The 115,343-nt window shown below is 71.6% G+C and carries 96 protein-coding genes and 1 tRNA gene (1 of these 97 running past the window's edge); 44 read left to right on the top strand and 53 right to left on the bottom strand.

The features are described from left to right. Positions 1-6: 6 nt before the first annotated feature. The 8 genes from Dsi01nite_RS11020 to Dsi01nite_RS11055 all read right to left on the bottom strand — a co-directional run bounded on the left by Dsi01nite_RS11020 (position 7) and on the right by Dsi01nite_RS11055 (position 10,633). Positions 7-1,116: a LacI family DNA-binding transcriptional regulator gene (locus Dsi01nite_RS11020; protein WP_203845994.1), complete on the bottom strand. Its 1,110-nt coding sequence runs from the start codon at positions 1,114-1,116 to the stop codon at positions 7-9. A gap of 92 nt (positions 1,117-1,208) precedes the next feature. Then, entirely contained in the window at positions 1,209-3,650 is a 2,442-nt protein-coding gene (locus Dsi01nite_RS11025) for a glycoside hydrolase family 94 protein (RefSeq protein WP_203845995.1), read from the bottom strand. Between the two features lie 50 nt (positions 3,651-3,700). Continuing rightward, positions 3,701-4,720: a LacI family DNA-binding transcriptional regulator gene (locus Dsi01nite_RS11030; RefSeq protein WP_203845996.1), complete on the bottom strand. Its 1,020-nt coding sequence runs from the start codon at positions 4,718-4,720 to the stop codon at positions 3,701-3,703. A 1-nt stretch (position 4,721) separates the two neighbouring features. Then, positions 4,722-6,125, bottom strand: coding sequence for a GH1 family beta-glucosidase (locus Dsi01nite_RS11035; protein WP_239135825.1), 1,404 nt, complete (start codon positions 6,123-6,125; stop codon positions 4,722-4,724). Beyond that, positions 6,122-7,021 (bottom strand): carbohydrate ABC transporter permease, encoded by a 900-nt coding sequence (locus Dsi01nite_RS11040; RefSeq protein ID WP_239135834.1) that lies wholly within the window; start codon positions 7,019-7,021, stop codon positions 6,122-6,124. Before Dsi01nite_RS11040 ends, Dsi01nite_RS11035 begins: the two co-directional genes overlap by 4 nt. An 8-nt stretch (positions 7,022-7,029) precedes the next feature. Then, positions 7,030-8,016 carry a carbohydrate ABC transporter permease gene (locus Dsi01nite_RS11045; protein WP_203845998.1) on the bottom strand — a complete coding sequence of 329 codons (987 nt, stop codon included), beginning with the start codon at positions 8,014-8,016 and terminating at the stop codon, positions 7,030-7,032. An 87-nt stretch (positions 8,017-8,103) separates the two neighbouring features. Further along, positions 8,104-9,417 (bottom strand): ABC transporter substrate-binding protein, encoded by a 1,314-nt coding sequence (locus tag Dsi01nite_RS11050; RefSeq protein WP_203845999.1) that lies wholly within the window; start codon positions 9,415-9,417, stop codon positions 8,104-8,106. Positions 9,418-10,087: 670 nt separating this feature from the next. Further along, positions 10,088-10,633 (bottom strand): plasmid pRiA4b ORF-3 family protein, encoded by a 546-nt coding sequence (locus Dsi01nite_RS11055; protein WP_203846000.1) that lies wholly within the window; start codon positions 10,631-10,633, stop codon positions 10,088-10,090. A 203-nt stretch (positions 10,634-10,836) separates the two neighbouring features. Between Dsi01nite_RS11055 and Dsi01nite_RS11060 the strand changes: the two genes are divergently transcribed. The 8 genes from Dsi01nite_RS11060 to Dsi01nite_RS11095 all read left to right on the top strand — a co-directional run bounded on the left by Dsi01nite_RS11060 (position 10,837) and on the right by Dsi01nite_RS11095 (position 22,240). Next, entirely contained in the window at positions 10,837-11,553 is a 717-nt protein-coding gene (locus Dsi01nite_RS11060; protein WP_203846001.1) for a pyrimidine reductase family protein, read from the top strand. Between the two features lie 198 nt (positions 11,554-11,751). Then, entirely contained in the window at positions 11,752-13,506 is a 1,755-nt protein-coding gene (locus Dsi01nite_RS11065) for an ATP-binding protein (RefSeq protein ID WP_203846002.1), read from the top strand. A 16-nt stretch (positions 13,507-13,522) separates the two neighbouring features. Continuing rightward, a complete protein-coding gene (locus Dsi01nite_RS11070) occupies positions 13,523-14,674 on the top strand; it encodes a metallophosphoesterase family protein (RefSeq protein ID WP_203846003.1) in 1,152 nt (383 codons plus the stop codon). Between the two features lies 1 nt (position 14,675). Beyond that, a complete protein-coding gene (locus Dsi01nite_RS11075; RefSeq protein WP_203846004.1) occupies positions 14,676-17,153 on the top strand; it encodes an AAA family ATPase in 2,478 nt (825 codons plus the stop codon). After that, positions 17,150-18,103, top strand: a complete 954-nt coding sequence (locus Dsi01nite_RS11080; RefSeq protein WP_203846005.1) for a hypothetical protein — start codon at positions 17,150-17,152, stop codon at positions 18,101-18,103. Before Dsi01nite_RS11075 ends, Dsi01nite_RS11080 begins: the two co-directional genes overlap by 4 nt. After that, positions 18,103-19,002: a DNA-3-methyladenine glycosylase family protein gene (locus tag Dsi01nite_RS11085; RefSeq protein ID WP_203846006.1), complete on the top strand. Its 900-nt coding sequence runs from the start codon at positions 18,103-18,105 to the stop codon at positions 19,000-19,002. The genes Dsi01nite_RS11080 and Dsi01nite_RS11085 overlap by 1 nt, the downstream gene beginning before the upstream one ends. Before the next feature lie 590 nt (positions 19,003-19,592). Beyond that, the gene (locus Dsi01nite_RS11090) at positions 19,593-20,711 is read left to right on the top strand and encodes an ATP-dependent DNA ligase (RefSeq protein ID WP_203846007.1); all 1,119 of its coding nucleotides are present in this window, start codon (positions 19,593-19,595) and stop codon (positions 20,709-20,711) included. Next, a complete protein-coding gene (locus Dsi01nite_RS11095) occupies positions 20,708-22,240 on the top strand; it encodes an alpha/beta hydrolase (RefSeq protein ID WP_203846008.1) in 1,533 nt (510 codons plus the stop codon). The genes Dsi01nite_RS11090 and Dsi01nite_RS11095 overlap by 4 nt, the downstream gene beginning before the upstream one ends. Positions 22,241-22,244: 4 nt before the next feature. Here Dsi01nite_RS11095 and ligD read toward each other — a convergent pair whose 3' ends face one another. After that, positions 22,245-23,255, bottom strand: a complete 1,011-nt coding sequence (ligD, locus tag Dsi01nite_RS11100; RefSeq protein ID WP_203846009.1) for a non-homologous end-joining DNA ligase — start codon at positions 23,253-23,255, stop codon at positions 22,245-22,247. Positions 23,256-23,326: 71 nt separating this feature from the next. After that, a complete protein-coding gene (locus tag Dsi01nite_RS11105) occupies positions 23,327-24,490 on the bottom strand; it encodes a hypothetical protein (protein ID WP_203846010.1) in 1,164 nt (387 codons plus the stop codon). 160 nt (positions 24,491-24,650) lie between these two features. On the opposite strand from Dsi01nite_RS11105, the gene msrB reads away from it, so the two are divergent. Together msrB and Dsi01nite_RS11115 are read left to right on the top strand one after the other, a co-directional pair. Beyond that, positions 24,651-25,061, top strand: coding sequence for a peptide-methionine (R)-S-oxide reductase MsrB (gene msrB, locus Dsi01nite_RS11110; RefSeq protein ID WP_203846011.1), 411 nt, complete (start codon positions 24,651-24,653; stop codon positions 25,059-25,061). 62 nt (positions 25,062-25,123) lie between these two features. Further along, positions 25,124-25,519, top strand: coding sequence for a hypothetical protein (locus tag Dsi01nite_RS11115; RefSeq protein WP_203846012.1), 396 nt, complete (start codon positions 25,124-25,126; stop codon positions 25,517-25,519). A 37-nt stretch (positions 25,520-25,556) separates the two neighbouring features. Here Dsi01nite_RS11115 and Dsi01nite_RS11120 read toward each other — a convergent pair whose 3' ends face one another. Both Dsi01nite_RS11120 and Dsi01nite_RS11125 read right to left on the bottom strand, forming a co-directional pair. Further along, entirely contained in the window at positions 25,557-26,321 is a 765-nt protein-coding gene (locus Dsi01nite_RS11120; RefSeq protein WP_203846013.1) for an ABC transporter permease, read from the bottom strand. Beyond that, complete coding sequence (locus tag Dsi01nite_RS11125; RefSeq protein WP_203846014.1) at positions 26,314-27,255, bottom strand: ATP-binding cassette domain-containing protein; 942 nt, start codon at positions 27,253-27,255, stop codon at positions 26,314-26,316. Before Dsi01nite_RS11125 ends, Dsi01nite_RS11120 begins: the two co-directional genes overlap by 8 nt. A gap of 79 nt (positions 27,256-27,334) precedes the next feature. Between Dsi01nite_RS11125 and Dsi01nite_RS11130 the strand changes: the two genes are divergently transcribed. From Dsi01nite_RS11130 to Dsi01nite_RS11165, 8 genes are read left to right on the top strand one after another with little or no spacing between them, the layout of a single operon-like run. Then, complete coding sequence (locus Dsi01nite_RS11130) at positions 27,335-28,090, top strand: TetR/AcrR family transcriptional regulator (protein WP_203846015.1); 756 nt, start codon at positions 27,335-27,337, stop codon at positions 28,088-28,090. 47 nt (positions 28,091-28,137) lie between these two features. Further along, the gene (locus Dsi01nite_RS11135) at positions 28,138-30,495 is read left to right on the top strand and encodes a hypothetical protein (protein WP_203846016.1); all 2,358 of its coding nucleotides are present in this window, start codon (positions 28,138-28,140) and stop codon (positions 30,493-30,495) included. A gap of 6 nt (positions 30,496-30,501) precedes the next feature. Further along, positions 30,502-31,413 carry a methyltransferase domain-containing protein gene (locus Dsi01nite_RS11140; RefSeq protein WP_203846017.1) on the top strand — a complete coding sequence of 304 codons (912 nt, stop codon included), beginning with the start codon at positions 30,502-30,504 and terminating at the stop codon, positions 31,411-31,413. After that, entirely contained in the window at positions 31,410-32,957 is a 1,548-nt protein-coding gene (locus tag Dsi01nite_RS11145) for a deoxyguanosinetriphosphate triphosphohydrolase family protein (protein WP_203846018.1), read from the top strand. The genes Dsi01nite_RS11140 and Dsi01nite_RS11145 overlap by 4 nt, the downstream gene beginning before the upstream one ends. A 5-nt stretch (positions 32,958-32,962) precedes the next feature. Then, positions 32,963-33,427 carry a GNAT family N-acetyltransferase gene (locus Dsi01nite_RS11150; RefSeq protein ID WP_203846019.1) on the top strand — a complete coding sequence of 155 codons (465 nt, stop codon included), beginning with the start codon at positions 32,963-32,965 and terminating at the stop codon, positions 33,425-33,427. 53 nt (positions 33,428-33,480) lie between these two features. Next, positions 33,481-34,551: a hypothetical protein gene (locus Dsi01nite_RS11155; protein WP_203846020.1), complete on the top strand. Its 1,071-nt coding sequence runs from the start codon at positions 33,481-33,483 to the stop codon at positions 34,549-34,551. Between the two features lie 8 nt (positions 34,552-34,559). Further along, complete coding sequence (locus tag Dsi01nite_RS11160) at positions 34,560-35,942, top strand: FAD-dependent oxidoreductase (protein ID WP_275423349.1); 1,383 nt, start codon at positions 34,560-34,562, stop codon at positions 35,940-35,942. Next, entirely contained in the window at positions 35,939-36,376 is a 438-nt protein-coding gene (locus Dsi01nite_RS11165; RefSeq protein ID WP_203846021.1) for a GNAT family N-acetyltransferase, read from the top strand. Before Dsi01nite_RS11160 ends, Dsi01nite_RS11165 begins: the two co-directional genes overlap by 4 nt. A 74-nt stretch (positions 36,377-36,450) precedes the next feature. Here Dsi01nite_RS11165 and hemQ read toward each other — a convergent pair whose 3' ends face one another. Together hemQ and hemG are read right to left on the bottom strand one after the other, a co-directional pair. Then, the gene (gene hemQ / locus Dsi01nite_RS11170) at positions 36,451-37,149 is read right to left on the bottom strand and encodes a hydrogen peroxide-dependent heme synthase (protein ID WP_203846022.1); all 699 of its coding nucleotides are present in this window, start codon (positions 37,147-37,149) and stop codon (positions 36,451-36,453) included. 4 nt (positions 37,150-37,153) lie between these two features. After that, positions 37,154-38,539: a protoporphyrinogen oxidase gene (gene hemG / locus Dsi01nite_RS11175; protein ID WP_203846023.1), complete on the bottom strand. Its 1,386-nt coding sequence runs from the start codon at positions 38,537-38,539 to the stop codon at positions 37,154-37,156. A 22-nt stretch (positions 38,540-38,561) separates the two neighbouring features. On the opposite strand from hemG, the gene Dsi01nite_RS11180 reads away from it, so the two are divergent. Both Dsi01nite_RS11180 and Dsi01nite_RS11185 read left to right on the top strand, forming a co-directional pair. Next, the gene (locus tag Dsi01nite_RS11180) at positions 38,562-39,317 is read left to right on the top strand and encodes an SDR family NAD(P)-dependent oxidoreductase (RefSeq protein WP_203846024.1); all 756 of its coding nucleotides are present in this window, start codon (positions 38,562-38,564) and stop codon (positions 39,315-39,317) included. A 126-nt stretch (positions 39,318-39,443) separates the two neighbouring features. Further along, positions 39,444-40,673, top strand: a complete 1,230-nt coding sequence (locus Dsi01nite_RS11185) for a HEAT repeat domain-containing protein (RefSeq protein WP_203846025.1) — start codon at positions 39,444-39,446, stop codon at positions 40,671-40,673. A gap of 19 nt (positions 40,674-40,692) precedes the next feature. On the opposite strand, the gene hemE is transcribed toward Dsi01nite_RS11185, so the two are convergent. After that, the gene (gene hemE / locus Dsi01nite_RS11190) at positions 40,693-41,700 is read right to left on the bottom strand and encodes a uroporphyrinogen decarboxylase (RefSeq protein ID WP_203846026.1); all 1,008 of its coding nucleotides are present in this window, start codon (positions 41,698-41,700) and stop codon (positions 40,693-40,695) included. 80 nt (positions 41,701-41,780) lie between these two features. Between hemE and Dsi01nite_RS11195 the strand changes: the two genes are divergently transcribed. Continuing rightward, positions 41,781-42,329 carry a DUF3000 domain-containing protein gene (locus Dsi01nite_RS11195; protein WP_203846027.1) on the top strand — a complete coding sequence of 183 codons (549 nt, stop codon included), beginning with the start codon at positions 41,781-41,783 and terminating at the stop codon, positions 42,327-42,329. Between the two features lie 44 nt (positions 42,330-42,373). On the opposite strand, the gene Dsi01nite_RS11200 is transcribed toward Dsi01nite_RS11195, so the two are convergent. After that, complete coding sequence (locus tag Dsi01nite_RS11200) at positions 42,374-43,192, bottom strand: hypothetical protein (protein ID WP_203846028.1); 819 nt, start codon at positions 43,190-43,192, stop codon at positions 42,374-42,376. A gap of 115 nt (positions 43,193-43,307) precedes the next feature. Next, the gene (locus Dsi01nite_RS11205) at positions 43,308-44,255 is read right to left on the bottom strand and encodes a S1C family serine protease (protein WP_239135826.1); all 948 of its coding nucleotides are present in this window, start codon (positions 44,253-44,255) and stop codon (positions 43,308-43,310) included. 449 nt (positions 44,256-44,704) lie between these two features. On the opposite strand from Dsi01nite_RS11205, the gene Dsi01nite_RS11210 reads away from it, so the two are divergent. The 4 genes from Dsi01nite_RS11210 to Dsi01nite_RS11225 all read left to right on the top strand — a co-directional run bounded on the left by Dsi01nite_RS11210 (position 44,705) and on the right by Dsi01nite_RS11225 (position 50,560). Continuing rightward, positions 44,705-45,979, top strand: coding sequence for an HRDC domain-containing protein (locus Dsi01nite_RS11210; RefSeq protein WP_239135827.1), 1,275 nt, complete (start codon positions 44,705-44,707; stop codon positions 45,977-45,979). Positions 45,980-46,070: 91 nt separating this feature from the next. Continuing rightward, positions 46,071-47,264, top strand: coding sequence for a thiolase family protein (locus Dsi01nite_RS11215; RefSeq protein WP_203846029.1), 1,194 nt, complete (start codon positions 46,071-46,073; stop codon positions 47,262-47,264). After that, positions 47,261-49,330: a 3-hydroxyacyl-CoA dehydrogenase NAD-binding domain-containing protein gene (locus tag Dsi01nite_RS11220; protein WP_203846030.1), complete on the top strand. Its 2,070-nt coding sequence runs from the start codon at positions 47,261-47,263 to the stop codon at positions 49,328-49,330. The genes Dsi01nite_RS11215 and Dsi01nite_RS11220 overlap by 4 nt, the downstream gene beginning before the upstream one ends. A gap of 135 nt (positions 49,331-49,465) precedes the next feature. Further along, positions 49,466-50,560, top strand: coding sequence for a peptidoglycan DD-metalloendopeptidase family protein (locus tag Dsi01nite_RS11225; protein WP_203846031.1), 1,095 nt, complete (start codon positions 49,466-49,468; stop codon positions 50,558-50,560). A gap of 316 nt (positions 50,561-50,876) precedes the next feature. Here Dsi01nite_RS11225 and Dsi01nite_RS11230 read toward each other — a convergent pair whose 3' ends face one another. Further along, positions 50,877-51,485, bottom strand: coding sequence for a DUF2867 domain-containing protein (locus Dsi01nite_RS11230; protein ID WP_203846032.1), 609 nt, complete (start codon positions 51,483-51,485; stop codon positions 50,877-50,879). Between the two features lie 75 nt (positions 51,486-51,560). Between Dsi01nite_RS11230 and Dsi01nite_RS11235 the strand changes: the two genes are divergently transcribed. Further along, positions 51,561-52,121, top strand: a complete 561-nt coding sequence (locus Dsi01nite_RS11235) for a TetR/AcrR family transcriptional regulator (protein ID WP_203846033.1) — start codon at positions 51,561-51,563, stop codon at positions 52,119-52,121. 62 nt (positions 52,122-52,183) lie between these two features. Here the strand turns inward: Dsi01nite_RS11235 and Dsi01nite_RS11240 are convergent, their stop codons facing one another. From Dsi01nite_RS11240 to Dsi01nite_RS11250, 3 genes are all read right to left on the bottom strand, one after another. Continuing rightward, a complete protein-coding gene (locus Dsi01nite_RS11240; RefSeq protein WP_203846034.1) occupies positions 52,184-53,941 on the bottom strand; it encodes a diguanylate cyclase domain-containing protein in 1,758 nt (585 codons plus the stop codon). 84 nt (positions 53,942-54,025) lie between these two features. Next, positions 54,026-55,231: a sensor histidine kinase gene (locus tag Dsi01nite_RS11245; RefSeq protein WP_203846035.1), complete on the bottom strand. Its 1,206-nt coding sequence runs from the start codon at positions 55,229-55,231 to the stop codon at positions 54,026-54,028. Continuing rightward, positions 55,228-55,893 (bottom strand): response regulator transcription factor, encoded by a 666-nt coding sequence (locus tag Dsi01nite_RS11250; protein ID WP_203846036.1) that lies wholly within the window; start codon positions 55,891-55,893, stop codon positions 55,228-55,230. The genes Dsi01nite_RS11245 and Dsi01nite_RS11250 overlap by 4 nt, the downstream gene beginning before the upstream one ends. A 161-nt stretch (positions 55,894-56,054) precedes the next feature. On the opposite strand from Dsi01nite_RS11250, the gene Dsi01nite_RS11255 reads away from it, so the two are divergent. Beyond that, positions 56,055-57,422, top strand: coding sequence for an outer membrane protein assembly factor BamB family protein (locus Dsi01nite_RS11255; protein WP_203846037.1), 1,368 nt, complete (start codon positions 56,055-56,057; stop codon positions 57,420-57,422). A 10-nt stretch (positions 57,423-57,432) separates the two neighbouring features. Here the strand turns inward: Dsi01nite_RS11255 and Dsi01nite_RS11260 are convergent, their stop codons facing one another. The 11 genes from Dsi01nite_RS11260 to Dsi01nite_RS11310 all read right to left on the bottom strand — a co-directional run bounded on the left by Dsi01nite_RS11260 (position 57,433) and on the right by Dsi01nite_RS11310 (position 70,733). Further along, positions 57,433-57,834 carry an SPFH domain-containing protein gene (locus tag Dsi01nite_RS11260; protein ID WP_203846038.1) on the bottom strand — a complete coding sequence of 134 codons (402 nt, stop codon included), beginning with the start codon at positions 57,832-57,834 and terminating at the stop codon, positions 57,433-57,435. 233 nt (positions 57,835-58,067) lie between these two features. Further along, positions 58,068-59,324 carry a PQQ-binding-like beta-propeller repeat protein gene (locus Dsi01nite_RS11265; RefSeq protein WP_203846039.1) on the bottom strand — a complete coding sequence of 419 codons (1,257 nt, stop codon included), beginning with the start codon at positions 59,322-59,324 and terminating at the stop codon, positions 58,068-58,070. A gap of 25 nt (positions 59,325-59,349) precedes the next feature. Further along, a complete protein-coding gene (locus Dsi01nite_RS11270; protein WP_203846040.1) occupies positions 59,350-60,735 on the bottom strand; it encodes an outer membrane protein assembly factor BamB family protein in 1,386 nt (461 codons plus the stop codon). Positions 60,736-60,788: 53 nt separating this feature from the next. Then, positions 60,789-62,204, bottom strand: a complete 1,416-nt coding sequence (locus Dsi01nite_RS11275) for an outer membrane protein assembly factor BamB family protein (RefSeq protein ID WP_203846041.1) — start codon at positions 62,202-62,204, stop codon at positions 60,789-60,791. A 52-nt stretch (positions 62,205-62,256) separates the two neighbouring features. After that, positions 62,257-63,669: an outer membrane protein assembly factor BamB family protein gene (locus Dsi01nite_RS11280; RefSeq protein WP_203846042.1), complete on the bottom strand. Its 1,413-nt coding sequence runs from the start codon at positions 63,667-63,669 to the stop codon at positions 62,257-62,259. Positions 63,670-63,778: 109 nt separating this feature from the next. Beyond that, positions 63,779-65,731: a 1-deoxy-D-xylulose-5-phosphate synthase gene (dxs, locus tag Dsi01nite_RS11285; RefSeq protein ID WP_203846043.1), complete on the bottom strand. Its 1,953-nt coding sequence runs from the start codon at positions 65,729-65,731 to the stop codon at positions 63,779-63,781. Between the two features lie 104 nt (positions 65,732-65,835). Continuing rightward, entirely contained in the window at positions 65,836-67,083 is a 1,248-nt protein-coding gene (locus tag Dsi01nite_RS11290) for an ABC transporter substrate-binding protein (RefSeq protein WP_203846044.1), read from the bottom strand. Positions 67,084-67,115: 32 nt separating this feature from the next. Beyond that, positions 67,116-68,483 (bottom strand): hypothetical protein, encoded by a 1,368-nt coding sequence (locus Dsi01nite_RS11295; RefSeq protein WP_203846045.1) that lies wholly within the window; start codon positions 68,481-68,483, stop codon positions 67,116-67,118. A gap of 100 nt (positions 68,484-68,583) precedes the next feature. Beyond that, positions 68,584-68,850 (bottom strand): hypothetical protein, encoded by a 267-nt coding sequence (locus Dsi01nite_RS11300; RefSeq protein WP_203846046.1) that lies wholly within the window; start codon positions 68,848-68,850, stop codon positions 68,584-68,586. A 313-nt stretch (positions 68,851-69,163) separates the two neighbouring features. After that, positions 69,164-69,892: a type I 3-dehydroquinate dehydratase gene (gene aroD / locus Dsi01nite_RS11305; protein WP_203846047.1), complete on the bottom strand. Its 729-nt coding sequence runs from the start codon at positions 69,890-69,892 to the stop codon at positions 69,164-69,166. Positions 69,893-69,968: 76 nt separating this feature from the next. Next, positions 69,969-70,733: an RNA ligase family protein gene (locus tag Dsi01nite_RS11310; RefSeq protein WP_239135828.1), complete on the bottom strand. Its 765-nt coding sequence runs from the start codon at positions 70,731-70,733 to the stop codon at positions 69,969-69,971. Positions 70,734-70,821: 88 nt separating this feature from the next. Here Dsi01nite_RS11310 and Dsi01nite_RS11315 point away from each other — a divergent pair. Both Dsi01nite_RS11315 and Dsi01nite_RS11320 read left to right on the top strand, forming a co-directional pair. Then, a tRNA-Ser gene (locus tag Dsi01nite_RS11315) sits at positions 70,822-70,889 on the top strand. Between the two features lie 103 nt (positions 70,890-70,992). Then, positions 70,993-72,549: a TROVE domain-containing protein gene (locus Dsi01nite_RS11320; RefSeq protein ID WP_203846048.1), complete on the top strand. Its 1,557-nt coding sequence runs from the start codon at positions 70,993-70,995 to the stop codon at positions 72,547-72,549. Positions 72,550-72,565: 16 nt separating this feature from the next. On the opposite strand, the gene Dsi01nite_RS11325 is transcribed toward Dsi01nite_RS11320, so the two are convergent. Together Dsi01nite_RS11325 and Dsi01nite_RS11330 are read right to left on the bottom strand one after the other, a co-directional pair. Next, entirely contained in the window at positions 72,566-73,729 is a 1,164-nt protein-coding gene (locus Dsi01nite_RS11325; RefSeq protein WP_203846049.1) for a class I SAM-dependent RNA methyltransferase, read from the bottom strand. Then, positions 73,726-75,735: an APC family permease gene (locus Dsi01nite_RS11330; RefSeq protein WP_203846050.1), complete on the bottom strand. Its 2,010-nt coding sequence runs from the start codon at positions 75,733-75,735 to the stop codon at positions 73,726-73,728. Before Dsi01nite_RS11330 ends, Dsi01nite_RS11325 begins: the two co-directional genes overlap by 4 nt. A 97-nt stretch (positions 75,736-75,832) precedes the next feature. Here Dsi01nite_RS11330 and Dsi01nite_RS11335 point away from each other — a divergent pair, with 97 nt between their 5' ends. Both Dsi01nite_RS11335 and Dsi01nite_RS11340 read left to right on the top strand, forming a co-directional pair. Then, positions 75,833-76,498, top strand: coding sequence for a potassium channel family protein (locus Dsi01nite_RS11335; RefSeq protein ID WP_203846051.1), 666 nt, complete (start codon positions 75,833-75,835; stop codon positions 76,496-76,498). Next, positions 76,495-77,205, top strand: coding sequence for a potassium channel family protein (locus Dsi01nite_RS11340; RefSeq protein WP_203846121.1), 711 nt, complete (start codon positions 76,495-76,497; stop codon positions 77,203-77,205). The genes Dsi01nite_RS11335 and Dsi01nite_RS11340 overlap by 4 nt, the downstream gene beginning before the upstream one ends. A gap of 274 nt (positions 77,206-77,479) precedes the next feature. On the opposite strand, the gene Dsi01nite_RS11345 is transcribed toward Dsi01nite_RS11340, so the two are convergent. The 4 genes from Dsi01nite_RS11345 to dut all read right to left on the bottom strand — a co-directional run bounded on the left by Dsi01nite_RS11345 (position 77,480) and on the right by dut (position 79,885). Next, the gene (locus tag Dsi01nite_RS11345; protein ID WP_203846052.1) at positions 77,480-78,181 is read right to left on the bottom strand and encodes a DUF3159 domain-containing protein; all 702 of its coding nucleotides are present in this window, start codon (positions 78,179-78,181) and stop codon (positions 77,480-77,482) included. Positions 78,182-78,187: 6 nt separating this feature from the next. After that, positions 78,188-78,595 (bottom strand): OB-fold nucleic acid binding domain-containing protein, encoded by a 408-nt coding sequence (locus Dsi01nite_RS11350; RefSeq protein ID WP_203846053.1) that lies wholly within the window; start codon positions 78,593-78,595, stop codon positions 78,188-78,190. Positions 78,596-78,659: 64 nt separating this feature from the next. Then, positions 78,660-79,427, bottom strand: coding sequence for a DUF3710 domain-containing protein (locus tag Dsi01nite_RS11355; protein WP_203846054.1), 768 nt, complete (start codon positions 79,425-79,427; stop codon positions 78,660-78,662). Further along, the gene (gene dut, locus Dsi01nite_RS11360) at positions 79,424-79,885 is read right to left on the bottom strand and encodes a dUTP diphosphatase (protein WP_203846055.1); all 462 of its coding nucleotides are present in this window, start codon (positions 79,883-79,885) and stop codon (positions 79,424-79,426) included. Before dut ends, Dsi01nite_RS11355 begins: the two co-directional genes overlap by 4 nt. A gap of 51 nt (positions 79,886-79,936) precedes the next feature. Here dut and Dsi01nite_RS11365 point away from each other — a divergent pair, with 51 nt between their 5' ends. Then, positions 79,937-80,386 (top strand): DUF3093 domain-containing protein, encoded by a 450-nt coding sequence (locus tag Dsi01nite_RS11365; protein ID WP_203846056.1) that lies wholly within the window; start codon positions 79,937-79,939, stop codon positions 80,384-80,386. On the opposite strand, the gene Dsi01nite_RS11370 is transcribed toward Dsi01nite_RS11365, so the two are convergent. Further along, on the bottom strand, positions 80,373-81,203 hold the full coding sequence (locus tag Dsi01nite_RS11370) for a hypothetical protein (RefSeq protein WP_239135829.1): 831 nt from the start codon (positions 81,201-81,203) through the stop codon (positions 80,373-80,375). The genes Dsi01nite_RS11365 and Dsi01nite_RS11370 overlap by 14 nt on opposite strands. Positions 81,204-81,276: 73 nt before the next feature. Then, positions 81,277-81,573, bottom strand: a complete 297-nt coding sequence (locus Dsi01nite_RS11375) for a DUF4193 domain-containing protein (RefSeq protein WP_203846057.1) — start codon at positions 81,571-81,573, stop codon at positions 81,277-81,279. 359 nt (positions 81,574-81,932) lie between these two features. Here Dsi01nite_RS11375 and Dsi01nite_RS11380 point away from each other — a divergent pair, with 359 nt between their 5' ends. Further along, positions 81,933-82,469, top strand: coding sequence for a LytR C-terminal domain-containing protein (locus Dsi01nite_RS11380; RefSeq protein ID WP_203846058.1), 537 nt, complete (start codon positions 81,933-81,935; stop codon positions 82,467-82,469). A 57-nt stretch (positions 82,470-82,526) separates the two neighbouring features. Here Dsi01nite_RS11380 and Dsi01nite_RS11385 read toward each other — a convergent pair whose 3' ends face one another. After that, entirely contained in the window at positions 82,527-83,327 is an 801-nt protein-coding gene (locus Dsi01nite_RS11385; RefSeq protein WP_203846059.1) for an inositol monophosphatase family protein, read from the bottom strand. A 262-nt stretch (positions 83,328-83,589) separates the two neighbouring features. On the opposite strand from Dsi01nite_RS11385, the gene Dsi01nite_RS11390 reads away from it, so the two are divergent. Together Dsi01nite_RS11390 and Dsi01nite_RS11395 are read left to right on the top strand one after the other, a co-directional pair. Then, positions 83,590-85,233: an RNA polymerase sigma factor gene (locus tag Dsi01nite_RS11390; RefSeq protein WP_203846060.1), complete on the top strand. Its 1,644-nt coding sequence runs from the start codon at positions 83,590-83,592 to the stop codon at positions 85,231-85,233. A 307-nt stretch (positions 85,234-85,540) separates the two neighbouring features. Then, complete coding sequence (locus Dsi01nite_RS11395) at positions 85,541-85,774, top strand: DUF7455 domain-containing protein (protein WP_203846061.1); 234 nt, start codon at positions 85,541-85,543, stop codon at positions 85,772-85,774. 408 nt (positions 85,775-86,182) lie between these two features. On the opposite strand, the gene Dsi01nite_RS11400 is transcribed toward Dsi01nite_RS11395, so the two are convergent. Further along, the gene (locus Dsi01nite_RS11400; RefSeq protein ID WP_203846062.1) at positions 86,183-87,895 is read right to left on the bottom strand and encodes a DEAD/DEAH box helicase; all 1,713 of its coding nucleotides are present in this window, start codon (positions 87,893-87,895) and stop codon (positions 86,183-86,185) included. 137 nt (positions 87,896-88,032) lie between these two features. Next, a complete protein-coding gene (locus Dsi01nite_RS11405; RefSeq protein ID WP_203846063.1) occupies positions 88,033-88,314 on the bottom strand; it encodes a DUF3039 domain-containing protein in 282 nt (93 codons plus the stop codon). A 62-nt stretch (positions 88,315-88,376) separates the two neighbouring features. On the opposite strand from Dsi01nite_RS11405, the gene Dsi01nite_RS11410 reads away from it, so the two are divergent. Together Dsi01nite_RS11410 and Dsi01nite_RS11415 are read left to right on the top strand one after the other, a co-directional pair. Then, on the top strand, positions 88,377-89,285 hold the full coding sequence (locus Dsi01nite_RS11410; protein ID WP_239135830.1) for a pseudouridine-5'-phosphate glycosidase: 909 nt from the start codon (positions 88,377-88,379) through the stop codon (positions 89,283-89,285). Between the two features lie 2 nt (positions 89,286-89,287). Then, positions 89,288-90,181 (top strand): carbohydrate kinase family protein, encoded by an 894-nt coding sequence (locus Dsi01nite_RS11415; RefSeq protein ID WP_203846065.1) that lies wholly within the window; start codon positions 89,288-89,290, stop codon positions 90,179-90,181. A 53-nt stretch (positions 90,182-90,234) separates the two neighbouring features. Here the strand turns inward: Dsi01nite_RS11415 and Dsi01nite_RS11420 are convergent, their stop codons facing one another. From Dsi01nite_RS11420 to Dsi01nite_RS11435, 4 genes are read right to left on the bottom strand one after another with little or no spacing between them, the layout of a single operon-like run. Next, positions 90,235-90,591: a DUF3099 domain-containing protein gene (locus tag Dsi01nite_RS11420; protein ID WP_203846066.1), complete on the bottom strand. Its 357-nt coding sequence runs from the start codon at positions 90,589-90,591 to the stop codon at positions 90,235-90,237. Positions 90,592-90,631: 40 nt separating this feature from the next. Continuing rightward, positions 90,632-91,081: a large conductance mechanosensitive channel protein MscL gene (gene mscL / locus Dsi01nite_RS11425; protein ID WP_203846067.1), complete on the bottom strand. Its 450-nt coding sequence runs from the start codon at positions 91,079-91,081 to the stop codon at positions 90,632-90,634. 10 nt (positions 91,082-91,091) lie between these two features. Then, on the bottom strand, positions 91,092-91,805 hold the full coding sequence (locus Dsi01nite_RS11430; protein WP_203846068.1) for a HEAT repeat domain-containing protein: 714 nt from the start codon (positions 91,803-91,805) through the stop codon (positions 91,092-91,094). Then, a complete protein-coding gene (locus Dsi01nite_RS11435; RefSeq protein WP_203846069.1) occupies positions 91,802-92,377 on the bottom strand; it encodes an HhH-GPD-type base excision DNA repair protein in 576 nt (191 codons plus the stop codon). The genes Dsi01nite_RS11430 and Dsi01nite_RS11435 overlap by 4 nt, the downstream gene beginning before the upstream one ends. Positions 92,378-92,467: 90 nt before the next feature. On the opposite strand from Dsi01nite_RS11435, the gene Dsi01nite_RS11440 reads away from it, so the two are divergent. Further along, positions 92,468-94,057 carry a DUF262 domain-containing protein gene (locus Dsi01nite_RS11440; protein ID WP_203846070.1) on the top strand — a complete coding sequence of 530 codons (1,590 nt, stop codon included), beginning with the start codon at positions 92,468-92,470 and terminating at the stop codon, positions 94,055-94,057. Next, positions 94,058-95,260, top strand: coding sequence for a type II toxin-antitoxin system HipA family toxin (locus tag Dsi01nite_RS11445; RefSeq protein ID WP_203846071.1), 1,203 nt, complete (start codon positions 94,058-94,060; stop codon positions 95,258-95,260). A gap of 37 nt (positions 95,261-95,297) precedes the next feature. On the opposite strand, the gene Dsi01nite_RS11450 is transcribed toward Dsi01nite_RS11445, so the two are convergent. Next, entirely contained in the window at positions 95,298-95,546 is a 249-nt protein-coding gene (locus tag Dsi01nite_RS11450) for a hypothetical protein (RefSeq protein WP_203846072.1), read from the bottom strand. A gap of 157 nt (positions 95,547-95,703) precedes the next feature. Between Dsi01nite_RS11450 and Dsi01nite_RS11455 the strand changes: the two genes are divergently transcribed. Continuing rightward, positions 95,704-96,399: a DUF998 domain-containing protein gene (locus tag Dsi01nite_RS11455; RefSeq protein ID WP_203846073.1), complete on the top strand. Its 696-nt coding sequence runs from the start codon at positions 95,704-95,706 to the stop codon at positions 96,397-96,399. A gap of 202 nt (positions 96,400-96,601) precedes the next feature. Here the strand turns inward: Dsi01nite_RS11455 and Dsi01nite_RS59270 are convergent, their stop codons facing one another. The 5 genes from Dsi01nite_RS59270 to Dsi01nite_RS11475 form a co-directional block, all read right to left on the bottom strand. Beyond that, positions 96,602-97,159, bottom strand: coding sequence for a DUF8467 domain-containing protein (locus Dsi01nite_RS59270; RefSeq protein ID WP_505661189.1), 558 nt, complete (start codon positions 97,157-97,159; stop codon positions 96,602-96,604). Between the two features lie 98 nt (positions 97,160-97,257). Next, positions 97,258-104,166, bottom strand: coding sequence for a polymorphic toxin-type HINT domain-containing protein (locus Dsi01nite_RS11460; protein WP_203846074.1), 6,909 nt, complete (start codon positions 104,164-104,166; stop codon positions 97,258-97,260). Between the two features lie 53 nt (positions 104,167-104,219). Continuing rightward, on the bottom strand, positions 104,220-107,678 hold the full coding sequence (locus tag Dsi01nite_RS11465) for a LamG-like jellyroll fold domain-containing protein (protein WP_203846075.1): 3,459 nt from the start codon (positions 107,676-107,678) through the stop codon (positions 104,220-104,222). Between the two features lie 453 nt (positions 107,679-108,131). After that, positions 108,132-108,578, bottom strand: coding sequence for a hypothetical protein (locus tag Dsi01nite_RS11470; RefSeq protein WP_203846076.1), 447 nt, complete (start codon positions 108,576-108,578; stop codon positions 108,132-108,134). A 128-nt stretch (positions 108,579-108,706) separates the two neighbouring features. Further along, on the bottom strand, positions 108,707-111,646 hold the full coding sequence (locus tag Dsi01nite_RS11475) for a glycoside hydrolase family 97 N-terminal domain-containing protein (RefSeq protein WP_203846077.1): 2,940 nt from the start codon (positions 111,644-111,646) through the stop codon (positions 108,707-108,709). A gap of 130 nt (positions 111,647-111,776) precedes the next feature. On the opposite strand from Dsi01nite_RS11475, the gene Dsi01nite_RS11480 reads away from it, so the two are divergent. The 4 genes from Dsi01nite_RS11480 to Dsi01nite_RS11495 all read left to right on the top strand — a co-directional run. Continuing rightward, positions 111,777-112,802: a LacI family DNA-binding transcriptional regulator gene (locus Dsi01nite_RS11480; RefSeq protein ID WP_203846078.1), complete on the top strand. Its 1,026-nt coding sequence runs from the start codon at positions 111,777-111,779 to the stop codon at positions 112,800-112,802. Between the two features lie 69 nt (positions 112,803-112,871). Then, positions 112,872-113,213: a YciI family protein gene (locus tag Dsi01nite_RS11485; RefSeq protein ID WP_203846079.1), complete on the top strand. Its 342-nt coding sequence runs from the start codon at positions 112,872-112,874 to the stop codon at positions 113,211-113,213. 14 nt (positions 113,214-113,227) lie between these two features. Next, positions 113,228-114,430: an RNA polymerase sigma factor gene (locus tag Dsi01nite_RS11490; RefSeq protein ID WP_203846080.1), complete on the top strand. Its 1,203-nt coding sequence runs from the start codon at positions 113,228-113,230 to the stop codon at positions 114,428-114,430. A 370-nt stretch (positions 114,431-114,800) separates the two neighbouring features. Next, positions 114,801-115,343, top strand: the 5' end (the start) of a protein-coding gene (locus tag Dsi01nite_RS11495; RefSeq protein ID WP_203846081.1) for a glycosyltransferase 87 family protein. Its footprint extends 1,068 nt past the window's final position; the window shows 543 of its 1,611 coding nt (coding positions 1-543); the start codon lies at positions 114,801-114,803; its stop codon lies off the right edge, out of view.

A 115,343-nucleotide genomic window follows, 5' to 3' on the forward strand; every position in this document is an offset into this window, starting at 1 on the left:
AGCTAGTTACAGCCGGGAAACAGTGCTGGCGCGTTCTACCAGGTGGGTTTCGACCATGACTGCGGTGGGGGCGGCGCCGGCGATTCTGGCCAGGAGGAGGCGGACCATTTCGCGGCCCATTGCCTCGACCGGCTGGTGGACGGTCGTCAGGGGTGGGTCGGTCTGGCGGGCGATGGCCACGTCGTCGAAGCCGACCAGGGAGACGTCGTCGGGGACGCGGCGGCCCAGCTCGCGCAGGGCCCGCAGGGCGCCGACGGCCATCAGGTCCGAGGCGGCGAAGACGGCGTCGACGTCAGGGGTGCGGGCCAGCAGCTCGTGGACGGCGCGTTCGCCGGAGGCCTCGCTGAAGTCGCCGTAGGCGATGAGGCGCTCGTCGACGGGCCTGCCGGCGCGTTCGATCGCCTCGCGGTAGCCGGTGAGGCGGGACACGCCGGCGGCCATGTCCTGCGGGCCGGCGATCGCGGCGATCCGGCGCCGGCCGCGGTCCAGGAGGTGGCCGACGGCGAGGCGGGCGCCGCCCTCGTTGTCCGCGTCGACGAAGGCGACGTCGGTGCCGGTGGCAGTGCCGGTGCCGGCGTCCGTGCCGGTGCTGGAGGTGGAGGTGGAGGTGGAGGTCAGCATCCGGGCCGGGCGGCCGCCGAGGACGACGGGCAGGCCGCGCTGCTCCAGCAGGCCGGGCAGCGGGTCGGCATCGTGCAGGGAGAGCAGCATGACGCCGTCGACGTGCTGGTTGGTGAGGTGGTGCTCGACGCGCTGGCGTTCGGCCGGGGACTGGGCCATGGCCAGCCACAGCTGGAGCTGGGTGTCGGCGAGGGCGGAGCTGACACCGCGGACGATGCCGGCGAAGAACGGCTCGCCGAAGACCCGTTCCTCCGACTCGGACACGACCAGCGCGACGGAGTCGGTGCGCTGGGTGACGAGGGCGCGGGCGGCGCGGTTGGGGACGTAGCCGAGCTCGTCGATCGCCTTCTGCACGGCCGCGCGCGCCTCCGGGCTCACCTGCGGTGAGCCGTTGACCACACGCGACACGGTGCCCCGCCCGACGCCGGCGCGCGAGGCGACCTCGTCGAGGGTGGGGCGGCCCGCTGAGCGGGGGCGGCTGTTCGTGGAAGGCACGCCCCATTGTGCGCACACGCCAGCGATCTTGCAGCCGCGGTGCCCTGAAAACGCGGCACCGCGGCAGCAATACGACCGCAACCCGGAACGATCTACGACAAAATCGCCTCCACCAGCACCTCGGCACCCACAGCGGCGACGGGGAGCACAGCGCCCTCCACCGGTACCCCATCCGCAATGAGACGGCAGGTCGAACCGGCGGTCCCGGGCTCCCTGCGCACCGTGAGCCGGTAGGTGGCACCGCGGAAGCGCCGCACCGCGGAGAACCCGGACCATTCGGCGGGGATCACCGGCGCGATCCGCAGGCCGGCCAGCTCCGGCCGGATGCCCAGGATCCACTGGGTGACGGCGGCGTAGTTCCAGGCCGCGGTCCCGGTCAGCCACGAGTTCTTCGCCTCGCCGTGCGTCGGCGCGTCCCGGCCGGCGATCATCTGGGCGTAGACGTACGGCTCGCAGCGGTGCAGGTCGCCGAGCTCCTCGCGGGCCGACGGGTTGATCCGCTTGTAGTAGTCGAAGGCGCCGTCGCCGTTGCCGACCATCGCCTCGGCGATCATGAGCCACGGGTTGGTGTGGCAGAAGATCCCGGCGTTCTCCTTGTACCCCGGCGGGTAGCTTGAGATCTCGCCGAGTTCGATGCGATACGACGAGAACGCCGGCTGCTGCAGCACGATCCCGTGCGGGGTGGCCAGCCGCTCCCGGACGCTGGCCAGGGCCCGGACCGCGGTCCCGTCCTCGAGGCCGACGCCGCCCATGATGCACATGCCCTGCGGTTCGATGAAGATCTGGCCCTCGTCGTTGGACGCGGAGCCGATGACGTTGCCGTGGAAGTCGTACGCGCGCCGGAACCAGGAGCCGTCCCAGCCGTGCTCGGCGATCGTGCCGGCCATCTTCTCCGCGGCGTTCTGATACCCCGTGGGGTCATCACCCCTCGACACGGCGAGCGCGGCCAGTTCCCGCGCGGCCAGGACGAACTGGCCGGCGATGAACACCGACTCCGCGACGCCGCCGGTGGCGTTCTCGGTGGTCTGGAACGGCTCGCCGGGCGTGTCGGAGAAGCAGTTCAGGTTGAGGCAGTCGTTCCAGTCGGCCCGGCCGATCAGCGGCAGGCCGTGCGGACCGAGGCGGTCCAGGGTGTACCGCAACGACAGGCGCAGGTGCTCGTACAGGGACTGTTCGCTGCCGGGCGCGTTGTCGAACGGCACCGGTTCGTCCAGGATGCTCCAGTCGCCGCTCTCCTTGATGTACGCGGAGACGCCGAGGATGAGCCACAGCGGGTCGTCGTTGAAGCCGGACCCGATGTCGTTGTTGCCGCGCTTCGTCAGCGGCTGGTACTGGTGGTAGGCCCCGCCGGTGGGCAGCTGGGTCGCGGCGATGTCGAGGATCCGCTCGCGGGCCCGCTCCGGGATCATGTGCACGAAGCCGAGCAGGTCCTGGTTGGAGTCGCGGAAGCCCATGCCGCGACCGATCCCGGACTCGTACAGCGACGTGGACCGGCTCATGTTGAACGTGACCATGTTCTGGTACGCGTTCCAGATGTTCACCATCCGGTCGGTGTCCGCGTCGGGCGTCCGCACCTGCAGCCCGCCGAGCAGCTCCTCCCAGCGCGCGGCGAGCGCGGCGAACCCGGCGTCGACCGTGTCCTGCCGCAACCAGTCAGCGATCTTGGGCAGCACAAGAGCCTTGTTCACGGTCTGCGAGCCGGGCGGGTCGAACTTCGCGTCGCGGGGGTTCTCGGCGTACCCGAGCACGAAGCCGATCTCCCGCGTCTCGCCGGGCTGGAGGGTGAGCCGCACGTGGTGCGACCCGTGCGGCTGCCAGCCGTTGGCGATCGAGTCGCCGGACTCGCCGCGTTCGACCGCCAGGGGCCGGTCCCAGGAGCGGTACGGGCCGAGGAACGCCTCACGGGAGGTGTCGAAGCCGGCCAGGGGCTCGCTGCAGGCGAAGTAGGCGAAGTGGTCGCGGCGTTCCCGGTATTCGGTCTTGTGGTAGATGACGCCGTCGACGACCTCGACCTGGCCGGTGTTGAAGTTGCGCTGGTAGTTGGTGGCGTCGTCCTGCGCGTCCCACAGGCAGAACTCGATCGAGGAGAACGCCGAGAGCTCCGCCGGTGTCTCACGGAGGTTGGTGACCTTCAGCCGCCACACCTCGAGGGTCTCCCCCAGCGGCACGAAGTAGAGCGTCTCGGCCTTGATCCCGTTGTACCGCGAGGCGATACGCGTGTAGGACAGGCCGTGCCGGCACTCGTAGTCGTCGAGCTCCGTCTGCGTCGGCTGCCAGGTGGGCGACCAGAACGAACCCGAGGCGGCGTCCCGCAGGTAGAGGTACCGCCCGCCGAGGTCCATGGGGGCGTTGTTGTAGCGGTACCGGGTGAGCCGGCGCAGCCGCGCGTCGCGGTAGAACGAGTAGCCGCCGGCGGTGTTGGAGATGATGCCGAAGTACGCCTCGGTGCCGAGGTAGTTGATCCAGGGCAGCGGGGTGTCGGGTCGGTCGATGACGTACTCGCGGCGTTCGTCGTCGAAGTGGCCGAAGCGCACGGGGTGCCTCCTGCAGGGGAATGAGGACTGTGCTGCACACGGAAGCCGCGTCAGGCCGACTCGCGGACCACGAGGTGCGTGTCGAGCACAGTCGAGTGGGCCGGCCCGCCGGCGATGCGGGCCAGCAGGAGCCTGGCCATCTCCCGCCCCATGCCCTCCACCGACTGGTGCACGGTGGTGAGCGGCGGCTGGGTCTGCCGGGCCACGGCGGAGTCCTCGAACCCGACCACCGCCACGTCGGCGGGCACCCGGCGGCCCAGCTCACGCAGGGCGCGGATGGCGCCGGCGGCCATCAGGTCGGAGGCGGCGAAGACGGCGTCGAGGCCCGGGTTGAGATGGATCAGGCGGTGCATCGCGTCGGCCCCGCTCGCCTCGCTGAAGTCGCCGTACGCGATGAGTCGCTGATCGTGCGGCAGGGACGCCAGGCGCAGCGCCTCCCGGTAGCCACGGAGGCGGGCGATGCCCACCGCCATGTCCTGCGGGCCGGCGATCACCGCGATGCAGCGGCGACCGAGGCCGATGAGATGTTCGACGGCGGTGCGGGCACCGCCCTCGTTGTCGTTGTCGACGAAGGCGACCTCGTTGTCACCCTCCACCTCGAGCATGTGCGCCGGCCGCCCGCCGAGCACGGTGGGCAGCCCCCGCTTGCCCAGCAGCGAGGGCAGCGGGTCGTCGTCGTGCAGGGAGAGCAGCAGCACCCCGTCGACGTGCTGGTCCGACAGGTGCCGCTCGACCATGAGCCGCTGCGACGGTGACTGTGCCATCGCCAGCCACAGCTGCAGGGACGTGTCGGCGAGGACGTTGCTGACTCCGCGGACGATGCCGGCGAAGAACGGCTCGCCGAAGACCCGCTCCTCCGACTCGGAAACCACCAGGGCGACGGAGTCGGTACGGCGGGTGACGAGCGCTCTGGCCGCCCGGTTGGGCACGTATCCGAGCTCCTCGACGGCGCGGGCGACGGCGGCCCGGGCCTCCGGGCTGACCTGCGGCGAGCCGTTGATCACCCGGGAGACCGTGCCGCGCCCGACGCCGGCGAGCGCGGCCACCTCGTCCAGGGTCGGGCGGCGCACGTTACTCGCCGAGGCCGTTGTGCTTGATGACCTCGCGGTACCGGTGGCCGCTGGCCTTGATCGTGCGCTCCTGCGTGTCGTAGTCGACCCGGATCATGCCGAACCGTTTAGTGTAACCCCAGGCCCACTCGAAGTTGTCCAGCAGCGACCAGGCGAAGTAGCCGTGCAGCGGTGCCCCGGCCGTGATCGCGTCGTGGCAGGCCCGGAAGTGCGCGTCGAAGTACGCCACGCGCTCGGCGTCCTCGACGCTGCCGTCCTCGCCGACGGTGTCGACGTACGCGGCGCCGTTCTCGGTGATGTACAGCGGGATCGCCGGGTAGTCGCGGGCGACGCGGGTCAGGGTCTCGGTGAGCCCCGGCGCGTCGACCTCCCAGCCCATGTCGGTGACCGGGACGCCGGGCCGCTTCAGGAACCGGACGGTCTCGCTGCCGGGCCACGACGTCGGCGCCCGCCAGTAGGGCTCGGCGGGGACGTCGGGGTCCTCGCCGGCGACCACGTGGCGGCTGTAGTAGTTGATGCCGAGCAGGTCCAGGGGCTGCGCGATCTGCTTGAGGTCGCCGTCGCGGACGAAGCCGAAGTCGCTGACCCCCTGCAGGTCGGCGACGACGTCCGCCGGATACGAGCCGAGCAGCACCGGGTCGAGGAAGATCCGGTTGGCGAGCCCGTCGATGCGGCGGGCCGCGTCGAGGTCCCCGGCCTTCGTCTCGTCGGCCGGGGAGATCGCGTACAGGTTGAGCGTGATGCCGAGCTGTGCCTCGGGATCCGCGGCCCGCATGGACTCGATCGCCTGGCCGTGGCCGAGCAGCAGGTGGTGCATCGCGGCCAGGGCGTCGGGTGCGTGCTGGCGGCCGGGCGCGTGGACGCCGGACGCGTAGCCGAGGAACGCCGAGCACCACGGCTCGTTGAACGTCGTCCAGTGCCGGACCCGGTCGCCGAGCGCGCCGTGCACGAGCATGGCGTAGTCGGCGAACCGGGCCGCGGTGTCGCGGGCGGGCCAGCCGCCCGCGTCCTCGAGCGCCTGGGGCAGGTCCCAGTGGTACAGCGTCACCCAGGGGGTGATGTCGTTCGCCAGCAGCTCGTCCACGAGCCGCCGGTAGAAGTCCAGGCCCTTGGCGTTGGCCGGCCCCGACCCGCCCGGCTGGACGCGGGGCCAAGCGACGGAGAACCGGTAGGCGTTGACGCCCAGGTCCTTCATCAGCCCCACGTCCTCGCGGTAGCGGTGATAGTGCTCGCAGGCCGCGTCGCCGGTGTCCCCGCCCAGGGTCTTGCCCGGGGTGTGGCTGAACGTGTCCCAGATCGAGGGGGTGCGGCCGTCCTCCTGGGCGGCTCCCTCGATCTGGTACGACGCGGTCGCCGCACCCCACACGAAACCGGGTGGGAACGTCAGCGGGTCGATGCTGGTCACGCCTTGACCGAACCTTCCATGATGCCGCCGATGATCTGACGGCCGAATGCGATGAACACGAGGAGCAGCGGCACGATCGCGAGCGCTGTCCCGGTAAAGACTTGCACGTAGTCGGTCTTGTAGTAACCGGTCGCGAGAATGTTCAGTGAAACTTGCACGGTCGGTGTGTCGCCGTTGAGCACGACGTACGGCCACAGGAAGTCGTTCCAGGTCTCCATGAACGTCAGCAGACCCAGGACCGCCGCCGCCGGACGCAACGCGGGCAGCACGACCGACCAGTAGGTCCGCCAGGTGGACGCGCCGTCGACCCGGGCGGCCTCGATGAGCTCGTCGCTGATCGCCGACTCCGCGTACTGCCGGATCATGAACACTCCGAAGCCCTTGACCAGGAACGGCACGATGACCGCCTGGAGGGTGTTCGTCCAGTCGAACTTCACCATCAGCAGGTACAGCGGGATGATGTTGACCTGGGTCGGGATCATCATCGTGAGGATGATGATCAGCAGCAGGGCGTTCTTGCCCCGGAACTTGAGCTTCGCGAACGCGAACCCGGCGAGGGTGGAGAAGAACACCACCGACAGGGTCACGCACGACGACACGACCGCCGAGTTGATCAGGCCGTAGACGAAGTTCGCGTCGGTGTTGGCCAGGACCCGCGAGGCGTTGTCGAAGAAGTTCGGGCCCGGGGTCAACGGCGGCGGGATGTCGGTGACGGCGCTGTTCTCCCGCGACGCCACGATGAACGACCACACGATCGGGAAGATCGACAGCACGATCGTGATGATCAACGCGAGGTACGTCAGCGGGCTGGCGTCCCACAGCGCGGCCGAGGCACTGCGGACCCGGCCCCTGTTCTTCTTCGGCGGCTCGACGGGCAGGTTCCGCGGCCGGGTCATGGTCGTACTCATGATGTCTGCCCCTTGACGGATCGGCGCACCAGGGCGAAGTTGATGAGCGCGAAGATCAGGATGATGATGAACAGCAGCCAGGAGATCGCGGCGCCGCGGCCCACGTTGTAGTTGTTCGTGAACGTGGTCTCGTAGATGTACATCGCGACGGTCTGGAACTCGTTGAGCGAGCCACCCTGGATGCGGCCGTAGTTGAACAGCAGCGGCTCGGTGAACAGCTGCATGCCGCCGATCGTCGAGATGATCACCGTGAAGAGGATCGTCGGCTGGATGAGCGGCACGGTGATCCGCCAGAAGCGGCGGGCCGCGGACGCGCCGTCCAGCGACGCCGACTCGTACAGCTCCTTCGGGATCGCCTGCATCGCCGCCAGGTAGATGAGGGCGTTGTAGCCGGTCCAGCGCCAGTCGACCATGAACGCGATCGCGGTCCACGACGACCAGCGGTGGTTGCGCCACTCGACCGGGTCCAGGTGGACGCTCTGCAGCAGCCAGTTCGCCAGGCCGTACCGGTCGGCGAAGATCAGACCGAACACGATGCCGACGGCGGCGACCGAGGTGATGTTGGGGATGAGCACGCCCATCCGGATCGCGGTGCGGGCCCGCATCTTCTTGTTCAGCCAGCTCGCGATGAGCAGCGCGAAGATCAGCTGCGGCACGGTCGCGACGAAGAACAGGCCGAACGTGTTGAAGATGACGATCCAGAAGTGCTCGTCCCAGAGGATCTTGCGGTAGTTCTCCAGGCCGACGAAGCCCGCGTCGCCGCCCGTCAGCGTGTTCTTGCGGGTCGACAGGATGGCGGTGTAGATCAGCGGGTACGCGCCGAACACCGCGAACAGCACGAAGAAGGGTGCGACGAACAGGTACGGCGACAGTCGCAGGTCGAGCCGCCCGACCCGCACGGAGCGCCGCGACGGCTGCTTCGACGGCCCGGCGGGTGCGCGCCCGTGGCGAGGCCCGGTGACCTCGCCGACGTTGGTTGCCATGGGGGGTGGATCCCTTCCGATCAACGGGCTATGTGGAGGACGGAGGCGGCGTCAGGTTCGACGCCGCCTCCGCCGTCAACGTTTGGATCAGCCTTCGGCGAGTGCCTTGCTGTCCTTGATGGCCTTGTCCCAGCCCGCCTGGGCGCTCAGCTTGCCCTGCTCGGCAGCCTGCATGGCCGGCTCGAACGCGTTCTCCCACAGGGCCTGGTGCTTCGGCCCGAGGTAGATCGGCTTGAGCTCCTTCGCGGCACCGGCGTAGATCTTGCCGACCGGCGCGTTGTTGAAGTACTCGTTCTTCGCGTCCGTGATCTTCGGGTCGTCCAGCGCGGCGATCGACGAGGGCAGCGGACCGGCCTCGGCGAACGCGTCCAGGCCACCCTGCTTGCCGGTGATGAACTTGATCAGCTCGAACGCGGCCTTCTTGTTCTTGCTCTGCTCCGGGATCGCGAGGTAGGAGCCGCCCCAGTTGCCACCCTTACCGGGGATGGTCGCGATGTCCCACTTGTTCTTGCCGGCGTCGCCGGCGCGCTCCTTGATGACACCCGTGTACCACGGCGGGCACGGCACGGTCGCGAACGCGGCGTTCTTGAACGCGGCGTCCCAGTCCGCCGACCAGCGGGCGAGCTTGGCGGTCAGGCCCTTGCCGGCCATGTCCAGGCCCAGGTCGTACGCCTTCTTGACGGCCGGGTTGGTGTCACCGATGTACTTGTCGCTCTTGTCGTAGAACCAGCTGTCGGCGTTCTGCATGATGTACGGCTGCATGACGCTGGTGGCCGAGTCGGTCCAGGCGGCGCCGGTGTTCTTCGACTTGAAGACCTCGCCCTGCTTGACGTACTCCTCCCAGGTCGGCCACAGCTTGCTGACCGCGTCGCGGTCAACGGGCAGGCCGGCCTTCTGGAAGAGGTCGGTGCGGTAGCACATCGCCAGGGGGCCGACGTCGGTGCCGAGGCCGACGAGCTTCTTGCCGTCCGCGGTGAAGGCGTTCTTCCACTTGAAGGACAGGTAGTCCTTCTCCACGGAGGACGCGCCCAGGTCGAGCAGGTTGGCGAAGCCCTTGTTGTCCTTCAGGTACTGCAGGAGCATGCCCTCTTCGAGCATGACCACGTCACTCGCGCCGCTGCCGGCGGAGATCCACTGGGCGAGCTTCGGCGCGAAGTCCTTGGTCTGGCCCTCGTTCTTGACGTCAACCTTGATGTTCGGGTTGGCGGCCTCGAAGTCCTTGACCGCCTGGTTGAAGCCGGGCGTGCCGAAGTAGGACAGCGAGATGGTGACCGGGCCGGTGCCGTTGGCGTTGGGCTCGGCGTCCTTCTTGGCGCTGCACGCAGTGGTCATACCGAGGGCAAGACCCACGGTGAGCGTGGCCGTGGCGATCGAACGCAGACGGCGTGAGGTGACGCTCATCCTGACCCCTCTCTCAGGTCGTGATGGGAGTTTGACGGGTGTGCTGGGTGGGGGTGTGACGCATCGACGGCGGACCCGGGTGTGAAGTCCGTCGTTCGGGTGTCGCAGGTATGGCGGGTGTCGCATTTGAATGGCTCCCATGGCCGCGGGGTGTGTCACCGGCCACAGCCACGGGAGCGCTCCCATGAGACTGGCGCCTCGTCCGCCAGGTGTCAATGGGGCAATGGGAGCGTTCCCATTTCGTTACCGCGAGATTTCATGCCGCCTTTTTGTCGGCCTTTACCGCGATATGCGCGCTTCCCGGTCGCCCATGCAGAGACCCAGCTCGATTTCCGCGAGGCATCGACCATCATCGACCGATGCAAGCGGGCGCCCTCGCGCTGCAACAGACCGGCGTCGATGGACAAACCGGACGCCAAGCGCCTGGGAGCGCCCCCGGCCCTCGCCGCCCAGCCCTTGGATCAAGCGACAGACACCGATCTCTTGGCCGCCGCCGCGACGCTTCGGTCCTGGTCGCTTTGCCCCGCTTTACCGCGACGGATTCCCAAGATCGATCACGGCGCCGACCAACCCCGGAACGGCACCGTCAAGCAACGGAAACTTTCACCCGGCACAACCCCCCGCAGTCGCCGGACCCCGCACAGTAACCACACCCGCCGTGGCCGAGGGCCTACGTCATGCGGCGCAGCAATGTCGTGGCTCTCGCCGGGTCGAAGGCACCCGGGTCGAAGGCGCGGCCCAGCCACTCGCCCATCGCCACATGGTCGGGGTGCGCGGGGTCGCCGACGGCGGCGACGAGGTCGCGGTAGCCGTCCGGGCCACCGACGTCGTCCGGTGGGCAGGCGCGTTCGCCGGCGGTGCACACGGGATAGGCGGTGTCCAGATCGGCGGGGAACTCGTCCTCGACGGTCAGGTCGTGCTCCCACCAGTCGCCGAAGTCATACGTGTACCGCAGCCGCCCGCCCTTGCTGGCGACCGCGTCCAGGCGCACGTCGAGCTCGTCGTGGACGTCGAGGAGGCCGTCGGGGTCGGGGACGCCGTACTGGACGCCCTCCACGTCGAACACGTGCAGGTGGCGGTCGCCCCAGCCCATCGCGAACTGCACGACGCGGTGGACCCGGTCGAGGGTGAACCCGCCCGGGATGAGGACCCGCCGCCAGACGGTGGGCTCGACGCCGTCGAGCGAGATGCGGAGTTGGATGATCGTGCGCGCCATGGTGCAGTCATTGTTGACCGAGCAGGTGCGACGGCGCACCCTGAAGTCGTGATCTGTCCTGCGTGTCGGGAGAAACGGCATGCCGACTGCCCGGGCGGCAACCGGTGCGACTGCCAGCACCGCGAGCCGGTGCCGACCCCGCCGGTGACGGGCCCACCCGGCGAGTAGGCCGGTCACCGGAGCGCGGCACGTAGGGTTGCCGGGTGCAGCAGCTGTACCCGGAGCCCGGACCAGTCGACCAGGCAGCGCTCATCGACCTGTACGCGCCGCCGCCCGAGCCGTCGATCAGGGTGAACTTCGTGGCGAGCCTCGACGGGGCGGGCACGCTCGGCGGGAAGTCCGCGGGGCTCTCGGGCCCGGAGGACAAGCGGGTCTTCGGGATCCTGCGGATGCGCTGCGACGCGCTGGTCGTCGGCGCCGGCACGGTCCGCGACGAGGGCTACCGGGCCCTGCGGCTGGACGCGGAGCGCAGGGCATGGCGGCTGGCGCACGGCCTGAGCGAGTTCCCGACCCTCGTGATCGTCTCGGGGCGTGGCGACCTGGACCCGGCGCAGCCCGCCCTCGCCGACGCCCCGGTCCGGCCGATCATCGTGACCACCCGGCACACCGCGGTGCGGGACCTCGAGGAAACGGCCGACGTCATCCGGGCGGGTGACGGGCACGTGGACCTGCGGGAGGCGGTCCGGCAGCTGCGGCAGCGCGGGTTCGCGCAGCTCCTCAGCGAGGGCGGCCCGATACTGTTCGGATCACTCACCGTGGCGGGGCTCGTCGACGAGCTGTGCCTCACGGTGTCGCCGTTGCTCGCCGGGCCCGGAGCGGGCAGGATCACGGCCGGACCGCACCTGCCGACACCCGAAGCGCTCACGCTGCGTCACGCCCTGCTGGCCGATGGTCAGCTGCTGCTGCGGTACGGGCGCTGAGGACAGCCGGCCGGAATCCACACCGTTGTCCACACCCCTGTGGACAAGTGTCCCCAACCTGTGGACAGCCGCCGCGTTTGTCCTGGTTTGCACGCGTGAACAGACGTGAACACGTCCACAGCGGGCGTGGTGACTTCGATCCACTGGCGGTCTTGGGGCACGATGCACAGGCGAACACATGTACTGGGGGTCGACCAGATGGACGCCAACAAGGACGGGCCGATCGTCGGCCGGGTGCTCGGCACCGCCGACGCCACCCCGCTGACGTTCTGGGTCGCCGTGAACGAGGACGCCTACCTCCAGCTCGACGACGTCGTCGTCACCGAGCGTGAGCTCCCCGGCCAGCCGTCGGTGCGGATCGCCGGCGTGGTCACCGCGGTCCGGGCCCGGCACGAGGGGGTCGTGTTCGACTCCGACGTGTTCCTGGTCGCCGACGGCACCCTGCCGGCCACGGTGCAGGAGGCCGCCGAGATCACCACGACCCGGGTCGACCCCGAGGTCTACGTGCCGCCGACGCCGGGCGCGGTCGTCCACCGGGCCCAGGGCGACGCCAGGGCCGGCGCGCTGTACTTCGACCGGATGGACCGCACGATCCCGATGGGGTTCGGGCGGGACGGCGCGGCGATGTTCCTCAACGCGGACTTCCTCGACGGCAGCCGCGGCGCGCACGTGTCCATCTCCGGCATCTCCGGGGTGGCGACGAAGACGAGCTTCGCGACGTTCCTGCTCTACTCGGTGTTCCGGTCCGGGGTCCTGGGCGGCGCCGGCGAGACCGCCAACACCCGCGCGCTGATCTTCAACGTCAAGGGCGAGGACCTGCTCTTCCTGGACTATCCGAACAGCCGCCTGGACGCCACGACGGAGGCGGCATACGCGCGGCTGGGCCTGGTCGCCGGGCCGTTCCCCGACGTGCGGGTCTACGCGCCGCCGCGGGCCGGGGACTCCTCCGGCACGCCCGATGTCAGCAGCCGGCTGACCGGCGTCGACAGCTTCTACTGGACGCTGCAGGAGTTCTGCGCCGACCGGCTGCTGCCATACGTGTTCGCCGACGCCGACGACGAGCGGCAGCAGTACACGATGGTGGTCCACTCGGTGACGGCGCACCTGGCGCGCATCGCCCAGCCGGCCGAGGGCGGCGTCGCCGTCGACGGCACCCGGCTCAACTCCTACGCGGACCTCGTCGACTACCTGGTCGAGCAGATCACCGACGACTCGACCCGGGGCCAGTGGGCCGGCAGCGCGGTCGGGCTCGGCACCGTCAACGCGTTCGCGCGCCGGCTGATCGGCAGCAAGAAGGACCTGTCCCGGCTGATCCGCGGCGACCTCGCCACCCGCCGCCCGCACGCGATCAACACGGCCGAGAGCGCCCAGGTGACGGTCGTCGACCTGCACAACCTGCCGGACCGGGCGCAGCGTTTCGTGGTCGGTGTGACGCTGCGCAGCGAGTTCGAGCGCAAGGAGAAGGCCGGCACCGCGAAACCGCTGCTGTTCGTGGTCCTCGACGAGCTCAACAAGTACGCGCCGCGCGAGGGCACCAGCCCGATCAAGGAGGTGCTGCTCGACATCGCCGAACGCGGACGGTCCCTGGGCGTCGTGCTGATCGGCGCGCAGCAGACCGCCAGCGAGGTCGAGCGGCGCATCGTGGCCAACTCCGCGATCCGGGTCGTCGGCCGGCTCGACCCGGCGGAGGCCTCCCGCCCCGAGTACGGGTTCCTGCCGCCCGCCCAGCGGCAGCGGGCGCTCCTCGCCAAGCCGGGCACGATGTTCGTGTCGCAGCCGGAGATCCCGGTGCCGCTGTGCATCGAGTTCCCGTTCCCGTCCTGGGCGACCCGGCCGGCCGAGGCGGGCCCGCCGCCCAGCTCGACGCTGCGCTCGATCGCGCAGGCCAACGACTCGTTCGCCGTCGTCGCGAGAGTGGGCGGCGGCATCGCGGACGACGAAATCCCGTTCTGAGAAAGGACAACCACCGGTGCGGATCCTGCACACCTCGGACTGGCACGTCGGCAAGGTCCTGAAAGGACAGTCGCGGGCCAACGACCACATCGCGGCCCTCAAGGCGCTCGTCGACGTGGCCGAGGCCGAGCAGCCCGACCTGGTGATCGTCGCCGGTGACCTGTACGACTCCGCCAGCCCGCCCGCCGACGCCACGAAGATCGTCACGCGGGGGCTGTCGGCGCTGCGCAAGACCGGCGCCGACGTGGTCGTCATCGGCGGCAACCACGACAACGGCCAGGCCCTCGACGCGCTGCGGCCGTGGGCGGACGCCGCCGGGATCACCATCCGCGGCGCCCTGACCAGGCCCGAGGAGCTGCTGCTGGAAGGGCGGACGAAGGACGGCGAGGAGTGGCGGCTGGCCGCGCTGCCGTTCGTGTCCCAGCGCTACGCGGTCCGGGCGGCGGAGATGTTCGACCTCAGCGCCGCGGAGAGCGCCCAGTCCTACGCGCACCACATCGGCGGGCTGCTGGCGACCCTGGCGCAGGGGTTCGGCCGGGACACCGTCAACCTGATCACCGGGCACCTGACGGTCATCGGCGCGACGATGGGCGGCGGCGAGCGCGAGGCGCACACCATCATGGGCTACGCGGTGCCGGCGTCGGTGTTCCCGTCCTCGGCGCACTACGTGGCGCTGGGACACCTGCACCGCGCGCAGGTCGTCAACGGGCCCTGCCCGATCCGGTACTGCGGCAGCCCCCTGCCGATCGACTTCGGCGAGGAGGAGAACTTCTCCGCCGTCGCGATCGTCGACGTCACCACGAGCACCGCCGCGCGGGTCCGCGAGGTGCCGCTGCCGGTCGCCACCCCCCTGCGGACCGTCCGGGGCACCCTCACCCAGCTGTCCACGTTGGACACCGGCGAGGCGTGGCTGCGGGTGTACGTGTCGGAGCAGCCGCGGGCGGGCCTGCGCGAGGAGGTCCAGGAGCTGCTGCCGAAGGCCCTGGAGGTGCGCATCGACCCGAAGCTGCTGCCCGACCCGAAGGCCGCCGAACGGGCCGCGGCCCGGGCCGGCCGGTCCGCGGGCGAGCTGTTCTCCGACTACCTCGGCCAGAAGGGCCACGCGGACGAGGCCACGGTCAAGCTGTTCCACCAGCTGCACGACGAAGTTCAGGAGGCGAGGAACTGACATGCGACCCATTCGTTTGGACATGGACGGGTTCACCGTGTTCCGGCAGCCGACCACTGTGGACTTCACCGACACGGACTTCTTCGCGCTGATCGGGCCGACCGGCTCCGGCAAGTCGACGATCCTCGACGCGATCACGTTCGCCCTCTACGGCACCGTCCCCCGCTGGGGTGACCGGCGGGCGATCGCCAACGCCCTCGCCCCGTCGGCGACCGAGGCCAGGGTCCGGTTCGTGTTCGAGTCGGCGGGCGTGCGCTACGTCCTGGCCCGGGTGGTCCGCCGGGACGGCAAGGGCGCGGTCACCACGAAACACGCCGGCCTGGAGGCGCTCCCCCACGGCTTCGACCTGGCCCGGTTCGACACCGGGATCAGCGCCGAGGACATGGGCACCGTGCTCGCCGGCACCCCCAACGAGGTGGACCTGGCGGTGCAGACCGTGATCGGGCTGCCCTACGAGCAGTTCACCAAGTGCGTGGTGCTGCCGCAGGGCGAGTTCGCGGCGTTCCTGCACGCGAAGCCGGCGGAGCGGCAGAAGATCCTCGTGAATCTGCTGGGGCTCGACGTGTACGGCCAGATCCGCGAACGCGCGAACACCCTCGGCGGCGCCGCGGACGCGAAGCTGAAGGTGCTCGGCGAGCAGCTCGCCGGGATGTCCGATGTGGACGACGCGGCCCTGGCCGCCGCGGCGGCGAAGGCGGCGGCGCTCAGGACGCTCACCGACGGCGTCGACCGGATCGGTCCCCAGCTGGACGACGCGGCGAAGCTCGCGGTCGCCGCCGCGGAGACCCTGACCGGCCTCGACACCGAGATCGACCGGCTGACCCGGCTGCGGGTCCCCGCGGACGCCGGCACCCTCGCGGCCGGTGCGGCCGCCGCCCGCAGCGCGGTCACCGCCGCCGTCGACGGGGCCCGGGCCGCCGAGGAACGCGAGGAGAAGCTGCGCGGCGAGCTGCAGGCGGCCGGCGACCAGACGGCGCTGCGGCGGCTGCTGGACGCGCACGGCGAGCGCGACCGGCTCGCCGCCGAGGCGGCAACCGTGCACGGGACCGTCGCCACGGCCGAGCGCGAGCACGCGAAGGCGACCGGGGCGCTGGGCGTTGCCCGTACCAAGGCGAAAGACGCGATGGAAGCCCTGGAGGCGGCACGGGAGGCCTACCAGACCGCGGTCGCCGTGGACCGGGCCACCGCATTGCGCCCGCACCTGCGGGTCGGCGACGACTGCCCGGTGTGCACCCAGACGGTCCAGGTGTTGCCGGAGACCCCGCACGAGCCGGCGGTCGCCGCGGCGAAGGCGGCCGGCGACGCGGCCCGCAAGCGCAGCGACGCCGCCGAACGGGTCGTCGCCGAGCAGGACAAGGTCGTGCGCGACCTCGACCGGGGCCTCGCCGCCGCGAAGGCGCACGCCGAGCAGGTCGACGCCCGGCTGTCCACACTGGACACCGCGCTGGACGGGGCGCCGGCACCCGAGGCGCTGCGCCGCGACCTCGACGCGATCGCGAAACTCCACAGTGGGCTGGAGCGGGCCGGGGCCGAGGTCCGCAAGGCCCGCGAGGCGCACCGCAAGGCCGCCGGCGCCGCCGACAAGGCCGAGGACCAGCTGCGGGCCGCCTGGAAGGCGTTCGACGCGGCCCGCGACGCACTCGCCGCGTTCGGGCCGCCGCCGGCCGACCGCGACGACCTCGCCGACGCCTGGGCCACGCTGACCGGCTGGGCCGGCACCGCCGCCGGTGAACGGCAGGCCCGGCGGCCGGCCGCGGTCGGGGCGGTCCAGGACGCCGAGGCGCGGGTCACCACCGTCCGCGACGACCTTCGCGCCCTGTTCGCCGGCGCCGGACTGCCCGCGCCCGGCACCGACCCGGCCCGCGAGGCCGCGGTCGCCCTCGAACGGGCCGAGGCCGCCCACCGGCGGATCGAGGAACGCCGCGCGGAGGCGGACCGGCTCCGCGGCCACCGCGACGAGGTCGCCAAGGAGGCGCAGGTCGCCAAGGCCCTCGCCCAGCACCTGCGGGCCGACCGGTTCGAGCGGTGGCTGCTCGCCGAGGCCCTCGACACGCTCGTCGACGGCGCGTCGAGCACCCTGCGGGAGCTGTCCGGCGGGCAGTACGACCTCGGCCACGACAAGGGCGAGTTCTACGTCGTGGACCACCACGACGCCGGGCTGCGCCGCGCGGTGCGGACCCTGTCCGGCGGCGAGACGTTCCAGGCGTCCCTCGCCCTCGCGCTCGCCCTGTCGGAGCAGCTCGCCGGGATGTCGACGTCGGCGGCGAGCCTCGAGTCGATCGTCCTCGACGAGGGCTTCGGCACCCTCGACCAGTCCACCCTGGACACCGTCGCGGCGACCCTGGAGGCCCTCGCCGCCCGCGGCGACCGGATGGTCGGCGTCGTCACGCACGTCGGCGCCCTCGCCGAACGGATCCCGGTCAGGTTCGAGGTCCGCCGGGACGCCCGGACCGCCCGCGTGGAACGGATCGGGCTGTGAAGTTCCACGTCGACGCCTGGGACCCCTCCTACGGGGTCGCGTTCGAGGCCGGCGGCTCGGACGGCCCCCAGGCGCAGAGCAGCGCCCAGATCCAGCCCGACGTCGAGCTGCCCGCCCCGGCGTGGCGGGCCGTCGACGCTCCCTTGGGTCTGCGCCCACCCGCCACGGTCCTCGTCGTCGACGGGGTCCAGCGCATCGACGCGCGCGTCTGGGCGACCGACGACGACGGCGTCACCCACCCCGGCGTCGCCGCGTCCTACGCCGCCGGGGTCGTGCGGTGCGACCTGGACCGGGGCGCCGCCGCCATCGCCACCACCCGCATCGAACGCGGCCTGTTCACCCCGTTCGAGCTCGCCCCGCCGCTGGTCGCCGGCGCGATCCGCTACCCGGCCCGGCGAATCGCCCGCGGCGAACCCAAGGACCTGGCGCTGGGCGTGCAGCGGCACATGCGGGCGCTCGAGGTCGGCGTGTCCAGCGAGGAACGCGACGACGGCGACCTGCTCATCGTCGACGGCCCGCTGCAGGAGCGCGCGCACCTGCCCCGGGCTCTCGGCTACATCAAGACCCACCGGGTCGAGTACCTGCCGCCGGAGCTGACGGCCGTCGTCACCCGGCTGCGCAGCGGGCAGCGCTCCCCCGTGTTCCTGCTCGGCACGTCATGGCACCGGTTCGCCTGGTACCTGCGGCTGCCCGGACCCGAGGGATCGCCGTGGGCGGGCATCGTGCGGGCCGAATGCTCCGCGGACCTGCTCCCCGCCGACGCGATCGCCCTCGCGCACCTGTCCGCCGTCACGCTGCCCCGGTTCGCGTCCAGCGCCTACAAGGACCCGCGGGCGCCGCAGAACCTCATCCCGATCGCCGGGCTGGAGCGTAAGCTGCGCGCCATGCTCGGCGACGCCCGCCTGCTGCACCGCGCCCTTGCCAGAACCGCGGCCAGGACCGTGGCGTGATGAGGACCTTCCCGACCCCGCCGCGGTTCGACCTGGCCGGCACCCTGCAGGGCCTGGCCCTGATCCACGGCGACCCGACGCTGTCGGTCGGGGCCCGGGAGGGGTGGTTCGCCACCCGTACCCCTTCCGGCGCGGGAACACTCCATCTGGCGTTGACGGGAGCTTCGCTGGTCGCGACCGCCTACGGGCCGGGCGCCGACTGGTTGCTGGACCGGGCCGACGCCGTCGCCGGCCTCCGCGACGACGTGACCGGCTTCGCCGAGCTCGCCCGGCAGCACCCGCTCGTCCACCGCCTCGCCCGCGAGCACTCCGGCCTGCGGATCGGCGCCACCGGCCGGGTCTTCCACCACCTGGTGCCGGCCGTCCTCGGGCAGAAGGTGACCGGCAAGGAGGCCCGCGACGGCTACGTGCGGCTGCTGCGGCACTTCAGCACCGACCCCGCCCCCGGCCCCAACCCACGGTTGAAGCTGCCCCCGGAGCCGGCCGCGATCGCCGCCGCGCCCTACTGGGTCTTCCACCCGTTCGGCATCGAACAGAAACGCGCCGACGCGCTGCGCCGGGTCGCCGCCGAGGCGTCCCGCCTGGAACGCTGCGCCACGGCCGCGGAGGCCACCGCCCGCCTGGTGAGCATCCGCGGCATCGGCCCGTGGACCGCGGCCGAGGTCACCCGCGCCGCCTACGGCGACGCCGACGCCGTCTCGGTCGGCGACTACCACATCAAGAACGTCGTCACGTACGCCCTGACCGGCGCCCCACGCGGCACCGACGAGCACATGCTGGAGCTGCTCGCCCCGTACGCCGGCCACCGCGGCCGCGTCTGCGGCCTCCTAGCCGCCGCCGGCATCACGGCCCCAAAGTTCGGCCCGAGAGTAGCTTTGCGGGCATTCGCCCGGTATTAGCTGTTTCTAGCTGCCCCACCGCTTCTGTTTCTAGCTGCCCCACCGCTGGCGCGGCGGGTCCCGCCGGGGGATTCTCACCCCGGACCCCCAATGCTCGCGTTGCTCGCACGACCTGCGCCCCGAGGGCGCGGTCGACTCGGACGCTCGCGCGTGGCAGTTGAAGGACCGGGGGTTCAGGTTTGGAGGCGCTCAAGGTCCTTCGTCTGGCTCGCCCGCCATGCGCGCGAGACGACGGAGGCGGGCCCGTCCGATGGACGCGGGCGCTGCCCCACTACCGGACTGTGGGAAGCGGCGACTCCCTGGCTGTCGCAACATCGCCGGGGGTGCCCACATTGGTGATCGACGGGGTTTTGTGGTGGACGGGCCCGCCCCGGTCGTCTCGCGCGCATGGCGGGCGAGGAGGACGACAGACCTTGACTGCCTGGGACCTGGACCCCCGGTCTTCAAATTGCCACGCGCATGCGTCCCAGTCGACCGCGCCCTCGGGGCGCAGGTCGTGCGAGCAACGCGAGCATTGGGGGTCCGGGGTGAGAATCCCCCACTGCTCTTCCGGCCGAAGGCCGCCGCGGAAGTAGCAGTACTGTGACAGGGTGGATCTGCCGGTGATGCCGCCTGTTGAGCCGATGCTGGCCAAGAGCATTCCCAACCTGCCCAGTGTGGAGGGGATGAGCTTTGAGCCCAAGTGGGACGGGTTCCGGTGCATTGTGTTCCGGGACGGGGACGAGGTTGAGCTCGCCAGTCGGGGCGGCAAGACGCTGACCCGGTACTTTCCCGAAGTGGTCGCGCAGGTGCTGGCGCAGTTGCCGGTGCGGTGTGTGGTCGACGGGGAGATCATCGTGATCCGGCGGGACTCGGGGCAGCCGAAGCTCGACTTCGAGCTGCTCGGGCAGCGGATCCACCCGGCCGCCTCCCGCGTCAACATGCTCGCCGAGGCGACCCCGGCCTCGTTCGTGGCGTTCGACCTCCTCGCCATCGGTGACGAGTCGCTGATCGAGGTGGGGTACGCCACGCGCCGGGCCAGGCTCGTCGACGCCCTGAAGGGCGTCAGTGCGCCGGTGCACGTGACACCGGTGACGACGGACATCGAGGTGGCCCGTGACTGGTTCGAGCGGTTCGAGGGCGCCGGGCTCGACGGGGTGATCGCGAAGCCCGCCGGCAGCGCCTACGAGCCCGGCAAGCGGACCATGTTCAAGATCAAGCATGCGCGGACCGCGGATGCCGTGGTGGCCGGGTTCCGGTGGCACAAGGACGGGCCGATCGTGGGGTCCTTGCTGCTCGGGCTGTATGACGAGGAGGGCCGGCTGCACCACGTCGGGGTGTCCGCGTCGTTCACCCGGGAGCGCCGGGCGGAGCTGGTCGAGGAGCTCGCGCCGTACCGGGAGGACATCGTCGACCACCCGTGGAACTGGGCGGGTCAGATCCCCGGTGCCGCGGCCGCGAGCCTCGACGCCGTGCCGGCCGGTGACGCCGCGACCCGGTTGCCGGGTGGGCTCAGCCGCTGGTCGGGCAAGAAGGACCTGTCGTTCGTGCCGCTGCGCCCCGAGCTCGTCGTCGAGGTCGGCTATGACGCGATGGAGGGCGACCGGTTCCGGCACACCGCTCAGTTCAAGCGCTGGCGGCCGGACCGGGAGCCGCACTCGTGCACGTATGACCAGCTCGACCGGCCGATCCGCTTCGACGTCGAGTCCGTGCTGGCGGGGCGGCCTTGAGACGACTCGTGCCCGGGTTGCTCGTCGCGGCGCTTCTCGCCGGCTGCAGCACCCCGGCCGCGCCCATCCAGGAGGGGCGCACGCTGAGCTCGCCGTCGGCGGAGCCCTCCACGTCGTCCGGTGTGCAGATCGAGCCGGCCGCGTGGAAAGCCTGCCCGGATGTGTACAAGGGGATCTTCTCCAGCCCGCCGCAGAACGTGAAGTACGACTGCGCGACGGTGAAGGTCCCGCAGGACTGGCAGAACCCGGACGGGTCCGGCACGTTCGACATCGCGCTGGTCCGCGGGCGGTCGACGACGCAGCGGGACCGGGTCGGGTCGCTGTTCATCAACCCGGGCGGGCCCGGCGCGTCCGGGTTCGAATACGGCGTCTACCGCTCCGTGTTGCTGCCGGCCGAGGTGGTGCGCCGCTTCGACGTGATCGGCTTCGACCCGCGCGGCGTCGGCCGGTCGTCGCCGGTGCGGTGCTTCTCCACCGCGGACCTCGACGCCAACTTCGGCATCGACCCGGACCCGCAGACCGACGCGGCGTTCGGCGAGTCCGTCGCGGTGACCAGGAGGCTCGCGCAGACCTGCGGCGACAAGTACGGCGACACCCTGCGCTACTTCTCCACCGAACAGACGGCCCGGGACATGGACGCCCTGCGGGCCGCGGTCGGTGAGAAGCAGCTGACGTACCTCGGGTACAGCTACGGCACGCTGCTCGGCGCCGTGTACGCCCAACTGTTCCCGAAGAACGTCCGCGCGCTCGTGCTCGACGGGGCGGTCGACCCGACGCTGTCGATGCAGGACTCGGCGGAGAAGCAGGCGGCCGGGTTCGAGCACGCGTTCGACAACCTCACCACCTGGTGCAAGGCCAACGCGACCTCCTGCCCGATCGGGCCCGACCCGCGGGCCGTGGTGATGAAGGCGATCGCCGACGCGCGGACCGCCCCGGTGCAGGGCAAGGGCCGCAAGGCCACGGCCGGCTGGGTGTTCACCGCGGTCGTGTCGTCGCTGTACAACGAGTCGAGCTGGCGGGTGCTGGCCCAGGCGATGCAGGACCTGCGGGGCGGCAACCCGGACAAGATGTTCGAGCTCGCGGACTCCTACGCCGAACGCGACCCGCAGGGCAAGTACACGAACATGTTCGACGCCAACGCGGCCGTCGGCTGCGCGGACAGCGACGACACCCCGACGGTGGAGCAGGCCAGGGCGCTGCAGCCGCAGTGGCGGTCGAAGTATCCGCTGTTCGGCGGCGCCCTCGCGCTGAACCTGGTCTGCGCGCAGTGGCCCGGCAAGCGCGACCCCTACCCGGCGGGCCCGGCGACCGGTTCGGCGCCGATCGTGGTCATCGGCACGCTCGGCGACCCGGCGACCCCGTACGAGCAGGCGCCGGCCCTGGCCAAGATGCTCGGCGTCGGCACGCTGATCACGTGGAAGGGCGAGGGCCACACGGCCTACCCGAAGACCGGCTGCGTGAACGACGCCGTGAACCGCTACCTGATCGACCTGCTGGTCCCGCCCGCGAACCTCACCTGCAACAAGTAGCGCCTCACTCGGGGGCACGGGCGCGGCTGGGCTGGACCCGCATCGGCTCGCCGGGCATCTTCGGGTACTCGGGCGGGTAGGGCATGTCGCCCTCACCGCGGAAAGCGTCCCGCTCCGCCCATTCCAGCAACGGCGTGATGTCGTGGGCGACGTCGTCGATGCCGGCGTGCGCGTCGCCGAGCTTCGCGATCCGCTCCGGCACGGTCCGCAGGTCGAAGTCGTCGGGTTCGACGTCGGGCAGCTCCTCCCAGCGCAGCGGCGTCGACGCCGTGGCCCGGGCGTTGGCCCGCAGCGAGTACGCGCACGCGATCGTGCGGTCCCGCGCCATCTGGTTGAAGTCGACGAAGACCCGCTCGCCGCGCTCCTCCTTCCACCACTTGGTGGTGACGAGGTCCGGCCGGCGGCGCTCCACCTCCCGCGCCAGGGCGATCACGGCCCGCCGCGCCTCGACGAACGTCCACTCCGGCTTGATCCGGATGTACACGTGCACGCCGCGCCCGCCGCTGGTCTTCGGCCAGCCCTTCCATCCCAGCTCGTCGAGGACGGCCTTGAGCTCGCCGGCGACGACGGCCGCGTCGGCGAAGTCCGTCCCCGGCTGCGGGTCCAGGTCGATCCGCAGCTCGTCGGGGTGGTCGACGTGCGCCTTGCGCACCGGCCACGGGTGGAACACGATCGTGCCCATCTGCGCCGCCCACGCCACGTGCGCGAGGTCAGCGGGGCACAGCTCGTCGGCCTTGCGCCCGCTGGGGAACGCGATCTGCGCCGTCTCCAGCCACGGCGGGACACCCTTGGTCGGCACCCGCTTCTGGAAGAACGTCTCCCCGCTCATCCCTTCCGGGAACCGCTGCAACGTCGTCGGCCGGTCGCCCAGCGCCCGCATGATGCCGTCGCCGACCGCGAGGTAGTACTCGAAGACGTCGCGCTTGGTGAAGCCACGCTCCGGAAACATCACCTTGTCGGGACTGGTCAACCGCACGGGACGCCCGGCAACCTCGATCTCCAGCGCACTGGCCATGCCAAGCACCCTACGCGCCGGACCCGCCCGCGGCGCCCCGTGACACCATCGAGCGGGCTTCCGGGACGAGATCAGGAGCGCCGCGCCGCCTGCGGGCTCGGCCTGCGCCGCGGCCTCGGCGCCACCGGCCCCTTGCCCGCGGGGGTCCGGCCCGAGGTCCGGCCCGGGGTCCCGCCGGGGGTCCCGCCGGGGGTCCCGCCGGGGGTCCTAGCGTCGGGGGTCTGCTCCTCGCCGCGGTCGCCGAGGCGGGTCAGGTACAGGATGCCGGCCCCGCCGATGATGAACGCGAACCCGATCGTCGTCATCATCGACGACGTGCCGGTCACGGGCAGCATGCCGGTGGCCGTCGCGGCGCCGGTCGCCGCGGAACCCGTGGGGACGCTCGAAACACCGGGACCGCCGCTGCCGGTGCCGGTCCCACCCGGCGTGGTGCCGCCGGGCGTGCCGTTGCCGGTGCCGCCGGGCGTGCCAGTGCCGCCACCGGGCGTGCCGTTCCCGGCCCCGCCACCGGGCGTGCCGGCGCCGTTGCCGTTGCCGCCCGGCGTGCCGTTGCCGGTCCCGCCACCGGGCGTGCCGTTGCCGGTCCCACCGCCGGGCGTCCCGTTGCCGTTGCCGTTGCCGCCCGGCGTGCCGTTTCCGGTGCCGCCGCCGGGCGTGTCGCTGCCATTGCCGCCCGGCGTCCCGTTGCCGTGACCGCCGTTGCCGTAGCCACCGTTACCCGTGCCGGGATGCAGCGGTCCCCCGGTGCCGACACCACCGCCACCACCGTTGCCGTGACCGCCGTGGCCGTGACCGCCGTGGCCGTGACCACCGTGGCCGTGACCACCGTTGCCGTAGCCACCGCTGGCTGTGCCCGGGTGCAGCGGTCCCCCGGTGCTGACACCACCGCCACCACCGTTGCTGTGCCCGCCGTGGCCGTGGCCGTGACCGCCGTAGCCGGGGGCGTCATCGGCGCCGGTGGCGTGGCCGGCGTACAGCGGGCCGCCCGTGCCGACGCCGGTCGGGGCGTCGTACTGCCAGCCATTGGTGTCGGTCGGGCCGTAGCCGGCGGGGGCCGTGCCAGGGTGGGACGTCTCGCCGGCGGCGCACAGCTCGAGGGTGCCGTTCCACGTCTGGCCGCAGCGGTCCACGCGCAGTTCCTGCGACGTGAGCGCGGCATGCGCCGCGGTGGCCAGTGGCGTGATGCCCGCGGCGCCTGCCGCTCCGACCGCAACCGCCTTGTAGAGCAGCCTCATCGTTGTCGTACCCCGTCCATTCGACCGGTGTGCCACATAAAGTCCGAATCGTGGCTTTCGTCGGTCCAACGAGGCTGCGGCGGAGACGTCGCGCGCATCGCGAAAATCGTGTTCGCGGGCCGTAATGGTCGCCCGGCGCGGCGCCGCCTACCGTTGAGGCATGACCGAGCCACTTGTCGACCTGCCCACCACCGATGCCGAGTGGCGCGTGCGGCTGTCCCCGGACGAGTTCCGGGTCCTGCGCCGCGCGGGCACCGAGGCGCCGTGGAGCGGGGAGTACGTCAGCACCAAGACCGCCGGCGTCTACAACTGCCGGGCGTGCGGCGCCCAGCTGTTCGAGAGCACCTCGAAGTTCGACTCGCACTGCGGCTGGCCGAGCTTCGACGACGCGATCCCCGGCACCGTGAAGGAGATCGAGGACCGCAGCATGGGCATGGCCCGCACCGAGATCCGCTGCGCCCGGTGCGACTCGCACCTGGGTCACGTGTTCCGGGGCGAGCGGATGACCGACAAGAACACCCGCCACTGCGTCAACAGCCTGTCGATCAAGCTGGATCCCGCTGCTGGCTAGGCATTCATGGATCTGCCATGATCACTTCCGTGCCTCGTCAATCGACCCGGACCCGAGTGGTCATGGCAGCCCTGTCCCTCCCGCTGCTGCTCGGCTGCGGCTGCTGTGACATCGACTGGCCGTTCAGCGGCTCGCCGGCGTTCACCGCCGACCAGGTCGTCGGCGTGTGGACCAGCGAGTGCGGCGGCAAGGTGAGCATCGCCGAGGGCGGGACGTTCCGCGCGGACGCCCTGGTCGTCCACGACGAGGACGCCGACGAGCGGCGCACCCCCGTGTCCGGCAGCGGCACCTGGACCCTCAAGCCGGCGGACAACAACCACAACCCATACGCCGAGCTGACCCTCGAGGGCCGCCGGGGCACCATCGAGCTGGACGCCTGGCCGGGCGACGAGTTCAAGGACCTGCGCATCGAGGTCGGCGGCCTCGACGAGCCCGTCCGCTGCCGCCTCACCCGCTGACGGCCCGCCCGGCGAGGGGCGGGCCGGGCACGCGGGGTCAACCGCGGGTCTTGGACCGGAACAGCAGGGCCGTCGCGACGATCGACACCGCCATGATCCCGAGGCACCACGCGGCCGCCTGCCAGGGCGCCGAGCCGACCGGCTGGTCGAGCAGCAGGCCGCGCAGGCTCTCCGTGATCGGCGTGATCGGCTGGTGCTCGGCGAAGCCGCGCAGCCAGGTGGGCATGGTGTCGACCGGGACGAAGGCGCTGCTGGCGTAGGGCAGGAACGTGATCCCGAACGTGTAGCCGCTCGCCGCCTCGGGCGAGGAGGCGAGCAGCCCGAGGGCCGCCGCCAGCCAGGACACCGCGGTGATGGTCAGGACCAGGATCCCCGCCACGCCGAGCCACTGCGCCACCGAGGCGTGCGGCCGGAACCCGATGGCGAACGCCACCCCGAAGACCAGGGCGCTGGAGAACACGTTGCGCGCGACGCTGGCGGCGACGTGGCCGGCGAGGATGGCCGGGCCGCCGACGTCGAGGGAGCGCAGCCGGTCGATGATGCCGCCGGTCATGTCGTTGGCCACGGAGCCCGCGGTCATGCCCGAGCCGAACGTCACGCACAGCAGCATGACGCCCGGCACGACGTAGGTGACGTAGGCGGTGCCGGTGTCGATGGCGCCGCCGAAGAGGTAGACGAAGACGACCATCAGCATCACGGGCAGGACCAGCGACATGATGATCGCCTCGACGTTGCGGCGGCCGAGGCGCAGCGACCGGCCGCCCATGGTCAGCCACTGCGTGGCAACGGTGGCGCTAGACATGTGCGGGCTCCTTGACAGTGGTGAGGGCGAGGAAGACGTCGTCGAGGGTGGCGCTGTGCAGTGAGAAGCGGCGCACGGCGGCGCGGCCGGGGTCGATCTCGTCGAGGACCGCGCGGACGTGGGCGGCACTGCCGTCGGTGGTGACGCCGAGCGTGAGCCGCTCCGGGTCGCGCTGCACGACCCGGCCGCCGAGGTGGGCGGCGACCGCCTCCCAGCCGGTCCGGTCGGCGAGCTCCAGGTCGAGGCGCTGGTCGCCGAAGCGGCGCTTGAGGTCGGTGGGGGTGCCCTCGGCGACGACCCGGCCGTGGTCGACGACGGCGATCCGGTCGGCGAGCTGGTCGGCCTCCTCCAGGTACTGCGTGGTGAGGAAGACGGTCCCGCCGGCGCTGACCAGCCCGGCGATCACCTGCCACATCGCCTGCCGGCTGGTGAGGTCCAGGCCGGTGGTCGGCTCGTCGAGGAAGATCACCGACGGGCTGCCGACGAGCCCGGCGGCGAGGTCGAGGCGGCGGCGCATGCCGCCGGAGTAGGTGCCGGCGCGCCGGTTGCCGGCCGCGGTGAGGTCGAAGCGTTCGAGGAGCTCCGCGGCCCGCCGGGTGGCGGCGGCGGAGCTGAGGCCGCTGAGCCGGCCCATCATCCGGAGGTTCTCCGCGCCGGTCTGCAGCTCGTCGACCGCCGCGTACTGCCCCGTGAGGCTGACCGCGCCGCGGACCTGCCGGCGCTGGCGGATCACGTCGTAGCCGGCCACGCGGGCCTGGCCGCCGTCGGGTCGCAGCAGCGTGGCCAGGATGCGCACCGCGGTCGTCTTCCCTGCCCCGTTGGGCCCGAGCAGGGAGAACACGCTGCCGGCGGGGACGGCGAGGTCGACGCCGGTGAGGACGTCGAGCTTGCCGTAGGACTTCGTGAGGCCGGTGGCCTCGACAGCCAGAGACATGTCAGCTCTCTCCCGTGATCTTCTGCGTATGACGTACGCTCTATTGCGTAAGTTATACGCAGACGTAGGATCTGAGTCAATGGACAACGAGCTGCCCGCCGTCCTCGCCGCCGCCTGGGGCCTGCGCGCCCGGCCCGGCAAGGGGCCGAAACCCGGGCTGACCCTGGATCGGATCGTCGCCGCGGGCGTGCACGTCGCCGGGACGGAGGGCCTCGGCGCGGTGTCGATGGGCCGCGTCGCGACCGAGCTGGGTGCCGCGACCATGTCGCTGTACCGCTACGTCGCGGCCAAGAACGAGCTGCTCGACCTGATGGTCGACGCCGCGATCGGCCCGCCGCCGGAGGCGCTACCGGGCGAGGACTGGCGCGCCGGGCTGCTGCGCTTCGGCCGCACGCTCCTGGCGATCCAGCGTCGGCACCCGTGGATCGTCCGGGTGCCGACCGCGTCGCCGCCGCTCACCCCGAACCAGGTCGGGTGGATGGACTACGGCCTCGCGGTGCTCGCCGGGACCTCGCTGGAGGAGCACGAGAAGCTCTCCACGATCATGACCATCAGCGGCATCGCCCGGAACTGGGCGCTGCTGACGGCGGACATCACCGCGGCCGCGCAGGCGTCCGGGACGACCGCCGACGAGGCGATGCTCAGCTACGGCCAGCTGCTCGGCAAGCTCGTCGACCCCCGGCGGTTCCCCGCGATCGGACGGCTGCTGGCAACGGGCATCCTCGACACACCGGATGAAACACCCGATACCGATTTTGAGTTCGGCCTGGCGCGGGTACTCGACGGCATCGCAACCTTGATCAGCCGGAGAGCCAGCGACTCGTGCGCCTCGTGACGCGTTGAGCAGGGTGCGACGACGCATCTCGAGAAACGGCGGATCCTGTGGCAGTCACCGTGGAACAGCCCGCGTCAGCAGCACCGACGCCGGCGACGGCCCGGCGAGGGCCGCCCGCTTGGACACCGCCGGCCGCGCTCGGCGTGCTGGTCGTCGCCGGCCTCGCCTTCTACGGCGTGCCGGTCCGGACCACCGCGATCTTCACGGGCTACCTCGCGCTGGGGATCGTCCTGCCGGGCATGCTGCTCTGGCGGGCGGTCCGCGGCCGGCCCGGCTGGCTCGTCGAGGACGCGGCCGCCGGTCTCGCGGTGGGGTACTCGTGCGAGGTCGTGGCGTACATCGGCGCGAGGGCGGCCGGCCTGCCGCTGCTGGTCGCCGCCTGGCCGATCGCCACCGTCGCCACCTTCCTGCTGGTGCCGGGGCTGCGGCGGCACTGGCGCCGCACCGACCGGGACGAGGAGAAGACCCCGTTCTGGTTCTCGGCGATCCTGTCGGGCTCCGCGCTGGTGCTCTTCCTCTGGAGCGCCGTGCGGTTCTTCCGCACGCACGACGTGTCCGGTCCCGCCATGCTGAGCCCCGACGCCGACTCCCCGTTCCATCTGGCGCTGCTGGGTGAGGCCAAGCACCACCTGCCGCTGGCCTCCCCGTGGCTGCCCGAGCAGCCGGTGCTCTACCACTGGTTCGTCTACGCCGAGATGGCCTCCACCTCGTGGATCACCGGGATCGAGCCGCAGGTGCTGCTGGTGCGCCTGTCGCCGCTGCCGATGGTCTTCGGGTTCCTGCTGCTCATGGCGGTGCTCGGCAAGCGGCTCACCGGCAGGTGGTGGGCCGGCGCCGCGGCCGCGGTCACCACCTACTTCGTGCTCACCCCGACGCCGTACCGGTGGCAGCTCAACGGGTGGTTCTCGGTCTTCGCCACCAACGCCTACGAGGACGGCTCGTCGCTGCGGGCCCAGATGTGGACGAGCCCGACGCAGACGTTCGGCGCGCTGCTGTTCGCGGCGCTGGCGCTGGCCCTGCTCGACGTCCTCACCGGGTCCAACCGCCGACCCTGGTTCCTGGTGGTGCTGCTGACCGCGGCCGTCGCCGGCGGCAAGGCGACGTTCCTGCCGATGCTGCTGGCCGGCCTGCTGCTGGTCGTCGCGGTGCGCCTGCTGGCCCGCGGGCGGGTCCGCCCGGCCGCCCCGATCGCGGCCGGGATCGCCTTCGCCGGCCTGCTCTTCGCCCAGTTCGTCCTGTTCGGCGGGGCGTCGCAGGGGCTCGCGGTCGACCCGCTGCACTTCGCACGGATCTCCGGCGCGCCCTACACGGCCGGGTTCGCGCTGCCCGGCAGCGGCTCGACGGGGCGGCTGGTCCTGGTCACGCTGATCACGTTCGCGTGCTGGGCCTGCATCTGGCCGGGCCTGCTCGGGCTGGCCCGCCTCGCCAGGCGCCGCCGGCCCGACCTGACGATCTCCGCGGACCCGGTCGTCCTGATGTTCGGCATCGGCCTGTCCGGCATCGGCGCGCTGATGGTCTTCGGACACGAGGGCGGCGCCGAGGGCTGGTTCATGGTGTCCGGGCGGCCCTACCTGTCGCTCGCGGCGGTGGCCGGCCTGGCCCTGATCACGCCCGCCGGCGTGCCGGACCGGCGGATGCTCGCGTGGGTGGGCGGCGCGATCCTCACCGGCGCCGCGATCCTGATCCTGGTCCGCGAGCTCGACCCGAACTGGGCACCGGTGCCGGCCAGGACGGGCGGGGTCGCGCAGACCGCGTTCCACCTGGTCTGGCCGTACCTGGCGGTGTTCGCGCTGCTCGGGGTCGCCGCGTGGTTCGTGCGCCGCTCGTCGTTCCCGGCCAAGGGCACCGCCTACGCGAGCCTGCTGGCCGGCATCTGCCTGGTCACCACCCTGCTGCACCTGGAACAGACGACCCGCGAGGCCCAGCACACCGGCTGGCGCGGCGTGCGGCAGTCCGCGCCGTTCATCCCCGACGGCACCCCGGAGGCGGGCCGGTGGCTGCGTGACCACTCCGACCCCGACGACCTGGTGGCCACGAACACGCACTGCCTTTCCACCCTCGGCGCCCCCGAGAGTGGGTGCGACAACCGGCACTTCGCGTTCTCCGCGTACTCCGAGCGCCGCTTCCTGATCGAGGGCTGGGGCTTCACCAACCGCACCCATCAGGTCGCCGCCGAGACCCACGTCAACGCCGTCTACGTGCCCTACTGGGACGGCCGGGTGCTCGCGGACAACGATGCCGCCTTCGCCGCACCGTCGGCGCAGACCATCGGGAGGCTGCGCGACCGGTACGGTGTTCGGTGGCTGTTCGTGGACGAGGCCCGCGACACCCCCGCACCGACACTGGGTGACTTCGCGCGGCTCAGACACCGTTCTGGACAGATCGCCGTCTACGAGATCCGCTGAGGGATGATGAACGACACTGCGGTTGACGCCCCCGCGATCGAGCCGGCGGCGGGACGCCAGGCCCGCCTGGCCGAGGTGCTGGCCTGCCCGGCGTGCCACACGCCGCTGCGGCTGGACGGCGGCGACACGATCGTCTGCGCGGCCTGCGGCCACCACGGCCGGCGGCGCGGGACGGGCGGGGCAAGCCAGCTGAAGTTCGGCGGGTTCGAGTCCGAGGAGCTCACCGCCGACGCGCTGAACCGCATCAAGGAGTTCGTCAAGAAACGGTTCAACACGGTGTACCCGACGGCGATCAAGGTCCTTTCGCCGGTGATGGACCGCAACCTGATCATGCCGTTCCTGCGCAGCTTCGACCTCGACCGGGACCTCGTCGCCGACTTCGGCTGCGGCACCCACCGCCGCGACCAGCGGGTCATCTGCCTGGACGGCGGCACGTATCCCAACGTCGACATCGTCACCGACCTGCGCACGGTGCCGCTCGCCGGGGGCAGCCTGGCCGGCGGGATCAGCATCGCGGTGCTGGAGCACGTGCCGGACCCGGCGGAGCACGTCGCGGAAATGCATCGACTGCTGCGCCCCGGTGGGCGGATGCTGGTGTTCGTGCCGTTCATGCAGCCGTTCCACGCCTCGCCGTATGACTTCCAGCGCTACACGGAGGTGGGGCTGCGCGAGCAGTTCCCGCAGTTCGAGGTGCTCAGCGTCAAGGTCGGCGCCGGACCCACCTCGGGCATGCTGTGGACGTTGCAGGAGTGGTTGGCGATGCTGCTGTCGTTCGGCAGCATGCGGCTGTACCGGGCGATCCTGCCGCTCACCTGGATCCTCTCCCCGCTGAAGCTGCTGGATCTGCTGCTGGTGCACCACCCGGCGGCGGCGGTGACCGCGAGCGGTTTCGTCATCGAAGTGCGCAAGCCGGCATGAGGTCGGACTCGACACCTTCGGCGACGGGCCCCAGAGACGCGCGCCTGTTCGGCGGGTCCGAGGGTGACCTGTCCGGCAACCCGTTCCGGGCCGACCGCGACCGGATCGTCGCGTCGCCGTTCTTCGCCCGCCTCGGCGGCGTCACCCAGGTGATCAGCCCGGGCGGGTCCGGGCTGCTGGTCCACAACCGGCTCACCCACAGCCTCAAGGTGGCCAGCGTCGCCCGCGGGATCGTGGAGCGCCTGTGCTCCCCCACCACCGGCTCGCAGTCGCTGCTGGACAAGCTCGGCGGCTGCGACGCCGACGTGGTGGAGGCGGCGGCGCTCGCGCACGACCTGGGCCACCCGCCGTTCGGGCACCTCGGCGAGCGGGTCCTGGACCGGCTCGCCCGGCAGCGGCTCGGCCTGCCCGACGGCTTCGAGGGCAACGCACAGTCGTACCGCATCGTGACGAGCACCGAGATCAGCGGCTCGACCGTCGGGCTGGACCTGACCGCCGCGGTCCGTGCGGCCATGGCGAAGTACCCGTGGACCCGGCGAACCTACCCTTCGCCGCACGTACACCTGATGCAGCCGACACCACGCGGTGCCGGGGTGGATCCGGAGGACCCCGCCGCCGGGTCCGTGAAGTTCGGCGCCTACGTGACGGAGCTGGCCGACCTGCGCCAGGCCCGGGTGCCGTTCGACGGGCTGCTCGCGCAGTGGCAGCAGACCGCCGAGGCGTCGGTGATGGACACCGCCGACGACATCGCCTACGCCATCCACGACCTCGAGGACTTCCACCGGGTCGGGGTCCTGCAGCAGGGCACCGTCGCGACCGAGCTGATGGCGTGGCAGCGCGACGCGACCGAGCTGCGCGGCCTGGACCTCGCCGCGCTGCGGCACACGACCCGCCGGCCGGGCCGGTCGGTGGAGCTGCTGCGCCGCGACATCTGCCGCAAGGACGGCTGGATCAGCGACGACGACGCGTTCTGGTCGGCCGTGGAGCACGTCCGGCACGAGCTGGTCGACGGGCTGCTCGCGGCGCCGTTCGACGGCTCGGTCGAGGCGGAGCAGAGCGTCGCGCGGTTCTCGGCGCGGTGGACCCGCCGGCTGATCGACGCGATCCACGTGCGGGCGGACCCGCCGATGCGCTCCGGGCACGTCGCGCTCGGCGTCGCGCAGTGGCACGAGGTGCAGGTGCTGAAGTTCGTGCACCACCGGTTCGTGCTCGAACGCCCCGACCTGGCGCTGCACCAGCGGGGCCAGGCGCGGCTGCTGGGGGCGCTGGTCGAGGCGCTGCACGCGTGGCTGGTCGACCCGGCCGAGGCGGTGCGGCTGCCGCGACGGCTGCACGACCTGGTCGAGATGGCCCACGCCGAGGTGCGGGACCTGACCGCCGCCGACTACGGCCTCGCCGACGGCGACTTCGACCCGACGGCGATGGCCCGCGGCCGGGCGATCGTCGACTTCGTGGCCGCGCTCACCGACGGGCAGGCGGTCGGCCTCCTCGACGCGCTGTCGGGGCGGTCCCGGCAGCTGTGGACGGACGCCTTCGTATTGTGAGCCCCATGCTCACGATTCGCCCGCTCACCCAGGCCGAGTACGACGTCCGCGTCCCCGCGCTCAAGGCCGAGTACGCAGCCGACGAGGTGCGCGCCGGCCGTGCCACCCTCGAGGACGCCACCGAACGGGTCGAGCGGCAGTTCGCGACGCTGCTGCCCGACGGGCTGGCCACCGAGGGGCAGCTGCTGTTCGCCGGCGTGGTCGACGGCGAGGTCGTCGGGTTCCTGTGGATCGGGCTGCCGATCGCCGACCGGCCGCAGGCGTGGATCTACGAGATCCAGGTCGACGAGGCGCACCGCCGCCGCGGCCACGGCCGGGCGCTGATGCTCGCCGCCGAGGACGAGCTGCGGGCCCGCGGCGTCGCCCGGCTCGGCCTGAACGTCTTCGGCCACAACCCGGGCGCCCGGCAGCTGTACGAATCGTTGGGGTTCGAGACGACTTCGCAGCAGATGTCGAAGGCGCTTGAATAACCGTCTGCATCAATAGGTTGCGGGCGTCACTCCTGTACCACTAGAAAGGGTCAGTGACCACCGAGAGTGATCTTCCGGCGACTGGGCGCCGCATTCACTGGGGGCCGATCGGCGTTGCTATCGCCGGCGTCGCCACGGTGGCATTGACCGCGGTGCTCGTGTACCCATTGACCCAGCCGGCCCGGCGGACGTCGGCGGACGGCCTGACCCCGGAGCAGCGCCGGTCGGCGGAGATGGCGGGGCTGCCCGGCGTCGCGTCGTCCACCGCGTCCCGCTCACCGTCACCATCTCCGTCTTCTGCTTCGCCGTCGACGTCGGCGCCGCCCCGGGCCGCGTCCCGCAGCGGCGGGAAGCCGGCGGCGGGCAACACCGGGGTGGTCGCCGGAACCAACCTGACGGTGCTCACCGGGGACCAGACGCTGGCCACGGACAACGCCGTGGTGGCCAACGCCGATATTCGCGGATACGTCCGGATAACCGGAAAAAATGTGACGATTCGCAACTCGATCGTGCGGGGCGGGGCGGCCCGCTGCTCGGCCGCGGTGATCCAGGTCGAGGGCAGCGCCGTCATCGAGGACGTCGAGATCGCGCCCGCCAGCCCCAACGCCTGCCTCGACGGCGTCTGGGCCACCGCGACCACCCTCACCCGGGTCAACATCCACGGCACCGTCGACGGCGTGAAGGCCGGCAACGACGTCGTCGTGCAGGACTCCTGGATCCACGACCTGACGTTCTACGGCAGCGGCGCCCCCGGCGGCGGCGCGACCGTCAACGACGCCGTCGACACCCGCGGCAAACGCCGGATCACTCTGCGGCACAACGTGCTGCACCCGGGCGCCGACGCCAACGCCGCCTACCAGGTGACCCAGGAGGGCGGCGCGAGCGGCGACATCCGGGTCGAGAACAACTGGCTCGACGGCGGCCACTGCGTGCTCAACTTCGCCCACCGCGGCGGTGGCCCCACCCCGCTGACCGGCATCGCCGTGGTGAACAACCGCTTCGGCCGCAACAGCATGTTCGCCTGCCCGATCCTCATCAGCACCGCCACCAACCTGACCGCCAATTCGGGAAACGTCTGGGACGACACCGGCGCCGCCATCCCGGCACCCGACAAACACGATTAAATGATCGGGTGAGTTCTACCTTCGCTGGTTCGGCTGAGCGCCTGGTGGTGATCGGCGGCGACGCCGCGGGGATGAGCGCCGCCTCGCAGGCCCGCCGCCGCCGCCCCGACGACCTGCGGATCGTGGCGTTCGAGAAGGGGCAGCACGTCTCGTATTCGGCGTGCGGCATCCCCTACCTCGTCGCCGGTGACGTCGGCACCTCCGACGACCTCGTCGCCCGCACCCCCGAGGCGTTCCGCAGGCTCGACATCGACGTGCGCCTCGGCAGCGAGGTCGTCGCGATCTCCCTCGACGAGCGCACCGTGACGGTCCGCGCCCCGGACCGCACCTATGACGAGCCGTTCGACCAGCTCGTGATCGCCACCGGTGGCGTGCCGGCCCGCCCCGACGTGCCCGGCGCCGACGCCGCCGGCATCCACGGCGTGCAGACCCTCGAGGACGGGATCCGAATCCTGTCGTTCCTGGAGCGCCACCACCCCCGCCGGGCCGTCGTCGTCGGCGCCGGCTACATCGGCCTGGAGATGGCCGAGGCGATGATCAGACGCGGCCTGGAGGTCGCCCTCATCGACGCCGCCGATCAGCCGATGCGCACCCTCGACCCGGACATGGCCTCGCTCGTCGCCGACGCGCTGCGGGGACTCGGCGTCGACCTGCGCCTGTCCTGCCCCCTGGAAGGCTTCGACGTCAGCGGTGGCCGGGTCACCGGGGTCCGCACCGCCGAGGGCACCCTGCCCGCGGACATCGTCATCCTCGGCCTCGGCACCCGCCCCAACAGCGCCCTCGCCGCCGACGCGGGGATCACCGTCGGCGCGACCGGCGGCATCACCGTCGACCGCCGCCTGCGGACCTCCGCCGACGGCGTCTGGGCCGCCGGCGACTGCGTCGAGGTCTTCCACCTGATCTCGCAGCGCCCCGCCGCCGTCGCCCTCGGCACCCACGCCAACAAGCAGGGCCGCGCCGCCGGCATCAACATCGGCGGCGGCTACGCCACCTTCCCGGGCGTCCTCGGCACCGCCGTCTCGAAGATCTGCGCGTACGAGGTCGCCCGCACCGGCCTGTCCACCACCGAGGCCGCCACCGCCGGCTTCGCCACCTTCGCCACGGTCACCGAGTCCACCACCCGCGCCGGCTACTACCCCGGCGCCGTCCCCATCACCACGAAGATCATCGCCGAGCGCACCACCGGCCGCCTGCTCGGCGCCCAGATCGTCGGCCAGGAAGGCGCGGCGAAACGCATCGACGCCCTCGCCGTCGCCCTCTGGCACGGCATGACCGTCGAAGAGATGACCGGCCTCGACCTCTCCTACGCTCCCCCGTTCGCCCCCGTCTGGGACCCGGTCCTCATCACCGCCCGCAAGGCCGCCGAGAAGCTGGCTACCCTCAAGCCGTGATCCTGCACAGCGCACCGTTCGCCGCCTTGGACGTCTTCACCCTGTACGCCCTGCTCCGCCTCCGCAACGACGTCTTCGTCGTCGAACAGGATTGCGTCTACCCCGACCTGGACGGCCGCGACACCGATCCGGACACCGTCCACGTCTGGCTCACCTCCCCGGCGGGCAACGTCACGGCGTATCTCCGCGTCCTGAGCGAACCGGACGGCACCGCCCGCATCGGCCGCGTCGTGACCGAGCCCGCACATCGCGGCCAGGGCCTGGCCGGCCGCCTGCTCGCCGAGGCCGTCTCGGTCGTCGGGCCGCGCGCGGCGGTGCTGGACGCGCAGACGACCGCGATCCGCGTCTACGAGCGGTTCGGGTTCACCGTGTCGGGGCCGGCGTTCCTCGACGACGGTATCGAGCATGTCCCGATGTGGCGGCCCGCCCCCTGAGGGCTTCTCATGATCCGGTCGACGTTGTTCACCCAGGGGTACACAAGTCGACCGGATCATGGAGCAACGACCCGCTACGGCAGGTTGGCGATCAGGTCCGCGATGTCCCGCCGCCGCCCGGTGTAGAACGGCACCTCCTCGCGAACATGCCGCCGAGCCGTCGACGCCCGCAGCTCCCGCATCAGGTCCACGATCCGGTGCAGCTCGTCCGCCTCGAAGGCCAGCATCCACTCGTAGTCGCCCAGGGCGAAGCTCGCCACCGTGTTGGCCCGGACGTCGGCATAGCCGCGGGCCATCTTGCCGTGCTCGGCGAGCATGGCGCGGCGCTCCTCGTCGGGCAGGAGATACCACTCGTAGGAGCGGACGAACGGGTAGACGCAGACCCAGGCACGGGCCTCCTCCTCGGCCAGGAACGCCGGGATGTGGCTCTTGTTGAACTCGGCGGGCCGGTGCAGCGCCAGCTGCGACCAGACGGGCTGGAGGTGGGCGCCGAGGGCGGTGCGGCGCAGCGCCGCATACGCCTCCTGGAGCGCCTCGGCGCTCGGTGCGTGCCACCAGATCAGGAGGTCGGCGTCGGCGCGGAGGCCGGCGACGTCATAGGTGCCGCGGACCACGACGTCCTTCGCGGCCAGGTCGGCGAGGAACGCGGTCGCCTCGGCGGCGGTCTCGTCGCGGGTCGCCGGGTCGAGGGGGGTCGACGCCTGGAACACCGACCACATCGTGTAGCGGATCGAGTCGTTCAGCTCGCGGATGCGCGCGGCGTTGCTGGTCATCTCGCTATCCTTCCAGGGCTTCGAGCAGCGTGTCGGCGGCGGTCCACCCCGATGTGACGCAGGCGGGGATCCCGACGCCGTCATAGGCGGCGCCGGCGACCGCGATGGCCGGGTGGGCGGTGAGAGCGGCGCGCAGCGCGGCGACGCGGTCGCGGTGGTGCGGCTCGTATTGCGGGAGGCCGCCGCCCCAGCGGAAGACGGCCGCGTCGACCGGGTCGGGCAGGCGGTCGACGCCGAGCAGGCGGGCCACCTCGTCGCGGACCACGTCGAGCAGGTCCGGGTCGGTGCGCTGCAACTGGTGCTCGTCGCCGGCGCGGCCGACGGAGGCGCGCACGAGGGTGAGCCCGGGACGGCGCAGGTGGGACCACTTCTGGTCGAAGAACGTGACCGCCTTGACCGCGAACCCCTCCGTCGCCGGGACCAGGAACCCCGACAGCTCGGGCAGCTTCGTGGCCGGCAGCGCGAGCGCGACGAGCGCGACGCTGGCATAGCCGAGGGGCACGCCGGCCACGCCATCCACTGTGGACAGCAGGCGGGCAGCGGGGGTGGCGGGCACGGCGAGGACCACGCCGTCGGCGTCCACTGTGGATGCGTCGCGGGTCGAGCCGACGGTGAGGCGCCAGCCGGTGCCGTGCCGGCGCAGCTCCCGCACGGGCAGGCCGAGCCGGACGTCGGGCAGGGACGCGGCGAGCGCGTCGACGAGCCGGCTCAGGCCGCCCTGGACGGTGCTGAACACGGGCGCGCCCGGCGTGCTGCGCCGTGCCGCGAGGGCCGACCGGACGGCGCCGGTCAGGGTGTCGGACCGCTCGGCCGCGTCGGCGAGCGCGGGCAACGCCATGCGCAGCGACAGCCGGTCGGCGCGGCCGGCATAGACGCCGCCGAGGAGCGGCTCCACGAACCGGTCGACGACGAGGTCGCCGCGCCGCGGCCGGACCAGCCCGCCGACGGTCACGTCCTCGCCGGGGCGCAGCAGCGGGCCGCTGCCGGGACGGTCAGCCGGGCGCTCGGCCGGGTCGGTGTCGACGGGGATGCCCATGAGGGTGCCGGGTGGCAGGTCGTGCAGGCCGCCGTCGACCGCGACCGCGGCCTTCGACGTGGTGGGGTGCACGATCGCGTCGCCGAGCCCGACCTGCTCGGCCAGGCGCACGGCGGCGCTCGGCCCGCCGGCCGGGTCGCCGGACAGGAACGACTCGGCGCCCCGCTCGACCGGGCCGCCGGCCAGCTCGACGGTGCGCAGCTTGCCGCCGGGCCGGTCGCCCTGGTCGAACAGCACCACGTCGAGGTGCGGGGCGCGCTCACGCAGGCGGTGCGCCGCGGCGAGACCGGCGATGCCACCGCCGATCACCACGACCCGTCGCCGCACGCCTCCAGCCAGACCCCGAGCAGCCATGCCCCGAGTCTATGGTCGGCATATGACAGAAACGCGAGTGGCCGTCGTCACCGGCGCGGCGCAGGGCATCGGCCGGAAGACCGCGGAGCTGCTGGTCGAGGAGGGGTACCGGCTGGCGGTCATCGACACGAAACCGGTCGACCTCGACGGGCTGATGTTCGTGGGTGACGTCTCCGACGAGACGTCGGTAGCGCGGTTCGTCGCCGAGGTCGAGGAGGTGTACGGCGGCTGCGACGTGCTCGTGAACAACGCCGGCATCGCCTCGATCGCGCCGGCCGAGGACACCGACGCGGCGCAGTGGCGGCGGGTCCTCGACGTGAACCTCACCGGGCCGTTCCTGCTGTCGCGGGCGTTCGGGCGGCGGATGCTGGTCCGCGGCACCGGCTCGATCGTCAACATCGCCTCGGTGGCCGGGTTGCTGGGGGTCGCGGACCGGGTGGCGTACAACGCGAGCAAGCACGGCCTGATCGGCATGACCCGCACCCTGGCCGTCGAGTGGGGCGGCCGCGGCGTGCGGGTCAACGCGGTCTGCCCCGGCTGGGTGAAGACCGAGATGGACGACGAGTCGCAGGCGTCCGGCGCGTACGCGGACACCGACATCACCGATCACGTGCCGATGGCGCGGTTCGCGCAGCCGGAGGACGTGGCCCGCGCGGTGGCGTTCCTCGCCGACCCGGACCGGTCGGGGTTCATCAACGGGGCATCGCTCTCCGTCGACGGCGGCTGGGCGGCCGATGGGTCGTGGCAGTCGCTGCGGCTGGACAGCCGCGGGCGCTGAGGCGGTGGTCGTACATCCGAAGTGCGTCGATATGTCGTCGGGTCGGGCGAATCTGACCAGGGGGATGTCCATCTGTGGGGCGAACCCCTCTGGAACATATCGCCGGAGACGAGCACACTCTCTCGGATGAGCGACCTTGCGTCCTCCCGACCGTCACCGGACGAGCCGAGCGACCGTGCGCTGGATCCCGGCACCGGCGGCGGTCACGCGCCGTGGACCGCCGAGTCACGCAGCGCTGACCCCCGCGGCGCGGAAGCCCGCAACACGGAGGCACGCAACACCGAGGCACGCAACACCGAGGCGTGGAGCGCCGAGCCGTGGACGACCGACCCGTGGCAGATCGGCACCGGCACCGCGCAGCCGGGTGCCGGTCAGGTCGGCGCCGGGCCGGACGGGGACGCCTACGCGACGGACCCGCTCGCCGACGTCATCGCGGACCTGGCCGACCTCGCCGACCCGGCGGCCGCCGCCGCGGCGGCCGAGGCGGCGGCCGCGGCCCGTGCGGCGCCGGTCGACGACGTCGAGCCGACCGCGAGGACGATCTCGGCGCTGCTCGCCGACGCGACGACGTCGCCCGCCGAGCTGGCCGACGCGGTCGCCTGGTGTTACGACGACGAGGCGCTGCCGCTGCTGCTGCCGCTGATCCACCACTTCGACGCGCGGGTCCGGCGGGCGGTCGCGCAGGCGCTGCCGAGCGTGCTGGGCGAGGCCGCACCCGACGACACGGTGCGGGCGCTGCTGGTCCTGAGCAACGACCCGGACGACGACGTGCGGGACTGGGCGTGTTTCGCGCTCGGCACCCAACTGTCCGAGGTGGACGCCCCGGTGCTGCGCGACGCGCTGGTCGTGCGGCTCGACGACGCGCACGACGACACCCGGTGCGAGGCGCTGCTCGGGCTGGCCCGGCGGCGCGACGAGCGGATCCTGCCGGTGCTGCAGGAGCGGCTGGCCCGCGACAACGTGTTCTCGCTGGAGATCGACGCGGCCGGCGCCCTCGGGCACCCGTCGCTGCACACCCTGGTGCGCGGGCACCTGTCGGGCTGGGACGACGACGTGGTCGCGCGGGTCTGCGCGGCGCTGCGGCTGACCGACCCGGACGGCGTGGGTGACGACCTGCTCGACGGGCTCGCCGAGTGGTTCACCGGTGGTGCCCCGCACGCCAGCGACGAGGACCGGTACTGGTGGTCGGTGACGCTGCAGCTGCTGGAGCACGCGGAGTACCGGGCGCCGGAGATCGCCGAGCAGGTGCACACCCGGCTGGCCGGCGAGGCCCGGGCCACGTCGCTCATGCTCGGCTCGCGACTGGCGCAGCTCGCCGGCGACCACGGCTGGTGGCGCTGGAGCCCGACCTACTGAGACGCCGCCACAAGCAACGTCACGACGAGTGGATGAGCGAGACGACCCGGGTCAGCACGTCGGGGTCGGTCTCCGGCATGACGCCGTGCCCGAGGTTGAAGATGTGCCCGGGCGCCTTGCGCCCCTCGGCGATCACCCGGCGCGTCTCCTGCTCGACGACCTCCCACGGCGCGAACAGCACGCACGGGTCGAGGTTGCCCTGCAGGACCTTGCCGGGCACGCGCCCCGCGGCCACGTCCAGCGGCGTGCGCCAGTCCACGCCGACCACGTCGGCACCGGCCTCGGACATGGCGGGCAGGAGCTCACCGGTGCCGACGCCGAAATGAATCCGGGGCAGACCCTGGATGCCCTCCAGGACGCGCCGCGAGTGCGGCAGGACGTATCGCCGGTAGTCGGCCTCGGACAGGGCGCCGGCCCACGAGTCGAACAGCTGCACCGCGTGGACACCGGCGTCGGCCTGGACGCGCAGGAACGTCAGGGTGATGTCGGCGAGGCGGGCGCACAGGGCGTGCCAGACGTCGGGTGCGCCGTACATGAGCGCCTTCGTCTTCACGTGGTGCCGTGACGGGCCGCCCTCGACGAGGTAGCTGGCGAGCGTGAACGGCGCGCCGGCGAAGCCGATGAGCGCCGTCGGCCCGAGCTCGGCGAGCAGGAGCCGGATCGCCTCGGCGACGAACCCGACGGCGTCGGGGTCCAGCGCGGGCAACGAGGACACGTCGGCCATGGTGGCGATCGGCGAGGCGACGACGGGGCCGGTGCCGGCGACGATGTCCAGGTCGACGCCGGCGGCCTGCAGCGGCACGACGATGTCGCTGAAGAGGATCGCCGCGTCGACGTGGTGGCGGCGGACCGGCTGGAGGGTGATCTCGCAGACCAGGTCGGGGCGGCGGCACGACTCCAGCATGCCGATGCCTTTGCGGAGCTCGCGATACTCGGGCAGCGAACGGCCGGCCTGGCGCATGAACCAGACGGGAGGGTGCGGCACCGCCTGACCGCGGGCGGCACGCAGAAGCAAATTGTCAGTCATAGCGAAGTCATCGTTTCACTGCGTGCGCGACGGCGGCGCGGCGGCACCCCCTGCGTGGGTTTGCGCCTTACTCTTCCGGTATGGCGCCATCGACCGCGACCCCCTCCACGTTCACCCGGGCGGTGGAGGAGCTGCGCGCGGTCACGGCGCGCCCCGAGATCGAGCTCGAGGAGATGCCGGCGCCGCAGCGGCTCGCGCCGTTCGCGCACGCGATGAGCGGCACGGTGCTGCGCGACGGCGACGAGGTCGCGACGGGACGGCTGATCCTGCTGCACGACCCGGCCGGGCATGAGGCGTGGGACGGCACGATGCGCCTGGTCACCTACGTGACGGCGGAGCTGGAGGCCGAGCTCGCCGCGGATCCGCTGCTCCCCGTGGTCGGCTGGAGCTGGCTGACCGACGCCCTCGAGGGGCACGGCGCGTCCTACACGGCGATCGGCGGGACGGTCACGCAGACCCTGTCGACGCGCTTCGGTGACCTGGCCGGCCCGCCGACGGCGGCGGACCTGGAGATCCGGGCGTCGTGGACGCCGACGGACGACGACCTGCAGGCCCACGTGCACGCCTGGTGCGCGCTGCTGGCCTCGACGGCGGGCCTGCCCCCGCCGGGCGTGACGGCGCTGCACTGACGCGAAAAGGGGCGGGCACCCGCCCGCCCCTTTCGACGAAGAACTCAAATTCCGAGCAGGACCTCAGCCTCGTCGCACGGCTTGTTCATCTCGTTGAGCTTGTTCTGCAGGGTGGTCTTGTCGCCCTTGCTGGACGCGTCGAGGGCCTCGAGCAGCAGCTTCAGGCAGGTGCCGATGACGTCGCGCTGGCGCTTCGCCTCGGTGCTGTCGGCGGTGACGCCCCGCAGCTCCTGCTGGGCCTTGGTGAGCTCGTCGGCCTTGGCCTTGAGGTCGGTCTTGGTCTTGTCGAGCTCGCCCTGGGTCGAGGTCAGGCTGTCCTGGCGCTGCGCCGCGAGCTTCTCCGACTTGTCGAGCTTGCCGCTCTTGTCGACGTACAGGCCGACGAACACGCCGGCGGCGATGATCGCGAGCGCGAGCAGGCTGGCGAGGATCGGCACCGCGATGCTCTTCTTCGGCGGCGGGCCGGGGGTCTGGTAGCCGGCCTGGGCGTATCCGGGCGGGGCGGAGACCGGGCCGTAGGCGACGGGCGGGCCGGACATCGGCGGCCCCGACATCGGCGGGTTCGCCATCATCGGCGAGGTCGGCGGCGCGGAGACCGACGGCTCCAGGTTGTAGGCGGCGGGCGCCTGCTCGCCGTACTGCGGCTGACCGTAGGCCGGCAGCTGCGCCGTGCCCTGGTCATACGGGTTGGGCTGCGGCTGGGCGTAGGTCTGGTCGTGCGCGGGCGTGGGCTGCTGCGGCACCGGGGCGCCGTACGGCGACTGCGGCGCGGGCGGCGTGGGGTAGGCCCCCTGCGGCGCGTTCGGGTCGGGGTAGGCGTAGCCCTCGTTCGGGTTGCCCTGGGGGTTATTGGGGTACGTCATCTCTTTCTTCCTCCTGGTGATCCCTCCGGGCAGCGCCCAGGGCGGGGGTCGAGCGGCCGCCGCGACCGGGACGCGTCGGCGTGGTGCACGTCAGTCCTGCGGACCGGTGCCGCGGTCAGCAGATCGTGATCGTTTCGCAGACCACCGAGATCGGGATGGCCAGTCCGATGCCTTCGGCCTCCCGTGCCTTGAGCGTCGCGACGCCGACCACCTCCTTCTTGGCGTTGAACACGGGCCCGCCGGAGTTACCGGGGTTGATCGCCGCGTCGAACTGCATCAGGTTCTCGCCGCTGAGCGTGCGGAACGCGCTGACGACGCCGGTGGTGACGGTGTCCTCGAGGCCGAGCGGGGCGCCGACGACGAGCACGGGCTCGCCGACCTTGGGCACCGCCGGCGCCGCGACGAGCCGCGCGAACTCCTCGTCGGTGTGCAGCACGGCCAGGTCCTTGTCGGGGTGCACCTCGATGATCTTCGCCGGGAAGCGCTGGCTGGTGCGCTCGAGGCTGACGTCCTTCTCGCCCTTCTCGTACGCGTCCTCCACCACGTGGTAGTTCGTGATGAGGTTCGTGCCGCCGCCCGAGGGCGCCTTGCCGAGCGCGAAGCCGGTGCCGGTCGCGTACTTGGTGGCGACCCGGAACACGCTCGGGCGCACGCTCTCGGCGACCGCGGCGGCGTCGAGGTTGCCGCCGGTCTTGGTCTCGAGCTTGTCGGTGCGGTCCTCGACGGCCTTGAGCCGGGACTCGTCGGTCTGCTTCGCGAGGGCGGCGGCCTTCTCGGCCTTGTCCAGGCGGGACTCGAGCCGGACGATGAACGCGGCCTGCACACCGACGACGATCAGCAGGACCAGCGCCAGGACCAGGGCGAGCACGCCGCTGCGGCCGCGAGGTGCGGCGGGATACCCCGGGTGCGGTGGCGCGCTGTGCGGCGGCGGACCGGCCGGCGCGGAGACCGGCCAGGCGCTCGTCGGCTGCGCGGGCAGCGAACCCGTGGCGGGGAACGAGCCGGTGGCCGGGGCCCCGGCCGGGGACACGCCGGCGGCCGGGAACGAACCGGTCTGCGTCATGCGTGGAGGAAGTGGACCGAGCCGCTCCGAGTCGTCGCCGGACCGGTCCGCGTGTCGCGGGCGATCGTACGAATCCGAGGTTCCGGAAGCCACCGGGTTGGAGGGGTCATACCCGGCCGTCATGCTTCTCGTTTCCTTCCTGTCACAATTCCACCCGTTTGTCCTGCGGCGCGGTCGATGTGCGGCATCGCAGTCGGCCTCACCCTAAACCGCCCGCACAAGCCCCGCGACCTCCGTGGCAACCAACGGACACAACCGGAAGTACCAGTTCGGCCCGCACGCGAGACCGTACCGGCACAGCCTCCAAATGTCCGTCCCGAATTCACGTGTCCCGGGCCACCCGAACCGCCATCCGGACACCCGCCGCGACACCGGCGCGATACCCCAGAAACCGACGCGCCGGACCCGGCTGCATCGGCGTGCCGGTGCCGCAACGTACCGTGGTCCGGGTGACCGACGAACCCCCCGCGCGGCGTCGGGACGAGGAGCCAGACAGTCCGGACAAACCGGACGACAAGACCGAGCCCGTCCTGCTGACCGCCCCCCGAGACGGGACGCCCGAGCCGATCACCGACCGGGCGGAGCTCGCGCGCGCCGTTGAGCGCTTCGCCCAGGGCAGCGGTCCGGTCGCCGTCGACGCCGAGCGCGCCTCCGGCTACCGGTACACGCATCGGGCCTATCTCGTGCAACTGCGCCGTGCCGGTGCCGGCACCGTCCTGATCGACCCCCTCCCCTTCGGACAGCTGCCAGAGCTCGACGAGGTGATTTCGCCCACAGAATGGATCCTGCACGCCGCCAGTCAGGATCTGCCGTGCCTCACGGAGCTGGGGCTGCGCCCGACGCGGCTCTTCGACACCGAGCTCGCGGCACGGCTGTGCGGCTTCGAACGGGTCGGCCTGGCCGCCCTGACGGAGTCACTGCTGGGCTACACCCTCGAGAAGCACCACTCGGCCGCGGACTGGTCGACGCGGCCGCTGCCGACCTCCTGGCTCACCTACGCGGCCCTCGACGTCGAGCTGCTGCTCCAGCTGCGCGACCGGCTCGTCGAGGAGCTGCACGAGCAGGACAAGACGGAATGGGCGGCACAGGAGTTCGCCGCGCTGGTCGCCTCCGCCGGTGACCCGCCACGCGTCCGCGCCGACCCCTGGCGCCGCACGTCCGGCATCCACCGGGTCCGGGGCGCCCGCGCCCTCGCCCGGGTCCGCGCGCTGTGGCACGCCCGGGACGAGATCGCCGCGCGCCGGGACGCGAGCCCCGGCCGGGTCCTCGCCGACGCCGCGATCATCGCCGCCGCCGAGGCCGACCCGAAGGACGAGCGGACCCTGCTCGCCCTCGCCGGGTTCGGTGGCAGGTCGGTGCGCCGGCTCGCGCCGACGTGGCTGACCGCGCTGTCGGACGCCAGGGCGCTGTCGGACAAGGAACTGCCGACCACCCCGCCGTCGGACGGGCCGCCCCCGCCGCACCGGTGGGCCGAGCGGGATCCCGTCGCGGCCGGGCGCCTGGCGCGCAGCCGGGAGCTGGTGACCGGCCTGGCCACCGCCAACCGGGTGCCGCCGGAGAACCTCATCACCCCGGATTCGGTGCGACGGCTCGCCTGGTCCCCGCCCGAGGAGCTCACCGAGGAAGCGGTGGGTGCGGTGCTGTCCGGCTACGGCGCACGCCCGTGGCAGGTCGCACTGGTGACCCCCGGGCTGACGGTGGCGCTGGAGGTGCCGGCGGAATAAAACGACGACGACGGGGTGTGGGCGGATCCACAGGCGCACGAGACCTACTGGCGAGTAACATTGCCGGTAATTCGTCGCTAGGAGGACACCCGTGCCCCGTCCCGTCCGCGACGTCGTCTTCGTCGACGGCGTGCGCACCCCGTTCGGCAAGGCCGGTGGGATGTATGCCAACACCCGCGCCGACGACCTCGTCATCCGCTGTATCCGCGAACTGCTGCGCCGCAACCCGCAGCTGCCGCCGGAGCGGGTCGACGAGGTCGCGATCGCGGCCACCACGCAGATCGGCGACCAGGGCCTGACCATCGGCCGCACCGCCGCCCTGCTGTCGGGTCTGCCCAAGACCGTCCCGGGCTACTCGATCGACCGGATGTGCGCCGGCGCCCTGACCGCGGTGACCAGCGTCGCCGGCGGGATCGCCTTCGGCGCCTACGACGTCGCGATCGCCGGCGGCGTCGAGCACATGGGCCGCCACCCGATGGGCGAGGGCGTCGACCCCAACCCGCGGATCCTGGCCGAGAAGCTGGTCGACCCGTCGGCGCTCGTCATGGGCTCCACCGCGGAGAACCTGCACGATCGGCTGCCCGCCATCACCAAGGAACGGGCCGACAAGTTCGGCTACGCGTCGCAGGTGAAGACCGCCGCCGCCTACCAGGCCGGCAAGCTGCAGCCCGACCTGGTCAGCGTCGCCACCCGCGACCCGGAGGCGGGCTGGGGCCTGGCCACGGTCGACGAGGCGCCGCGCGAGACCAGCCTGGAGAAGCTCGGCACCCTCAAGACCCCGTTCCGCCCGCACGGCAAGGTCACCGCCGGCAACGCCGCGGGCCTCAACGACGGCGCCACCGCGGCGATCCTGGCCGCCGAGGACGTCGCGCTGGAGCTGGGCCTGCCCATCGGCATGCGCCTGGTGTCCTACGGCTTCGTCGGGGTCGAGCCCGAGGTCATGGGCTACGGCCCGGTGCCGGCCACCGAGAAGGCGCTGCGCCAGGCCGGCCTGACCATCGCCGACATCGGCCTGTTCGAGCTCAACGAGGCGTTCGCCGTGCAGGTCCTCGCCTTCCTCGACCACTTCGGCATCGCCGACGACGACCCGCGGGTCAACCCGTGGGGCGGCGCGATCGCCGTCGGGCACCCCCTGGCGTCCTCCGGCGTGCGGCTGATGACGCAGCTGTCCCGGCAGTTCGCCGAGCACCCCGAGGTCCGCTACGGCCTCACCGCCATGTGCGTCGGCATCGGCATGGGCGCGTCCGTGATCTGGGAGAACCCGAACTGGAAGGGCGACAAGTGAGCGCGGCCATCAGCAACCCGAACGAGGTCGTGACCAGGGCGCTGCTGCGCTTCGTCACCCTGCCTTCGCGCGAGCGCGCCGCGCTCATCACGCTCGACAACGGCTTCGACCACACCAAGCCCAACTCGTTCGGCCCCGCCGGCCTGGCGAGCCTGGAGGCGGCGATCGACGAGGCCGTCGCGGCGGCGCCGAAGTTCATCGCGCTGACCGGCAAGCCGTACATCTTCTGCGTCGGCGCCGACATCACCGGCATGCCGCTGCTCACCGAGCGCGAGCAGGCCCTCGAACTGGGCCGCTACGGCCACCGGGTGTTCAAGAAATTCAAGGATTCCACGGTACCGACATTCGCGTTCATCAACGGTGCCGCGATGGGCGGCGGCCTCGAGGTGGCGCTGCACTGCCACTACCGGACCGTGTCCTCGGGCGCCGCGGCGCTCGCGCTGCCCGAGGTCGCCATCGGACTCGTGCCCGGCTGGGGCGGCACCCAGCTGCTGCCGAACCTCATCGGCATCGCCCCCGCCGCGCAGGTGATCCTGCAGAACCCGCTGACCCAGAAGACGCTCAAGCCGGCGCAGGCCCGCGAGCTCGGCATCGCCGACGAGATCTTCGAACCGGCTGACTACCTGGAGCGGTCCCTGGCGTGGGCCGAGGGCGTCGTGGACGGCACCGTCACCGTCATCCGCCCGGAGATCGACCGGGACATGTGGGACGGCGTGCTGTTCTTCGCCCGGCACCAGCTCGACGAGCGGCTGCACGGCGCGGTCAACTCGGCGAACAAAGCACTCGACCTGCTGGCCCTGGCGAAGTCCTCGACGTTCGAGAACGGCACCGCGGCCGAGGACGAGGCCCTCGCCGACCTCATCATGGGCGACCAGGCCCGGGCCAGCCTCTACGCGTTCGACCTGGTCCAGCGCCGGGCCAAGCGCCCGGCCGGCGCGCCCGACAAGGGGCTCGCCCGCGACGTCACCAAGGTCGGCATCGTCGGCGCCGGCCTCATGGCCTCCCAGCTGGCGCTGCTGTTCGTGCGCCGGCTCGAGGTCCCGGTCGTGCTCACCGACCTCGACCAGGCCCGCGTCGACAAGGGCGTCGGCTACGTCCACGCCGAGATCGACAAGCTGGTGTCGAAGAAGCGCCTCGACCCCGGCAAGGCGGCGAAGCTTCGCGGTTTGGTGAGCGGATCGGCCGACAAGGCCGCGTTCGCCGACGCCGACCTCGTCCTCGAGGCCGTGTTCGAGGACCTGGGCGTCAAGAAGCAGGTCTGGGCCGAGGTCGAGAAGATCGTCCGTGACGACTGCGTCCTGGCGACCAACACGTCGTCGCTGTCGGTCAGCGAGCAGGCGGCCGGGCTCGCCCACCCCGAGCGGGTCGTCGGGCTGCACTTCTTCAACCCGGTCGCGATGATGCCGCTGCTGGAGATCGTCCGCGCCGACCGCACCGACGACGCGACCCTCGCGACCGCGTTCGCCGTCGGCAAGGCGCTGAAGAAGTCCTCGGTGCTGGTGGCGGACCGGCCGGCGTTCGTGGTCAACCGGCTCCTGACCCGCTTCCTCGGCGTGGTCACCGCCGCCGTCGACAACGGCACCCCGATCGCCGTCGCCGACTCGGCCCTGGACACCCTCGGCCTGCCGATGCGGCCGATGGCGCTGCTCACCATGGTCGGCCCGGCGGTCGCGCACCACGTCGCGGAGACGCTGCACACCGCGTTCCCGGACCGGTTCGGCGTCTCGGCCAACCTCGGCCGGGTCGTCGAGGCCGGCAAGCGCGGCTTCACCGACGCCGAGGGCAGTCCCGACCCGGAGGTCCTCGCGCTGCTGCAGGTCGGCGACTCCCCGTCGACCGCCGACGAGCTGCGCGACGAGGCGACCGCCGCCCTGGCCCGCGAGATCCGGCTCATGCTGGACGAGGGCGTCGTCGCCGACGCGCGCGACATCGACCTGTGCATGATCCTCGGCGCGGGCTGGCCGATGCACCTCGGCGGCGTCACGCCGTACCTGGACCGCGAGGGCATCTCGGAGAAGGTGACCGGCGCACGGTTCCTCCCGCCGGGCGTGGCCAACGCGCCGTAGGTTCACCCGTTCGAGGGCACATTTCGTAAATATCGGTAGCGGACCCCGCCGGCGCCTAGCGTTGGCGGGGTTCGCTCGCAGTCCCCCCGGCTGCACGGCTCACTTCGTCCCCGGGGGTGCACCATGCGCAAAATCATGCTTGTCGCTGCGGTTTTTCTGGCCTCGTTCGCGCCGGCCGTCGACGCCCACGCCGCTCAGGCCGCCACGGTGGTCTCCCCCAAGCGCCCACTGAACGTCCGGGCCGGCAGCGCCGTGTGGACCGCCCAGGTGCGGACCCTGCCGCACGGCGCCGCGGTCTCCATCGACTGCCAGGTCAAGGGCCAGCTGATCAACCAGGGCTCGGTCCGCGTCACGGACCAGTGGGACCGGCTCACCGACGGCTCCTACGTCTCCGACGCGTGGATCCGCCGCCCCGCCGCCGCCATCCCCGCCTGCGGCCCGGCGGCCCCGGTCGCGCCGGCCGCCGTCGCCGCCGCGGCCGCGGTCACGACGACCACGGGCACCGTCGCCTCGGGCGGCACCCCGCTGAAGGCCCGCACCGCCCCCGTGCACACCGCACCACTCATCGCCGCCCTGCCCAACGGCACCCAGCTCACCCTGGTCTGCCAGCAGCGTGGTGAGAACATCGCCGGCTCCCAGCGCGTCACGCCGATGTGGGACCGCCTGCCGGAGGGCACGTACGTGTCCGACGCCTACGTGCGCCGCACCGCCACCCCACCGCCGTGCACCGCGGCGAACCAGCCGGTCGCCGCGGCCGCCGCGCCCTCCACCGGCGGCGACTGGACCAGCCCGCTGCCCGGCTTCCGGGCCCGCCCCGGCTTCCGCACCGCCAACAACCCCAACCACATCGGCGTCGACATCATGTCGTTCACCGGCACCCCGATCCACGCCGCCTCGGCCGGCACCGTCCTCGAGGTCGTCTGCAACATCGAGGCCGGCCACAGCTGCGACCAGGCCGGCAGCGCGTCGATCGGCGGCTGCGGCTGGTACGTGAAGCTGCAGCACGAGGGCGGCATCTCGACCCTGTACTGCCACATGGTCCGCAAGGCCCTCGTCCAGCCCGGCCAGAAGGTCAAGGCGGGGCAGGTCATCGGCTACGTCGGCAGCTCCGGCAACTCGTCCGCCCCGCACCTGCACTACGAGGTCCACATCAACGCCCCGCCGACCGGCCCGCAGAACGCCATCGACCCGCTGCCGTTCATGCGCACCCACGGCGCGGAGATCGGCTGATTCTTCCGCGGCGGCCTTCGGCCGGAAGAGCAGTGGGGGATTCTCACCCCACACCCCCAATGCTCGCGTTGCTCGCACGACCTGCGCCCCGAGGGCGCGGTCGACTCGGACGCGTGCGCGTGGCCTATGAAGACCGGGGGTCCAGGTTCGAGGCGCTCAAGGTCTGTCGTCCGGCTCGCCCGCCCTGCGCGCGAGACGACGGAGGCGGGTCCGACCACCGGACCGGGCGCTGCCCCCGCTTCCTGCGGATGGGCCTGCCCTGTTGACCTTGGAGACTTTGTCCTGCCTGGGCGAGACAAAGTCTCCAAGGTCAAACTTAGGCAGGGGTGGATTGCCAGCGGTGGGCGATGGATTTCAGCAGGGCCGGGTAGACGCCGAGGTAGCGGAACGGTTTGATGGCGGCCATGTAGGCGGTGCCGAACTTGCCGTTGGGCTTCACGAGGACGGTCATCTGGCCGTGGTGGCCGCCGGCACCGTCGGGGACCCAGCCGATGTGCATGACGGTGTGCACGGTCTTGTTGGCCATCTCGGCGGCCCACTCGTCGTGGGTCTGGAACACGAAGGTGAACGGGACGGCGCGCAGGTCGGGGCCGCGTGGGGCGTCGCGCAGGTCGGCCGGGAGCCGGTCGCGCAGTGAGCCCACCCGGGTGCCGAGGCCGGCGTCGGGCTTGTCCCAGCCGAACCAGGCGCCGAGCTTCCAGCGGGTCGCGAACAGTGCCCGCGGCAGCAGCCCGGGGACCGGTGTCGGGCCGGCTCTACCCGGGGCGGCAGCGTCGCCGCCGGGTGAGAGCTGGCGGATCAGGCGGGGCAGGTCGTCCGGGCCGCCCGGGGTCGGTAGCGCCCAGACGTCCTCGACCTGGAAGTCGGGGGCGATCTCGTGGATGCGCCAGGGGCGGGACGTGTGGGCCGTCTTGGGAAGTCGCATGAGCAGGATCCCCCATCTGTACGGTGCCGTATAGATCTAGACTATACGGCACCGTACACATGAAGGAGCGACAGGATGGCCGTGGCCCGGACCGCACGTGGCAGATGGGTCGAGGAGGGGCTGCGCGCGCTGGCCACCGGAGGGCCGGAGGCAGTGCGGGTCGAGGTGCTCGCCCAGGCGCTCGGCGTCAGCAAGGGCGGGTTCTACGGGTACTTCACCAACCGCGACGCGCTGCTCGACGAGGTGCTCGACCTGTGGGAGCGGGAGGTCACCGACACCGTGATCGAGCAGGTCGAAGACGGCGGCGGGGACGGCCGGGCCCGCCTGGAGCGATTGTTCGCGATCGTCGCCACGGCCGGCGGCGCGTCGGCCCGGGGCGTCGCGGCCGACCTCGCGATCCGCGACTGGGCCCGCCGCGACGAGGCGGTCGCCGCCCGCCTGCGGCGGGTCGACAACCGCCGGATGGCCTACCTGCGGTCGCTGTTCTCCCAGTTCTGCGAGGACCCCGACGACGTGGAGGTCCGCTGCATGCTCGCCTTCTCCCTGCGCGTCGGCGTCCACCTGATCGCCGCCGACCACAACGGTCGCAGCCGCGCCGAGATCATGGCCCTGACCAGACGGTGGCTGCTGCGGTAGCGGCCCTGTTGACCTTGGAGACTTTGACACGCCAGGACGTGTCAAAGTCTCCAAGGTCAAACTCAGCCGGCGCGGTGGCGGCCGGGGCGGTCGGGGCCGCGCTTGGCCGCGTACATGGCCTGGTCGGCGGTGCGCAGCACCTCGTCCGGGTCCTCGCCGGGATCGGCGAGGTGCAGGCCGACGCTCGCGCCGATGCGGACCTCGTGCCCGGCGACGTCGAACGGCGCCGCGATCGTCGCGCGCAGGCGGGTCGCCAGGGCGTCGACGTCCTCACCACCCACGACGCCGGGGAGCAGCAGGACGAACTCGTCGCCGCCGACCCGGGCGAGGACGTCGGTGGGGCGCAGGCAGGCCGACAGCCGGTCCCCGACCTGGCGCAGCAGCTCGTCGCCGGCCTCGTGGCCGAGCTCGTCGTTGACGGGCTTGAAGTCGTCCAGGTCGACGAAGAGCACGCCGACCGGCGTGTCCTGCAGCGACGCGGTCAGTCGTTCCTGCAGGCGACGGCGGTTGGGCAGGCCGGTGAGCGGGTCGTGGTGCGCGTCGTGGGCCAGCCGGTCCTGCATCTCGCGGCTGTCGGTGATGTCGCGGGCGTTGATGACGACGCCGTTGAGGGCGGCGTTGTGCAGCTGGTTGGAGGCGGTGAAGTCGAACCAGCGGTGCCTGCCGTCGGCCTGCAGGACGCGGACCTGCATGCGCTCCAGGCCGCCCTTCTCCGTCAGCAGCGCGGCGAACCGGTCCCGGACGTGCTGGCGGTCGTCCGGGTGCAGCAGGTCGAACACCGACGAGCCGACGGCGACGAAGCCGAGGATGCGTTTGCCGCTCGGGCTGGAGTACTCGACGCAGCCGTCGCCGTCCAGGACGGTGACCACGTCCGGGGCGTGCTCGACCAGCGCGGCGAAGCGTTCCTCGGCGCGGCGGCGCACCAGCTGCGAGCGGTACCCGAGGACGGCCAGCCCGACCACGCCGACGAGCAGCATGGTCAGCAGGGCCAGGTTGATGGTGAGGCTGCGGTTGCGGACCGGGCCGTCGAAGGTGGCGGTGGACTGGGTCCGCACGTACGCCCAGCCGCCCGGCAGCCCACCGTGCACGGCGGCGATCATGGAGCGGCCGTTGGCGCGGTACGTGACGAACACCGACTGGTCGGAGCCGATCTTCTTGATGATCTCGGAGTCGACGAGGGTGCCGAGCGCGGCCGGGTCGCTGGACGCGCCGACGGTGCCGCCGGCGTCGACGACGAGCGACAGGTGCGACGGGTCGCTGAGCTTCTCCAGGTACACCTGGAGCTGCCCCTTGCGGACCGGGATGAAGCCGTAGATCAGCGCGACCGGGTCACTGCCGACGACGATCGGCACGGCGACCGCCTGGACCAGGGTGTCCTTGACCGTCATCAGCGAGGAGAAGCCGGGCCTGCCCAGCGCCAGGCCGGAGATCAGTGGCTTCCAACCGATCGCCGCCCGGTCCGGGAACATGTTCGAGGGCTTGGTGGCGTTGATCGGGTTGCCGGTCAGGTCGGTGAGGACCACGCCGTACGTGAAGAACGTCGACTTGTTCGCGTATTCGAGGAGGGCGGCCCGGTCGCCGGCGTCGCCGGGGGTCAGCGACAGCGGCCGGCTGGTGACGAAGTCGTTGAGCTCCTTCGCCGACACGAGCAGCAGCTGCTCGACCAGGCCACCGTTGTTGGTGGCGAGGGCGAGGGTGTCGGCGCGGTGCACAGTCTCCGCGGCGCGTAGCGCGGAACGGTTGACCGAGATGCCGACCGCGCCGATGGCGAGCAACAGGGCGGCGCTGATGCTCACGACGAGCCAACTCCGCAGCCGCATCCGGTTTCCTCCGACTCGTCCTGTGGAGGTCTCATCGGCCGCGCCCGGGTCAGAACTGAGAAACTGTGCCCGCGATCACAACGATCACGTGGTGGGTTTCACCGGCGCGGTGCCGGTCAGCACCGGGGTGACCGCGGCGGCCGGGAGGCTGACGGTGACCTCGAGGCCGCCGCCGTCCAGGGCGACGGCGCTGGCCCCGCCACCGTGTGCCTCGCACACCGCCCGGACGATCGACAGGCCCAGCCCGGAGCCGCGGGCGCCGGTGCGTTCCCGCCCGCCCCGACGGAACGGCTCGAACAGGACCGGCACGTCGGCCGGGTCGACCTCGAAGCCGGTGTTGCCGACGACGAGCCAGGCGAGGGTCTCGTCGGTGCCGGTGCGCACCCAGATCCGCCCGCCGAGGTGGTTGTACCGCACGGCGTTCTCGACCAGGTTCCCGGCGAGCCGTTCGAGCAGGCCGGGGTCGCCGACGACCCGCGCGGGGGCGAGATCGGTCGTCACGTCCAGGGTGAGCCGCTTGATCTCCTTGCCCATCGCCGACATGGCGACGGTGACGCCGGTGGCGAGGTCGGTGGGGACCTTCCGGCCGAGTCTGCGGCCCGCCTGCGCCTCGGTGCGGGCGAGCAGCAGCAGCGACTCGACGAGGGCGTTGGCCCGCATGGAGGCGTCCCGCACGACGTTGGACATGCGGCGGAACTCCTCGACGTCGGCCTCGGGGTCGTCGAGGGTCACGTCGACCTCGGTCCGCATCACCGCGAGGGGCGTCCGCAGCTCGTGCGAGGCGTTGGCGACGAACCGTTTCTGGGTCTCGAACGCCTCACCGATCCGGTCGAGCATCGCGTCGAACGTCTTCGCCAGCTCCGACACCTCGTCGTCGGCGCCGTCGTAGTTGATCCGGGCGTCGAGGGTCTCCCCGGTGAGCCGCTGCGCGGTGGTGGTCACCTTCTGCAGGGGCCGCAGCGCCCGGCCGGCGACGACGTAGGCGCCGGCGACCCCGACCGCGCCGATGAGCAGCAGCGCGAGGCTGCCCCGGGTCACCAGCTCCCACTCGGCGGCCTCGGCGAGCTCGGTCTGCCACTGCCGGGCGTCGACCTCGGTGCCGTCCTGCAGCACGATCCGGGTGCCGGGCTGCAGCTCGTCGGCGGGCCGGATCGCGCTGTCGACGAGGATGTACGCGAGCACGACGAGCACGAGCCCCGCCCCGACCAGCAGGATCCCGTTGAGCAGGGTGAGCCGCAGCCGCAACGTCGGGCGGAAGAGGGCGGCGCGGCGGGCGTCATACACCGTCACTGTGGTGTCCGCGTCCGGTAGCCGGCGCCGACGACGGTCTCGATGAGCGCCGGGTCGCCGAGCTTCTTGCGCAGGGTCATCATCGTGACCCGCACGGTGGTGGTGAACGGGTCGGCGTTGGCGTCCCAGACCCGTTCGAGGAGCTCCTCGCTGGACACGACCGCGCCGCGGGCCTTCAGCAGCTCCTCCAGCAGGCCGAACTCCTTGCGGGTCAGGTCCAGCGGCTGCCCGCCGCGGGTCGCGACCCGTTTGGCCTGGTCGAGCACGAGGTCGCCGATGGTCAGCACGGGCGGCGCGGCCGGGGTGGCCCGGCGGCCCAGCGCCTGCACGCGGGCGACGAGCTCGTCGAAGGCGAACGGCTTCGGCAGGTAGTCGTCGGCGCCGATCTGCAGCCCCTCGACCCGGTCGGCGACGCTGCCGCTCGCGGTCAGCATCAGGACCCGGGTCAGCGCCCCGGACGCGACGAGGTCGGCGCAGATGTCGTCGCCGTGGACGCCGGGGAGGTCCCGGTCCAGCACGACCACGTCGTAACGGGTCACCATGGCCATCTCGTGGCCCTGGGTGCCGTCGTAGGAGACGTCGACCGCCATGCCCTGGCGGCGCAGGCCCCGCACGATCGCGTCGGCGAGGTTCTGCTCGTCCTCGACCACCAGCACGCGCACGCCACATCACCCCCACCCGGTCGGGCCAGTGTCAGGCACCGGCTGTGAAGTCCGCGTGAGCCGCCCAGCGGAGCGGCCCGGGCCGCCGCCGGAGGTGGCGGCCCGAGCCAACGTATACCGCACCGTTGGCGACCATGGTCCGCACCAGGCACCCTGATGATGTGGAAGAGCGGCTGATCGATCTCGGAGTGGTCACCGACAACGCCGACCAGATCGACATCGGGCCGCCACCCGTGTTTCCCGGCCGGCGGCAGTGGCCGTTCGTGATGATCCTCGCGCTGCTCGCGACGTTCACCGGCGGCTCGGGCGCCCGCACCTCCGTGGAGTCGCTCGGCGTCCTCGCGGAACACACCGTCGGGTTCGTCGCCGACCGCGGCGCGCTGTACGCGTTGCGGGAGGACCCCGCGGTCACCGCGTACGACTGGGGCACCGGCGAGCAGCGCTGGAGCCGCACGATCCCGCCGAACGCCGGCCAGGTCTACCTCGCCGCGGACCGCGCCTACATCCGGCACCGGCCGTGCACCGACGCCACCGGCTGGAGCCTGGAGCGCCTCGACCCGGCCGACGGCCACCAGCAGTGGATCGCCGCCGGGGCTCCGGTCGCGGTGCTGCGGATCGAGCAGCGACCCGGTCTGCTGCTGGTCGACGAGCGCGCCAGCACGTGCCCACCGGCGGTGCCGCTGCGCAACAGCCCGCAGACGCCGGTGCATCTCGCGGCGATCGACGCGGAGAGCGGCGTCGTGCGGTGGCAGTTCCAGATGCCGGTCGGCGGCCGGCTGGTCTCCCCCGACGTGCCCGGCAACGACTGGTTCGCCATCTGGTACCCGGACGGCCACACCGAGATCCGGGCCGCCGCGACCGGCGCGGTGATCAGCGCCGCGGAGGTGCCCGAGCTCGCCGACGGGCCGCCGCAGAGCGTCCGCATCGTCGGCGACCTGCTCGTGATCGTCTCGGTCCGCCTCGACGGCGCGTTGATCACCAGCTACGGGCACGCGCCCCTGGCGTACCGGTGGCAGAAGCTCTTCCAGTCCGCCGAGCCGGTGCCGATCGCCGAGATCGCCTACGGTCCCGTCGTCGTCGCGTGCGGGCCGATGGTGTGCGTGCCGAACTGGCGGGACATCGCCGTGCTCGACCCGCGCACCGGCGAGCAGCGCTGGCGTCGCACGATCCAGCTGGACGCGGTCGGCCCCGGCGTGCTCGTGGCCCGCGACCGCGAGGACTTCATGCGGATCCGGATCGTCGACTGGCAGACCGGCGTCGACCGCGCCGAGCTCGAAGGCTGGGGCCTGGTGCCGATGGCGACCGACGGCAATGACGACGCGGCCGGCACCGCCGCCGCGGCCGGCACCACCTATGCCCTGGTCCAGAAGCCCGACGGCGAAGGCTCCCGGATCGCCCGGGTCAACCTGCACACCGGCGAGGTCGAGGTCATCGGCCAGATCCACCCGATCCCGTCGCGGTGCGCGATGCGCGGGCACCGCCTGTCCTGCCTGGCCGGCGGCGACAGCGTCCACCTGTGGAAGCTGTAGCCGCCGGGCGTCAGTCGCCGTGCAGGACCAGGGTCGTGCCGGCCTGCTCCGCCGCCTGCAGGGCGCGCAGCCGCAGCAGCGACGGGTGGTCCTCCAGCAGCTTCGCCGTGTTCGCGAGGGAACGCAGCGCCGCGGCCTCGGCGCGGGCGCGTTCGAGGTCGGCCCGGCCGCGCTCCTTGGCCAGGGCGGTGTCGGCGTACGCGCGGCGCAGGTCGCCGGGCAGCATGACGTCCCGCACGGTCACCTCCAGCACGTCGACGCCGACCTCGGCGGCGGTCGGCGCGAGCGCGGCGGTCAGCCGGGCGGGCAGCTGCGGGCGGGCGGCGAGGAGCGACTCCAGGTCGGACTCGGCGACGGCGGCCCGCAGCTCGACCTGGGTGCGCAGGTACTCCATCACGGTGACCTTGGCCATGACCTGACTCCAGACAGGGGGTTGGTGCGCGACGACCGCGGGCGGGGGCCACGAAAGCCCGCAGGGCCCGCGGTCGCCGGGCCCGGTTTCCGGGTGGTGCTGGTGGAGTTGTCAGCCCCTTGGGTGGCAAACGCACGGCGCGGAACACCGACCGGCGATGCCGGGGCGCCGCAGTCGCCGTGCCTTCCGCAGGCGAGACTACGGCCCGCTCCGGGGCGCACGCAGCTCGATATTCACGGCAGCCGCAGCAGCACGACCTCGTCGGTCTCGGTGCCGCAGGCGACGAGGCCGGCCTCGATCTCGCAGCCGAGGATGCCGCCGGGCACGGACGCGGACGGCGTCGGTGCCGGCCCGCCGTCGGACCAGGCGAGCAGGGTCTCGTGGTCGGTCCGCAGGCCGAGCAGCGTCCGGGGTCCGTCGGCGGCGAGGAAGTGCCAGCCCGGCGGGACGGTGCGCCCGGTGTCCGCCGGCAGGATCAGCGCCCCGCCGGGCGCGACGGCAAGGGGGGTCCTCGGCACGATCCACAGCAGGGCGCCGCTGGCCGGGTCGACGGCGGCGGTGCGCTCGCCGCTGACGCACAGCGCCGCGTCGCACGGCAGGACCGTGATCGGCCCGTTCGGGCCGGTCGGCACCTGCGCCTTCCACAGTTGCACGAGCTCGCGGGTGTACGCGGTGAGCCAGGTGCTGCCGTTCGCCACGTCCCACCGGGCGACGAGCAGCAGGTCACCGACGGCGGCGACGACGTCGTCGGCCGGCCCGGCGATGCCGGCGACGGGGGCGGTGCGCGCGCCGGTGGTCAGGTCGACCGTGCTGAGCCCGCCGGCGCCGTCCAGCAATGCCGCCCAGGTGGCGCCGGTCGCGGCGGCGTCGACGGCGACGCGCGTGCCGGCCTCGACCGGGGTGTCCCAGCCGACGAGGCCGGCCGCGTCGACGAACTGCCAGCGCAGCACCCCGGTGGTCGGGGTGTTGTCGGCGAGGGCGCGGCAACCGTCGGACCAGAGGCTGCGCATGACGACGGTGCCGGTGCCGCCGGGCGGGGTGCGGACCGGCACACCGACCGCGCGCCACTGTTCCCGGCCGGTCGCCCTGGTCACCGCGACGGTGGTGCCGGTGACCCCGGAGCGGCACAGGTCCGGGGAGAGCACCGCCAGGTCGCCGCGGATCACGACGGAGGAGAAGGTGGCCAGGCCCTCGGGGGTGAACGTCCAGCGCGGCGAGCCGTCGGTGGCGTCGAACACCTCGACGGGGGTCGGCGTGCGGTCGCTCTCGAGGACGTACAGCGCACCGCCGGCGACGTGGAACTCGCCGTTGCGCAGCGGCTGGCGGGTCACCTCGTGCGGGCGGCCGGGTGGGGGCGCCGCGGACACCAGGCTGAGCAGCAACGCCAGGACCGCGGTGAGGCCCCATCCCCGGGGCAGGCCGACGAGGTCGTCGTCGACGTGGTCCCAGCCGTCGTCGATGACGCCCAGATCGATGGTGACCGTGCTCACCGGCACGGCTCCATTGTGCGCGGGTTCAGCGCCGGTTGGGCAGTCGCCACACGGACAGCTCACCGCCGACGAGGCAGGCCAGGAACCGGCCGTCGACGGAGCACGCGGGGTCGCCGAACCAGTTCCCGGCCGTGGCGAAGACGGCGACCGTGCCGGTGGCCGGGTCGAGCTCGCCGAGGATCGCGGTGCGCTCGTCCACCGGCCGCCACACCAGCGGCCGGCTGCCGCCGGTGCCCAGGACCCGCCAGTCCGCGAGTTTCCGGACGACGGTGCCGGTGCGGCTGTCGACGATCCCGGTCAGTGTCGGCTGGATCGCGTTCATCTGGGCGAAGGTCCCGACCAGGAGGCGTTCACCGGCGAAGCCGGCGACCATACCCGGCCCGTCGAGGTGCCAACGGGGTTTCCCGGTGGTGATGTCGACGGCGGTCAGGCCGGTGCCGTCGTTGGCGCAGAAGATCCGTTCCGTGCACCGGAACAGGCTGGTGCCGCCGCCGTCACCGGCCCAGCGGAACAGCTTGCCCCCCGTCGCCAGGTCGTACACGTCGGCGCCGCGTTCCCCGGCCGGGTAGACGACCAGCCGGTCGCGGACGCGTCCGGAGCCGTCCAGCCAGCCGGAGCCCAGCATCGCCGAGCGGCCCGACCAGTCCAGCTGACGGGTCTCGGTCACCGCGCCGGTCCGGGCGTCCCGCCGGGTCAGCTGCCCCGTCGGGCTCAGCTCGTCGAAGCTGACGAGCCGGGACTGGTACGGGCTGGCCCAGCCCAGGTCGACGTCGCGGCCCTCGGGGATGGTGACGTCCCAGACGACGGTGCCGGTCCGCGCCGCCAGCCCGAGGAACCGCCGCTCCGGCGTGGTGCGGGCGTAGTTGACACCCGGATCCTGATCGGGGAGGCCGGTGATGATGGTCGGCGTCGTGCTCCGCACCTCCTCGACGACCACGACCGCGGCGTTGGTGCCCTGGAACCCGATCCGCGGCCGGGACCACAGCTCCTTGCCGGTCGCCGCGTCGAGGACGACGAGGCCGTTGGAGACGCCGTCGCCCGTGCTGGACTCTGTCAGCAGGAGCACCACGTCGGGGCCGGCCACCGCCGTCTGCTGGAGGTCGGTGGAGTGTTCCCAGAGCAGCGCGCCGTCCGACGCCCGCCGCGCCTCGATCATCGGGCCGGGGGCGGTCGGCTGGTATCGGGCGATGATGAGCCGCCCGCCGGCCAGCTGCGCCTCCAGGACCTGGACCTGGACCGTGTACAGCCGGCCGCCGTCCGGGAGCGGCCCGCCGGCGACGAGCACCCCGAGGGTCACGGCCAGGACCGCGGCAGCGGCCACCCAGCGGGCCTGGAGCCGGCGCCGGGGTGCGGGCGGCTCCGGCGGCTCCCACGGGACGCTGAGGTCGAGTTCGATCACGGAGTCCGTCACGTGGATGAGACTGTCATGGATGGCCACCGGGTTGCCTGCCCCGACCGGCGAATTCATCGGCCCGGGTGCCGCGGCGGCAGGTGCCACACGGTCGCCTCGCCGACCATGACGCACGCGAGGATGTCGCCGCGGGTGCTGCACTCGGGCGGGCCGTACCAGTCGCCGGCCTTGCCGAACACGGCGATCCGCCCGGTCGCCGGGTCGAGCTCGCCGAGGATCGCGGTGCGTTCGTCGACGGCGCGCCACAGCAGGATCCGATCGGCCGGCGCCCGGTCGATCAGCCGCCAGCCGGTGAGCTCCACGGTGACGGCGCCGGTCCGGGCGTCGGCGATGCCCAGCCGGCCCGGCATCGAGTCGGGCTGCTCGTAGGTCCCCACGACGAGCCGGTCGCCCCTGGTGGCCATGACCTGCGTGTAGCCGTCGAGCCGCCACGCGGACCGGCCGGTGCTGCTGTCGTAGGCGGCGATGCCGTGCTCGGTCGTGGCGCAGAACAGGTCCTTGGCGCACTGGTAGAACCCGTCGTAGAGCGTGACGTCGGTGCGGAACAGCCGCCGCCCGCCGGGCAGGGCGAACACGAGCCCGCCGCGCTCCCCGTCCGGGTAGACCAGTGCCCGGGTCGTGGCCGCACCGGGGGCGACGAACCAGGCGTAGCCGGTGCTGAACATGGCGGGGGTGCCGGACCAGTCCAGCTGGTGCGTCGCGACCACCGCACCGGACCGGATGTCCCGGTGTGTCACCAGGCCGGTCGGGTCGAGCTGTTCGACGCCGGTCACGGAGCCGGCGGGGTACTGGGCGTCGCGGGTGAAGTCGAGCAGCGTGCCGGGCGGTGTGGTGAGCTCCCAGACCGGTTCCCCGGTGCGCTCGTCGAGCACGAGGACGTGCCGGGGTTGCGGGTCTCCGGCGTGGTTGATGGTCGGGTCGGGCAGTTCCCCGCCCTCGACGATCTCGATGATCTTCCCGGGATCGGGCATGTCCTCGACGACGAGCAGCCCGCCGGCGGTGCCGGTGAGCCCCGTCCGCGGCCGGGTCCACAGCTGCCGGCCAGTCGCCAGGTCGAGGCCGGTCAGGGTGCTGGTGTAGCCGCGGTCCGACTCGGAGTGCCGGATCATGATGAGCACGCGGTCGCCGGCCGTCAGGTACATCTGCTGCAGGTCGGCCGGGACGTTCCAGAGCACCTTGCCGTCCGACAGCCGCCGCCCCTCGATCCGCGTGCCGGAGAGCGCCTGCTGATATCGGCCGACGATCAGCATGTCGCCGGTGACCATGACCGTGCGCACCTGGTCGTCGATCTGATACAGCGGCCCGGTCCGCGGTTTCGCGCCGGCCGCGGTGAGCCCGGCGGCCACGACGGCGAGCACGGTGAGCGCCGCCAGCCAGCGCGTCCGGAGGCGGAACCGCAGCGGCGCCCGGGGAGGCTCGGGCGGCTCCCACGGGCTGCTGAGGTCGAGCTCGATCACGGTCTCTGCCACGTTAGCCAGAGTCCCATGTCCGTCCCCGGGTTGCGTGCGGCGAGCCGCCGGCTCAGGGCGTCCCGCGGTGCCGCGCCGGCAGCCGCCAGACGGACAGCGCGCCGAGCTGGACACACGCGAGTGTGTCGCCGGCGGCGCCGCACTGGGGCGGGCCGTACCAGTTCCCGGCGCGGCCGAACACGGTGACCCCGCCGGTCGCGACGTCGAGCTCGCCGAGCACGGCGGTGCTCGGGCCGATCGGCTGCCACAGCAGGATGCGTTCCGCGGACGCGTCGACGATCATCCGCCAGCCGCCGAGCGCCGCCGTGACGGCGCCGGTCCGCGCGTCGACGACGGCGAGCTGTCCGTACGTTGCCCCTTCCGGCTCGAACGTGCCGACGACGAACCGGTCGCCGACGATGGCGGCGATCTCCGTGTAACGGTCGAGGTGCCATCGCGGCCGGCCGGTGGTGGCGTCGTAGGTGGTGATGCCGTTGCCGCTGGTGGCGCAGAACAACGCGGCGGCGCACTGGTAGATCCCGGCGAACATCGAGGCGTCGGTGCTGAACAGGGCCCGCCCGCCGGCAAGGTCGAACACGATCCCGCCGCGCTGCCCGTCCGGGTGGACGACGGCCCTGGCCGCGCCCCGCCGGGGGGCGGCGTACCAGCCCGCGCCGATGTGGAAGGCGGCCGGGGTGCCGGACCAGTCCAGCTGGTGGGTCGCGCCGACCGCGCCGGAGCGGATGTCCCTGCTGGACACGAGCCCGGACGGGTCGAGCTGGTCGACACCGGTCACCTGACCGGCGGGATACCGGCCGTCCCAGGTGAAGTCGAGCACCACGCCGGGCGGTGCGGTGAGCTCCCAGACCGGTTCCCCGGTGCGCTCGTCGAGCACCAGGATGTGCCGGGCCGGCCTGCTCAAGGCCTGGTTGACGGTCAGGTCCGGGGTCTCGCTCGTGGCGACCGTGATGACCCTCCCCGGATCGGTCATCTCCTCGGCGACGACCAGGCCGCCATGGGTGCCGAGGACCGACGTCCGCGGCCGGGTCCACAGCTGCCGGCCGGTGGCCTGGTCGACGGCAGTGAGCGTGGTGGTGTAGCCGCGGTTCACGTTGAACTGGCGGACCAGGATCAGCGCGGTGGCGCCGAGCATCGCGAACTGCTGCTCCTGGTCGGTGGTGATGCTCCAGAGCACCTTGCCGTCCGACCGCCGGCGGCCCTCGATCGTCGGGTCGCCTCCCGGCTGCCGTTGCCGGTTGACGACCAGCAGGTCCTTGGCGACGGTGACGCCGGCGACCGGCTGATCGACGCGGTAGAGCGGGCCGGTGCGGGGCTTCGCGCCCGACGCGGCGAGCACACCGGCCGCGACGGCGAGCACCGCGCAGGCCACCACCCATCGCGACCGGAGCCGGAACCTCAGCACCGGGGGTGGCTCGGGCGGCTCCCACGCACTGCTGAGGTCGAGTTCGATCACCGGCTCAGCCACATCGACCAGCCTCCCATGTCCGGCCTGGGGCTGCTGCCCGGCCGTGCGCTGGGGGTACCCACGCGAAACGGCGGATCCAGGAAGGATCCGCCGTCGGTCGCGGTGTCGATCAGCGCCGGGCGCGGGCCGGGATGGTCGGCTGCTCGGTCTCGTCGAGGCGGCTGACCCACTCGGTGACCTGGCGGGACACGTCCTGCGCGGTCAGGCCGATCTCGGCCAGGATCTCGGCGCGCGTGCCGTGCGGGTGCCAGGCCTGCGGGACGCCGAGGTCCTTCAGCGGCACCCAGACGTCGGCGTCGCGCAGCGACTTGGCGATCGCGTCGCCGACGCCGCCGGTGCGCACGCCGTCCTCGATCGTGACCACCAGGCGGTGCTCGCGGGCCAGGCCGACGAGCTCGACCGGGACCGGGCGGACCCAGCGCGGGTCGACGACGGTGACGCCGTAGCCCTGCTCGGCGAGGCGGGCGGCCGCGTCGACGGCGAGGTGCGCGAACGCGCCGACGCTGACCAGCAGCACGTCCTTGCGCTCGTGCTCGCTGAGCACGTCGACCCCGCCGAAGCCGTCGACGCCGCCGACCCGGCGCACCGCCGGCAGGTCCGCCGGGACGGCACCGGTCGGGAAGCGCACGATCGTCGGGCCGTCCTCGATGCTGACGGCCTCGCGCAGCTCCTCGCGGACGGTCTGCGCGTCGCGGGGCGCGGCCAGGCGCAGCCCGGGCACCACGCCGAAGACCGCCATGTCCCAGATGCCGTAGTGCGACGGCCCGTCGGGGCCGGTGATGCCGGCCCGGTCGAGCACGAACGTCACCGGCAGCTTGTGCATCGCCACGTCGAGCAGGACCTGGTCGAACGCCCGGTTGAGGAACGTCGCGTAGACCGCGACGACCGGGTGCAGGCCGCCGATCGCGAGCCCGGCCGCGGAGGTCGCCGCGTGCTGCTCGGCGATGCCGACGTCATACGTCCGCTCGGGGTACTTCTTCATGAGCTTCGCGATGCCGGTCGGCTCCGCCATGGCGGCGGTGATGCCGACGATGTCGGCGCGCTCGTCGGCGATCGCGACCAGCTCGTCGGCGAAGACGCCGGTCCACTTGAGCTTCGCCGGGGCGAGCAGCTTGCCGGTCTCGATGTCGAAGGCGCTGCCGGGGCCGTGCAGGCAGTCGGCCTCGTCCTCCTCGGCGGGCCGGTAGCCGAAGCCCTTGCGGGTCACCGCGTGCACGATCACGGGACCGCCGAACGACTTGGCCTTGCGCAGCGCCGACTCGACCGCGACCTGGTCGTGGCCGTCGACGGGCCCGACGTACTTGATGCCGAGGTCCTCGAACATCGCCTGCGGCGCGACCGCGTCCTTGATGCCCTTCTTGACCGCGTGCAGCACCTCATACAGCGGGGGGCCGACCAGCGGCGTCCGGCCGAGGGAGTCCTTGACCAGGTCGAGGACCTTCTCGTAGCTCGGGTTGAGCCGCAGGTTGGACAGGTGGTCGGCGAGCCCGCCGATCGTCGGCGAGTAGGACCGGCCGTTGTCGTTGACGACGATCACGAGCGGGTTCTTGGCGCCGGCGATGTTGTTGAGCGCCTCCCAGCACATACCGCCGGTGAGGGCGCCGTCACCGACGACCGCGACGACGTGGCGGGGCTCGCCACGCAGCGCGAACGCCTTCGCCAGACCGTCCGCGTAGGACAGCGCGGTCGAGGCGTGCGAGTTCTCGATGACGTCGTGCTCGCTCTCCGCCTGGCTCGGGTAGCCGGTGAGGCCGCCGCGCTGGCGGAGCAGGTCGAAGCCGTCCTGGCGACCGCTCACGATCTTGTGGACGTAGGCCTGGTGGCCGGTGTCGAAGAGGATGCGGTCCTTCGGTGAGTCGAAGACCCGGTGCAGGGCGAGCGTCAGCTCGACCACCCCGAGGTTGGGGCCGAGGTGGCCGCCGGTGCGGGAGACCTTGGCGACGAGGAAGTCGCGGATCTCCGCCGCGAGGACCCCGAGCTGCTCCGTCGAGAGGTCGCGGAGGTCACCCGGACTGCGGATCGAGCTCAGCAGGGTGGCGGCCTCGGTCTCTTCAGTGCTCATGGGGCCCAACTCTAACGGGGCCTCGCATCCGCGCACTTCGGCCGGAAGAATCTTGACAGGTTCCACACATGCTCGTTACCTGGTCAGCGCTTCCAAGGCCGGCTTTATGCGCCGGCCGCCGCGGCGAACTTCATCGTGTCCCTGTCCTGCACGAACAGCGCCAGGGCCGCGTCGACCGCGGCGCTGCGCACGGTCCCGGCGACGACACCGTGGGTGAGCGAGCCCACCACCCGGGTCGCGCTGTCGGTCCACTCCGCGATCGCGAGCGCGAGATAGCCGGTGTACTTCGACTTGTCGGCGTCCAACCGCGCCGGGACGGACCCCTTCTGCGGGTTGAACGCGTCCTGCCCGCTGACCGAGCCGCACTCGATCAGCCACTGCTCGGCGGCCCGCCGGCGCGGCGCGCCCTTCGGCAGCGTGAACGAGTCGGACAGGAAGTCGTAGACCTTCTCCGAGCCGGGGCTCGCCGCGACCGAGTACCCCTCCTGGAAGACCAGGCCCTTGGTCCGCAGGTACGCGTCGGCCCAGTCGCCCATCACGTTGTACGCGGCGGTCCCGGCGACGACCTTGTCCAGCGCCGGCTGCCAGTCACCGGCGGCGGTGGCGATGTCGGACTGGTCGAGGACCTGCACGAACAGTGCCAGCGCCTGCTGGGTCGCGGCGGCCTTCCAGTCGGTCGCGCCGTTCCACAGCCCGGTGTACGCGTCCGCGCCCAGCTCGCCGAGCAGGACGCACTCGAGCAGGTGCTTCTGCGTCCATGCCGGCCCGATCGACAGCGGCAGGATCCCCGCGGTCCTCAGCGCCGCCGCCTGGGTCAGGAACTGCGCCCAGCTGGTCGGCGGGGTCAGCCCGCGGGCCTTGAGCAGCGCCGGGTTGTACCAGAGCAGGTTGGCCCGGTGGATGTTCACCGGCACCGAATAGATCTTGCCGTCGAACGTCAGCGCCTCCACGAGGCCCTTCGGCAGCCGCTCCCGCCAGTGCTGCTGGTCGTACAGGTACCGGATGTCCTCGACGTAGCCGGCCTCGATGTCGCTGTCGAGCTCGAGGCCGGCGTGCGCCTGGTACGAATCGGGCGGGTCGTCGTTCTCCAGCCGGGTCGCCAGGACGGTCCGGGCGATCGTCCCGGCCCCGCCCGCGACGGCGGCGTTGTCGAACTCGATGCCCGGGTTGCGCTGCCGGAAGTCCGCGACGAGCGCCTCCAGGCCTTCCTTCTCCCCGGGCCCGGCCCACCAGGAGAAGACCTCCACCTTGCCGACCTCGTCCCCGGCGGCCTCGTCCCCGGCGACCGAGCACGCGGACAGCCAGAGCGTCAGCCCGCCGGCGACGAGTAGGTTCCTCCGGCTTAATCCCACTTTTTCAGTATCTGTGCCGGGGGACGGCGGCGTCAGCGGTTCGGCGGCATCCAGTCCGAGCCGGACGCGTCCGGTCCCGCCTGCGGCGGCGGGGGCTGGTCGGGATACTGCGGCTGCGGGTACGTGGGCGCCAGGCCGGCCTCGTTCGCCAGGATCGCCGTGGTCGTCGGCTCGATCCGGGCCCGCAGGTCCGCGTAGGCGGTCAGCGTCAGCGGCGCGGTGAGCACCGCGGCGCCGCTGGACATCAACTGGGCCACGGCGGCGCCGATCACCACCGCGACGACGAAGCCGGCGCCGATGCCGCCGAACAGGCTCGACGAGTCCGGGTCGAACGTGGGCTGTCCCGGGACCGTCTGGATGATCAGGTTGATGATGTAGGCGACGACGCCGACGCCGATGCTGATCCCGCCGATCGTCGCGATCCGGGCGATCGACGCGCCCAGGTCCTGGTGGAAGAGCTTGAAGCAGCGGCTGATCGCCGACCCGCCCCGCTCGAAGGTCACCACGGCCGGCAGCAGCATGAACACCGCGACGAGGTAGATCGCCGGCAGGACGCACGCGCAGACGCCGAGCGCGATGATCAGCCCCGCCAGGAACTGCCAGCCGATCAGCGGAAACAGCCGCCGCCCCGCGAGCGCCAGCGCCGCACCGAGCCGCGGCCGCAACCCGGCCGCGACCGACACCGCGACGTGGTTGCACGCGATGTTCACCACCAACGCGACCACGATCGCCAGGAACGACCCGGCCAGCGTCAGGCCGAACACCTGGAAGAGCTTCCCGAGGTCCGGCATGACCGGCGCCCCGGTGTCGGGGTCGACGCCCGTGCCCATCGCGCCGAGTTCGCTGTCCAGCTTCAACGCCAGCAGCGCCTGCGGCGCGCCGACCGCCAGCGCCACCAGGAACCCGATGAACTGCAGCGCCACCAGGGGCTGCCAGGCCTGCCGGACGATCGCCAGGCTCCGCCGCCACCAGCCGGCGTAGTCGGGGCTGACCAGCGGGTCGTCCTCGCCGATCGCGCCGTGGAACATCCCGCCCGTCGGCATCGCCTGGTAGATCACGTACGGCTGCGACGGGTCGTACTGGACCGGATACGGCTGCGACTGGTCGTAGCCACCCGCCGGGTACTGCGGGCCCGGGTACTGCGGCGTGGGCTGGCCCGGGTACTGGGGCGTGGGCTGCCCTGGGTACTGCGGCGTGGGCTGCCCCGGGTACTGCGGATACCCGGGCTGCGGGACCTGAGCGGTCTCCCCGCCCGGGGGAACGGCCGGACGCACGACGGCGGGCGGGGCGGTCTCCTCCGGCGGCGCGGTCTCCCGCTGCTGCCCAGGATCCACCGGCGGCACCGGCTCGGACGGCTGGGCCGGGCCCGTTGACTCGTCGGGCCCCGGGGGCTGGGTCATGGTTCCTCCGTATCGCGGACCGCGGCTTGCGGCACGACACAGAAGATAGGGCCACGCGGCGCGAAACGCCGCCCCCACCGGTGGCGAACTTCCCGACCGGTCAGGTGACCATGCCGGAGTAGATGGTCGTCAGCACGAACCCCACGACCCACAGACCACCGCACCACCACGTGAACCGCACCTCGGCGGCCCGGTCCCCGGCGCGCAGGGCCTTCACCGCGATGAGGGCGGCCACCACCATCGCCGTGAGGCCGGCGATCCAGACGACCCACGCGCCCGGCGACCGCTCGACCTTCACCCCGTCGTCGTGCCCGAGGACCAGCCGGATGATCGGCACCAGGAACAGCACCGTGAACGCGATCGTCACCTGCGCCACGGTCCGCCGCACCGGCCGCCACTGATCCCGCCGCGGCCTGTCCTGCGAACCCCCCGCCGCCCCGGACGACGGCCCTGCGGACTCCCCGCCCGCCGGCTCAGCCCCGTGCGCCGGCTCAGCCCCGCCCGCCGGCTCAGCCCCGCCCGCCGGCTCAGCCCCGCCCGCCGGCTCGGCCCCACCCGCCGGCTCGGCGACATCCGCCGGCTCGGCCCCGTGCGGCGAGCCGGTCGGACCGGTCTCATCCGCCGGGCCACCCGGGCGGCCCGGCCTGGTGGGTTCGGTGGGTTCGGTGGGTTCGGTCGGGTCAGTCACCGGAACGCCGCCGCGCGAAGCGGGGTGAGAACAGCTCCAGCAGCCGCACCGTCTCCTCGAACGGCAGCTGCCCCGGCGCCGGTCGCCCGCCGATCGCCGAATACGTGATCCGCGAGCCCAGCACCGGCAGCATGAGCCGCGACGCGGCGCCCTCCGCGCCCATGGCGATGGCGATCACGCCGCGGTGCTGGTGCCGGAGGGTGAACTCGGTGAGGGTCCGCAGGTCGTCCGGGCCGTGCGCCATCGTGCTGACCTTGACGAGGTCGGCGCCGGCGGCGAAGCCCTCCTCAACGAGCGAGTCGAGATACGCCGCGGAGGGGGTGGCGGTGAAGTCGTGGTGCGACAGGATCACGAGCGTGCCGTGCGCGCGGGCGGCGGCGACGACCCCGGGCCGGATCTCGGCGGAGGCCAGCTCGACGTCGACCGCGTCGACCTCGGGCATGACCGCCTCGTAGAGCCGCATCCGCTCGGGCTCGTCCCCCGCCCAGTAGCCGCCCTCGTCCTTGGCGCGGACCGTCGCGAGGGTCGGCACGCCGGCGAACGGCCGGATCTGGCGCAGGGCGTGCTCGGGGCTCGTCGAGGCATACCAGTCGACGCGCAGCTCGGCGACGTCGACGCCGCGGTCCCGGACGAGCGCCGCGTCCCGCGCCGCGTCCTCGTCGCCGAAGCTGACCGCGACCAGCGGCACCTCATCGGCGAGCCGCTCCCGCAGCGTTGCCATCCAGCACTCCCCCCACGTCCCGATCAGACCGGCCAGGTCGACAGGGGGAGTCTACGTGCCGGGTACGACACCACTTTCACCGTCGGCGGCGCAGCGTCCGCTCGTAGTCCTGGAAGCGGGCCTTGGCGATCACCGACCGGTCCGGGGCGCGCAGGACGAGCCCCTCGGCACGCCCGGCGACACCGTCGAGCCCGACCAGCGTGGTCGGCAGCGACGAGGTCAGCAGCTCGTGCATCGCCGCGATCTCGGCAGGCAGCGAACCGCCGGGCCGGTGCCACACTCGCGGGGTGAGCTCCAGACCCGCCGCCGCGGCGAGGGTGACGAGCCCGTCCTCGGCCACCCACGGCCGGCCGCCAGACTCGCGCCACGCCGAGATCCGCGCGGGCGGCCAGGTCAGTGGTTCCTGCCAGTCGGCCACGTCGGCCACGTCGAACAGGCGCCAGCCGAAGCGCGCCGGGTCCCGGGTGTACTGCTTCGCCGCGCCGCCGACCTTGCCGCCGTACAGCTCCAGGTAGTACACGCGGATGCCGTCGCCGGTGGGCAACCGCGACGCGAGCGGCTTGAGCTGCTCGACGATGCCGAGCGCCGGGTTGCCGATGAGGTCGCCCTTCGCATACAGCAGTTCCTCCCGCGAGCCGATGAGGTAGGAGCCGTCGGGCAGCAGGACGATCCGGCTGTTGGTCCCGTCGACCTTCTCGGTCGCGATGACGCCGCCGGGAAAGACCGTCGCCGGGTCGGTCAGACCCCCGTCGCGGGGATCCAGCGTGTGGTACGTCGGGATCGAGGGGTACTTCGTCAGCGAGTTGAGCAGCCGCAGATCGACCGCGCGGACATCGAACATCGCCACATCATCCGCGCCGAAAATACCGGGCGGCACCCGGATATCCGCTGCTACGGTTCCCGGCACACGATGTCCCGCCGTGGTGACCCGGTGCGTAGACGCCGGATACTTCGACTGCTAATCGAGAGGTCGCAGGTTCGACTCCTGCCGTCCCGGCTCAACGGGACGTAGCTCAGCGGACAGAGCACTTTGTGCCGGCGCCGCCTTGATCTCGGGTCACCACGACGGGACATCGCTGTCTTCAAAGAAGGTGATCCCGATGGCGAAGTTCAACCAGAAGACCAGGACCAGGACCAAGACCGACATCACGCCGGACGGGGTCACCCACCAGGGCGGCCCGGGCTACTCGCGGGACCTGAAGTCGGAGCTGTTCCTCCTCGCGGTGACCAACATGGTCGGCGAGCAGACGTTCTACGAGCCGGCCGGCGACCGCGACGGGCGCTACCGCGAGCTGATCGCCGCCGCCGCCGTCAAGCACCCGCAGTGGACCGTGCGGTTCCTGCGCTGGCTGCGCGGTGGCGCCAACCTGCGCACCGCGTCGCTGGTCGGCGCCGCCGAGTATGTCCGCGCCCGGCTGGCCGCCGGCCTGGTCAACGGCACCGGCGAGCACCGCCGGGTGGTCGCCGACGTGCTGCAGCGCGCCGACGAGCCGGGTGAGCTGCTCGCGTACTGGACGTCGCGCTACGGCCGGGCCGTGCCGAAGCCGGTGAAGCGGGGGGTCGCCGACGCGGCCGCGCGCCTGTACACCGAGCGCAACCTGCTCAAGTACGACACCGCGAGCCACCCGTTCCGGTTCGGTGACGTGCTCGACCTGACCCACCCGGCCCCGGCCGGCCCGTGGCAGGGCGACCTGTTCACGTTCGCGCTCGACCGCCGGCACAACCGGCCCGAGCCGCGCGTGGCCGGGTCGCTGACGACGGTCGCCGCCAACGCGGCGCTGCGGGCCGACGCGGCGGAGGACCCGGCGGTCCTGCTCGACCCCGAACGGCTCAGCGCGGCCGGCATGACCTGGGAGGACGCGCTGTCCCTGGGAGGCTCCCGGCTGCCCAAGGACCGCCTGTGGGAGGCGATGATCCCGTCGATGGGGTACATGGCAAAATTGCGCAACCTTCGGAACTTCGACCAGGCGGGCGTGTCCGACGAGGTCGCCGCGACGGTCGCCGCGCAGCTGGCGGACCCGGCCGAGGTGGCCCGGTCGCGGCAGCTGCCGATGCGGTTCCTGTCGGCATACCGGGCGGCGCCGTCGCTGCGGTGGGCCTGGGCCCTCGAGCAGGCGCTGAACCTGAGCCTGGCGAGCATCCCGGAGGTGCCGGGCAGCACGCTGATCCTCATCGACACGTCGGGTTCGATGCACTCGGCGTTCTCCAAGGACGGCACCCTCATGCGCTGGGACGCGGCGGTGATCTTCGGGTTGGCGCTGGCGCTGCGGTGCGAGCGGGCGAAGGTCGTGTCGTTCTCGACCCGGACCACGGTGTTCCCGGTCGAGCCGGGCGAGTCGCTGCTGCGCGGGATCGACCGGTTCAAGGCGAAGGGGCACTTCCACAACGGCGGCACGAACACGGCGTCGGCGGTGCGGGCGCACTTCCGCGGGCAGGATCGCGTGGTGATCCTGACCGACGAGCAGGCCTCCTACGACGGCAACGTGTCCACGTCGGTGCCCGACACGGTGCCGCTGTTCACCTGGAACCTGGCCGGGTACCGGATGGGCCACACCCCGCAGACCCGCAACCGCTGGACGTTCGGCGGCCTCACGGACGCCGGGTTCGGCATGATCGGGCTGCTCGAAGCGGGCGACCGCAGCATGTGGCCGTTCTAAACCCCTCCAAACCCGTCTAAACCCGTTCGAACAGGCCGATGGTCTCGAAGTGCTGGGTCATCGGGAAGCTGTCGAACGCACGGATGTGTGACAGCGAGTAGCCGAGGTTGATGAGAAAACCCGTGTCCCGGGCGAACGCGGCCGGGTCGCACGCGACGTACGCGATGGCGCGCGGCGACCTGGCCGCGATCGACGACACCACCTCGCGGCCGGCCCCGGCCCGCGGCGGGTCGAGCACGACCAGGTCGACGCTGCGCCAGCGCGGGTTGGCCAGGGCGAGCGCCACGTCGTCGTTGACGAAGCGGACGTCGGGCAGGTCGCGCAGCGCCCTACGGCCCGCGGCGACGGCCCGGCGGTCGCCCTCCACGACGGTGACCGGCCCGCAGTGCGGTGCGAGGGTGGCCGCGAAGAGCCCGACGCCGCCATACAGGTCCCAGGCCCGCTCCCCCGCCGCCGGGCGCAGCATCTCCAGCACCGTGCCGGTGAAGGCGGCGACGGCGTGCGGGTGGACCTGCCAGAAGCCGCCGGCGTCGACGCTCCACTCGTGGTCGGCGGCGACCTCGCGGACCCGGACGGGCGGTCCGGTGAGCCGGCCGCTGCGGGCGGCCCGGGTCAACACCGCGGTCTCCCCGCCGGACGCGGCGACCGCCTCGACGGTCGAGCCGGCCGGCCACCGCTCGGTGGTCACCGGCAGCGCCTGGATCGCCGGATGCGCGATCCGGCACCGGTCGACGGGGACGATCTCGCCGGAGCGGTGGCGGTGGAACCCGGCCCGCCCGTCGTCGTCCACGGCGTACTGCACCCGGGTGCGCCAGCCGAGCGGCCCGCCCGGCAGGGGCTCCACCTGCACCGACGCCGAAAACGCCGCCAACCGGGCCAGCTGCTCGGCAAGGACCTGGGACTTCAGCCGTCGCTGGGCGGCGGGGTCGACGTGCTGCCAGTCGCAGCCGCCGCAGGCGCCGGGGCCGGAGAACGGGCATGGCGGGATGACCCGGTCCGGCGACGGCAGCAGGATCTCGACCGCGTCGGCGCGCAGGTAGCCCTTGCGTTCCTCGGTGATCCGGGCGAGGACCCGCTCCCCCGGCAGCGCGTGCCGGACGAAGATCACCCGCCCGTCGTGCCGCGCCACGCAGTGCCCACCGTGCGCGACGGCGCCGACTTCGAGCTCGAGCAGGCTCATTCTGCCGGTGTTTCGGGGGTACGGCGTGGGCCGCGCTGAGGTCCACGGGTGAACGCGGCGTCGAGCTTGGCGATGTCGACGTCGTCGATGGAGCTGAGCTGCCACGGGACGCTGGTGACCATGACCCCCGGCTCGAACAGCAGCCGGCCCTTGAGCCGCAGCGCGCTCTGGTTGTGCAGCAGGTGCTCCCACCAGCGCCCGACCACGTATTCGGGGATGAAGACGGTGACCACGTCCCGGGGCGAGTCGCGCCGTTTCGACCGGACGAAGTCCAGGATCGGGCGGGTGATCTCGCGGTACGGGCTGTCCACGACCGTCAGCGGTGCCGGGATTCCCCGCCGCTCCCACTCCGCCTGCAGGTTGCGGGTGTCGTGGTCGTCGACGTTGACGGTCAGCGCGGTCAGCGAGTCGGGCCGGGTGGCCTGCGCGTAGGCCACGGCCCGCAGCGTCGGGCGGTGCACCTTGCTGACCAGGACGACGGCGTGGTTGCGCGACGGCAGGACGGGCCGGTCCTCCGACGGGGTCAGCTCGCGGGCGACCGTGTCGTAGTGCTTCTTGATGCCGACCATCAGGAAGTAGATGACGATCATCGCGATGATGGCGATGTACGCGCCGAGCAGGAACTTCGTGATGAGCACGACGACGAGCACGGCGCTGGTCATGCTCAGGCCGATGATGTTGATCGTCCTGGACCGGATCATCCGGGCCCGGGTGCCCTTGTCGCGGACGGTGCGCAGCAGCCGGTTCCAGTGCCGGATCATGCCGGCCTGCGACAGCGTGAACGACACGAACACACCCACGATGTAGAGCTGGATGAGCCGGGTCACCTCGCCGTTGAAGCCGACGATGAGGATCATCGCGGCCAGGGCCAGCAGGATGATGCCGTTGGAGAACGCCAGCCGGTCGCCGCGGGTGTGCAGCTGGCGGGGCAGGTAGCGGTCCTGGGCGAGGATCGAGCCGAGGACCGGGAAGCCGTTGAACGCGGTGTTGGCGGCGAGGAACAGGATCAGCGCGGTGATCACGGCGACGACGTACAGCATGATCGAGCCGCTGCCGAAGACGGTCTCGCCGAGCTGCGTGGTGACCGTCTTCTGCACGTAGTTGGCCGGGCCGGCGACGATCTGCCGGGTCGGGTCCTCCACGTACTGCAGGCCGGTCTTGCGGGCCAGCAGGATGATGCCGAGCAGCATGGTGATCGAGATCGAGCCGAGCAGCAGCAGCGTGGTCGCCGCGTTCTTGCTCTTCGGCTCCTTGAACGCGGGCACGCCGTTGGAGATCGCCTCGACGCCGGTGAGGGCGGCGCAGCCGGAGGAGAACGTGCGCAGCAGCAGGAACGCCATCGCCCAGGCGTTGAGGTGGGCCTGTTCGGCCTCGATGTGCAGCCCGGCGCTCGGGGCGCGCAGGTCGTCGCCCAGGATGAAGATCTTGAAGAAGCCCGTGAGGATCATGCCGATCATCACGATCATGAAGCCGTACGTCGGGATCGCGAAGGCGCTGCCGGACTCGCGGATGCCGCGCAGGTTCAGCGCCGTCAGGATGGCGATCGCGATGATCGCGATGGCGACCTTGTGGGTGGCGACCCACGGCACGACCGAGCCGAGGTTCGCCACGCCGGACGCGGTCGACACGGCGACCGTCAGCACGTAGTCCACGAGCAGCGCGCTGGCCACCGCGACGCCGAACCGCGGCCCGAGATTGACCGAGGCCACCTCGTAGTCGCCGCCGCCGGACGGATACGCGTGCACGTTCTGCCGGTAGCTCGCGACGACCGTGAGCATCACCACAGCGACGGCCAGACCGACCCACGGGGACACCAGCAGCGAGCTGGCACCCGCGATCGACAGGGTCAGCAGGATCTCGTCGGGGGCGTAGGCGACCGACGACAGCGCGTCGGAGGCGAACACGGGAAGGGCGATGCGCTTGGGGAGCAGCGTGTGTTTCAGCCGGTCCGAGCGGAACGGTCGGCCCAGGAGCAGCCGCTTCATCAGGGAGGTGGGACTGGCCACGACCGCTAAGCGTACGGGTCGCGCGCCTGCCGGATGCACCGGTCCGCTCCGCGCATGGCATCCTCAACACGAGTGCCGCACACATCGGAGGCGTTTCGTGCACGTGGTGATCATGGGGTGCGGGCGGGTGGGTTCGACCCTCGCGCTGAGCCTCGAACAGCGCGGACACTCGGTCGCGGTGATCGACTCCGACGCCGACGCCTTCCGCCGCCTGGGCGGCGACTTCACCGGCGCGACCGTCACCGGCGTCGGCTTCGACCGTGACGTGCTGCTCTCCGCGGGCATCGAGCGCGCCGACGCCTTCGCCGCCGTGTCCTCCGGCGACAACTCGAACATCATCTCCGCCCGGGTCGCCCGCGAGACGTTCGGCGTCGAGCGAGTCGTCGCCCGCATCTACGACCCGAAACGCGCCGAGGTGTACGAGCGACTGGGCATCCCCACCGTCGCCACCGTCCGCTGGACCGCCGACCGCATGCTGCGCCACCTGGTCCCGGAGGGCAACGTCGAGGTCTGGCGCGACCCGACCAGCACGGTCTCCATCATGGAGATCCCGATGCACCCCGACTGGATCGGCCACTCCGTCGGCGACCTGGAGGCCCGCAGCGGCACCCGGCTGGCCTACCTGATGCGCTTCGGCCTGGCCATGCTCCCCACCGCGTCGACCGTGATCCAGGACGGCGACCTCGCCTTCATGCTCGTCACCGACGAGATGGTCGCCTCCGTGACGAAAATCACCGGCTCCGCTCCCGAAGGGGGACACTGATCATGCGGATCGCCATCGCCGGTGCCGGCAACGTGGGCCGCTCCATCGCCACCGAGCTCGTCGACAACGGCCACCAGGTCATGCTCATCGAGCGCGTCCCCCGCATGGTCCGCCCCGAGCGCGTCCCCGCCGCCGAGTGGATCCTGGCCGACGCCTGCGAGCTGTCCTCCCTGCAGGAGGCCGACCTGGCCTCCTGCGACGTGGTCGTCGCGGCCACCGGCGACGACAAGGTCAACCTGGTCGTGTCGCTGCTGGCGAAGACCGAGTTCGCGGTGCCGCGGGTGGTCGCCCGCATCAACCGCGCCGAGAACGAGTGGCTCTTCAACGAGCAGTGGGGCGTCGACGTCTCCGTCAGCAAGCCCCGTCTCATGGCCGCCCTCGTCGAGGAGGCCGTCTCCGTCGGCGACCTGGTCCGGCTGATGACGTTCCGCCAGTCCGAGGCGAACCTGGTGGAGATCACGCTGCCCGAGGGCGCGCCGTATGTCGGCCACCCGGTGCGCGAGGTGCCGTTGCCGCACGACTCGGCGCTGGTCGCCATCCTGCGCGGCAAGCGCGTCCTCGTCCCGACCCCCGACGACCCCCTCGAAGTCGGCGACGAGCTGGTGTTCGTGGTCACGGCGGCGATGGAGGACTCGGTCCGTGCCGTGGTGCTGGGCGCGGACTCGGTCGAGAACACCCGCAAGAAGCGCGGCCCGCAGTTCTTCTAGCTCCGTGATCCGGAAGACCTCGTGCATCCCTGGGTGCACGAGCTTTACCGGATCATGAGAAACGGCGGATTCGGTCCGCTTGTTCACGACCGTCAGGTCGTGTCGCTGCCGTCAGCGGCCGCGGCCTGTCGCGGCCGCCGGCCGCGTCCGCGCAAGTGTCCGCGGAGTCGGCAGGGAAGGCCGTCCACGGCCTGACCGGTGGCTGACGGGAGCGGCGGGCCTTGCGCACGACGGACCGGAGTCATGCACTGCCCGGTCCGCAGGAGCGCAGGGGTCAGTCGGCCGGGCGGGCGACCTCGGCACTCGCCGGCGCCGGCTCGGTGGCGCGGATGATGCGGCGGGCCTGCCAGACCGTCAGGGCGGCCAGCAGCGCATACGGCGGCCAGCCGAGGGCCAGCCTGACCACACCGAGCAGGTTGGCGTCGTCCTCCTGGTAGATCTGGATCTGGACGCCGAGCTTCGCCAGGTAGACGACCGCCCACAGGACGGTGAGCCAGGCGAAGGCGCGCAGCAGGCGCGGGTTGTCGCGCCAGCGGGTCTCGCCCTTGTCGAGCATGACGGACCAGAGCCACCCGACCAGCGGGCGGCGGAACGCGACCGACGCGAGCATGCCGACCGCGTAGCCGCCGGTGAGGATCATGCCCGGCAGGTAGATGTCCTTGGCGTCGCCGCTCTTCCACGCCAGGTAGGCGCCGATCGCGATGCCGAACACGCCGTTGATGGCGTGGCGGATCGACTCGCGGCGGCTCAGCCGGTAGGCGGCCATCGACAGCGCCGCACCGACCGCCACGATGAGCGACGTGCGCAGCGACCACCAGTGGAAGCGGTCGCCCAGGAAGTTGACCACGATGAAGAGCGTGATCGGGATACTCGACTCGATGAGGCCGCGCACCCCGCCCAGCTGCTCGGACATCTGCACCGAGAAGGGCGGAAGTGGCGCCTCTTCGTCGGTGTCCGCGGTCTTACCTGGCTGCATCCGGCCTCACCTGGGTGTATCGAGCTCGTAGTACGGGTTGTAGAGCACCTTACGGCCGTCACGGACCGCGATGCGCCCCTTCGCCGTGATCGCTCGACCGGGCTCGATGCCGGCGATGTGCCGGCGACCCAGGAAGACCAGGGTGACGAGGTCGCTGCCGTCGAACAGCTCCGCCTCGAGGGTGGGCAGGTTGGTGCGCGGCGTATAGACCACCGTGCGTAGCCGACCCTTCAGGCTGACGACCTGACCGCGACGGCAGGCGAGCGCTGGCATGCTGCCGCACTGCTTGGCGTCACGTTGCAGTTCTTCGGCGTCGAGCTCCGCCTCGCTGGCGGTCAGGCGACGGAAGAACTTCCGCAGCCCTCGCGCCTGCTCGGCAGACGTATCGACGTCTTTCTCACTGTCCGTGGTCATGATGTCGGTGCCACCCTCCTCGGCCAGACATGACACCTCACTACGACGGTACAGCTCATGGTGGCTATTTGCGCCGCGGCCTCGGTGACGGCTTTCGGCGCTCCGCCCCATCGGCACCGTCGGCACCGTTCGCCGCGTCCTTCAGCTGGACCTCGGAGCTGCCGTCGGCGGCGGTCGCCTCGGCGACCTCCTTCGGCAGGTGCAGCGGGAGGGGCTCGCGGACCGGCATCGCCTCGTGTCCCCGGTCGACGACCAGGTTGCGCAGGCAGGCCAGCAGGGGCGGCGCGGCGTCGGGGTCGATCGCGGCCGGCCCCTGGAAGACGGCGCGGACCAGCCAGCGCGGGCCGTCGATGCCGACGAACCGGATGTCGGTCAGGCCGTCGGGGGTGCGGACCCGGGCGCGCAGCTCGACACCCCACTCGCCCTCGGCGTCCTCGGCCGCGACGCCGTCGGTGAACAGCTGCTTGCGGATCTCGGCCCGGACCTCGTCCCAGATGCCCTCGCTGCGGGGCGCGGCGAAGACGCCGAGCTGCAGCGCGCTGTCGTTGTGGACGAGCACGATCTGCTGGATCTTGCCCTCGTTGTCGGCCTGGACGCGGACCTCCACGTCGTCGACCGCGGGCACCTTGAGCGCACCCAGGTCGAGCTGCGGGATGCCGGCGGGCGCCTCGGTGACGTCATACGGGCCTTCGGGCCGGTCCGCCTTGGGCGGCCCGGTCTCCTCGAGCTCGTCGTCGACGAGGCCCAGCTCCTCCTCGAGCCGACGGGCGCCGCTCGCGCGGGTGTCGTCCTTCGCGTGCCGCCCGCTCCCGCTCTTGCGCGAGAAGATCACTGCTCTGCCTCCAGTTCAGCATGACCACCGGTGGATCCGTGACCCCCGGCTCCGCGCACAGTATCGGGAAGGTGGTCGACGCCGTGGAAGTGTGCCCGCTCCACGCGCTGGACCACAAGCTGGGCAATCCGGTCACCCCGGCTGATTTTGGCCGTGATCACCCGATCGTGATTGACCAGGTTCACCAGGATCTCCCCGCGGTACCCCGCGTCGATGGTGCCCGGCGCGTTGAGCACCGTCACACCGAGCCGGTGCGCGAGACCCGACCGCGGGTGGACCAGACCGACGTAGCCCTCCGGCAGCGCGATCGCGATCCCCGTGGGGACCAGCGCCCGCTCGCCCGGGGCGATGTCGACGTCCCGGGCCGCGACCAGGTCGGCGCCCGCGTCGCCCGGGTGCGCGTACGCCGGCAGCGGCAGCTCGGGGTCGAGCCGCCGGACGTGAACCTCCACCGTCATGCCTCCATCCTGCCGGGTGCCCGTAGGCGCCGGACACGTACCCTCGCACACGTGGCACAGCCGACCTCGTACCGTGAGCGCCTCACCGTCGCCTGGTGGCTCTGGCTGCCCGCGGCCGCGATCGCCGGACTCCTCGCCGCCGAGGTCAGGCTCGGCGCGCCCGGCCTGGCGACCTGGATCCCCTACCTGGTGCTGCTGCCCTTGGCCACCGTCGGGCTGTGGTGGCTGGGACGCATCCGCGTCGAGGTGTCCAACGGCGAGCTACGGGTCGACGACGCGCACATCCCGCTGCGATACGTCGGTGAGGTGACGGCGCTGTCCGCCGCGGACAAGCGTGACCTGCTCGGGCCGTACGCGGATCCGGAGGCGTTCGTCATCCAGCGGCCGTGGATCGCCGGCGCGGTCCGCATCGACGTGGCCGACGACGCCGACCCCACGCCGTACTGGCTGATCAGCACCCGGCACCCGGAGCGGCTCGCGGCCGCGCTCAGCCCTCGATGATCTTCTGACCGGGCTGCAGGTCCTTGCGGATCTCGGCGCCGAGCGCCATCGTGGCCCGGCGGTTGAGGAACCCGCCGACGGCGGCACCGGTCAGCAGCGGTCCCAGGGTGCTCAGGTTGCGCCCGAACCGCTTGAGCAGCCGGTCCCGCAGCTCCTTGCGCATCGCGGTGCCCATGGCCGCCGCGACGCTGCCGCCGACCCGCAGCGGGTTGATCCCGCGGCGCTCGGCCCACGCCTGGATCAGGGCCGCGGCGCGCTGGGCGCCGGTGCCCTCCACCGGGCGGCCGTAGACGGCATGCAACTCGCCGATCAGCTTCATCTCCACCGCGACCACGGCGACCGTCTCGGCGGCCAGCAGGACCGGGGCGGACAGCAGGCTCGGGGTCACGGCCCACTCGACGGCGGCGACACCGCCACCCGCGGCGCCGATGCCCGCGGTGACCCGGGCCGCGTTGCGGATGAGCCGCTCCGCGAGCGCGTCGCCCTCGAGGCCGCCGTGGTGCTCGATCAGCGTGTCGAGATCACGCACCGGGATGTGCGGTGCGACGCTCGTCACGGAATCGGTGATCCAGTTGAGCGCCTTCTTGGGCCGGAACAGGTCCTTGATGCCCCGCTCGCGGATCTCCAGGCGCACCAGGCGGCCGAGCAGGCGTCGGCGCTCCTTCGGCTCGACGCCCTCGTCGGTCAGCGCCGCCACCGCGGAGGACAGCTCGGCCTCGTCCACGGCATCGGCATTCCCCGCGCCGGTGCTGTCGGCACCGGCGTATGCGGCACCGGTCACGGGCTGGTTCTCGGCGAGCTCGTCGGGCTGGGCCATCGTCTACCTCCGAGGGTGTGAAACGGTGCCGCCTAAGACTCAAGCACGCCTGTGCCCGATCCGCGTGATCAACTCACACGCACTCCCGGCAGATCAGCTCCCCGTTGCGCTCGGCGGCGAGCTGGCTGCGGTGGTGCACCAGGAAGCAGCGCGAGCAGCGGAACTCGTCGGCCTGCATCGGCAGGACCTTGACCGTCATGTCCTCGTCGGCGAGGTCCGCGCCGGGGAGCTCGAAGGTCTCGCCCAGATCGGTCTCGTCGACGTCGACGATCGCCGACTGCGCATCGGTCCTGCGGGACTTCAGCTCCTCGAGGCTGTCCTCCCCGAGGTCGACCTCGTCGCGACGCGGCGCGTCGTAGTCGGTGGCCATCGGTGTTCACACTCCCAATTCATTCGCCCATAGGTGTTGCGCCCGGTGTAACGTCCAACGGGCGGCGTACCTTACCGCTCTCGTGCGTTTGTTGTACGCCCACTCGCGGAAACTTGTTCCCAATGTGACCCAGGCGACACAACACCGTCCGAGCAATCCGGCCCGCCCGGGACGCGGCGGATGCGACCTTACCGCCACACGGCCATTTCCGTGGGGAGTCGAACCGCAACGGCGAGTAGGAACTTTGCGGTATCCCCGGTGGGGACTTCAACATGAATCCCCGACAGGCGCTAACCTTCCCCGCAGCCAGAGCGTCTATCTGGTGACGGAGTCGCTTTGGGCCGGGGAGAACCACTGCCATGAGTTTTGCGCGGGTGAGGGCGCTGGCCCTGGTTGGGCTGCTTGTCGCCACCGCGGCGGTGTTCGTGACCATCGCCTTGATCAAGGACCGCCAGACCGGTCCCGTGAAGGCCAATGAGTGCGCTCAGGACGCCGTGATCGTCAACGACACGTTGCCTGAGGAGAAGCAGGTCAATCTCAACGTGTTCAACGCGACCAGCACCCCCGGTCTGGCCGGCGAGATCACCAACGACTTCGCCAGCCGCGGGTTCAAGGCCACGGTGCAGAACGCCGCACCCAACCCGCCGGTGAAGAAGCCCGAGACGAAGGTCGCGGTCATCCGGTTCGGGCCGAAGGCCGTCGGTGCCGCGTGGCTGGTGCGGGCGTACTTCCTGAACAAGTCCGAGGACGAGTTCGACAAGAACCGGCAGGACGACAAGGTCGACGTCATCCTGGGCGCGAAGTTCCAGCAGCTGCCGACGGTGACCGAGGTCAAGCAGTCGATCGGCGCCCTGGGCAACCCCGAGCTGCCCGAGGGCACCTGCGCCGCGGCCTAGGTCGCCGTCGGAAGCCTCGGTCCCCGTCAGGGGCCCTGGGCGGCGGCATCGCGCCCGTCAGGGGCCCTTGTCGGCGTCGAGCTCGACCAGGCGGTCGTGCAGGCCCTTGTGCAGGGCCGGCGGGGCCGCCACCACCATGTCCTGGCCCGGCGCGGCACCGGACAGGCCGGTCACCAGCAGGCCCGCCTCCACCGCGACCAGGCCACCTGCGGCATGGTCCCAGGCGTTGAGGCCCTTCTCGTAGTACGCGTCCAGGCTGCCCTCGGCGGCCAGGCACAGGTCGATCGCCGCGGCGCCGAGGCGACGCACGTCGCGGATCTCGCCGATCAGACCCGCCAGCACGGTGGCCTGGTGCAGGCGGCGGTCGGCGGCGTACCCGAAGCCGGTGCCGACCAGCGCCTGACGCAGGTCGGTCTGACCGGAGCCCGACAGCCGCCGCCCGTCGGCGAACGCCCCGCCACCGCGCACCGCCGTCCACTCCTTGCCGGTCGCGGCGTTGATGACCACTCCGGCGACCACCGCGCCGTCGACCTCGGCGGCCAGGGACACGGCGTACTGCGGCAGGTCGTACAGGTAGTTCACGGTGCCGTCGATCGGGTCGAGGATCCAGCGGACCTCGTGCCCCCCGCCCGCTTCGGTGCCGAACTCCTCCCCCAGCACCGCGTCACCGGGCCGCGCGGCGCGGATCGCCTCCCGGACCTGCCGCTCGACCGCCCGGTCCGCGGCCGTGACCACGTCGGTGAGCGTCGACTTCGTCGCCACGGGGTCGACGCCGGCGGCCCGCATGGCCCGCGCGAGCGCCGCCGCCTCCCGGGCGATGGACACCGCGAGGCCCAGCAATTCGTGTTCCCGATCCATGCAACCATCCTGTCAGGACCGGGTTTTGCCCATCCGTTCGGTCACAACGTGGGGTCTGGAGCGCGGGTCGGGCCTACAAGGCGGGATGTTGGGGCGAGAGAGCGTTACAATTCACGCGCTGCCCGCTGTCGCTCGTGAATCCGCCCCGGACGCACGGCACACGGGCGCCACCAAAAGCACCCAGGCCCACTCAGCACGGCCGCGCCGTGCGCGACTTCGGCCGCACCGGCCGTCGCTCGCTCATCGCACCGGAAGGTCGTTCGTGACAGCAGCTCACCAGCCCAGCGTCGACGTACGCTCGCTCGCCGACTCGCTGATCGCGCGTGCGGCCGCCAATGGCGGCCACGTCACGTCGGCGGAGGTCGCGCAGGCGGTCGACACCGCAGATGTGACCCCCGCACACGCCAAGAAGCTGCTCAGGAGTCTCACCGAGGCGGGCGTCACCATCGTCGTCGACGACTCCGCCAACGGGCGGCGCCGGGTCGCGGCGGCACGTTCCGCGACCCCCGCGTCCAAGGCGGCCACCGCCAAGGCCGCACCGGCGCGTAAGGCGCCGGCCGCCAAGCCGCTGACAGCCGTCGAGTCCGCATCGGATTCGGGGGTGGAGAGGGCGCCCGTGAAGAAGGCACCGACACCAGCAGCTCCCGCCAAGAAGGCCGCCCCGGCCGCCGCCGCGCCCGCGGCCGCTCCGGCGAAGAAGGCCGCCGGTCCGGCGAAGAAGGCCGCCGGCCCCGCCAAGAAGGCCGCCCCCGGCGAAGCCGCCGACCCGGCCGCCCCGAAGGCCGCCGGCGACGAGCCGGAGCTCGAGGAGATCGACGACGCCGCGCTCGTGGCCGAGATCGAGGACGTCGTCGCCGAGGAGCCGGTCGAGGTCGTCAAGGCCGTCGAGGCCGACGCCGAGGCCACCGCGACCGACGACGACTTCGCGTGGGACGACGAGGAGTCCGAGGCGCTCAAGCAGGCCCGCCGCGACGCGGAGCTGACGGCGTCCGCCGACTCGGTGCGCGCCTACCTCAAGCAGATCGGCAAGGTCCCCCTGCTCAACGCGGAGCAGGAGGTCGAGCTGGCCAAGCGGATCGAGGCCGGGCTCTACGCCGCAGAGCGGCTGCGGGCCGCCGAGGACGCCGGCGAGCCGATGGTCATGCCGGCCAGCCGCGACTTCATGTGGATCTCCCGCGATGGCGAGCGGGCCAAGAACCACCTGCTGGAGGCCAACCTCCGGCTCGTCGTCTCCCTCGCCAAGCGCTACACGGGCCGCGGCATGGCGTTCCTGGACCTCATCCAGGAGGGCAACCTCGGTCTCATCCGCGCCGTCGAGAAGTTCGACTACACCAAGGGCTACAAGTTCTCCACCTACGCGACCTGGTGGATCCGGCAGGCCATCACCCGCGCCATGGCCGACCAGGCCCGCACCATCCGCATCCCGGTGCACATGGTCGAAGTGATCAACAAGCTCGGCCGCATCCAGCGCGAGCTGCTCCAGGACCTGGGCCGCGAGCCCACCCCGGAGGAGCTGGCCAAGGAGATGGACATCACGCCGGAGAAGGTGCTGGAGATCCAGCAGTATGCGCGTGAGCCCATCTCGCTCGACCAGACCATCGGCGACGAGGGCGACAGCCAGCTCGGTGACTTCATCGAGGACTCCGAGGCGGTCGTCGCGGTCGACGCGGTGTCGTTCTCGCTCCTGCAGGACCAGCTCCAGCAGGTCCTGCAGACGCTCTCCGAGCGCGAGGCGGGCGTCGTGCGGCTGCGGTTCGGCCTCACCGACGGCCAGCCGCGCACCCTCGACGAGATCGGCCAGGTCTACGGCGTGACCCGCGAGCGGATCCGCCAGATCGAGTCGAAGACGATGTCGAAGCTGCGCCACCCGTCGCGTTCGCAGGTCCTGCGCGACTACTTGGACTGAGCCACTGACTGATCCTCGCATTCCGCTCTGCGCGAACCCGGGCTGTCCCTTTTGGGCCGGCCCGGGTGTGTTTCCGGTCACCGAGGGCATGAGGGAGGGGTGCCGCCGCCCCAACCCACTTGTGATCGCCGCCGAGGCGCGATAGGAAGCACGTAGCGGGTGTTGCGATTCGGCTCCCGCAGCGCACGACGGAAATGTGACATCGGTCCCCCCCACCAGGCGGGAACGATGTCAGGCAAGTCGGTGTTGAACCATCTGTGAACGACGCAAGGAAGCGTTCGTCGGTGACGATCAGAGGAGGAAGGCGATGACCCCGACCCTCACGCCGCCGCCGGAGACGGCAGCGCCCCCAGCCGCCGAGGAACGGTGCGACCGCTGCAGCGCGGCAGGCAAACTACGAGTTCGGCTCGCCGAAGGTGGCGATCTGATCTTCTGTGGACATCACGCAAACAAGTACGCCGACCACCTGGTCAAGATCGCGGTGGAGGTGGCAGTCGCCCCGGACTTCACGTGGCGAGGCACCGAGATCACGACCAGCTGACCAATACCCGTGCCCGTAGGGCGTCCCGGCTTCCGGGGCGCCCTACGGCCGTTTCCGACCCCTGAGCCCCGGCCCACGCCGCACCGTGCCCCATCCCGGCACCCCACGCCACCCCGGCACCCCCACGCCGCCGTCCGGGCCACCGCGCCTCACGCCCCATGCCGGCCAGGCCACCGCACCCCACGCCATGCCGGCCAGGCCACCGCATCCTCGCCCCAAATGCCCGCTTCGCACTGCATTTGCAGTCGCCATTTGCAGTCGCCGGCGCCAGACCGTGCGGCGCCCGCGTCGCCAATGGGGACCTCGCCCGCCATGCCGCTGTGATCGAAGTCGCTGGCGGGCCACCCAAGCAGCTCTTCGATCACGGGAAACCGGGGCAAATGGTCGAGAAGGCGAAGGGCGGGACCGTCACATCGTCTGGATGGTGGCGATCCGCTCCTCGAGCTGCTCGATCGTCGCCTGCGCGCTCGGTGGGCCGCCGCACAGCCGCCGCAGCTCGGCGTGGATCTTGCCGTGGGGCAGGTTCGTCCGGTGGTGGTGTGCCGCTACCAGGGTGTTCAGCTGGCGTCGCAGGACGATGCGGCGCTCCCCCGCCGTCTTGGGCTGCTCCGGGGCGAGGGTCACGGCGGCGGCCGGTGCCCGGCGCTTCTCGGCCGCGACCTGCTCCGCCTGGCGCTTGGAGAGCAGCGCGGAGACCTGGTCGGCGGTGAGGAGGCCGGGCAGGCCCAGGTACTCCTCCTCCTCGGGCGTGCCCGTCTGCGCCGGCAGGCCGAACGTCGCGCCGTCGAAGATGACCTGGTCCAGCTCGGCGGTCGCGGAGAGCGCCTCGAAGCCCTTGAGCAGCTCGTCGCCGGCCTTCTCCTCGCGCTGCGCCCGCTCCAGGAGGTCGTCCTCGAAGCCCTCCTTCGTCTTCGGCGCGCCGAGGACGTGGTTGCGCTGGGCCTCCAGCTCGGCGGCGAGCTCCAGCAGGTGCGGCACGCTCGGCACGAAAACGGTGGCGGTCTCGTTGGTGCCGCGGGCCCGCACGAACCGGCCGATCGCCTGGGCGAAGAAGAGGGGGGTGGAGGCGCTGGTGGCATAGACGCCGACGGCCAGGCGCGGGATGTCGACGCCCTCGGACACCATGCGGACGGCGACCATCCAGCGCTCGTTGGACGCCGCGAAGGTGGCGATGCGGCCCGAGGAGCCCTGGTCGTCCGACAGGACGACGACGGCCTTCTCGCCGGTGATCTCGCCGAGGACCTTCGCGTAGGCCCGGGCGGCGGTCTGGTCGCTGGCGATGACGAGACCGCCGGCGTCGGGCATGCCGCCGCTGCGCAGGACCTGCAGGCGGGCGTCGGCGGCGCGCAGGACCTGCTGCATCCAGTCGCCGGTCGGGTCCAGCGCGGTGCGCCAGGCCTGCGAGATGAGGTCCTGGGTCATCGGCTCACCCAGGCGGGCGGCCAGTTCGTCACCGGCGGAGGTGCGCCAACGGGTCTCGCCGGAGTACGCGAGGAAGATCACGGGTCGCACGACGCCGTCGGCGAGGGCTTCGGCGTAGCCGTACGTGGTGTCGGAGCGGGACCGGGCCATGCCGTCGGCGCCGCGCTCGTACTGGACGAACGGGATGGGATTGTCGTCGGACCGGAACGGGGTGCCGGTCAGCATCAGGCGCCGCACGGCGGGTTCGAACGCGGCCTTGACGCCGTCGCCCCAGGACTTCGAGTCGCCGGCGTGGTGGATCTCGTCCAGGACGACCAGGGTCTTTCTGGTGATCGTTCGCCGCTTGTGTACGGCGGGAGCCACGCCGACCTGCGCATACGTCACTACCGTGCCGTGGAAGTCGGAGGCCGCGTGCAGGTCGGCGTTGCGGAATCCGGGGTCGAGATCGATCCCGACCCGGGCCGCGGCGTCGGCCCACTGCTTCTTCAGGTGTTCGGTCGGCGTGACGACGGTGAGGTTGTCGATCGTGCCGTCGCTGAACAGCTCGAGGGCGATCCGCAGCGCGAACGTCGTCTTGCCGGCGCCGGGCGTGGCGACGGTGAGGAAATCCTCCCGTTTGCCGCGCAGATACTCCATCAGTGCCTTGCGCTGCCACACCCGGAGTGTCTGTCCTGACTGCACCACCGGACGCGGCGGCATGCGGCACCCCCCTGAGAAACCCACACGGAAACGCCTCCGGGTCGGTGGACCGCGAAGGCGTTGCTCAGCCTAGCGGGCGCGGGGCGGCTGAGCGCCGATCCGCGCCGAACGTCACTATGACAGCGGGACGGCAGCCGTCAGGAAGGGTCGTCGTTCTGCACGACGTTCTCGTAGATGTCCTTGCAGACCGGACATACCGGGAACCGCTTCGGGTCGCGCGACGGGACCCACAGCTTGCCGCAGAGTGCCTGCACCGGCGTGCCCTCGATCATGGCCTGCATGATCTTGTCTTTCGGGGCGTAGTGCGAGAACTTCTCGTGGTCGCCGGCGTCATACCGGTAGTCGGTCTGCTCTTCCGTGCGCTGGTCGGTGAGCGTCGAGCCGAAGCCGCTGCCGGGAGTCTCGGGAGTGGTTGTCACGGTCCCAGTCTGCCAGGCCGACGGCCGGGATGCCGCACGGCGGCCGGGGTTATCGTTGCCAGGTGATCAACCATGCCATCCGCTTCGGTGCCGAGTTCACGGCCGCTCTGGCGTCCGGCGCGCCGGTCGTCGCGCTGGAGAGCACCATCATCTCGCACGGGCTGCCCAGGCCGTCGAACCTGACCGTCGCGAAGGAGATCGAGGCGACGGTCCGCGCCGCGGGCGCGGTCCCGGCGACGATCGGCATGATCGGCGGCGAGATCGTGGTGGGCCTGTCCGACGAGGAGATCCACCACCTGGCCGGCAGCGACGACGTGGTGAAGCTCTCCGTGCGCGACCTGGCCCCGGCCGCCGCGGCCGGCGCCGACGGCGCGACCACCGTGGCGGCGACCTCGGCGATCGCGGTCGCGGCCGGCATCGCCGTCTTCGCCACCGGCGGGCTCGGCGGGGTGCACCGCGGCGCCGGCACCACGTTCGACGAGTCGGCGGACCTCACGGCCCTGTCGCGGCTGCCGATCACCGTCGTGTGCGCCGGCGTGAAGTCGATCCTCGACGTCGGGGCCACCCTGGAGCGGCTGGAGACCCTGGGCGTCAGCGTGGTCGGCTACGGCACCCGCCGCTTCCCCGGGTTCTACCTCTCCGACGCGGGGTTCGACCTCGACTGGTCCGTCGACGACCCGGCCGCCGCCGCGGCGGTGGTGCGTGCGTCGCGGGCTCAGGGCGTACACGACGGCGCGCTGATCGTGGCGAACCCGCTGCCGGTGGACGAGCAGCTCGATCCGGCCCTGCACGACCGGGTCCTCGGCGAGGGGCTGGCCGGGCTGGAGCGGGACAACGTGTCCGGCAAGGACGTCACCCCCTACCTGCTGTCGCACTTCCACGCCGCGACCGAAGGCCGCAGCCTGGACGTCAACGTGCGGATCATCCTGCGCAACGCCGACCTGGCGGCGCGCATCGCCGCCGCACTGTGACGGTGATCGTCGTCGGTGACGTGGTCACCGACATCGTGACGGTCCACGAGGGGCCGCTGGCGATCGGCTCCGACACCCTCGCCTCGGTCCGCGCCGGTGGCGGCGGATCGGCGGCGAACACCGCCGCGTGGCTCGGCTCGGTCGGCCATCCGGTGACATTCGCCGGGGTCGCGGGCGACGACGAGCCCGGCACGGCCCGCCTCGCCGAGCTGGTCGCGGCCGGTGTCACGACGACGGTCCGGCGGGTGCCGGGCGTGGCGACCGGCACGGTGGTGGTGCTCGCCTCCGACGCGGAGCGGACCATGTTCACCGACCGCGGCGCCAACCGGCTGCTCTCCCCCGCCGACGTCGACCGCGCCCTCGACGCGACCCCGGACGGGCGGCACCTGCACCTGTCCGCGTATGTCCTCTTCGACCCGGACTGCGCGCCCGCCGGCCGGCACGCCCTGCTCGCCGCGCGCGAGCGGGGCCTCACGACCAGCCTGGACGCGGCGTCGGCGGCTCCGCTGGAGCGGCTCGGGCCGGCGTTCTGGTCATCGGTGCCCGAGGTGGATCTGCTGTTCGCGAATCTTGACGAGGCGAGGGTGCTGGCCGGCCCGTCCGGCACCGCGGCGGACCTGGCGGCGGCGCTGCTGGACCGGGCCGGCGCGGTCATTGTCAAGTCCGGTGCCGGCGGAGCGACCTGGGCCGGCCCGGCCGCGCCGCCGGTGCACGCGCCCGCGGTGCCGGTCGCGCGGGTGATCGACCCGACGGGCGCGGGTGACGCGTTCGCCGCGGGGTTCCTGGCGGCCTGGCTGTCCGGCGCCTCCCCGGCGGACGCGCTGTCGACCGGCGCCCGCCTCGGCGCCCTGGCGGTGGCGCAGGTCGGCGGCCGCCCGTCGGCTACAGGTCGATGACCTTCGGCTCGGCGCCCTGGCGGTGGCGCGGGTCGGCGGCCGCCCGTCGACGGCTACAGGTCGATGACCTTCGGCTTGGCGTGCTCACGGTCGGTCAGGGCGTGCGAGGGGTCCGGATGCGACTGCTCCTGCCGGCCCTTGAACTTGTTGCGGAACCGGTGCTCGGGCCGCGGCCCCTTGTCGTTGGCGAGCAGCACCGCCGACCACGGCAGGACCACCGCGGCGGCGAGCAGCAGGCTCAGCCACAGCCAGAGCAGCGGCACCTTGGCCGTGACCAGGACCGCCGCCACGATCACGCAGAGGCCACGCAGCAGCATCATCACCACGTAGCGCCGCTCACGGGACCGGAGTTCCTCTTCGGGCGAGCGCTCGGCGGTGGTGATCAGCTGCGGTTTCGCTCTGCGTCCCATCACCACCGAGTCTGCCACGCGAGGAGTAGGCCGGTCGGGATCAGGTGTCCGACGGCCTCACCGGCGCCGAGTGCGCGCCGCCACCCGGCTCGGTCGGCCGGTTGACCGTGCCCGTCGCCAGCAGGTCCCGGATCTCGGTCAGCAGCCGGATGTCCTCCGCCGGCGCGGACGGCTCCGGCTCGACGCCCCGCTTGCGCCGCTCGGCGAGCTTGTTCATCGGCAGCACGACGAGGAAGTAGACGGTGGCCGCGGTGAGCAGGAACCCGATCACCGAGTTCAGGAACGCGGGCCAGGCCAGGTACTGACCGCCGATCGGCAGGCCCTGGTTCTTGTCACCGACCCCGATGCCGCCGGTCAGCTTGATCAATGGTTGGAGGAAACCGTCCGTGAACGCCTTGACCACGTCGTTGAACGCGGCCCCGATGACGACGGCGACGGCAAGCTCGATGACATTGCCGCGCGAGATGAAATCCTTGAAACCCTTCAGCACGTTAGGCACCCTACGACCCCGGGTGTCGCCACGCACCTGATGCACGCCGATCTAATGCCATGACTTCACGCGCCGCGGCGCTGACCTCCGCGTCACCGTCGGCGGCGAGCCGCCGAAGCGCGTCCTCCCCACCTGGCCGCCGGCTCAGCGCCCACGCGGTCCAGTACCGCACCGCGTGGTCGGCGTCGCCGGCGCCGGCGACCAGTAGGCCGGTGACCTCCTCGTCGCGCCACGGGTGGAGGCCCTGCACGGCGGCGCACCTGACGTCGGGGTCGGGATCGTGGACAGCGGCCGCCACCACGGCACGGGCGCGAGGGTCGCCCGCGCCGAAGACGGAGCTGAGCGCGCCCACCGCCTCGGCCCGCACCGCCGGATCCGGATCGGACGCGGCGTCCATCACCAACGGGAGCCACTCGGCGCGCCGACGCAGGTCGATGACGCTCAGCCCCCACACCCCGACCCGGCGCAGCCCGGCGTCATCCGCCGCGACGCACGCCAGGATCTGCGCCAACGCCTCCTCGGGCCACGCCTCGAAGAGCTCGATCACGGCGAGCTGCAGCGACTGCCCGTCGTCGTTGCGGTCGTGCACGCTCGCCCGCAACAGCGCCGGCAGGGCCGCCGCACCGCAGGTCGTGGCCAGGACGTGCGCGACGGAGTCCCGGGCAACGGTGTCACCGGCAGCCACGTGCCGCGCGAGCCGCCGCTCCAGGTCCGCCCGGTTCACGCCTTGGGTGCCTTGGCCGCCGCTTTCATCTGCTTCTTGTACTCACGGACCCTGGTCAACGAGTCCCCGTCGACGATGTCGGCCACGGACCGGTGCGAGCCGACCTCGCCGTACCCACCCGCGGCCTCCCGCCACCCGTCGGGCTGCACCCCGTACTGCTTGCCCAGCAACGCGACGAGGATCTGCGCCTTCTGCTTGCCGAACCCGGGCAGCGCCTGCACCCGCCGCAGCAGTTCCTGCCCGCTACCGGCATCGGCCCACAACCCGCTCGCGGCTCCGTCGTACCGATCGACCAGCACCCGGCACACCTCCTGCACCCGGGCCGCCATCGCCTTGGGAAACCGGTGCAACGCGGGCGGCGTCGCGAAGATCTCCACCAGCGCCTCGGGGTCGAACTCGGCGATCTCCAACGCCGTCGGCTCGTGCCCGAGCCGCTGCCCCAGCACCCACGGCGACGAGAACGCCTTTTCCAGCGGAATCTGCTGGTCAAGGGTCATCCCGATGAGCAGTGCCAGGGGACTGCGGGTGAGGTACTCGTTCGCCTCGGCGGGAATCGGCAGCGTGATGGCCATGGCGAACATCCTGCCTGCGGGCCGCCCGGATCGTCACGTGATTCATCGTGTGTCACGACTACGCTTGGGACACACGATGCTGGAGGTGGCATGGCGACCCTGGAACGCCCGCGGATCGAGCAACGTACCCCGGAAGATCTGGTGCGTGACGTCCAACGTGGCGTGGTACGAATCCCGCAGTTCCAGCGAGGGTTCAAATGGGAAGCAGGCGACATCGTCAAGCTGTTCGACAGCATCTTGCGCGGGTTCCCGATCGGCAACCTTCTGCTCTGGCGCCGACCGGCACCGGAGCAGACATTCCACGTCGGGCCGCTGACGGTCGAAGCCCCAGAGGTCGACTCGGCGCTGTGGGTGGTGGACGGCCAACAGCGCATCACCTCCCTCGTCGGCGCCCTCAGCTCGGCTCACGTCGCAACCGACGTCCGGTTCCGGGTGCACCTGGACCTGGACACCGGCGAGTTCCACACAGCCGGTGCGCGACAGCAGCCTCCCACCACGTGGATTCCGGTGAGCTTCCTGCTCGACACGGCCACCTTGCTGCGCTGGATGCGCGAGAACAGCGGTTGGCTCTCCGATGCCCACCTCGCCCTTGCCGACCAGGCCGCAAAGGCGATTCGCGAGTATCAGATCCCCACGTATGTCGTCACCACGATCGCGGAAGGACCCCTGCTCGAGATCTTCACCCGGATGAACAACGCCGGAAAGCGGCTGACCAAGGCTGAGGTGTTCCAGGCGCTGCATTCGCAGACTGCCGGCGACGCGCCGCTGACCCTGGCCGGGCTCGGTCGCGTGCCGGCGGAGGCGGGTTTCGGCGCCATGGACGACCAAATCGTGCTGCGTTGCGTGCTCGCCTATCGCGGTGGTGACATCTTTCGTGACGACTTCACCAGCGAGTTCAGCTCGGCGGACGATCGGTCGGAGACGTTCCGGGCGGTCGGCGCGGCCCTGCGGGAAGTTGTGGTCTTCCTGCGTGACGTAGCGGAGATCCCGCACATCAAACTGCTGCCGTACTCCAACGTGGTCCCGGTGCTCGTCCGGTATTTCCGGCTGCACGGCGCCCCGGAAGGGCGTGCCGCCACGCTGCTGCGACGGTGGGTGTGGCGCGGCGCCGTCGCCGGCACTCATACCCGCGGTCAGAGTGTCGCCGACATGCGCCAGCAGATTCATTCGGTGGACGCGTCCGATCCGGTGGAAGCAGCAAGCGCACTGCTCAAGCGGGTGCCGCCCACGACCCGGTTCACCGCCACGCTCGACAAGGTGCACTTCAACCAGGCGATCACCAAAATCAACGTGCTCGGTCTTTGTTCCGTGGAGCCGCGTGAGCCGACGACCGGCAGCCCGGTCGACATCGCCCGACTGCTGGATCACGGCAACCCGTTGCGGCCGATTTTCGACGATGCGGACTCGCCGCTCGCCGCCACGGTGGCCAACCGGGTGATCGTGACCGCCGGCACCGCCGGCGCCCTTCGCCTGGATCTGGCCCGGGCATCCGAGGAGATCGCCGAAAGCCACCTCCTCGACACCGACGCGCAGCGGCTGCTCACCGCCGGGTCGTCACAGGCGTTCCTCGAGCGTCGCGCCGTGGCGATAACCCAGGCGATCGAGCAGCACGTCGACCGTATGGCGGAGTGGGGCGCGCGCGACGGCAAATCGGTCTCCGACCTGCTCAGGACCGCGTAGGTGGCGACGACGGCGGAGGTCCGCCTGCACGGGCGCCGGGTCGGCTTCCTGCGCTTCAACAAGGGCCGCACCGAGTTCGTCTACGAGGACGACCTCGACGCGCCTTCGCATCAGACGCTCGGACAGATCTTCGAGGACGACCCGAGGGCAGTGCGCAGGGCCTTCACCGGCATCCCGGCCTGGTTCGCCAACCTGCTTCCCGAGGGTGCGCTCCGCAAGCAGATCATCCGCGAGATGGGCGGCGGCAACGTGGGCGACTTCACGTTGCTGCTACGACTCGGCGACTACCTACCGGGCGCGGTGTCGGTCCACGCGGAGTCCGAGCCGGCCGATGACATCGGTCCGGAGCCACCCGCGGAAACGCCGGAGCATCCGCTGCGCCACTCGCTCGCCGGTGTCCAGCTCAAGTTCTCCATCTCCAGCGACCGGATGACATCTCCGGCGAGCGGCGACGGTGGGTGGTGGATCGTCAAGCTTCCTGATCGCACCTTCCGCGACCTGCCGGCCAACGAATACCTGACCATGCGGTGGCTCGCCGCGACGGGTTTCGAAGTGCCAGCCGTCGACCTCGTCCCAGCGACGAACGTGAAGGGCGTCGCGGAAGGGCTGGCCGACCCGAACGAACTGCTCTACGTCATCGAACGGTTCGACCGGACACCCGCCGGCCGGCTGCACGTCGAGGACTTCGCACAGGTCGCGGACGTCGAGCCCTTGTTCAAATACGGTGAGCCCGGGCAGTCCTACGACGGTCTCGCCGCAGTCGTGGCCCAGCTCTGCGGCACGGACGGATATCTCGACTTCATCCGGCGGCTGGCCGCAATGATCGTCGTCGGCAACACGGACGCGCACCTGAAGAACTGGGCGCTGTGCTACCCCGACGGCCGAACGCCGCAGCTCTCCCCTGTCTACGACTTCCATTCGCTGACCATCTACAGCCAGTACCGGTGGCAACCCCTCTCGCTGAGCATCAACGGGCAGAAGGCACCGGGCAGCATCACGCTGGACGACTTCCGAGGCATGGCCGAGAGGATCGGCGAGGACCCGGAGAAGACGGCCCGCATCGTCGCCGAAACCGTCGAGCGAATGCGTGCCGCCTGGACCGGTGAACTGCTGGAAGAGGCTCGCGGACGGTTCGATCCGCTTGCCCGGCACTACGCGGAGCGGCTGCGCTCGCTGTCGATCAGCACGGGAGTCGCGGGTTGACGCGTGCCCCGACGCGTAGCAGCCAGCTCATGCGACGTCACGAATCGACACGCACCTCGTCGCGAAGCTGCTCGTCGGTCATCTCACCGACCAGCCACGCGGCGATGAAGTGTGACTGCCTGACCGACAGGCCGAACACTTCCCTGGCCGCCAGCGACGCTCTGACGTACCAGATCCCCATTCGCGGATCCTCAGCCCGGGCTTCGCGAAGAATATGCACAATGTCGCTGCTTTCGGAGAACTTGTCCCGAAAGATCGTCACCCACTGATCGCTGATGTCACGCACGAGTCCCGCCCAAAGAGTGCAAGCTTGCCGCCCGCCACGACCTCTTCGACGCTCGCGACCGGCCATGTGACCGGGGTCACATCAGACGCGATGTCGGATCCGGGGGCCGCCGGTCGAGGCAGTGGTGCAAGGCCACCACGAGGAAGGGACTCCAGCCATGACCACCACGACGATCCCCGCCGCTGCCACCGCCGCCGCCACCGTCCCGGCGCACATCCGGGCCAACCGGGTCACCAGGTCGCTGCTCGGCTACGGGGTCCTCGCCGGCCCCTTCTACGTCACCGTCAGCCTCACCCAGGCGCTGACCCGCGACGGCTTCGACCTGACCAGGCACGCCTGGAGCCTGCTGGCCAACGGCGAGCACGGCTGGATCCAGGTCACCAACTTCATCCTCACCGGCCTAATGGTGATCGCCGCCGCGGTCGGCCTGCACCGCGCGCTGCCCGCGGCCCCATGGGCGGGCCGCCTCACCGGGGTCTACGGCGCGGGCATGATCGCCGCGGGCGTCCTGCGCGCCGACCCGGCGATGGGCTTCCCCGCCGGCACCCCCGAGGGCCCCGGCACCGTCAGCTGGCACGGCCTCGGCCACCTCACCGCCGGCGGCATCGGGTTCCTGTGCGTCATCGCGGCGTGCTTCGTCGTCGCCCGGCGCTTCGCCCGCGACGGGCGGAAGGGCTGGGCGGTGTACTCCCGGATCTCCGGCGCGCTGTTCCTCGTCGGGTTCGCCGGCATCGCCGCACCCGCACTCACCGTCGGCTTCATCGCCGCCGTCATCGTCATCTGGACCTGGCTCGCCGCGGTCTCAATCGACCTGTACCGCGCCCTGCCCTGCCCGCTGACCGGCACGCCATGACGCGCCGGACCGGCTCACCCGAGCCGGTCCCGCGACAGATCACTGCCAGGCGGTTCGCGTTCGCCGGGACTTCTTGATCCTGACACGGCACCAACCACCTACGGCCTAGACAAAAGCCAGGGACCAAAGAGCAACTAGAACGTTAAGACTCGCCGACCGAACCGATTACCCGAGTCAACAGCAGATTGTCCCCCAAAATCAATCAAGACAACTTGCCAACCTCGTCTGGTATGAGTCGCATTCGATCAGCCCCCAAAATGAGTCCCGCTCGCTTGGCCGCTTCAAACGCGCTTCGCCCAACTCTAAACTGTCTTTCTGAGACATTTGGACTTAGCGGCCCGTCGAGAAATCCGGCGCGCCGAAGCTTATTGGTGGTCTGCTTCATCAATATACTCCAAACTGCGCTCACGAATTCCTGCATTGCAGGATCTACATAATCGTCACGGGATGCTGCCAATCTTCCAGAACGTAGCAAATTCCCATCAACGCAGCTCCTGAGCCATTGAATAACAGGGCCAACTTGCGGGCCGTCTATAATACCGTTTTCGCGGACTACCGCTGGCAGCACCGCTACAATGGCTGGACTCCAGATAGCAGCCACCGGTCCGCATTTACTGATCGATTCACGAACTGGCGGTGTATCGACACGCTCCCAGCACTCATTGTCAATGACCACAGCGTCGGGAAACCTGGATTTGATTGCTTCTTCCAAAGCGCGTTCATCTTCCGGCAACAGAAGAACTTCCGCCTGCCTCAACAAATCCGCACACCCCTTCCGGCCAGGATCTAGGATCAGTCCAGAATATCATTTCGACGACTGCTGCTACGCTTTACCATCTGAGCGACCCCGAGAAGGAACTATTTCGCGATCAGCATAATCGGGCCAGTTCCCCAATCCGCGATGTCGATCGCCGCAGCTAGCTCCCGTGTTGTTGGCCTTCCGGTGCGTACATATGTATCGACAGTGTTGACATAAAAATGAGATCCGTCGGGCAGCCTAAATGTAAGATCAGGAAACCGCAGACCGGGGCCACCCGGATTGCGGACCGCCCGCTCTGGCAGCTTCGCCCCGGTAGCAGCACTTCTACCTCCCGCAATATGAACCCAACTGGGATTTGCGGCAAGCACATCGTCGCGAACGTCATCGAGCTGGTTGCGCGTGGCCGCACTACCACGCCTGCCCGCAGTTCCACTTCCACTTCCAGCTCCAGTTCCAGCTCCCGTTCCAGCTCCACAGGTGCAGGGAACTCCGCCAGAGCAGTTGTGAACCAGAACCGACTCGTTGCCGGCGAGCACGTAGTAGGTGTGGATGCTGCCGACGGTGAGGTCGCGCATGGTCCGCGCACCGGTGTGGTTGTGAACGCGCAGGACCAGGATGGTGTGGTGGTCAGCGGAGCGGAGCCGGTCGCCCGGCGCCAGTTTCGCCGCATCGACCCAGTTCTGGGTGGTGTCGGACCAGAACGGGTGGTGGGCGGTGGTCTTGAGCTCCTCGGTCTTACCGGCCTCGGTCACGACCGTGACCTCGGTCAGATCCGTGTCGAGGTTGATGTGCAGATCCGTGACGGCCTGCGTGGTCGTCTCGGACGTGACCGGATCGGTGGCGAGGACCTCATCGCCGACAGCGACGTTCTTGATCGCCTTCTGGGAGCCGTCAGCCATCTGGACATGGGTGTCGGGGTCGAAGCTATGAGTACAGCCCTTGCCACCACCGCTGGTCTGGGTCGACGGCTTGCCCGCACCCTTGCCCGCGCCGCCGCCTGACGTTGTGGTCTGGGTGCTGGGCGTGTTGGCCCCGGTAGTCGGTTCAGCTTCGCCGCGTTTGGCGTTGACGTGTTCGTTGGCCTTGGCGGCGGGTTTACCCTTCGGTCCTCCCGCCGCACCTTCGCCGGCGGCGGCGGCGCCTCCCCGTGCGGCGGCCTCCTTCTCCAGTCCGGCAGCGATGTCATCGGTGGCGTTGCCGAAAACCTTCCTGCCCATACTGCGGATGAGGTTCGAAGCCCAGGACAGGAAACTGGCGGCGAGCTCCGCTCCCATGCCCCAGGCGGCACCGATGAAGAAACTCATCACGAAGTCGACGCCGTCGAAGTTGCGTTGACCCGCGATGACTTCGGACAGGTACACGGCCGCACTGGAGACCGCGCCGCAGATGGCGGTCTGGAACGGCAGGAGGAACTGGGCGTAGCTGACCATCGCGGCGACGCAGGACGCGTATGCCAGGCCGCCGATGGCCGTCTTCGCGGCGACGTCCAGGAACTCCAGGAAGATATTCTTGGTCTTGGACTGGAGGCCACTGGGGTCGGAGCGGTTGACCGGGTTGTTCTCCGAATACGCGTAGCCGTGCAGCTGCTGCGGGTCGCTGGGGTCGAGGACCGGGTCGACGCTGATGAACCGGCCGATCTTCGGGTCGTAATCGCGGGCGCCGAGGTGGACCAGGCCGGTCGGGTCGTTGTCGCCGCCGACGAAGCCCTTCTCGGTCGGCCAGGGTGTCGGCACCGTGCCGCGGGCGCCGCCGAAGGGGGTCTGCCGGCGGATCTTCGCCTGGTTGGTGCCAGCCGTGATCGTGATGTTGCAGGTGCCCTGCTGATCGGCTGCGGACCAGCTCAGGCCCGTGCGGGTGCGGACCGCGATCGTGCCGGCCGCGTGAGCGTAGTAGCGGGTGCCGCTGGACGTGGCGGTTGCCTTGTCGTAGCGGATCTCGGTGGAGCCGAGATAGAGCGTGGTGCCCTTGGCGTCGCGGCGCAGCAGCCGGTTGCCGTCGGCGTCGTAGAGGAACGTCGTCGTGGTGGTGCCCTCGGTGACCGAGGCGAGGTGTCCCTCCTGGTCCCAGTCGAGGTCCTGCGTGGCGCCCGCCGTGGTGCCGGGCCTGGTGCGGGTGTTGCCGGCCGCGTCGTAGGTGTAATTCGCGGTGCGGGTGCCGGTGTTGTCGGTGGTGGTCGTCGACTTCAGCGCGTGCGCGTTGGGCTGGCCGGTGCCTTTTACGGTGTAGTCGACCGTGACGTCGCCGGCCGCGGTGGCGTGCTCGACGGACGTCTTGCGGCTGCCGCTGCGGTCATAGGTGAAGCTGTGCCAGTAGGGCGCCGGGCCACCCAGCGCCGACGCGCTCGGGTCGGCGGTGCAGGCGTTCGACGACGGGGTCCACGCCTCGGTGATCCGGCCGAGGGTGTCCTGCCGGTAGCACTGGGTGTCCACGACGCCGCCGGTCGGGGCGTCGCTGGCCTTGATGATGTTGCCGTTGTCGTCGTAGGTGTAGGTCACCTTCGACAGTTCGTTCGGGGAGACCACGGTGCGGGCGACCTGGCTCTGCTGCAGGCGGCCGGTGTCGGCCTCGTACGTGGAGCTGAGGTAGACGGAGCCGCCGGTGCCGGTGGTGAGTCTCGTCTGGAGCAGCTGCCCGTACTCCGAGAACGTGGTCGAGTCGACGAGGGTGCTGTTGACGCCGTTGTACCGGGTCCGCAGTTTCGTCGGCATGCCGGTGGTCTGGTCGTAGTCGTAGGTGAGGGTCTCCAGCGCGAGGCCGCCGACGACCGGCAGGGTGACCGTGGCCGGCGAACCGTCCATCTTGTAGGTCGCGCCGGTGGTGTACGTGGCGGCGAGACCCGTCTCCACGCCGGGGATGGTCACGGTGGTGCCGGTGGGCTGGTACTGGTCGTTGTAACCGGTGACCGCGACGGTGTATTCGGCGGTGGATCCGGAGGTGTTGTCGTAGCGGGTCGAGGAGGTCAGGTACCCCTTGGCGAGCGTGTCGTAGGTCCAGGAGGCCAGCAGCGGGCCGGTCAGCGAGCCGGTCCGGCGTTCCACGACCCGTCCCAGCCCGTCGTACTTGAACGCCAGCGTCTGGTCGAGGGAGTTCTTGACCGTCGCCACCTGGTTGTCGGCGTTGTACGTCCGCGTGGTCTTGCCGGTGTCCGGGTCGGTGCTGTCGGTGACGCGGCCGCGGATGTCGTAGGTGGTGCTCCAGACGTTGTTCGCCGGGTCGGTGAGCGTCGCCACGAGGCCCTGACGGTTGTACTTGTAGGTGGTCTTCTCCGGTGTACCGGTCAGCGTCCGGCCGGGCCATTGCCACAGTTCGGTGGTGCGGCCCTTGATGTCGGTGACGACGGTGTTCGCCGCGCCGCCGACCGGGGGGATGGTGGTGACCCGGTCACCGCCGTACTTCCGGGTGGTGCGCCACCTCTCCGTCCCGCCCGGCTGGAAGATCGCGGCGACGGGGCGGCCCGCGTCGTCGTACACCTGCCTGCTCTGCTTGAGCACCAGCGCCGCGTTCGCCGGCGTGTACAGGTCACCGGGAGAGACCGCGGTGCTGTAGTACCCGTCGTAGGAGACCGACGCCCGGCCGGCGGAGTCGTAGAACTGGTCGGTCAGGACGTACCCGGTGCCGATCGGCGACGGCGTCTGGGTCTGCCGCTCCCGCAGCAGCGAGTCGTAGAGCTGGTAGGAGGCGACGTAGTTCCCCGCCGGGTTCAGCGAGCGCGTGGTCACGACCGTCGCGCCGTTCTGGCGGATGGTGTACGCGAACGTCGACGTGGCCCGGTCGGTGACGCCGGGTGCCCACACCTCGGCGGTGCGGCCGAGCGCGTCGTACGTGACGGTGGTCCGCTTGCCGTTGAGGTCGACGGCCGCGGCGACGGATCCCCACGCCGGGTCGTTCTCGACGCTGGCCGTCTGCTCCAGCGGGTTGGTCGTGACGATCTTCGTGACCGGGCCGCCGCCGGTGGACTGGTACTCCGTCGTCGTGCGGCGGCCGAGGCCGTCGAACGTCTCGGTCACCCGGCCGTGGTCGTCGAGGGTCCACCGGCGGGTGGTCGCGTAGGTCGCGCCGCCGGGCGTCCAGGTGTCGAGGACCTGCTCGGTGGTGACGCCGCCCCTGGTCGGCGCGGCGCCCCAGCTCTGCTGGTCGAACGCCGACCTGGTGTCGCTGATGACGTCGTCCGCCGTCGCCGGCGATTTGGAGCAGGGCAGCGCGTAGGTCTCGGTCCGGGAGACCGCGCCGAGCAGCCACGCGGAGGTGTTCCGCGCGTAGGTGAACCTGGTGCAGGTGTCGTCGTCATCGTCGGTGATGTCGCCGAGGTTCTCCACGGCGGTCGGCAGGCCGTAGTCACCGAAGGTGGTGTTGGTGGTGCTGCGGACGAACCCGCGATTGCCGTCCAGCCCGACCCGCGTCTGCACGGTGCTGACCCCGACGTAGCGGGCGTCGACCGTGGTGCTGTTGATCGTCCGCGACGCGGTGGGCGCCGACTGCCAGGCGGTGTTGATCGTCGCGCCGACGACCTGCATGTCGGCGACGTTGTAGTAGACGTTCTCCCGCAGCATGCCGGCGAACGCCTCGGCGTCGTCGACCGGTCCGTCCTCCGACGAGGTCAACTGCACCTGCCGCCGGCCCCCGCCGGGCAGCGGGTCCTCGTCCATGCCGCGGTAGAACTGCGACTCCTGCAGCGTCTGCTCGCCGGGTTTGCCGGTGCGCACCTGGACGCGTTCGTAGCCACGCCACTGCGACCACGTCTTGCGGTTCGACGGGATCAGCCCGTCGTCGTCGTCCGCGTGCCAGGCCGGGTCGCCGAGGTACTCATAGCTGTGCACGACGTCGTCGCCTGGGCCGCCGGTGGTGTCGTGTTCGACGACGACCTTCACCAGGTACTTGTGGAAGTAGTCCAGCCGGTTCGGCTGGCCTGGGAACGTGCCGCGCACCGGGTAGCACCGCAGGATGTTGCTCTCCGGGACGCTGGGCACCCGGCTGCCCGCGACGCAGTCCTTGGCGGAGTACTCGATGGTGATCTCGCCGCCGGACTCGCCACGGACTTTGTTGACCCGCCACCAGTTCATGAGTGGCAGGTTGTCGTTGGTGGCGTCGACCCGGTTCGGCATCTGGACGCCGTAGAACACGACCTCGGGCAGGGTGATCGGGGTGGTGCTGGCCAGTCCGGTGTGGGTGATCCCGGCGAGCCACAGCCCGGCGCGGGTGGTGTCGGCCGGGTCCGGGTACGTGTGCCGCAGCGTCCACTGGTCGACACCGCGGTAGCCGGTGCCGTTCCACACCTGGGTCTTGACCGACGCCAGCCGCTTCGTCGACCAGAAGGTGGGCGTGCCGACGTAGCAGGGGCTACCGGTGCACTCCAGGTCCCACGGGGTGTCGTGCCAGTTCTCGCCGTGCGTGCCGCAGTTGGTCTCGCACCGGTCGGCGGGGGTCAGCTCGACCTGGAACGGCACGGTGGAGAACTCGCTGCCGGTGCGGGTGCCGTAGTCGACGCGGCGCAGGAAGCTCGACCGCGTGTAGGAGCCGAGCGCCGTCGCGCTGTTGTGCATCGCGTACTTGCCGGACTCCAGTTCGTACCAGAACGACATGGTGTTGCCGTAGGTGTCCCGGACGTAGTCCAGGTTCCACCGGTACCCCTGGGTGCAGCTCGACGTGGCGAAGCTGCCGGTGTGGCAGGGTTCATTGGGGTCATTGCCGAAGACGGGCACGGTCTGCACCGACTTGGTCTCGCCGCGGGCGGCGGTCCAGCCGGGCAGCCGGTTGAGGCCGAACTGGTACTCGGTGCCGTCGGGCGTGGTGACCAGCCAGTACTCGCCGTCGCGGGCGCCGTTGACGGCGCCGACCCCCCGCTGCACGCGGGTGCCGTCGTCCTGGCGCAGGTGCCAGTAGCCGTCCGTGCCGTTGTAGATCAGCTCACCGGTGTGCCCGGCCATCGACAGGGACGCGTTGTTGGTCTCCCAGCACAGGTCGCCGGACTTCGTGGTGTTGTTGGCACCGGCCGACATGTCGTCACCGCACGACTTGTACCGCCGCTCGATGAAACCGCTGGAGGCCAGCGAGAAGCCCTCCCCGACGAACGACGGTTGGTTGTTGCTGGCGTCGGTGCGCCCGTCGACGCTCTGCGACGAATACGCCAGGCCCAGGTTCGGGGTCGGCCCGCCGATGCCGGGCGGGACCCGCAGCGGGTAGCTCCAGTTGAAGTCGCCGGAGGAGCCACCCGCCTGCCACGTCGCCGATGCCTGCAGCGGCGTCGCGCCGAAGTCACCGCCCGCGCCGCTCGGGCCGCTGGTCAGCGCGAGCAGCGCGGCCCCGCCGGACGCACCGGCCGACAGCGCCGACGCCGTGGTCGCGGGCACCGCGACCTGACCGGTCACGGTGCCGTGGCCGGTGTCGTTGACGGAGCTGACCGGGGTCGCCTGGCACTGGGGCTGATCCGGGGTCAGCAGCGCGCACTCGGGCAGGCGCACCAGGCGCAGCCGGTTGGCCCAGTCGGCGCCATGGGCATTGCGGAACCCCGAGTAGTCGACGGTGACGCCCACGGTCCGGGCGGCGCCGGGCCGCTGCGGGGTCAGCCGGACCAGGAGACCGTCGCGGCCGGACAGCGCGGTGGCGTTCCGGTCGAGCACGGCGACGGTGTACGCGGATCCGTCGGTGTCACCGGCAGCCGGTCGCAGCGTCACCGGCAGCGCGCCGGCCCGCTGGGCGGCACCGGCCGCGAGCCGCTCCTGCGCGGACGTGCCCCGCACGCTGCTCACGGCGGCGAACTCGACGCCGGCCGACCCGGCCGCCGGCCACGACGGCGCCGGCCTGGTGCGTTTCGCCGCCTCCGCGGCAGGGTCCGTGCCGGCCCGTCCGGCCTGCACCTTCGTCACCGGCACCGGGGTGACCTTCTGCACCGCCGGTGGCTGGTACTCCTTCGGCGGCGCGGCGACCGCGGGGTTCGCGTTCAGCAGGGACACGACGAGCACCACGGCAAGGGCGTGGACGGTCAGCGCGACACGCCGGGTGACTGTCATCGATGACCTCCGGATCGCGGCGGACAGATCTGCGGGGACGGTCCCGGGTCGGCTCACAGCTCCACCACCGCTTCTGCCGGAAGGGCACCCGGGTAGAGGGCGACCTCGTCGATGGAACCCGTGAACGGGTCGAGCGCGACGCCGCCGTATGTGGCCTGGCCGAGCACGGCCGGCCCGTTGGCGAAGAACGGCGTGGCCGGCGCGGGTTGCGACACTGCCAGAACACCGTCGATGTAGAGCGACATGGTGTGGGTGCTGGCGTTGTGCACCGCCACCAAGTGCGTCCACGTGTTCAGCACAGGCGGGGCGGGCGCGCAGGCGTCGGTCCGGTTGCCCCCGGCTGGCGAGCCGTGGATGCCGAAGGTCCAGCCGTTGCAGTGGACCTCGAACATCAACTGGAACGCCGGCTGCGCGGCCCCGGTGGTGTTGCCCTGGCTCAGCACCGTCCGGGAGCTGGTGCCGGGGTTGGTGAGCTTCACCCACGCCGACACCGTGTAGGACTGCTCGGTCCGCAGCACCGGCCCGCTGGTGACGCTGTAGGCGCTGCCACCGTTGTAGACGGCCGCGGCGTTCGGGGTGCCGTCGCGGTTCGGCCCGTAGGTGACGGCGGCCGACTGTTGCAGCGGCGACCGGCCGACGATGTCGGTGCCGTCACCGTCAAGCTCCCAGCCGGCGGCCGGGACGCCGCCGGGCGGACCGATGAGCCTCGCCACCTCGTCGGAGAAGATCTTCCGGTCCCAGACCTGCAGGTCTGACAGCTGTCCCGAGAGCTTCTCGACATTCTCGAAAAGGCCGACCGTATAGCCCAGGTTCAGGTCTCCGGCCACGTCGCTGGTGCCGGTGACCGCGACCGTGCTGCGCACGATGCCGTCGACGTACAAGGTGATCGCCTGCGCACCGGAGTCGTAGACACCGGCGACATGGGTCCACACGTTCGCCGGGGCCGCCACCGGCGCGCAGGCCTGGAACAGGGTTCCGGTGGTGTTGGTGAAGCGGAACGCCCAGCCGCAGCTGCCACCCTGGTACATCAGGTGGAACGACGACCGGTTCAGCAGCCCTCTGTCCCGTGTGCCCGCGCCGACGATCGCCGCGGTTCCGGTGCCGTCGAGCTTCGCCCAGGTGGCCATCGAGAAGCTGGTGGTGCTGCTGAACGGCTTCGGCAGCGTCGCGCCAAAGGTGGGCGTGCCCGGGGAGAAACCCGTCGCGGTCCAGCCATTGATCATCGGACCGGGCGCGCCGGTGGTCGCGCCGGCGATGGTGCCGTGCCGCTCGTAGCCTGAGGAGTCGGTGAGCGTCGTGGCACCGGCCGGGTCGTCCAGATGCCACTGCCCGGCGGCCATGCTGGGGTCGTCGACCTTGAACTGGTACTGCAACGGCGCGCCGGGGGCCGACAGGTTGCCGGCGGCGTCCACGGCCCAGACCCGCAGCGTGTTCAGACCGCCCATGGATGGCGTCGCCTGGATGGTCACGGCGTGGGTGACGGCGTTCGCGGTCAGGGTCCGGGTGCCGTCCACGGGGGGTGTGGTGGTCGGGGTCAGCGCGTACACGTACTTCTGGACGTCGCCCGGGTTCGTCGTGGGCGGTGTCACCGTGAAGGCGCCGGTGACGCCGCGGCCGCCGTGGAACTCCCCGTCTTCCGGGTAGGTTGCGGACGTCACCGCCGCCGGTGTGCCCGGCGCGTCGGTGTCCACTATGTACTCACAGAGCTGGCTCTGCGGTCCGGTCGCACCGGCGCCGTTGCCGTCCGTTACGACCGCCGTGACCCGGTACCTTCCGCTGGTCTGTGGGGCGGGCAGCTCCAGCGTCGCGGTGCCGCCAGCCGGCACGTTCTGCACGGTGACGTCCGGCAACACGCTCACCCACGTCGCGGCTGTTTGGCTGACCCACTGCTTCTGCCGGGTGAACGTGACGGCCAGCAGCGAGTCGTCGTCGGCGTCGCTCGCCCTGACCCGCAGCACCGGGGTCGAGCGGACCACCGGGACCGTGCCCGGCACGCAGGCCAGACCCGGCTCCTGCGCCGTGCTGGCCACCGTGAACTGGTCCGGCGCCGAGGGGATCGAGTTGTATTCGACGGTCAGCTTCGGGTCGAGCTGGTAGCGCCGCCACGCGTAGGGATCGCTCTCGCCCGCCTCGCGCAGGCCCACGGTCGTCACCGGCGCGCCGGAGTTGATCGCCGCCTGCACGGCGCCCGCGGCGTCCCACTCGACGCGGCCCTGCGCGCAGGCACCACTGCCGTTGAAGCGGCGGGTCTGGTTGTTGGAGCTGAGTTTCGACAGCCACTGCAGTCCGGTCTCGGCGCTGTTCCACGTCATGCCGTTGCTGATCCGGCTGGTCTGCCACAGCTGGGCGGTGCCGGCGGTGCCGCCGCACGACTTGCCCGACCAGGACTGGGTGATGGAGAACGTCGCCGATTTCAGCTGCTTGCCGATCAGGCCGCTGGTGTCCATCTCGAACACGGACCGGGCGGTCGTCGTGCCGGAGAAGTCCTGGTAGCCGACCCGGACGACGCCGGAGTTCGACTCGTCGGTGTCGCAGTTGACGCAGGTCCGGTCCCAGTAGGAGGTGTCACCGAACTGCTTCCACAGCATGACCCAGTGGTTGCGGCCACCCGGCCAGGTCGGGTCGACGTAGACCGGGTAGACGGTGTCGGCGGCGGTGAACAGCGACGCGTCCGGCACCACGGCCAGCTCACCGGGGGTGATCTCGGTGCGCATGGGCCGCTGCTTCGCCGGCAGCGCCTCGGCCGGGTCGGCGCCACCGTTCACCGTGGACGCGCGCCGCGTGCCGGCCTTGACGCCGGAGTCCCACATCGTCGGCGTCGACCCGCCGAACACGACCGTGCCGGCGCCGTCGACGGCCGACACCGCGCCGGTCCCGGCGTCGGTGCGCAGGCTGAGACCCTTCGTCCGGGTCTTGAACGTGAGCCGCTTGAGCGCCGCGTGCTTCGCCGCGGCGGGGGTCTTCACCACCAGGACCTCGGAGAATCCCTCGACGTCCGCGGTGAGGCGCAGGTCGACGCCGGGCAGCACGTCCGGATACGTGGCGTGCGGACCATCGAGGACCGGCGCGGGCAGGGCCGCCGTCCAGTCCAGCACGAGTTCCTTGTCGCCCTTGCCGATCCGGGCCACCGGACCGGTGCCGCCGCCGGAGAACACGATCGGCAGCGCGGCGGCGACCGGCCGGACGGTTCCGTCGTCGGCACGGCGCAGCGTCGCGTCGGCGGTGACCCACTGCCCGCCGGCCGCGCGGACCCGCTCCGCCTTCAGCGAGATCTCCGCCGTCATCGTTCCCGACGGGTTCGCGAAGACCAGCGCGGTCTCCGAGCGCCCGGTGAGCACCTCCACCCGGCGCCGGCACTGCTTCGCCATCGCCCGCGCGGCGGACGCGTCCTGTGCCGATTCCCCGCACGGCTCCGCCGCAGGCACGGCGGTCGCGGGTAACACCGCCACACCACCGGCGACGAGCACGAGCGTCAGGAGGCGCCCGATCGTTCCCAGCCCAAACCGTCCCATGACCCACCCCGTCTGTCGTGGCACCACCGGGGTGGAACTCAAGCGGAGATCGTTACTGTTCCACTCTTCGATTGGTACTCATTCGCTCACAGCTCCAGGGGTGGCCGGGTCGAGGAGGTGTCGTCGACCAGCTGGGTGCCCGGTGATGCCGTAGGCGAGCCATGGCAACCTTGCCCGAATCCCAGGGGCCGAGCTGCTTGGCGACCGTGGCGTAGACGCGGCGGTCCGAGCCCCGCGAGTCCCACTCGATGTCCAGGACGACGGGAGTGTGGTCCATCGGCCCGAACAGCTTGGTCCAAACCCCGCCACCGCAGCGTGACCAGCATGTGACAGGGGTCAGACAGGGAGCCGATGCTGGAACCGAGTCGGCCTGCACCGCGCCCTGCCCACCGCCCCTATGGGCCGGCCGCCTCACCGGGGTCTACGGGCGCGAGGAGCAGCGCCGGGCCTTCGTCAACGCGGAGGTCTCCTCGACGGGGCGGCGCTCATCGGGATGACCGCGATCGCGAGCGCCAGGGCCGCGAACGCCCATGTCGGTGCCAGCCCCACGGCGCGGTTCGACTCCTCGGAGCCGATCCAGGTGGTGTGCAGCTGCCAGGCGGCCAGCCCGAGCAGCACATAGGCGGCCACGGCATACCCGACGGTCAGCGGCACCCGCCAGGGCACGGCGAACGCGACCGCTGCGACCAGCAGGCCGACCACCGCGACCGGCGCGACCGTCAGGGTGAAGTCGAAGAACGCCCATTCGCCGGGGCAGTCGGTCCACGCCGAACACCCCGCCGGCGCGCCCGCCCCGCGCAGCACCACGGCCGAGCCGGCGTCGGCGCGGAACAGGGTGGCGAACGAGACGCCGAGGAGCGCGACGCCGGCGAGCACGCCGATGAGCCGTCGAACAGGCATCGCCGGCCGTCCTTCCCCGTCAAGGGCGCCGGCGTGAGCGGCCCGGCCCCGCCCAGGATGCCGGACCGCTCACAGGTACAGGAAGACGGGACGTCGATCGGGTTCAGGACGACGGGACGTCGATCGGTTCAGGACGACGGGATGTCGATCCAGGCGCGGACCGACTCGTGCGCGTCGGGGGTGGCCGGGTCGAGGGAGGTGTCGTCGACCAGCTGAGTGCCGGTGGTGCCGTAGGTGATCGTGATCCAGCGGCTGGTGATGCCGGTGATCTCGCCCCAGTGCTCGACCTTCTCCCAGGTGCCGCGGGTGTACTTGTACTGCACGAGGGTGCCCTCCATGACCGGGACGGTCACCTCCCAGATCCCCGGCTCGACCTGGACCATGGCGACCTTGCCCGGGTCCCAGGGGCCGAGCTCGGGCAGCGAGCCCGGCATGAACACCGTGTCGCCGGTGGGGGTGCCGGACGGTACCCGGACCCGCCACGTCACCTGTACCAGCTGCGCTGACGTCGTCTGGGTGACCTCGGCCGACGGGATGGACACCAGGCCGGCCACGACGGCGCGCACGACGTAGGAGTACGTGTTGCCGATGGTGACGCCGCCGTCGACGTAGCCGGCGGACTGGACGGTGGCCACAGGGTCGCCGTAGACGCCGCCGGCCGGTTTGCGGAACACCTGGTAGGACGCGCCCGGCACCGGGTCCCAGGCGAGGGCGACCACCGAGCCGGCGAAGCGGGTCACGGCGAGGTTCGCCGGGGCCGGGACGGCGCCGGGGGTGTGGTCGAGCCGGATGGTGACCCGGCGGCCGCCGACCGTGACCACCACCGGGTGGTCGCCGGTGAGGCGGAGCTGGAAACGCACGGTGGCGGTGGAACGGGCGTCGGCGCGCACGTAGCCGGTCTGCCGCACGCCGGCGGCCGTCATGACGACGTCGGTGCCGCCGGGGACGGAGCCACGGTTGGTCACCGTCGCGGTGATCGTGACGATGTCGCCGCTCTCCACCGCGGCGGGCGCGTCGAGGGCCGTGACGGTCAACGCCGGCCGGGTGTACCGCGGCAGCCGGTCGCCCCTGGTCGCGGGGCGGAACCGGACCGCCTGGCCGCCACTGCGCTCCAGGGCCGCGGTGAACGTGTCACGGGCGGTGACGATGGACCGGTCGACGGCCAGCGGGACGGGGTTGGTGGCGTAGTCGGTGGCGGCCGCGTCGGTCCAGGACTCGGCGACCCAGTCGCCGCGGCCGAGGAAGTCGAGCCGGAAGTCGAGGGTCTGCGCGCGGTCGCCGGTCATGGCGCCGACGTACCAGTCGCTGCCGGAGCGCCGGGCGGTGACCAGGTGGTCGCCGATCGCCGCGGACAGGACCCGGCTCTCGTCCCAGCGGGCCGGGACTTGCTCGATGAACCGCAGGCCGGGCGCGCCGGCGTAGTGCTCGGGCAGGTCGGCGGCCATCTGCACGCCCGAGGCGTAGTTGAGGTAGTACGACAGCTGCTTGGCGACCGTGGTGTGGACGCGGCGGTCGAGGCCCTGCGGGTCCCACTCGATGTCCATGATGCCGGGGGTGTAGTCCATCGGCCCGGACAGCATGCGGGTGAACGGGATCGTCAGTGTGTGCTCCGGCGAGTTGCCGGCCGAGAAGGCGTCGTACTCCTGGCCGCGGACGGCCTCGCGGGCCAGGGCGTTCGGGAAGGTGCGCACCTCGCCGGTCGCGTGCACGCACTCGTGGCAGATGACGTTGATCTTGTGTGCGGCGGCCTTCTGGAGCACGAGCCGGAAGTGGTTCACGGACCGCTGCGAGTAGGTGTACTGCCCCGGGATCTGGCCCACGTAGCCGGTCTTCAGGTAGTGGATGCCGAGCCGTTCGTAGAGGGCGAACGCGGCGTCGATCTGCGCCTCGTAGTTGTCGAGGTTCGCGCCGGTCTCGTTGTGCGCGACGAATTCCACCCCACGCGACTTGCCGTAGGCGACGACCGCGGGCAGGTCGAAGTCGTCGGCGGGCGTGGTGAAGTCCTGGTCGGCCCACGAGCCGTCCCAGCCCTTGTTCCAGCCCTCGGCGAGCAGGCCGCCGATGTGGTGCGCGGCGGCGAAGTCGATGTACTGCTCGGCCCGGGCCGTGGTCGCGCCGTGCCGGGGACCTTCCTCCCAGGTGTACTGCTGGTGCTGCATCGCCCACCAGATGCCGACGTACTTCGTCGGCTTGATCCAGGAGGTGTCACCGGCGCAGACCGCGGTGCACGGCGGGTTGAGGTTCTCCAGCAGGTGCGAGTCGACCAGGCCGGCGGCGTCCCGGGTGATCGTCAGCGCCCGCCACGGGGTGGCCCGGCCGGTGGTGGTCACGACCGCGGCCGCGCGGTCCGGGGTGGGCGTCAGCGCGGCGCGCAGCTTCCCGCCGTCGCGGACCAGCGTCATCGCCGCGTAGTCGACCAGGTCGGCCTCGTGGATCGACAGGTGCGTGCCGTCCGCCCAGCGGAACGTCGCCGGGGTCATGGTGTCGCCCATGGCGCTGTACGCCGTGGTCCTCCACAGCTGCTCGTCGCCGTCGTAGGCCAGGTTGCGCGGCGTCCACCAGGCGGCCGGGTCACCGGCGAGGGCGAACTCGGTGGCCTCGTCGGCGATCTCCAGCCTGGCCAGGCCGTCCTGCTCCGGCACCGAATACCGGAACGCGACGCCGTCGTCATACGCGCGGACGATCAGGTCGAAGCGGCGCCCGTCGGCCTGGCGGAGCCCGACGGTCAGCTCGCGGTGGCGGTCGCGGACCGTGGCGTCGGAGCCCCAGACCGGCCGCCAGGTGCTGTCGCGGCTCGTGGTCGCGGTCCCGGTCACGCTGACGCCGGCGCCGAGGGTCGAGCCGTCGGTGAGTCGCAGGCCGAGCGCGGAGGGGAGCACGACGCTGCGGCCGTCGCGTTTCACCGTGTACGTAAGGAGCCCGTTCTCGGTGCTGACGGCCAGTGCGAGCCGCCCGTCGGGCGAGGTGACCCGCACCGTGTCGCGGTCCGGTGGATGTCCGGCGTTGGCGGCGCCGGTGGTGCTGAAGGTGATCAACAGGGCAAGGATGCCGGTGGCGGCGGCTCTCATCGATGTCTCCCCGGAAGATGTAACCGGTTGCGTGCTGGGAAGTCTTCGCCTGTCGCAATATCAAGTCAAGTCGCGCTGCCATGATCGCTGTTTTACGCAACCGGTTACGCACTCCGATAGACTGCGGCTCGTGAACGCGCCGAACACCCGGTTGAACATGGCCGACGTCGCGGCCCTGGCCGGCGTGTCGAAGGCGACCGTGTCACGGGTCCTCAGCGGCGCCCCGGGCGTCTCCGAGGAGACCCGCCGGCGGATCAAGGCCCTGGTCAAGGACCTGTCCTACGTCGTGTCGCCGGACGCCTCCCGGCTCAGCCGCGGCTCGACCGGCCGGATCGCGGTCGTCATGCCGCACACCACCAGCTGGTTCTACGGCGCGGTCCTCGCCGGCGTCCTGTCCGTGCTGCGGGCCGAGGGTCTCGACGCCCTCGTGTACCAGGTCGCCGACGGCACCGAGAGCCGGACGTTCTTCGCGGACCTGCCGGTGCAGCGCCGGGTCGACGCCGTCATCGTGGTGGCGTTCCCCGTCACCGAGCACGAGCGGCGGCAGCTGGACCTGCTCGGGATGCCCGTCGTCGTCGCCGGCGGGGCGCTGGAGCACCACGCGCACGTGCGCATCGACGACACCACGGCCGCCCGCCAGGCGGTGACCCACCTGATCCGGTCCGGCCACGAGCGCATCGCGATGATCAACGCGGCCGTGACCCGGGAGTGGCCCTACGCGCCGCCGGCGGACCGGCTGGACGGCTACCGCACCGCCCTGGAGGACGCCGGCCTCACCGTCGACCCACGGCTCGTCGTGGACCTGCCGTGGAGCGGCACCATGGGCGCCGACGGCATGGACCGCCTGCTCAGCCTGGACCGGCCGCCGACCGCGGTGTTCGGCTTCTGCGACGAGGTCGCGCTGGGCGCGCTGCGCAGCCTGCGCCGGGCCGGCGTGTCCGTGCCCCGCACCGTGTCGGTCATCGGCATCGACGACCACCCCCTCGCCGAACTGTGCGACCTGACGACCGTGCGGCAGCCCGCGGAGCAGCAGGGCGCCCGCTCCGCGCACCTGGCCCTCGACCTGCTCGGTGGCGCCCCGACCGGCGAGCTGCACGTGACGCTCCCGACGCACCTGGTCATCCGCGCCACGACCGGACCACCGGAAGATTCCTGACGCCGCCGTGTCCATCGGGGCCCACGCCGTTCGTGGTCATGCCAGGCAACCGAGCAGAAGGAGCCGACCATGAAGTACATGCTGCTGATCAACAGCGCCGCGGACGACAGCGAGGAGTGCCAGGCCACGTTCGAGGACTGGCAGGTCTACGACAAGGAGGTCCGGGCGGCCGGGATCTTTGTCAGCGGCCAGTCCCTCGCGGACCTGGTGACCGCCACGACCGTGCGGGTCTCCCCCTCCGGCGAGCGGACCGTGACCGACGGCGCGTTCGCCGAGACCCGGGAGGTCCTCGGCGGCTTCCTCGTCATCGACGTGCCGGACCTCGACGTCGCCCTCGACTGGGCCGCCAGGTGCCCGGGCGCCCGCGGCGGCGGTTCGGTCGTGGTGCGCCCGATCGCCGACTTCGGCTGAGGCCGGGGCTGATCATGCAGGAGATCGAGGCCGTGTTCCGGGAGGAGCACGGCCGCCTCCTCGCCGCGCTCGCGCGCCGCTTCGGCGACCTCGACCTCGCCGAGGAGGTCGCGTCGGAGGCGATCGAGGCGGCACTGGTGCGCTGGCCCCTCGACGGCGTGCCGCCCAACCCGGGCGGCTGGCTGATGACCACGGCCCGCCGCAAGGCGGTCGACCGGTTGCGCCGGGACCAGGCGTACGCGGCGAAGCTCGCCATCCTGCAGGTCGACGCCTTCCGCTCCCCGGACGCAGCCCAGGTCGAGGTGCCGGACGAGCGGCTCCAACTCTTCTTCACCTGCGCCCATCCGGCCCTGGCGGCCGAGGACCGGGGCGCCCTGACCCTGCGGTGCCTCGCCGGGCTCAGCACGCCCGAGGTCGCCCGCGCCTACCTGGTGCCGACGGCCACGATGGCCAAGCGCATCGTGCGGGCCAAGCAGAAGATCCGTGAGGCCCGGATCCCGTTCCGCGTCCCGGATCCGCAGGAGCTGCCGGCCCGCCTCCCCGGTGTGCTGCAGGTGCTCAACTCGATCTTCACGGAGGGGTACGCCGCGCAACGCGACGACCTCGCCGCCGAAGCCATCCGGCTGACCCGCATCCTGCGCCGGCTGCTGCCCATCGAGCGTGAGGTCACCGGCCTGCTCGCCCTGATGCTGCTGACCCACGCCCGCCGCGACGCCCGCTGCCACGGCGGCGAGATCCGCCTGCTCGACGAGCAGGACCGGGCCCGATGGGACCGCCCGATGATCGAGGAGGGGCTCACGCTGGTCGTGGCCGCGCTGACCGGCGGCCAGCCCGGCCCGTTCGGCGTGCAGGCCGCGATCGCCGCCCTGCACGACGAGGCCGCGGACGTGGCGACGACCGACTGGCCGCAGGTGGTCGCCCTGTACGACGTCCTGCTCGCCCTGACCCGGTCCCCCGTCGTCGCCCTGAACCGCGCCGCCGCGGTCGCCATGCGCGACGGCCCGGCGGCGGGCCTGGCGCTGCTCGACGAGCTGACCGGGGAGCCGAGGCTGCGCGGGTACCACCCGCTGCCGGCCGCCCGCGCGGACCTCCTCGCCCGCCTGGGCCGCACGGCCGAGGCCGCGACCGCCTACCAGGAGGCGATCGCCCTGGCCGGCACCGACCCCGAGCGCTCCCTGCTCCGCCGACGCCTCCGAGACCTCCCCACCCCAAGCTGACCGGCACGAATGGAATGCGTACCGTCTAGGGGTGGGATGCCTTGTCCGGTGACGGCCTGGGCGACGCTCGAGCCGAGTTTCCCGAATACAACACGTGACTGTCGCAGCGTTCAGGAAGCCGCGCCGTCCCGGACTGACGAGTGAGACCTGGATCGGATAGCGCCGAGGTCGGGAAGCGGACGGGCGCCGGCCCGGCCGGTGTCGCGGGCCGGCGTTGCGGCGGGGTCCGGAGACGGCGGCGGCACACCCATCAAGCTGCGGATACCCGGTGGGCGTCCGGTTTCGGGGCGGTGCCGGGGTGCGGGCAACCGTTCGGCGGCAGGTGCGGCGGACGGGTCTCCAGCTTGATCGGGAGCCATAGTCTGGTGTGATGTTCGAGCGCAGGGTGGTGGCGGCGTGGGCCGCGTTCGGGGGGATCGCCGCGGTGTCGGCGGCGCTGGTGTGGCGGCGGCCTGACCCGCAGCGGCTGTCGGACCTGCACATCTACTACGGGGCGGCGAAGTTCGACGGGCCGCTCTACGACTACGTCGCCGAGAACGGCGGGCCGTTCACGTATCCGCCGTTCGCGATGGTGCTGTTCCGGCCGTTGAGCCTGCTGCCCGAGGCGACTCTCGGCCTGCTGTGGCTGGCGATGACATGCGTCGCGGTGATCGCGATCGCCCGCACCGTGACCCGCCGCACCGGCAACCCGCTGGACGAACAAACGGCGGCACAATCCGCGGCACAATCCGCGGACGGCCCGACCCCGTGGTTCCGCACGCCCGTCGGGGCCAGGGTGCTGGTCGCCGTGGTCGCGTCGGCGCTGCTGGTGTCGGCGCCGGTGCAGAGCAACCTGCGGTTCGGGCAGGTGAGCATCTTCATCGTGCTGCTGGCGCTGGTCGACGCGGGGCAGGTGGTCCCGGCCCGGTTCCGC

Source organism: Dactylosporangium siamense (assembly GCF_016862795.1).
Classification (GTDB): Bacteria; Actinomycetota; Actinomycetes; order Mycobacteriales; family Micromonosporaceae; genus Dactylosporangium; species Dactylosporangium siamense.

Excerpts from the sequence above, each read along its gene's own strand:
- Dsi01nite_RS11040 (WP_239135834.1), bottom strand. The coding sequence starts at position 7,021 with ATGACCCGGCCGCGGAACCTGCCCGTCGAGCCGCCGAAGAAGAACAGG.
- Dsi01nite_RS11045 (WP_203845998.1), bottom strand. The coding sequence starts at position 8,016 with ATGGCAACCAACGTCGGCGAGGTCACCGGGCCTCGCCACGGGCGCGCA.
- Dsi01nite_RS11050 (WP_203845999.1), bottom strand. The coding sequence starts at position 9,417 with ATGAGCGTCACCTCACGCCGTCTGCGTTCGATCGCCACGGCCACGCTC.
- Dsi01nite_RS11055 (WP_203846000.1), bottom strand. The coding sequence starts at position 10,633 with ATGGCGCGCACGATCATCCAACTCCGCATCTCGCTCGACGGCGTCGAG.
- Dsi01nite_RS11065 (WP_203846002.1), top strand. The coding sequence starts at position 11,752 with ATGGACGCCAACAAGGACGGGCCGATCGTCGGCCGGGTGCTCGGCACC.
- Dsi01nite_RS11075 (WP_203846004.1), top strand. The coding sequence starts at position 14,676 with ATGCGACCCATTCGTTTGGACATGGACGGGTTCACCGTGTTCCGGCAG.
- Dsi01nite_RS11085 (WP_203846006.1), top strand. The coding sequence starts at position 18,103 with ATGAGGACCTTCCCGACCCCGCCGCGGTTCGACCTGGCCGGCACCCTG.
- ligD (WP_203846009.1), bottom strand. The coding sequence starts at position 23,255 with ATGGCCAGTGCGCTGGAGATCGAGGTTGCCGGGCGTCCCGTGCGGTTG.
- Dsi01nite_RS11105 (WP_203846010.1), bottom strand. The coding sequence starts at position 24,490 with ATGAGGCTGCTCTACAAGGCGGTTGCGGTCGGAGCGGCAGGCGCCGCG.
- msrB (WP_203846011.1), top strand. The coding sequence starts at position 24,651 with ATGACCGAGCCACTTGTCGACCTGCCCACCACCGATGCCGAGTGGCGC.
- Dsi01nite_RS11115 (WP_203846012.1), top strand. The coding sequence starts at position 25,124 with ATGGCAGCCCTGTCCCTCCCGCTGCTGCTCGGCTGCGGCTGCTGTGAC.
- Dsi01nite_RS11120 (WP_203846013.1), bottom strand. The coding sequence starts at position 26,321 with ATGTCTAGCGCCACCGTTGCCACGCAGTGGCTGACCATGGGCGGCCGG.
- Dsi01nite_RS11125 (WP_203846014.1), bottom strand. The coding sequence starts at position 27,255 with ATGTCTCTGGCTGTCGAGGCCACCGGCCTCACGAAGTCCTACGGCAAG.
- Dsi01nite_RS11130 (WP_203846015.1), top strand. The coding sequence starts at position 27,335 with ATGGACAACGAGCTGCCCGCCGTCCTCGCCGCCGCCTGGGGCCTGCGC.
- Dsi01nite_RS11140 (WP_203846017.1), top strand. The coding sequence starts at position 30,502 with ATGAACGACACTGCGGTTGACGCCCCCGCGATCGAGCCGGCGGCGGGA.
- Dsi01nite_RS11145 (WP_203846018.1), top strand. The coding sequence starts at position 31,410 with ATGAGGTCGGACTCGACACCTTCGGCGACGGGCCCCAGAGACGCGCGC.
- Dsi01nite_RS11150 (WP_203846019.1), top strand. The coding sequence starts at position 32,963 with ATGCTCACGATTCGCCCGCTCACCCAGGCCGAGTACGACGTCCGCGTC.
- hemQ (WP_203846022.1), bottom strand. The coding sequence starts at position 37,149 with ATGACCAGCAACGCCGCGCGCATCCGCGAGCTGAACGACTCGATCCGC.
- hemG (WP_203846023.1), bottom strand. The coding sequence starts at position 38,539 with ATGGCTGCTCGGGGTCTGGCTGGAGGCGTGCGGCGACGGGTCGTGGTG.
- Dsi01nite_RS11180 (WP_203846024.1), top strand. The coding sequence starts at position 38,562 with ATGACAGAAACGCGAGTGGCCGTCGTCACCGGCGCGGCGCAGGGCATC.
- Dsi01nite_RS11185 (WP_203846025.1), top strand. The coding sequence starts at position 39,444 with ATGAGCGACCTTGCGTCCTCCCGACCGTCACCGGACGAGCCGAGCGAC.
- hemE (WP_203846026.1), bottom strand. The coding sequence starts at position 41,700 with ATGACTGACAATTTGCTTCTGCGTGCCGCCCGCGGTCAGGCGGTGCCG.
- Dsi01nite_RS11195 (WP_203846027.1), top strand. The coding sequence starts at position 41,781 with ATGGCGCCATCGACCGCGACCCCCTCCACGTTCACCCGGGCGGTGGAG.
- Dsi01nite_RS11200 (WP_203846028.1), bottom strand. The coding sequence starts at position 43,192 with ATGACGTACCCCAATAACCCCCAGGGCAACCCGAACGAGGGCTACGCC.
- Dsi01nite_RS11205 (WP_239135826.1), bottom strand. The coding sequence starts at position 44,255 with ATGACGCAGACCGGTTCGTTCCCGGCCGCCGGCGTGTCCCCGGCCGGG.
- Dsi01nite_RS11225 (WP_203846031.1), top strand. The coding sequence starts at position 49,466 with ATGCTTGTCGCTGCGGTTTTTCTGGCCTCGTTCGCGCCGGCCGTCGAC.
- Dsi01nite_RS11230 (WP_203846032.1), bottom strand. The coding sequence starts at position 51,485 with ATGCGACTTCCCAAGACGGCCCACACGTCCCGCCCCTGGCGCATCCAC.
- Dsi01nite_RS11235 (WP_203846033.1), top strand. The coding sequence starts at position 51,561 with ATGGCCGTGGCCCGGACCGCACGTGGCAGATGGGTCGAGGAGGGGCTG.
- Dsi01nite_RS11240 (WP_203846034.1), bottom strand. The coding sequence starts at position 53,941 with ATGCGGCTGCGGAGTTGGCTCGTCGTGAGCATCAGCGCCGCCCTGTTG.
- Dsi01nite_RS11260 (WP_203846038.1), bottom strand. The coding sequence starts at position 57,834 with ATGGCCAAGGTCACCGTGATGGAGTACCTGCGCACCCAGGTCGAGCTG.
- dxs (WP_203846043.1), bottom strand. The coding sequence starts at position 65,731 with ATGAGCACTGAAGAGACCGAGGCCGCCACCCTGCTGAGCTCGATCCGC.
- Dsi01nite_RS11295 (WP_203846045.1), bottom strand. The coding sequence starts at position 68,483 with ATGACCCAGCCCCCGGGGCCCGACGAGTCAACGGGCCCGGCCCAGCCG.
- aroD (WP_203846047.1), bottom strand. The coding sequence starts at position 69,892 with ATGGCAACGCTGCGGGAGCGGCTCGCCGATGAGGTGCCGCTGGTCGCG.
- Dsi01nite_RS11310 (WP_239135828.1), bottom strand. The coding sequence starts at position 70,733 with ATGTTCGATGTCCGCGCGGTCGATCTGCGGCTGCTCAACTCGCTGACG.
- Dsi01nite_RS11320 (WP_203846048.1), top strand. The coding sequence starts at position 70,993 with ATGGCGAAGTTCAACCAGAAGACCAGGACCAGGACCAAGACCGACATC.
- Dsi01nite_RS11325 (WP_203846049.1), bottom strand. The coding sequence starts at position 73,729 with ATGAGCCTGCTCGAGCTCGAAGTCGGCGCCGTCGCGCACGGTGGGCAC.
- Dsi01nite_RS11345 (WP_203846052.1), bottom strand. The coding sequence starts at position 78,181 with ATGCAGCCAGGTAAGACCGCGGACACCGACGAAGAGGCGCCACTTCCG.
- Dsi01nite_RS11350 (WP_203846053.1), bottom strand. The coding sequence starts at position 78,595 with ATGACCACGGACAGTGAGAAAGACGTCGATACGTCTGCCGAGCAGGCG.
- dut (WP_203846055.1), bottom strand. The coding sequence starts at position 79,885 with ATGACGGTGGAGGTTCACGTCCGGCGGCTCGACCCCGAGCTGCCGCTG.
- Dsi01nite_RS11370 (WP_239135829.1), bottom strand. The coding sequence starts at position 81,203 with ATGGCCCAGCCCGACGAGCTCGCCGAGAACCAGCCCGTGACCGGTGCC.
- Dsi01nite_RS11375 (WP_203846057.1), bottom strand. The coding sequence starts at position 81,573 with ATGGCCACCGACTACGACGCGCCGCGTCGCGACGAGGTCGACCTCGGG.
- Dsi01nite_RS11380 (WP_203846058.1), top strand. The coding sequence starts at position 81,933 with ATGAGTTTTGCGCGGGTGAGGGCGCTGGCCCTGGTTGGGCTGCTTGTC.
- Dsi01nite_RS11385 (WP_203846059.1), bottom strand. The coding sequence starts at position 83,327 with ATGGATCGGGAACACGAATTGCTGGGCCTCGCGGTGTCCATCGCCCGG.
- Dsi01nite_RS11395 (WP_203846061.1), top strand. The coding sequence starts at position 85,541 with ATGACCCCGACCCTCACGCCGCCGCCGGAGACGGCAGCGCCCCCAGCC.
- Dsi01nite_RS11400 (WP_203846062.1), bottom strand. The coding sequence starts at position 87,895 with ATGCCGCCGCGTCCGGTGGTGCAGTCAGGACAGACACTCCGGGTGTGG.
- Dsi01nite_RS11420 (WP_203846066.1), bottom strand. The coding sequence starts at position 90,591 with ATGGGACGCAGAGCGAAACCGCAGCTGATCACCACCGCCGAGCGCTCG.
- Dsi01nite_RS11435 (WP_203846069.1), bottom strand. The coding sequence starts at position 92,377 with ATGGCCATCACGCTGCCGATTCCCGCCGAGGCGAACGAGTACCTCACC.
- Dsi01nite_RS11440 (WP_203846070.1), top strand. The coding sequence starts at position 92,468 with ATGGCGACCCTGGAACGCCCGCGGATCGAGCAACGTACCCCGGAAGAT.
- Dsi01nite_RS11455 (WP_203846073.1), top strand. The coding sequence starts at position 95,704 with ATGACCACCACGACGATCCCCGCCGCTGCCACCGCCGCCGCCACCGTC.
- Dsi01nite_RS11460 (WP_203846074.1), bottom strand. The coding sequence starts at position 104,166 with ATGACAGTCACCCGGCGTGTCGCGCTGACCGTCCACGCCCTTGCCGTG.
- Dsi01nite_RS11465 (WP_203846075.1), bottom strand. The coding sequence starts at position 107,678 with ATGGGACGGTTTGGGCTGGGAACGATCGGGCGCCTCCTGACGCTCGTG.
- Dsi01nite_RS11470 (WP_203846076.1), bottom strand. The coding sequence starts at position 108,578 with ATGCCTGTTCGACGGCTCATCGGCGTGCTCGCCGGCGTCGCGCTCCTC.
- Dsi01nite_RS11475 (WP_203846077.1), bottom strand. The coding sequence starts at position 111,646 with ATGAGAGCCGCCGCCACCGGCATCCTTGCCCTGTTGATCACCTTCAGC.
- Dsi01nite_RS11485 (WP_203846079.1), top strand. The coding sequence starts at position 112,872 with ATGAAGTACATGCTGCTGATCAACAGCGCCGCGGACGACAGCGAGGAG.
- Dsi01nite_RS11490 (WP_203846080.1), top strand. The coding sequence starts at position 113,228 with ATGCAGGAGATCGAGGCCGTGTTCCGGGAGGAGCACGGCCGCCTCCTC.